Annotated in this window: 132 protein-coding genes and 1 pseudogene (1 of these 133 running past the window's edge); 104 read left to right on the plus strand and 29 right to left on the minus strand. The window is 39.6% G+C overall.

Annotated elements, in window-relative coordinates:
* The 3 genes from FZC88_RS04500 to FZC88_RS04510 form a co-directional block, all read left to right on the plus strand.
* A protein-coding gene (locus tag FZC88_RS04500) for a diacylglycerol/lipid kinase family protein (RefSeq protein WP_148993801.1) crosses the window boundary here: on the plus strand, positions 1-837 show its 3' portion. It extends 51 nt beyond the left edge of the window; 837 of the gene's 888 nt are visible here — the last part of the coding sequence; its start codon lies off the left edge, out of view; it ends in the stop codon at positions 835-837.
* A 12-nt stretch (positions 838-849) separates the two neighbouring features.
* Positions 850-1161: an iron-sulfur cluster biosynthesis family protein gene (locus FZC88_RS04505; protein ID WP_148993802.1), complete on the plus strand. Its 312-nt coding sequence runs from the start codon at positions 850-852 to the stop codon at positions 1159-1161.
* A 108-nt stretch (positions 1162-1269) separates the two neighbouring features.
* Positions 1270-1644 carry a nucleotide excision repair endonuclease gene (locus FZC88_RS04510; protein ID WP_148993803.1) on the plus strand — a complete coding sequence of 125 codons (375 nt, stop codon included), beginning with the start codon at positions 1270-1272 and terminating at the stop codon, positions 1642-1644.
* Positions 1645-1736: 92 nt separating this feature from the next.
* Here FZC88_RS04510 and FZC88_RS04515 read toward each other — a convergent pair whose 3' ends face one another.
* Both FZC88_RS04515 and FZC88_RS04520 read right to left on the minus strand, forming a co-directional pair.
* On the minus strand, positions 1737-2174 hold the full coding sequence (locus FZC88_RS04515; protein WP_148969100.1) for a hypothetical protein: 438 nt from the start codon (positions 2172-2174) through the stop codon (positions 1737-1739).
* Between the two features lie 228 nt (positions 2175-2402).
* Positions 2403-2960 carry an MEDS domain-containing protein gene (locus FZC88_RS04520; RefSeq protein WP_148993804.1) on the minus strand — a complete coding sequence of 186 codons (558 nt, stop codon included), beginning with the start codon at positions 2958-2960 and terminating at the stop codon, positions 2403-2405.
* A 282-nt stretch (positions 2961-3242) separates the two neighbouring features.
* Between FZC88_RS04520 and FZC88_RS04525 the strand changes: the two genes are divergently transcribed.
* Positions 3243-3770, plus strand: a complete 528-nt coding sequence (locus tag FZC88_RS04525) for a GNAT family N-acetyltransferase (protein ID WP_148993805.1) — start codon at positions 3243-3245, stop codon at positions 3768-3770.
* Positions 3771-4139: 369 nt separating this feature from the next.
* Positions 4140-4844, plus strand: coding sequence for a class I SAM-dependent methyltransferase (locus FZC88_RS04530; protein WP_148993806.1), 705 nt, complete (start codon positions 4140-4142; stop codon positions 4842-4844).
* A gap of 76 nt (positions 4845-4920) precedes the next feature.
* On the opposite strand, the gene FZC88_RS04535 is transcribed toward FZC88_RS04530, so the two are convergent.
* On the minus strand, positions 4921-5799 hold the full coding sequence (locus FZC88_RS04535; RefSeq protein WP_148994286.1) for a LysR family transcriptional regulator: 879 nt from the start codon (positions 5797-5799) through the stop codon (positions 4921-4923).
* 681 nt (positions 5800-6480) lie between these two features.
* Between FZC88_RS04535 and FZC88_RS04540 the strand changes: the two genes are divergently transcribed.
* The 5 genes from FZC88_RS04540 (at position 6481) to FZC88_RS04560 (ending at position 9753) form a co-directional block, all read left to right on the plus strand.
* Positions 6481-7566 carry a citrate synthase/methylcitrate synthase gene (locus FZC88_RS04540; RefSeq protein WP_148993807.1) on the plus strand — a complete coding sequence of 362 codons (1086 nt, stop codon included), beginning with the start codon at positions 6481-6483 and terminating at the stop codon, positions 7564-7566.
* Positions 7567-7668: 102 nt separating this feature from the next.
* On the plus strand, positions 7669-8052 hold the full coding sequence (locus tag FZC88_RS04545) for a VOC family protein (RefSeq protein WP_148993808.1): 384 nt from the start codon (positions 7669-7671) through the stop codon (positions 8050-8052).
* A gap of 349 nt (positions 8053-8401) precedes the next feature.
* Positions 8402-8758, plus strand: coding sequence for a VOC family protein (locus tag FZC88_RS04550; protein ID WP_262371682.1), 357 nt, complete (start codon positions 8402-8404; stop codon positions 8756-8758).
* 61 nt (positions 8759-8819) lie between these two features.
* Positions 8820-9224, plus strand: coding sequence for a hypothetical protein (locus tag FZC88_RS04555; RefSeq protein WP_148993810.1), 405 nt, complete (start codon positions 8820-8822; stop codon positions 9222-9224).
* 19 nt (positions 9225-9243) lie between these two features.
* Complete coding sequence (locus tag FZC88_RS04560; protein WP_262371685.1) at positions 9244-9753, plus strand: NUDIX hydrolase; 510 nt, start codon at positions 9244-9246, stop codon at positions 9751-9753.
* A 143-nt stretch (positions 9754-9896) separates the two neighbouring features.
* On the opposite strand, the gene FZC88_RS04565 is transcribed toward FZC88_RS04560, so the two are convergent.
* Positions 9897-10403: a GNAT family N-acetyltransferase gene (locus tag FZC88_RS04565; protein WP_148993811.1), complete on the minus strand. Its 507-nt coding sequence runs from the start codon at positions 10401-10403 to the stop codon at positions 9897-9899.
* An 855-nt stretch (positions 10404-11258) separates the two neighbouring features.
* On the opposite strand from FZC88_RS04565, the gene FZC88_RS04570 reads away from it, so the two are divergent.
* From FZC88_RS04570 to FZC88_RS04590, 5 genes are all read left to right on the plus strand, one after another.
* Complete coding sequence (locus tag FZC88_RS04570) at positions 11259-11906, plus strand: pentapeptide repeat-containing protein (RefSeq protein ID WP_148969091.1); 648 nt, start codon at positions 11259-11261, stop codon at positions 11904-11906.
* Positions 11907-12060: 154 nt separating this feature from the next.
* A complete protein-coding gene (locus FZC88_RS04575) occupies positions 12061-12405 on the plus strand; it encodes a DoxX family protein (protein ID WP_148993812.1) in 345 nt (114 codons plus the stop codon).
* 168 nt (positions 12406-12573) lie between these two features.
* Positions 12574-13485 carry an ABC transporter ATP-binding protein gene (locus tag FZC88_RS04580; RefSeq protein WP_148993813.1) on the plus strand — a complete coding sequence of 304 codons (912 nt, stop codon included), beginning with the start codon at positions 12574-12576 and terminating at the stop codon, positions 13483-13485.
* 15 nt (positions 13486-13500) lie between these two features.
* Entirely contained in the window at positions 13501-14244 is a 744-nt protein-coding gene (locus FZC88_RS04585; RefSeq protein WP_148993814.1) for an ABC transporter permease, read from the plus strand.
* A 248-nt stretch (positions 14245-14492) separates the two neighbouring features.
* A complete protein-coding gene (locus tag FZC88_RS04590; protein ID WP_148993815.1) occupies positions 14493-14945 on the plus strand; it encodes a GNAT family N-acetyltransferase in 453 nt (150 codons plus the stop codon).
* A gap of 75 nt (positions 14946-15020) precedes the next feature.
* On the opposite strand, the gene FZC88_RS04595 is transcribed toward FZC88_RS04590, so the two are convergent.
* On the minus strand, positions 15021-15506 hold the full coding sequence (locus FZC88_RS04595) for a sigma-70 family RNA polymerase sigma factor (RefSeq protein WP_148993816.1): 486 nt from the start codon (positions 15504-15506) through the stop codon (positions 15021-15023).
* Positions 15507-15825: 319 nt separating this feature from the next.
* Between FZC88_RS04595 and FZC88_RS04600 the strand changes: the two genes are divergently transcribed.
* The 3 genes from FZC88_RS04600 (at position 15826) to FZC88_RS23835 (ending at position 16957) form a co-directional block, all read left to right on the plus strand.
* Positions 15826-16125: a hypothetical protein gene (locus FZC88_RS04600; RefSeq protein ID WP_148993817.1), complete on the plus strand. Its 300-nt coding sequence runs from the start codon at positions 15826-15828 to the stop codon at positions 16123-16125.
* 327 nt (positions 16126-16452) lie between these two features.
* Positions 16453-16776 carry a DUF4181 domain-containing protein gene (locus tag FZC88_RS04605; RefSeq protein ID WP_187443497.1) on the plus strand — a complete coding sequence of 108 codons (324 nt, stop codon included), beginning with the start codon at positions 16453-16455 and terminating at the stop codon, positions 16774-16776.
* 13 nt (positions 16777-16789) lie between these two features.
* Complete coding sequence (locus FZC88_RS23835) at positions 16790-16957, plus strand: hypothetical protein (protein WP_187443498.1); 168 nt, start codon at positions 16790-16792, stop codon at positions 16955-16957.
* 81 nt (positions 16958-17038) lie between these two features.
* Here FZC88_RS23835 and FZC88_RS04610 read toward each other — a convergent pair whose 3' ends face one another.
* Positions 17039-18091 carry a serine hydrolase domain-containing protein gene (locus FZC88_RS04610; protein ID WP_187443499.1) on the minus strand — a complete coding sequence of 351 codons (1053 nt, stop codon included), beginning with the start codon at positions 18089-18091 and terminating at the stop codon, positions 17039-17041.
* A 177-nt stretch (positions 18092-18268) separates the two neighbouring features.
* Here FZC88_RS04610 and FZC88_RS04615 point away from each other — a divergent pair, with 177 nt between their 5' ends.
* Positions 18269-18634 (plus strand): VOC family protein, encoded by a 366-nt coding sequence (locus tag FZC88_RS04615; protein WP_148969082.1) that lies wholly within the window; start codon positions 18269-18271, stop codon positions 18632-18634.
* Between the two features lie 89 nt (positions 18635-18723).
* Positions 18724-19179: an NUDIX domain-containing protein gene (locus FZC88_RS04620; RefSeq protein ID WP_148993820.1), complete on the plus strand. Its 456-nt coding sequence runs from the start codon at positions 18724-18726 to the stop codon at positions 19177-19179.
* 141 nt (positions 19180-19320) lie between these two features.
* On the opposite strand, the gene FZC88_RS04625 is transcribed toward FZC88_RS04620, so the two are convergent.
* Entirely contained in the window at positions 19321-19503 is a 183-nt protein-coding gene (locus FZC88_RS04625; protein ID WP_148969080.1) for a DUF1272 domain-containing protein, read from the minus strand.
* Positions 19504-20028: 525 nt separating this feature from the next.
* On the opposite strand from FZC88_RS04625, the gene FZC88_RS04630 reads away from it, so the two are divergent.
* Positions 20029-20706, plus strand: coding sequence for an HAD family hydrolase (locus FZC88_RS04630; protein ID WP_148993821.1), 678 nt, complete (start codon positions 20029-20031; stop codon positions 20704-20706).
* 210 nt (positions 20707-20916) lie between these two features.
* Here the strand turns inward: FZC88_RS04630 and FZC88_RS04635 are convergent, their stop codons facing one another.
* Complete coding sequence (locus FZC88_RS04635) at positions 20917-21426, minus strand: class I SAM-dependent methyltransferase (RefSeq protein WP_148993822.1); 510 nt, start codon at positions 21424-21426, stop codon at positions 20917-20919.
* Between the two features lie 112 nt (positions 21427-21538).
* Between FZC88_RS04635 and FZC88_RS04640 the strand changes: the two genes are divergently transcribed.
* The 5 genes from FZC88_RS04640 to FZC88_RS04660 all read left to right on the plus strand — a co-directional run bounded on the left by FZC88_RS04640 (position 21539) and on the right by FZC88_RS04660 (position 26130).
* A complete protein-coding gene (locus FZC88_RS04640; protein ID WP_148993823.1) occupies positions 21539-22408 on the plus strand; it encodes a LysR family transcriptional regulator in 870 nt (289 codons plus the stop codon).
* A 263-nt stretch (positions 22409-22671) separates the two neighbouring features.
* Positions 22672-22947, plus strand: coding sequence for a helix-turn-helix transcriptional regulator (locus FZC88_RS04645; protein ID WP_148993824.1), 276 nt, complete (start codon positions 22672-22674; stop codon positions 22945-22947).
* 276 nt (positions 22948-23223) lie between these two features.
* Positions 23224-23904 carry a serine/threonine protein kinase gene (locus tag FZC88_RS04650; RefSeq protein WP_148993825.1) on the plus strand — a complete coding sequence of 227 codons (681 nt, stop codon included), beginning with the start codon at positions 23224-23226 and terminating at the stop codon, positions 23902-23904.
* Between the two features lie 282 nt (positions 23905-24186).
* Entirely contained in the window at positions 24187-25260 is a 1074-nt protein-coding gene (locus tag FZC88_RS04655; RefSeq protein ID WP_148993826.1) for an NAD(P)H-dependent flavin oxidoreductase, read from the plus strand.
* Positions 25261-25440: 180 nt separating this feature from the next.
* Positions 25441-26130, plus strand: coding sequence for a hypothetical protein (locus FZC88_RS04660; protein ID WP_148969073.1), 690 nt, complete (start codon positions 25441-25443; stop codon positions 26128-26130).
* Between the two features lie 36 nt (positions 26131-26166).
* Here FZC88_RS04660 and FZC88_RS04665 read toward each other — a convergent pair whose 3' ends face one another.
* Positions 26167-26646: a hypothetical protein gene (locus FZC88_RS04665; protein WP_148993827.1), complete on the minus strand. Its 480-nt coding sequence runs from the start codon at positions 26644-26646 to the stop codon at positions 26167-26169.
* A 95-nt stretch (positions 26647-26741) separates the two neighbouring features.
* Here FZC88_RS04665 and FZC88_RS04670 point away from each other — a divergent pair, with 95 nt between their 5' ends.
* From FZC88_RS04670 to FZC88_RS04745, 16 genes are all read left to right on the plus strand, one after another.
* Positions 26742-27323: a vWA domain-containing protein gene (locus tag FZC88_RS04670; RefSeq protein WP_148993828.1), complete on the plus strand. Its 582-nt coding sequence runs from the start codon at positions 26742-26744 to the stop codon at positions 27321-27323.
* A gap of 322 nt (positions 27324-27645) precedes the next feature.
* Positions 27646-28824 (plus strand): TraB/GumN family protein, encoded by a 1179-nt coding sequence (locus FZC88_RS04675; RefSeq protein WP_148993829.1) that lies wholly within the window; start codon positions 27646-27648, stop codon positions 28822-28824.
* 106 nt (positions 28825-28930) lie between these two features.
* Entirely contained in the window at positions 28931-29125 is a 195-nt protein-coding gene (locus tag FZC88_RS04680) for a hypothetical protein (RefSeq protein ID WP_148993830.1), read from the plus strand.
* A gap of 40 nt (positions 29126-29165) precedes the next feature.
* The gene (locus FZC88_RS04685) at positions 29166-29474 is read left to right on the plus strand and encodes a hypothetical protein (protein ID WP_187443500.1); all 309 of its coding nucleotides are present in this window, start codon (positions 29166-29168) and stop codon (positions 29472-29474) included.
* Between the two features lie 48 nt (positions 29475-29522).
* The gene (locus FZC88_RS04690; protein ID WP_148993832.1) at positions 29523-30047 is read left to right on the plus strand and encodes a histidine phosphatase family protein; all 525 of its coding nucleotides are present in this window, start codon (positions 29523-29525) and stop codon (positions 30045-30047) included.
* A gap of 555 nt (positions 30048-30602) precedes the next feature.
* Positions 30603-30782, plus strand: a complete 180-nt coding sequence (locus FZC88_RS04695) for a hypothetical protein (protein ID WP_044337098.1) — start codon at positions 30603-30605, stop codon at positions 30780-30782.
* A gap of 430 nt (positions 30783-31212) precedes the next feature.
* A complete protein-coding gene (locus tag FZC88_RS04700) occupies positions 31213-32037 on the plus strand; it encodes a M55 family metallopeptidase (protein ID WP_148993833.1) in 825 nt (274 codons plus the stop codon).
* A gap of 14 nt (positions 32038-32051) precedes the next feature.
* Positions 32052-32984 carry an ABC transporter permease gene (locus FZC88_RS04705; protein WP_148969066.1) on the plus strand — a complete coding sequence of 311 codons (933 nt, stop codon included), beginning with the start codon at positions 32052-32054 and terminating at the stop codon, positions 32982-32984.
* The gene (locus FZC88_RS04710; RefSeq protein ID WP_148993834.1) at positions 32984-33937 is read left to right on the plus strand and encodes an ABC transporter permease; all 954 of its coding nucleotides are present in this window, start codon (positions 32984-32986) and stop codon (positions 33935-33937) included. The genes FZC88_RS04705 and FZC88_RS04710 overlap by 1 nt, the downstream gene beginning before the upstream one ends.
* Before the next feature lie 5 nt (positions 33938-33942).
* On the plus strand, positions 33943-34956 hold the full coding sequence (locus FZC88_RS04715; protein WP_148993835.1) for an ABC transporter ATP-binding protein: 1014 nt from the start codon (positions 33943-33945) through the stop codon (positions 34954-34956).
* Between the two features lie 42 nt (positions 34957-34998).
* Entirely contained in the window at positions 34999-36624 is a 1626-nt protein-coding gene (locus tag FZC88_RS04720; protein ID WP_148993836.1) for a peptide ABC transporter substrate-binding protein, read from the plus strand.
* 87 nt (positions 36625-36711) lie between these two features.
* Positions 36712-37650 (plus strand): S66 peptidase family protein, encoded by a 939-nt coding sequence (locus FZC88_RS04725; protein WP_148993837.1) that lies wholly within the window; start codon positions 36712-36714, stop codon positions 37648-37650.
* The gene (locus FZC88_RS04730; protein ID WP_148993838.1) at positions 37647-38726 is read left to right on the plus strand and encodes a dipeptide epimerase; all 1080 of its coding nucleotides are present in this window, start codon (positions 37647-37649) and stop codon (positions 38724-38726) included. The genes FZC88_RS04725 and FZC88_RS04730 overlap by 4 nt, the downstream gene beginning before the upstream one ends.
* 22 nt (positions 38727-38748) lie before the next feature.
* A complete protein-coding gene (locus FZC88_RS04735) occupies positions 38749-39672 on the plus strand; it encodes a C40 family peptidase (RefSeq protein ID WP_187443501.1) in 924 nt (307 codons plus the stop codon).
* Positions 39669-40673, plus strand: a complete 1005-nt coding sequence (locus FZC88_RS04740; RefSeq protein WP_148993840.1) for an ABC transporter ATP-binding protein — start codon at positions 39669-39671, stop codon at positions 40671-40673. The genes FZC88_RS04735 and FZC88_RS04740 overlap by 4 nt, the downstream gene beginning before the upstream one ends.
* A gap of 14 nt (positions 40674-40687) precedes the next feature.
* Positions 40688-41479, plus strand: a complete 792-nt coding sequence (locus FZC88_RS04745) for a serine hydrolase (RefSeq protein ID WP_148993841.1) — start codon at positions 40688-40690, stop codon at positions 41477-41479.
* 106 nt (positions 41480-41585) lie between these two features.
* Here the strand turns inward: FZC88_RS04745 and FZC88_RS04750 are convergent, their stop codons facing one another.
* Positions 41586-42407, minus strand: coding sequence for an STAS domain-containing protein (locus FZC88_RS04750; RefSeq protein ID WP_148993842.1), 822 nt, complete (start codon positions 42405-42407; stop codon positions 41586-41588).
* A 340-nt stretch (positions 42408-42747) separates the two neighbouring features.
* Here FZC88_RS04750 and FZC88_RS04755 point away from each other — a divergent pair, with 340 nt between their 5' ends.
* The 4 genes from FZC88_RS04755 (at position 42748) to FZC88_RS04770 (ending at position 46690) form a co-directional block, all read left to right on the plus strand.
* Positions 42748-43305 (plus strand): helix-turn-helix domain-containing protein, encoded by a 558-nt coding sequence (locus FZC88_RS04755; protein WP_148993843.1) that lies wholly within the window; start codon positions 42748-42750, stop codon positions 43303-43305.
* Positions 43306-43666: 361 nt separating this feature from the next.
* On the plus strand, positions 43667-43978 hold the full coding sequence (locus FZC88_RS04760; RefSeq protein WP_148994288.1) for a metal-sensitive transcriptional regulator: 312 nt from the start codon (positions 43667-43669) through the stop codon (positions 43976-43978).
* A gap of 14 nt (positions 43979-43992) precedes the next feature.
* Positions 43993-44199 (plus strand): copper chaperone CopZ, encoded by a 207-nt coding sequence (copZ, locus tag FZC88_RS04765; RefSeq protein ID WP_148993844.1) that lies wholly within the window; start codon positions 43993-43995, stop codon positions 44197-44199.
* 73 nt (positions 44200-44272) lie between these two features.
* On the plus strand, positions 44273-46690 hold the full coding sequence (locus tag FZC88_RS04770) for a heavy metal translocating P-type ATPase (RefSeq protein ID WP_148993845.1): 2418 nt from the start codon (positions 44273-44275) through the stop codon (positions 46688-46690).
* A gap of 110 nt (positions 46691-46800) precedes the next feature.
* Here the strand turns inward: FZC88_RS04770 and FZC88_RS04775 are convergent, their stop codons facing one another.
* Together FZC88_RS04775 and FZC88_RS04780 are read right to left on the minus strand one after the other, a co-directional pair.
* Positions 46801-47448 (minus strand): cupin domain-containing protein, encoded by a 648-nt coding sequence (locus FZC88_RS04775; RefSeq protein ID WP_148993846.1) that lies wholly within the window; start codon positions 47446-47448, stop codon positions 46801-46803.
* Between the two features lie 151 nt (positions 47449-47599).
* Positions 47600-47938 carry a DUF3889 domain-containing protein gene (locus FZC88_RS04780; protein WP_148969053.1) on the minus strand — a complete coding sequence of 113 codons (339 nt, stop codon included), beginning with the start codon at positions 47936-47938 and terminating at the stop codon, positions 47600-47602.
* Between the two features lie 277 nt (positions 47939-48215).
* Between FZC88_RS04780 and FZC88_RS04785 the strand changes: the two genes are divergently transcribed.
* Complete coding sequence (locus FZC88_RS04785) at positions 48216-51293, plus strand: GNAT family N-acetyltransferase (RefSeq protein WP_148993847.1); 3078 nt, start codon at positions 48216-48218, stop codon at positions 51291-51293.
* Between the two features lie 132 nt (positions 51294-51425).
* On the opposite strand, the gene FZC88_RS04790 is transcribed toward FZC88_RS04785, so the two are convergent.
* The 4 genes from FZC88_RS04790 to guaC all read right to left on the minus strand — a co-directional run bounded on the left by FZC88_RS04790 (position 51426) and on the right by guaC (position 53546).
* Positions 51426-51617 (minus strand): twin-arginine translocase TatA/TatE family subunit, encoded by a 192-nt coding sequence (locus tag FZC88_RS04790; protein ID WP_148969051.1) that lies wholly within the window; start codon positions 51615-51617, stop codon positions 51426-51428.
* Positions 51618-51672: 55 nt separating this feature from the next.
* Complete coding sequence (locus FZC88_RS04795) at positions 51673-51867, minus strand: hypothetical protein (RefSeq protein WP_148969050.1); 195 nt, start codon at positions 51865-51867, stop codon at positions 51673-51675.
* A gap of 131 nt (positions 51868-51998) precedes the next feature.
* Entirely contained in the window at positions 51999-52331 is a 333-nt protein-coding gene (locus FZC88_RS04800; protein WP_148969049.1) for a hypothetical protein, read from the minus strand.
* Between the two features lie 231 nt (positions 52332-52562).
* Positions 52563-53546, minus strand: coding sequence for a GMP reductase (gene guaC, locus FZC88_RS04805; RefSeq protein ID WP_148993848.1), 984 nt, complete (start codon positions 53544-53546; stop codon positions 52563-52565).
* Positions 53547-53811: 265 nt separating this feature from the next.
* Between guaC and FZC88_RS04810 the strand changes: the two genes are divergently transcribed.
* Together FZC88_RS04810 and FZC88_RS23840 are read left to right on the plus strand one after the other, a co-directional pair.
* Positions 53812-54363 (plus strand): 2'-5' RNA ligase family protein, encoded by a 552-nt coding sequence (locus FZC88_RS04810; RefSeq protein ID WP_148993849.1) that lies wholly within the window; start codon positions 53812-53814, stop codon positions 54361-54363.
* 79 nt (positions 54364-54442) lie between these two features.
* On the plus strand, positions 54443-54592 hold the full coding sequence (locus FZC88_RS23840; protein WP_187443502.1) for a hypothetical protein: 150 nt from the start codon (positions 54443-54445) through the stop codon (positions 54590-54592).
* A gap of 88 nt (positions 54593-54680) precedes the next feature.
* On the opposite strand, the gene FZC88_RS04815 is transcribed toward FZC88_RS23840, so the two are convergent.
* Positions 54681-55925, minus strand: a complete 1245-nt coding sequence (locus FZC88_RS04815) for a helix-turn-helix domain-containing protein (protein ID WP_187443503.1) — start codon at positions 55923-55925, stop codon at positions 54681-54683.
* Between the two features lie 250 nt (positions 55926-56175).
* Here FZC88_RS04815 and FZC88_RS24640 point away from each other — a divergent pair, with 250 nt between their 5' ends.
* Positions 56176-60243 (plus strand): S8 family serine peptidase, encoded by a 4068-nt coding sequence (locus FZC88_RS24640; protein ID WP_148993851.1) that lies wholly within the window; start codon positions 56176-56178, stop codon positions 60241-60243.
* 117 nt (positions 60244-60360) lie between these two features.
* Here FZC88_RS24640 and FZC88_RS04825 read toward each other — a convergent pair whose 3' ends face one another.
* Complete coding sequence (locus FZC88_RS04825; protein WP_148993852.1) at positions 60361-61320, minus strand: nucleoside hydrolase; 960 nt, start codon at positions 61318-61320, stop codon at positions 60361-60363.
* Between the two features lie 173 nt (positions 61321-61493).
* Here FZC88_RS04825 and FZC88_RS04830 point away from each other — a divergent pair, with 173 nt between their 5' ends.
* From FZC88_RS04830 to FZC88_RS24340, 12 genes are all read left to right on the plus strand, one after another.
* On the plus strand, positions 61494-61880 hold the full coding sequence (locus FZC88_RS04830) for a MerR family transcriptional regulator (RefSeq protein ID WP_148993853.1): 387 nt from the start codon (positions 61494-61496) through the stop codon (positions 61878-61880).
* Between the two features lie 70 nt (positions 61881-61950).
* A complete protein-coding gene (locus tag FZC88_RS04835; protein ID WP_148993854.1) occupies positions 61951-63633 on the plus strand; it encodes an acyl-CoA dehydrogenase family protein in 1683 nt (560 codons plus the stop codon).
* 511 nt (positions 63634-64144) lie between these two features.
* Positions 64145-64663, plus strand: a complete 519-nt coding sequence (locus FZC88_RS04840; RefSeq protein WP_148993855.1) for a hypothetical protein — start codon at positions 64145-64147, stop codon at positions 64661-64663.
* Between the two features lie 206 nt (positions 64664-64869).
* Positions 64870-65739, plus strand: a complete 870-nt coding sequence (locus FZC88_RS04845; RefSeq protein WP_148969040.1) for a cation diffusion facilitator family transporter — start codon at positions 64870-64872, stop codon at positions 65737-65739.
* A gap of 315 nt (positions 65740-66054) precedes the next feature.
* Positions 66055-66678 (plus strand): winged helix-turn-helix domain-containing protein, encoded by a 624-nt coding sequence (locus tag FZC88_RS04850; RefSeq protein ID WP_148993856.1) that lies wholly within the window; start codon positions 66055-66057, stop codon positions 66676-66678.
* Positions 66679-66778: 100 nt separating this feature from the next.
* The gene (locus tag FZC88_RS04855) at positions 66779-68047 is read left to right on the plus strand and encodes an MFS transporter (protein ID WP_148993857.1); all 1269 of its coding nucleotides are present in this window, start codon (positions 66779-66781) and stop codon (positions 68045-68047) included.
* A 379-nt stretch (positions 68048-68426) separates the two neighbouring features.
* Positions 68427-68774: a PH domain-containing protein gene (locus tag FZC88_RS24710; RefSeq protein WP_397541173.1), complete on the plus strand. Its 348-nt coding sequence runs from the start codon at positions 68427-68429 to the stop codon at positions 68772-68774.
* A 52-nt stretch (positions 68775-68826) separates the two neighbouring features.
* Positions 68827-69027 (plus strand): hypothetical protein, encoded by a 201-nt coding sequence (locus FZC88_RS04865; protein WP_148993859.1) that lies wholly within the window; start codon positions 68827-68829, stop codon positions 69025-69027.
* Positions 69028-69088: 61 nt separating this feature from the next.
* On the plus strand, positions 69089-69919 hold the full coding sequence (locus FZC88_RS04870; protein ID WP_148993860.1) for an alpha/beta fold hydrolase: 831 nt from the start codon (positions 69089-69091) through the stop codon (positions 69917-69919).
* Between the two features lie 25 nt (positions 69920-69944).
* Positions 69945-70409, plus strand: coding sequence for a GNAT family N-acetyltransferase (locus FZC88_RS04875; RefSeq protein ID WP_148993861.1), 465 nt, complete (start codon positions 69945-69947; stop codon positions 70407-70409).
* A gap of 199 nt (positions 70410-70608) precedes the next feature.
* Positions 70609-71031 carry a GNAT family N-acetyltransferase gene (locus FZC88_RS04880; protein WP_148969033.1) on the plus strand — a complete coding sequence of 141 codons (423 nt, stop codon included), beginning with the start codon at positions 70609-70611 and terminating at the stop codon, positions 71029-71031.
* 17 nt (positions 71032-71048) lie between these two features.
* Positions 71049-71180 (plus strand): hypothetical protein, encoded by a 132-nt coding sequence (locus tag FZC88_RS24340; protein WP_262371695.1) that lies wholly within the window; start codon positions 71049-71051, stop codon positions 71178-71180.
* 39 nt (positions 71181-71219) lie between these two features.
* On the opposite strand, the gene FZC88_RS04885 is transcribed toward FZC88_RS24340, so the two are convergent.
* The 3 genes from FZC88_RS04885 to FZC88_RS04895 form a co-directional block, all read right to left on the minus strand.
* A complete protein-coding gene (locus FZC88_RS04885; protein WP_148969032.1) occupies positions 71220-71609 on the minus strand; it encodes a sporulation protein in 390 nt (129 codons plus the stop codon).
* The gene (locus FZC88_RS04890) at positions 71609-71746 is read right to left on the minus strand and encodes an FbpB family small basic protein (protein WP_148969031.1); all 138 of its coding nucleotides are present in this window, start codon (positions 71744-71746) and stop codon (positions 71609-71611) included. Before FZC88_RS04890 ends, FZC88_RS04885 begins: the two co-directional genes overlap by 1 nt.
* A 236-nt stretch (positions 71747-71982) precedes the next feature.
* Positions 71983-72753, minus strand: a complete 771-nt coding sequence (locus FZC88_RS04895; protein ID WP_148993862.1) for a DUF3784 domain-containing protein — start codon at positions 72751-72753, stop codon at positions 71983-71985.
* Between the two features lie 234 nt (positions 72754-72987).
* Here FZC88_RS04895 and FZC88_RS04900 point away from each other — a divergent pair, with 234 nt between their 5' ends.
* The 3 genes from FZC88_RS04900 to FZC88_RS04910 all read left to right on the plus strand — a co-directional run bounded on the left by FZC88_RS04900 (position 72988) and on the right by FZC88_RS04910 (position 74538).
* Entirely contained in the window at positions 72988-73410 is a 423-nt protein-coding gene (locus FZC88_RS04900) for a DUF1801 domain-containing protein (RefSeq protein WP_148993863.1), read from the plus strand.
* A 196-nt stretch (positions 73411-73606) separates the two neighbouring features.
* Positions 73607-74242 (plus strand): FMN-dependent NADH-azoreductase, encoded by a 636-nt coding sequence (locus tag FZC88_RS04905; RefSeq protein ID WP_148993864.1) that lies wholly within the window; start codon positions 73607-73609, stop codon positions 74240-74242.
* Positions 74243-74358: 116 nt separating this feature from the next.
* On the plus strand, positions 74359-74538 hold the full coding sequence (locus FZC88_RS04910) for a hypothetical protein (protein ID WP_148993865.1): 180 nt from the start codon (positions 74359-74361) through the stop codon (positions 74536-74538).
* Between the two features lie 88 nt (positions 74539-74626).
* Here the strand turns inward: FZC88_RS04910 and safA are convergent, their stop codons facing one another.
* Positions 74627-75256, minus strand: a complete 630-nt coding sequence (safA, locus tag FZC88_RS04915) for a SafA/ExsA family spore coat assembly protein (RefSeq protein WP_148993866.1) — start codon at positions 75254-75256, stop codon at positions 74627-74629.
* 362 nt (positions 75257-75618) lie between these two features.
* Here safA and FZC88_RS04920 point away from each other — a divergent pair, with 362 nt between their 5' ends.
* The 4 genes from FZC88_RS04920 to FZC88_RS04935 all read left to right on the plus strand — a co-directional run bounded on the left by FZC88_RS04920 (position 75619) and on the right by FZC88_RS04935 (position 77690).
* Positions 75619-76257, plus strand: a complete 639-nt coding sequence (locus FZC88_RS04920) for a hypothetical protein (RefSeq protein WP_148993867.1) — start codon at positions 75619-75621, stop codon at positions 76255-76257.
* Between the two features lie 200 nt (positions 76258-76457).
* Entirely contained in the window at positions 76458-76661 is a 204-nt protein-coding gene (locus tag FZC88_RS04925) for a hypothetical protein (RefSeq protein WP_148969024.1), read from the plus strand.
* A gap of 15 nt (positions 76662-76676) precedes the next feature.
* Positions 76677-76847 carry a tRNA U-34 5-methylaminomethyl-2-thiouridine biosynthesis protein gene (locus FZC88_RS04930; protein WP_148993868.1) on the plus strand — a complete coding sequence of 57 codons (171 nt, stop codon included), beginning with the start codon at positions 76677-76679 and terminating at the stop codon, positions 76845-76847.
* A 141-nt stretch (positions 76848-76988) separates the two neighbouring features.
* The gene (locus FZC88_RS04935) at positions 76989-77690 is read left to right on the plus strand and encodes a nucleotidyltransferase domain-containing protein (protein ID WP_148994289.1); all 702 of its coding nucleotides are present in this window, start codon (positions 76989-76991) and stop codon (positions 77688-77690) included.
* 45 nt (positions 77691-77735) lie between these two features.
* On the opposite strand, the gene FZC88_RS04940 is transcribed toward FZC88_RS04935, so the two are convergent.
* On the minus strand, positions 77736-78122 hold the full coding sequence (locus FZC88_RS04940) for a sporulation protein (RefSeq protein ID WP_222928930.1): 387 nt from the start codon (positions 78120-78122) through the stop codon (positions 77736-77738).
* A gap of 391 nt (positions 78123-78513) precedes the next feature.
* Between FZC88_RS04940 and FZC88_RS04945 the strand changes: the two genes are divergently transcribed.
* The 8 genes from FZC88_RS04945 (at position 78514) to FZC88_RS04975 (ending at position 86145) form a co-directional block, all read left to right on the plus strand.
* Positions 78514-80637 (plus strand): penicillin-binding transpeptidase domain-containing protein, encoded by a 2124-nt coding sequence (locus tag FZC88_RS04945; protein WP_148994290.1) that lies wholly within the window; start codon positions 78514-78516, stop codon positions 80635-80637.
* Positions 80638-80837: 200 nt separating this feature from the next.
* A complete protein-coding gene (locus tag FZC88_RS23845; protein ID WP_187443357.1) occupies positions 80838-81002 on the plus strand; it encodes a hypothetical protein in 165 nt (54 codons plus the stop codon).
* 165 nt (positions 81003-81167) lie between these two features.
* Complete coding sequence (locus FZC88_RS04950; protein ID WP_187443504.1) at positions 81168-81650, plus strand: YjdJ family protein; 483 nt, start codon at positions 81168-81170, stop codon at positions 81648-81650.
* A 105-nt stretch (positions 81651-81755) separates the two neighbouring features.
* A complete protein-coding gene (locus FZC88_RS04955) occupies positions 81756-82166 on the plus strand; it encodes a MerR family transcriptional regulator (protein ID WP_148969019.1) in 411 nt (136 codons plus the stop codon).
* Between the two features lie 42 nt (positions 82167-82208).
* A complete protein-coding gene (locus tag FZC88_RS04960; protein ID WP_148969018.1) occupies positions 82209-83480 on the plus strand; it encodes a hemolysin family protein in 1272 nt (423 codons plus the stop codon).
* Between the two features lie 72 nt (positions 83481-83552).
* Entirely contained in the window at positions 83553-84377 is an 825-nt protein-coding gene (locus tag FZC88_RS04965) for an EcsC family protein (RefSeq protein WP_148993870.1), read from the plus strand.
* A gap of 209 nt (positions 84378-84586) precedes the next feature.
* The gene (locus FZC88_RS04970; RefSeq protein WP_148993871.1) at positions 84587-85417 is read left to right on the plus strand and encodes a hypothetical protein; all 831 of its coding nucleotides are present in this window, start codon (positions 84587-84589) and stop codon (positions 85415-85417) included.
* 14 nt (positions 85418-85431) lie between these two features.
* Positions 85432-86145 (plus strand): hypothetical protein, encoded by a 714-nt coding sequence (locus FZC88_RS04975; RefSeq protein ID WP_148993872.1) that lies wholly within the window; start codon positions 85432-85434, stop codon positions 86143-86145.
* A gap of 34 nt (positions 86146-86179) precedes the next feature.
* On the opposite strand, the gene FZC88_RS04980 is transcribed toward FZC88_RS04975, so the two are convergent.
* Positions 86180-86572, minus strand: coding sequence for an SET domain-containing protein (locus FZC88_RS04980; protein ID WP_148969016.1), 393 nt, complete (start codon positions 86570-86572; stop codon positions 86180-86182).
* A 92-nt stretch (positions 86573-86664) separates the two neighbouring features.
* Positions 86665-87978, minus strand: a complete 1314-nt coding sequence (locus tag FZC88_RS04985; protein ID WP_148993873.1) for a D-alanyl-D-alanine carboxypeptidase family protein — start codon at positions 87976-87978, stop codon at positions 86665-86667.
* 244 nt (positions 87979-88222) lie between these two features.
* Here FZC88_RS04985 and FZC88_RS04990 point away from each other — a divergent pair, with 244 nt between their 5' ends.
* From FZC88_RS04990 to FZC88_RS05000, 3 genes are all read left to right on the plus strand, one after another.
* Positions 88223-89092, plus strand: a complete 870-nt coding sequence (locus FZC88_RS04990; protein ID WP_148993874.1) for an ABC transporter permease subunit — start codon at positions 88223-88225, stop codon at positions 89090-89092.
* On the plus strand, positions 89089-90102 hold the full coding sequence (locus FZC88_RS04995; RefSeq protein ID WP_148993875.1) for an ABC transporter permease subunit: 1014 nt from the start codon (positions 89089-89091) through the stop codon (positions 90100-90102). Before FZC88_RS04990 ends, FZC88_RS04995 begins: the two co-directional genes overlap by 4 nt.
* An 81-nt stretch (positions 90103-90183) precedes the next feature.
* Complete coding sequence (locus tag FZC88_RS05000; protein WP_148993876.1) at positions 90184-91197, plus strand: S66 family peptidase; 1014 nt, start codon at positions 90184-90186, stop codon at positions 91195-91197.
* A 38-nt stretch (positions 91198-91235) separates the two neighbouring features.
* Here FZC88_RS05000 and FZC88_RS05005 read toward each other — a convergent pair whose 3' ends face one another.
* Positions 91236-91628, minus strand: coding sequence for a hypothetical protein (locus FZC88_RS05005; protein WP_148969008.1), 393 nt, complete (start codon positions 91626-91628; stop codon positions 91236-91238).
* Between the two features lie 191 nt (positions 91629-91819).
* Here FZC88_RS05005 and FZC88_RS05010 point away from each other — a divergent pair, with 191 nt between their 5' ends.
* The 4 genes and pseudogenes from FZC88_RS05010 to FZC88_RS05025 all read left to right on the plus strand — a co-directional run bounded on the left by FZC88_RS05010 (position 91820) and on the right by FZC88_RS05025 (position 94463).
* On the plus strand, positions 91820-92302 hold the full coding sequence (locus FZC88_RS05010; RefSeq protein WP_148993877.1) for a P-loop NTPase family protein: 483 nt from the start codon (positions 91820-91822) through the stop codon (positions 92300-92302).
* Positions 92303-92315: 13 nt separating this feature from the next.
* Positions 92316-92861, plus strand: a complete 546-nt coding sequence (locus FZC88_RS05015) for a GNAT family N-acetyltransferase (protein WP_148993878.1) — start codon at positions 92316-92318, stop codon at positions 92859-92861.
* Positions 92858-93872: pseudogene (locus FZC88_RS05020) on the plus strand (serine hydrolase domain-containing protein). The gene FZC88_RS05015 and the pseudogene FZC88_RS05020 overlap by 4 nt, the downstream one beginning before the upstream one ends.
* 90 nt (positions 93873-93962) lie before the next feature.
* Positions 93963-94463, plus strand: a complete 501-nt coding sequence (locus FZC88_RS05025) for a CBO0543 family protein (protein ID WP_148993879.1) — start codon at positions 93963-93965, stop codon at positions 94461-94463.
* Positions 94464-94515: 52 nt separating this feature from the next.
* On the opposite strand, the gene FZC88_RS05030 is transcribed toward FZC88_RS05025, so the two are convergent.
* Positions 94516-95019 (minus strand): GNAT family N-acetyltransferase, encoded by a 504-nt coding sequence (locus FZC88_RS05030; RefSeq protein ID WP_148993880.1) that lies wholly within the window; start codon positions 95017-95019, stop codon positions 94516-94518.
* Between the two features lie 112 nt (positions 95020-95131).
* Between FZC88_RS05030 and FZC88_RS05035 the strand changes: the two genes are divergently transcribed.
* The 12 genes from FZC88_RS05035 to FZC88_RS05090 all read left to right on the plus strand — a co-directional run bounded on the left by FZC88_RS05035 (position 95132) and on the right by FZC88_RS05090 (position 105850).
* Positions 95132-95563, plus strand: coding sequence for an HIT family protein (locus FZC88_RS05035; RefSeq protein ID WP_148993881.1), 432 nt, complete (start codon positions 95132-95134; stop codon positions 95561-95563).
* A gap of 20 nt (positions 95564-95583) precedes the next feature.
* A complete protein-coding gene (locus FZC88_RS05040; protein ID WP_148994291.1) occupies positions 95584-96816 on the plus strand; it encodes an aminopeptidase in 1233 nt (410 codons plus the stop codon).
* Positions 96817-96917: 101 nt separating this feature from the next.
* The gene (locus FZC88_RS05045; RefSeq protein WP_148993882.1) at positions 96918-97310 is read left to right on the plus strand and encodes a VOC family protein; all 393 of its coding nucleotides are present in this window, start codon (positions 96918-96920) and stop codon (positions 97308-97310) included.
* Between the two features lie 43 nt (positions 97311-97353).
* Complete coding sequence (locus tag FZC88_RS05050) at positions 97354-97896, plus strand: GNAT family N-acetyltransferase (RefSeq protein ID WP_148968999.1); 543 nt, start codon at positions 97354-97356, stop codon at positions 97894-97896.
* Between the two features lie 137 nt (positions 97897-98033).
* Positions 98034-98594: a glycerol-3-phosphate responsive antiterminator gene (locus FZC88_RS05055; RefSeq protein WP_148993883.1), complete on the plus strand. Its 561-nt coding sequence runs from the start codon at positions 98034-98036 to the stop codon at positions 98592-98594.
* A gap of 161 nt (positions 98595-98755) precedes the next feature.
* Positions 98756-99586, plus strand: a complete 831-nt coding sequence (locus tag FZC88_RS05060; protein ID WP_148993884.1) for an MIP/aquaporin family protein — start codon at positions 98756-98758, stop codon at positions 99584-99586.
* A 20-nt stretch (positions 99587-99606) separates the two neighbouring features.
* Positions 99607-101097 (plus strand): glycerol kinase GlpK, encoded by a 1491-nt coding sequence (glpK, locus tag FZC88_RS05065; protein ID WP_148993885.1) that lies wholly within the window; start codon positions 99607-99609, stop codon positions 101095-101097.
* Between the two features lie 174 nt (positions 101098-101271).
* Entirely contained in the window at positions 101272-102936 is a 1665-nt protein-coding gene (locus FZC88_RS05070; RefSeq protein WP_148993886.1) for a glycerol-3-phosphate dehydrogenase/oxidase, read from the plus strand.
* A 109-nt stretch (positions 102937-103045) separates the two neighbouring features.
* The gene (locus FZC88_RS05075) at positions 103046-103603 is read left to right on the plus strand and encodes a hypothetical protein (protein WP_148993887.1); all 558 of its coding nucleotides are present in this window, start codon (positions 103046-103048) and stop codon (positions 103601-103603) included.
* Positions 103604-103901: 298 nt separating this feature from the next.
* The gene (locus tag FZC88_RS05080; RefSeq protein ID WP_148993888.1) at positions 103902-104771 is read left to right on the plus strand and encodes an SDR family oxidoreductase; all 870 of its coding nucleotides are present in this window, start codon (positions 103902-103904) and stop codon (positions 104769-104771) included.
* Between the two features lie 153 nt (positions 104772-104924).
* Positions 104925-105344: an NUDIX domain-containing protein gene (locus FZC88_RS05085; protein WP_148993889.1), complete on the plus strand. Its 420-nt coding sequence runs from the start codon at positions 104925-104927 to the stop codon at positions 105342-105344.
* A 62-nt stretch (positions 105345-105406) separates the two neighbouring features.
* The gene (locus FZC88_RS05090; RefSeq protein WP_148968992.1) at positions 105407-105850 is read left to right on the plus strand and encodes a DUF4064 domain-containing protein; all 444 of its coding nucleotides are present in this window, start codon (positions 105407-105409) and stop codon (positions 105848-105850) included.
* A 239-nt stretch (positions 105851-106089) separates the two neighbouring features.
* Here the strand turns inward: FZC88_RS05090 and FZC88_RS24345 are convergent, their stop codons facing one another.
* Complete coding sequence (locus FZC88_RS24345; RefSeq protein WP_253275457.1) at positions 106090-106185, minus strand: putative holin-like toxin; 96 nt, start codon at positions 106183-106185, stop codon at positions 106090-106092.
* Between the two features lie 268 nt (positions 106186-106453).
* On the opposite strand from FZC88_RS24345, the gene FZC88_RS05095 reads away from it, so the two are divergent.
* From FZC88_RS05095 to FZC88_RS05130, 8 genes are all read left to right on the plus strand, one after another.
* Positions 106454-107551 (plus strand): M24 family metallopeptidase, encoded by a 1098-nt coding sequence (locus tag FZC88_RS05095; protein WP_148993890.1) that lies wholly within the window; start codon positions 106454-106456, stop codon positions 107549-107551.
* 113 nt (positions 107552-107664) lie between these two features.
* Entirely contained in the window at positions 107665-108102 is a 438-nt protein-coding gene (locus FZC88_RS05100; RefSeq protein ID WP_148993891.1) for a DUF6376 family protein, read from the plus strand.
* A 259-nt stretch (positions 108103-108361) separates the two neighbouring features.
* Complete coding sequence (locus tag FZC88_RS05105) at positions 108362-110524, plus strand: DNA topoisomerase III (RefSeq protein WP_148993892.1); 2163 nt, start codon at positions 108362-108364, stop codon at positions 110522-110524.
* Between the two features lie 148 nt (positions 110525-110672).
* A complete protein-coding gene (locus FZC88_RS05110) occupies positions 110673-111326 on the plus strand; it encodes a type 1 glutamine amidotransferase domain-containing protein (protein WP_315633562.1) in 654 nt (217 codons plus the stop codon).
* Between the two features lie 128 nt (positions 111327-111454).
* Positions 111455-111835, plus strand: coding sequence for a CidA/LrgA family protein (locus FZC88_RS05115; protein ID WP_148993893.1), 381 nt, complete (start codon positions 111455-111457; stop codon positions 111833-111835).
* Positions 111819-112517: an LrgB family protein gene (locus FZC88_RS05120; protein ID WP_148993894.1), complete on the plus strand. Its 699-nt coding sequence runs from the start codon at positions 111819-111821 to the stop codon at positions 112515-112517. The genes FZC88_RS05115 and FZC88_RS05120 overlap by 17 nt, the downstream gene beginning before the upstream one ends.
* A 117-nt stretch (positions 112518-112634) precedes the next feature.
* Positions 112635-113378 carry a type I methionyl aminopeptidase gene (gene map, locus FZC88_RS05125; protein ID WP_148993895.1) on the plus strand — a complete coding sequence of 248 codons (744 nt, stop codon included), beginning with the start codon at positions 112635-112637 and terminating at the stop codon, positions 113376-113378.
* 314 nt (positions 113379-113692) lie between these two features.
* A complete protein-coding gene (locus tag FZC88_RS05130; RefSeq protein ID WP_148993896.1) occupies positions 113693-114979 on the plus strand; it encodes a globin-coupled sensor protein in 1287 nt (428 codons plus the stop codon).
* Between the two features lie 44 nt (positions 114980-115023).
* On the opposite strand, the gene FZC88_RS24790 is transcribed toward FZC88_RS05130, so the two are convergent.
* Positions 115024-115200 (minus strand): DUF8096 family protein, encoded by a 177-nt coding sequence (locus tag FZC88_RS24790; protein WP_472690532.1) that lies wholly within the window; start codon positions 115198-115200, stop codon positions 115024-115026.
* Positions 115201-115343: the final 143 nt, after the last annotated feature.

The raw sequence follows: 115343 nt of genomic DNA on the forward strand, positions 1-115343 counted from the left end.
CAGGATTATAGTGAACATGCTCTTGAGACCATGACAACGATGGGGTATAAAACGGAATTGCGCATTACAGAAGGGGAAGGAGATGCCATGGATTTCGCCAGGGAAGCATGTGAGCGAAAATTTGATTTCGTCGCAGTGATGGGAGGGGACGGAACAATCAATGAAGCGATTAACGGAATAGCTGAGCAGTATCACCGTCCTCAAGTTGGTCTGATCCCACTCGGAACTGTAAATGATTTCGCACGAGCTTTAAATATTCCTTTGAAACCTGAAGAGGCCATTGACATATTCAGGCATAAACATGTGCAGAGGACAGATGTAGGAAAAATCAATGACCGATACTTCATCAATATCGTCGCAGTAGGCGCGTTGGCAGAAGCATCGTTCTCAACCCCCGTCGAACAGAAGTCTAGGCTTGGTCCACTTGCATATATAATCGAGGGAATGAAGAAAATGAAAGAGAAGCAGCCGTTTGAGCTTAAGGTCCATTCCGCTCATGACTGGGAAGGGGACGCGCTTCTTATGCTTGTTGCCCTGACAAACTCTGTCGGAGGTATGGAAACCATTGCACCCGAGGCCAAAGTAAATGACGGTAAGCTCCATGTCTTTATCATCAAAGACGTAGCCCTTCCTCATTTTTTATTGCTCCTTCCAAAAATCCTTTCAGGAGAACTGGCAGAAAGTGAACATGTCCATTATATGAAAGTCACAAACCTGGAAGCGTCATCGTCATATAAGATGATTGCCAATGTTGATGGGGACGAGGGGGACAAGCTGCCAATTACAATAGAAAACCTCAAGCAGCATCTGGACATACTTGTACCACCTACAGAATAGGAGGAACGAACAATGAAATTAGAAATTACCGAGTCTGCAAAAGAAAAACTATACGAAATCCCTGATGGCAAAATCATTCAGCTATCACTTGACCGCGGAAGCTGCGATATAGTGAACAATCTCTATGAAATAAAGCTAGTAGAAAATAGAGAACCTGATTCAACAGAGAAAATTATCCAATCCGATGATTTGTACTTCATTGTTGACGGCGACTTCGAAGATACCTATGGACACGAACTCACGATTGACTATAAAAATAATTTCTTTGTGTTTAAAAATAAAAATCAGACGTTTAATAATCGAATTGGACTCAGGTACGTGTAAGAAGGAGACGGGACTTTCTTTTTTTAATGGTAAGTGCTGCGTTGTATAGTAATTATATACTTTATGTGTTAACATTACTTCTTACAGCAAACAAAGGACGTGACATTCATGATAAAAATTGAAATCCCACAAGCGGATATTTCCATAACGGAACGCAGACAACCTAGAGACTCAGAAGAACCGAAGATCAAAAGTATCCAAGGGTTCATCGATCTTCACGAAATCCCAAGAGACAAGGGTGGCATCATCTTATTTTACAACATCAACGACGAACTTCTCTTCGTTGGGAAAGCACGTAAACTAAGACAAAGAGTCAAGAAACATCTTGAAGATGCCGTATCACCACTACGTAACCACAGAGGCGAAATCTATCGAATCGATGTTGCCATTGTTGAAGATGCGATGGATCGTGAAATTTACGAAACGTATATCATCAACAAATCCCAATCGAAATATAACGTAGACAAAGTTTTCTATAAATAATATAAAAAGGAACCAGTGTCACAAAAAATAGACGCTGGTTCCTTTTGGGTTAAAAATGGATTTCATCATGTAGTATACGTCTTTCATGTTTTTCACCTAATCACAAACTCTGGATTCCATCTTACCAACAACTCTTCTCGAACTCCATAATATGTCGTATTAGTCCGATCCGTCACTCCATAAGACACTACACATCCATCATCCGACCAAGCGATGTTGATTGTTACTATGACTGAAGGTCTTTTCACTCCGGCAATCTCAATATCCACTGACTGATTTAAATCAAAAATCGTCCGAAAACTAATCTCTTCCCGATGGATCGAAGGAGGGGAAGGAGCATCTTCTATATTCACAAACTTCTTATCTCGATCATGGATGTCATACGTAATAAATGACTTCCCGGGCTTTATCCAGTACATTATTAATTCCACACGTCCTGCTTTTAATGGTGTCCCCTTAAAAGCTTCGTGAAATAGATCTTCATACGTAATGACTTCGTTCAGCTTAATGGGATTGATGGTTCCGTTCACAGAAGTACCCCCTTGGTATATGCCTATATATGGTCATAGTTATACATATTGGAGGTTGGGCTTCAATAGAACAGGTAGTTAACCGCAGAGAATTAACCTTTCAAAGGAAGAAGGTCAGGAAAAGGAGTAGTTGAGACGAATATGTGCCCAAGTGGGTTTATACTCGTTTTTTCTTTCTAAATAAATAAGAAGACTCGTAAAAAACGAATCTTCTCAAATAGGATATTTTCATTTCCCGTACATCATTGATAAACAAAGCTCTTCATCTGTCATCACATAGTTATGAACTTTCTCAAGTGTTTCTTTCAAAACAGGAGATAAACTGTTTTTAGAATATGCACAGACAGATAGCAAGCCTTCCTGTATAACGTAATCATCTGAAGTTGATTCAAATTCGTTGAGAATGGTTGCATCTGGTTCACTGGATGTCCACTCGACATGGGCCCAGGTTCTGATGGAAGGATTCTGCTTCTTTATGATGGAAATGTCTTTCTGGAAATGCTTAAGTATATTTTCAGTATTAAAGTCACCATTAAAAAAATAGTAATCAAAGTTATCAACTAAATAAATGGAAGATTGTTGCTCCTCATTCAATATCCTTTTCATTCTATTTCTGACCTTGGAGATATTTCTCATGCTTTCTATAACCAGGATATGCTGGTTATTCTCCAATCCAGAGCGAATAAATAGCATAAGGTTGCTAAGATAGGTTTCTTCTGACTGAAATTGATAAAAGACATGGCCTTTGTGTAACGTTACTAATTTCACTTCATTTAACGCTTCCATTACCTCACCTCACATCCATTAGGAACCAGAACTTCTATGGCTGAGATGCATGAGCCTTCAGAAGTTGGATTATATAAATCATAACACAATTATTTGTCATTCCATACACATTTTGTTACTTGATTGTATAGAAGTTTGAAATTTCTGAAAATAATTAATTGATTAATTATAATTTCAAGAGATACAGTTGATCGATAGAAAAAAGTTATTGGAATGAATTGTTTTATAAATGATACTATTAATTCAAGTGGTTAAAATAATTGAGAATAGAAAGGGAAAATAATGACTTTTCATTTTACCAAGGTAATCGAACCAACTCCTGTCATTGTAGATGCCATGAATCGCTGGGAAAACAATCCAGACTTAGTTCCATTAATTCGCCCCAATAAAAACAAGGAGGAACTGGAACAACAGTGGCAAATAACTTTAGAAGAGTTCAAAAACCGTTTAGACACCCATCATTTTTATCTTATTTATATAGATGACAAGCTTGTGGGAGAAATGAATTACATGGTCGACCCAAGCCATCTTCACAAAAGAGCACCCGGAACTGCTTGGATAGGAATTACAATAGGTGAAGAGGGTGGACGTGGAAAGGGGATAGGTTTCAAGGCTATCCAATATTTGGAAGAAGAGATAAAAAAGCAAGGTCTAACAAGAATTGAATTGGGTGTATTTGAGTTTAATACCCGGGCATATAAGCTTTATCAACAGTTGGGATATCAAGAAATCGCTAGAATTGCTGACTTTACTTATTGGAAAAATTGTATGTGGTCTGATATCAGGATGGAGAAGTATTTAGGAGAATGAACTTGAAAAAATAGATGAACTTAAATTACAAGATTTGAAAAGAGAAGAAGTCAAAATAACTTCCTTAACCTTCCATTTTCTGATACATTTCTGTAATAAATGTAATGTTCAATCTTTATCATCTATTGGCACCACCCACGCTAATGGGTTTGTATTAAGGCAAGATTGGGTCTGAATAATTTTGTATAACCTCCCTATTAAAAGCGGCTTTGAGGATATTCTAAACCAACACGATTATTTCTGGGAGCATAATAAGCATCGCTTTAACCATCCAGCTTCATACAAAAATACACATTTGTAAAATCGTGGTAACCTTTCTTTTTTTGTAATCAAGTAAAATAAAATTAGCTTAAAAAAGGGGGGAACCACATGCAAGAAAACATTCATAATTATGAAGATTTACTGGAGATGCTGGATTCATTTTTAAGGGAACCTACTCACTTTTGGGATGAATTTTTTTCTGATCGTGACAAATCAGTACCAATATTTGTGAATGCACCTGACGAAAATTTAGTATCATATGTGGAAACGGGAAGGATTCCGGCTGGAAAAGTACTGGAACTCGGTTGTGGGCCAGGCAGAAACTCGATTTATTTAGCGGAACAGGGCTTTGAGGTAGATGCAGTTGATTTATCAAAAACGTCCCTCGATTGGGCAAAGGAACGTGCAGATGAAAGGAATCTTACCATCAACTTTTTACACCAAAATATTTTCGACTTCACTAGTGAACAGGTGCAATATGATTTCATTTACGATTCAGGTTGTTTTCATCATATTGCACCTCATCGAAGAATGAGTTACATAGATATTATAGCCAATTCATTAAAGGATGAGGGATATTTCGGTATCACTTGTTTTCTTCAGGGCGGAAGGTTAGGAGGTTCTGATATATCCGATTGGGAAGTATATAGAACAGGCTCACTTATGGGTGGACTAGGTTATACAAAGGAAAGATTAAAGAATGTATTCCGTTCATTAGAAGCTATAGAAATTAGAAAGATGATCGATAAAGTTGATTCTGATAACCTATTTGGCGCATCAGACTTATTGACTGGTCTTTTCCAAAAGAGGTAATCAAAAGAATGGAGCTGCTAAAATTAACTAAAAAAGGGATGACATGATCACTAATTAGTGATTTGTCATCCCTTTTTCACACCCTGAATCGAGACAAGAAACGCAAAAATTCATTTTGTACTTTATGTTGATACTTTGTAATGGCAAAGGTTTTTGCTTCCGGCATGGGAAAAGCTTTTGTTTCAACCTCTAAGAGTCTTCCTTCCAGCAGCTCTCTCCTGACTGTAGTCGAGGGAAGATAGGAAACGCCAAGGCCTTCTGAGATGAATCGTTTCGTAATATGTGTTTGTGAAACCCTCATCATCCTGGTTTTTGGATAGAATTGCTTTATTGTATAACAAAGATCATCCCAATAGGCAGGGTGATTATGGGTCAATAAGTAATTCGATGCTAATAACTCCTCTTCTTCCAATGGTGGGGCTGATTCGAAATCCCGTCCATCATGAGGAGCCACCAAAATGACTTTATCGGAAAACAATAGAGTCAGTTCAAGTTCAGGACTAAAGCAAGGAAGGCAGGAAAGTCCAATATCGACTCTTTCCTCTAAAACAGCCTTCTCTATTTCAGCAGATTCAATAATTTCAACCGAAATCTCGACCTTGGGATGAGATTCTAAATATTGTTTTAAAACAAAAGGTAATATATTATCAGCAATCAAGGGAGATATTGCCATTTTTAGTGTTGTCGTGTATCCCTGACTAAAGGATTGAAGCTCATAGATTCCTTCCTCATAGATCTCGATCAATCTCTTAGCATGTTGTAAATAGGACCTTCCCGCTTCTGTCAGCTTGAGTTTCTTTCCTTCTCTCTCAAATAGGATAACTCCCAGTTCTTTTTCAAGTTGTTTAATGTGTACCGTAACGGTCGGCTGTGATATATATAATCGCTCCGCCGCTTTCCTGAAATGATTGAATTCAGCTGCCGTAATAAACGTTTTCACCACATTCAAATCCACTTTTTTCACCCTATCTTTATTAATGGCTCTTTTCGCAATGATTGTTGTTTTCAAGAATAGAAGCTGCCAGTGCTCTGTCAACCGGTTTATGCTGGATGGTGAGGGGATCTGCTCTGCTTGCAGCTAGCGTTCGGCCGAGCCTCCTCAGCTTAGCTGAACGGGTTTTCGGCTCGCCCAAAATCCGCCGGAATCTGCGCAGTTCCCTTCACCATCTATAACAGAATTTTCTTGACAGAGCTTCAAGGTGTGCAATAAAACTATGTAACTAGAAAGAAATAATTCTTCTATAAAAGGAAATTCAATCTCTACTTACCTTTAAGAATTCATGCTCAAAAAGTTGATTCTCACTGCAGGATGCTCGACTCCTGCGGGAATAGCTGGACAGTACGAAAAGCGGAGGGGCTTTGCCTAGGGGCGACAAGCATAAGTCGAGTCTGCCGGAAAGGCGCTCTTTGCCTTTTTGATAGACTTGGCTTATGACCTCGAGCCCCTAAGCCCCGCGGAAAGCGAGCATCCTGGAGCGGAAATCAACTATTACTTTCTCCTCTACAATATCAAAAAACTATATGAAAAGAGCCTTATTAATTAATAAATGTAATCAATTTAATTAAATATATTTAATTTTCTTAATTATAAATCCATTATACAATAATTGTAATGAAGGAAAAGGGGATGAAACGAATGTTTAGTGAAGGATTAAAAGGAATTATAGCTGCACAAACAACGATCAGTCATATCGATGGTAAGGAGGGCGTCCTCATCTATAGGGGATATGAAATCGGGGAACTCAAGGACCTGTCATTTGAAGAAGCAGCTTTCTTATTATGGTATGGGTATCTTCCAACGATGGAGGATGCAGTGGACATAAAAAACAAATTGAGCACGTTCCGATTCATAACGCCTGCAATGAAGGAGATCCTTCATTCTTTGCCAGTTGAAATGGACATGATGAGTGTATTAAGAACCGTCATCTCCTCTCTAGGAGGACCAGAATACACTTGGAAGCCAACTATTGAACAGGCAATGAGATTGACGGCCGTTATTCCTACCATCATTTCCTACCGTTTTAATATGAATTTGGAAAAACCTTTCATTGATCCGGATCCCCAGCTGAACCATGTGGAAAATTATCTCTATATGCTATCCGGAAACAACCCGTCCAAGGCTGTTGCTGATGCATTGGAAACGTATATGGTCCTGACCCTTGAGCATGGAATGAATGCTTCTGCTTTTTCTGCAAGAGTCACAGCCTCAACGGAATCCGATCTGGTTTCAGCCATCACTTCAGCCATCGGAACAATGAAAGGACCGCTTCACGGAGGAGCACCATCCGGGGTCATTGATTTACTGAACGAAATAGGAACTCTTGAAAAAGCGGAAAATGTCATAAGAAGAAAGTTGCTGAAAGGAGAGAAGCTGATGGGGTTTGGCCATCGGGTGTATAAAACTCATGACCCAAGAGCCATCGCTTTAAGAAATACCCTGTTAGAAAATAAGGGGGATGATCACTCTCTGGATCTAGCACTTTATGTGGAGAAGAAAGCGATTGAACTTTTAGCTGAAATTAAGCCGGGGAGATCCCTATACACAAATGTAGAGTTTTACGCAGCTGCCATCATGAAATCGATTAATCTGCCATCAGATCTCTTCACACCGACTTTTACGGCCAGTCGCATCGTTGGATGGACTGCACATGTATTGGAGCAGGCAGAAAAGAATACGATATACCGGCCGCAATCCGAATATATAGGAAAACGAAACAGTTAGTGGAAACAACCTGCTTGTTTACACAACGCAGGTTTTATTTATTGTAAGCGATTCAATGTAAGCGTGATATAATTAATGTATACTATAATAGGAGTGATATAGATGATCAGTAAAGTCGGTCAAATCATGTTATATGTCCATAACCAGGATGAGTCGGTACATTTCTGGACTGAAAAAGTCGGGTTTACAGTTCTATCCGAAGAAGATAACGGGCAGGGGATGCGATGGATTGAAATCGCCCCGACGAAAGATGCAGAGACAAGCATTGTGCTTCACAACAAGGAATTGATTGCTAAAATGCAGCCCGAACTTAATCTCGGAACTCCATCTTTAATGCTATTCACAGACAATCTGGATGAATTACATAAAAACCTATCTGATAAGAATATAACGGTGGGACAAATTGTTGAAATGCCTTCTGGCAGAGTCTTCAACTTTGCGGATTATGAAGATAACTACTTTGCTGTCATGGAGAAAAATAAATAAAATGAATACTAGAAAGCCCGAGATCTTAATATGATCTCGGGCTTTCTATATTCTTTACTCATTTACGTCTCGTGAAGACTAATCTAACAATTAGGTTTCTTATCCAATACACCAAGGTGTGATCCAATCAATAAAAACTGAAAAATCAACAAGTACAATAGTCAAAACTGACCCCAAGACGCTTAGAGTTTCTAGGCATACGTTTTTCTTTTGATTGAAACAAAACTTGGCATTTTTTTGGGAATGTTCGTTCTAATGGAGGATATTGGGAGATTTTGTCGAATAGAAATAATACTCGTTGGTATAAGGTTAAATTTTTCATGATTTAAAGGATATGGAGGTAACGAACGTGAAAAATTTAGATGGGAAAGTTGTTGGCTTTGAATTAAGCAGTCAGGAGCCAGAAAAAGCGGCAGCATTTTACTCAAACGTATTCGGATGGGAAGTGGCTGAACCTCAATGGGACTACTGGGCAGTCTCAACCGGGCAAGGTAATGAAATGAATGGGGGTATAGGCAAAGGGCCTCATGATTATCCACACGGTACACGTATGCAAATTGAAGTACAATCCATTGACATATCCATTTCTGCAGCAAAAGAAAACGGGGCGATGGTTGTCAGGGATAAGATGGAATTTGGTGATTTCTTCCTTGCATATTTGGTGGATCCTACCGGAGTGGGAATTGGGTTGATTGAAAAGAAATAATTGAGGAAAGAAAATCTCATATGGCAAGGATAATGAATCTACTATTAAAAGGAGAATAGTCATGCAAAAGTTAGAAAACATTAATAAAGCGATGGATTACAAGAAAGCGATTATCACTCACCTGGCTGATCAAAAACAACAGTTTGAAGAAGGGTTGATTCCAGAAGAAGTGATTTCAAACAAACAAGGCAGGATTCAAATCCTTACTCAAACTGCCATGATTGAGGGGGAAGTGAATTTTTTTGATGGTGATGAAGAGATGAAGACATTCTTTGAATATGGGCTCGATCGGTTTGGGGAAGAACTCCAGGAACTTTCACCTGATATGATGGCAACAAATGCAACAGGCCCGATACATATTAAAAACGCTCGATTCAAATCAATTTCAGCCCCCGATTCTATTATCGAGATGGATGAAATGATTGTCTTCTCGGATCAAGTTGTTGGAATGGCTATTGTTAAATAAAAGGAAAGGAGCGTCACTTTTGTTTGAAACCGTATTAGGAAAACCGAAAAGCGAGATAACTGAATACAAAATGAAATATAGAACCGCCGTAAAAGCTGTCATCATTCAAGATCATAAGATTCTTCTCATGCATTCAAACAGGGGAGATTATAAATTTCCTGGTGGCGGGGTTGAAGAAGGTGAAACCTTGCCTCGTGCCCTGATAAGAGAGGTGGCTGAAGAAAGTGGCTTTATAAACTGTGTTGTTAATGAGCCCCTTGGAGTCGTGATCAAAAGGCATGTGGATGTGTTTGAAGATGATGCCTTATTCGAAATGACTTCCCATTATTTCAAATGTGAATTAACCGACAGAGAAAGAATACCACAACAATTAGAAGGATATGAATCGGAACTGGATATGAAACCAAAGTGGGTTACACTGGATGAATCGATTGAGGAGAATGAAAAACTGATGGACCAGTTTGATAACACCCGCTGGATTAAACGGGAGAACTATGTATTGAGAGAGTTGAAGAAGTTATATAATTAAGAACCAGCTGAGCACTTATCTGATATTGGATAGGTGTTTTTTCGTTCCTTTTTATCATTTTTTCAGTACACGCTTTTCAATATGAGAAAAAGAGCTGCGAATTCTAGACATCAGCTCTTTTCAATATTAATATAGTTCAATACCTAAAAATTCAGGCTGTATTTTTTCAGTTCTTCTGTATCATTTGGCAATGTTACATAACCTTCTAATTTCATATCCAATTTTTCAAGCAGTTTGGAGGAAGATTCATTATCTTTGGTGGTTATCGCTACCAGGCGCTTTATCCCCATGTCTTTTGCAAAATCAACTGTAGCGCTTGCCGCTTCAAATGCATACCCTTGAAATTGATAGTCAGAGAGAAAGGCAAATCCTATATCCACGTCTTCGAGGCCGTCACGCTTAATCAATCCACATAAGCCGATTGGTACGCGATCATCCTTACGTTCTGCCAAAAACAATCCAAACCCTTCCCGTTCATACATTGTTTGGGGACCACACACGATATAATCCTTTGCATCATCCATAGTGCGAATTCCTTTGTCTCCAATGTATTGCAGCCATCCAGGTTCATTTAGTAATTTCATAATAAATTCTGCGTCAGTTTCCTCAACCCATCTCAAGGCGAGTCGTGATGTTTCTGTTACCTTCATATGGAACACCTCACTTTATTCATTCCATCCTATTTTAACTCGAAACATAAAATTGGTGTAATGATTATTTGTAATGAGCAGGGAAAAATAAATCGAATAAGGGAAACGATTGTAAGCTATCTACTATTCTTTCTGCTAAAAGGTTGCTGCAGTGTTCCACCCCTCTCATCATTGCGAGACACACACCTAAAAAAAATCCAAGACTACTATTCAATTTTCTTCATGTTATAGTTTTCTTTATATAAAAGGCTCTCTTCGCAAAAATTGATGTTTTCTAACATAGAATCTGCCAGGGCTCTGTCAACCAGTTTATGCTGGATGGTGAGGGGGAAATGCTTCGCTTGCAGCTAGCGTTCGGCCAAGCCTCCTCAGCTTAGCCGAACGGGGTCTCGGCACGCCCAAAATCCGCCGGAGTCTGCGCAGTTCACCTCACCATCTTTAATGGAATTTTCATGACAGAGCTTCAAGGTGTGCAACAAATCAATGTAACTAGAAAATAAATTTAAATTCTTCTTTCTTAAAAGGAAAATCAATATCTACTTATCTTAAATAAGATTGTTTGCTAAAATTCTTGTTTTAATTGTTTTCTATTAAGGATACATGCTCAGAAAGTTGATTCTCGCTGCAGGATGATCGACTCCTGCGGGAATAGCTGGACAGTACGAAAAGCGGAGGGGCTTATGACCTCGAGCCCCTAAGCCCCGTAGCTGGACAACTGAGACCCCGGAGGCTCACCGCCAGCCCCGCGGAAAGCGAGCATCCTGGAGCGGAAATCAACTATTACTTTCTCCTCTACAATAGCAACAAACTTTACGAAAAGAGCCATATAAATTGAACATAATTGAGGTGTAAAACATGGGGAATAAGTTTAAAATAGAAGACCCAAAGATCCCTGCTCGTTTAGAGTCTGCTAATTTTCAAGATGTCTATTATGAAGAAGATCCATTTCTATCGAATTGTATGATAGAAAATGCGAGACTTGATCAGGAAGAGATCAATCAGCTCGTGTTATCAAAAGTGTTGTTTAAAAATGTCTCGTTCGTTGGTGCATCCTTCCCACGGACGGATATGACAGATGTCGTCTTTGAAAACTGCGACCTGTCGAATGTAAACTTTAGCGAGGGAATCATACATCGGGTGACCTTCAAGGAATGCAAATTATTAGGTGCGAATTTTTCGGGTGGTAATTTAGGCAATGTCCGTTTTGAAGAGTGCTTGGCAAACATGAGTGACTTTGTTGAAGCACGATTAAAGCAGGTGATATTTAACCAGACCTTTTTACAAAATGCCAACTACTCTGACTGTAAACTCCTGAAAGTAAACTTTGATCGATGCGACCTTAATGAGATTGACTTCACCCAGACTGACCTCAAAGGAATTGATATTAGTACCTGCAGGTTTACACGTATAAATGTAGCTCTTGAATATCTTTCTGGTTGCGAAGTTTCGCCTGAACAAGCGATTGGATTTGCCAGCTTATTGGGATTGAAAGTGAAGGAGTAGGCGTAAAGGAGAGTAGAGGTTGTTCTCTCTGTCCACTTTTTTAAGTAGCATTCGTGAAATAATCCACTGAATCTTATAAAATGCATGAATTCATTAAAGCTGGCATATTCATATATCAGGGCCCATTGCTTTCAATTCGAAGGGGGAAAACAACATGACCATCTTCATCTGGGTTTTACAAGGGATATTGGCAGCGATGTTTTTTATGGCGGCAGTCGGAAAATTGACTGGATCGAGCATGCATCGTGGTGTATTTGATCATTTGCGTTTACCTCAATGGTTTCGGGTCGTCACTGGATTGGTGGAATTAACCGGTGCCGTACTATTGGTACTTGGTTATTGGTATGAAACGTACATTGGTCCCGGCTCTCTCATTCTTGGCGTCACAGCTATCGGTGGAATGCTTGCCCATATTCGTGTGAAAGATGGATTCAAAGATGCTTTTATGATTGTCCTTCTAGGAATTCTTTCATTTATATTACTTTATTTGGTTAGGTAGCGTTGATTGGCGAAATAATAAAATGATTTCAATCGAGGATATTGATAATACGAAAGGAGTGGAGTACAAACCCACTCCTTTTCCTTTCGTTTCTTTACAGTAAGTGAAACTTTTACAATTTCGTTTCGTACATCTTAATATGCATTTGAGTTGGAGGAGGGTTTATTAATGATCAAAGTTGAGAACATAAGCAAGCGATATGATTCGATTCAAGCACTTGACGATATTCATTTAATTATTCCAGAAGGCTCTTGTTTTGGTCTGGTAGGACCCAATGGTGCAGGGAAATCGACACTTATGAAGATCTTATCCGGAGTTTTACAAAGTTTTAATGGGGAAATCTTCGTCAACGGGCATTCTGTCATGAATGAAAGATTAAAGGTGAAAAAGTTCATTGGATACATACCTCAAGATATCTGTCTGGAAGAAACCCTTACTGCCAAGGATAATTTAATGTATTTCGGGAGCCTTTATGGACTGAAAGGAAAAGACCTTCAAGATCGTTCCGAAAAAGTGCTACAACAAACCGGTTTAAAAGAACGCGGGAAAGACAAAGTCATCACCTTTTCAGGAGGTATGAAGCGTCGATTGAATATTGGCTGTGCTTTACTGCATAATCCCTCCATTGTGATCATGGATGAACCTACCGTAGGAATCGATCCACAATCAAGAAACTCGATTTTCTCTATCATCCACGAGTTAAAGGAGAAGGGAAGTACCATCATCTATTCGAGTCACTACATGGAGGAAGTAGAGCAGCTATGTGACAGCATCGGACTAATCGACAAGGGGACATTAGTCGAATGCGGAACAATGGAAGAACTACAGCAAAAATATAATAAACCCTCATTGTTTATTTCCGGAGAAGGTTTAGATGAAGTCCGCTTATCCGTACATGGTCAGGTCAAAGCCAAAGGAAATGGATTTCTTTTGCAAAGTGAAGATCCTTTGATGACGCTAGAACAATTGATTGTCGAGTTCCGCAATCAAAACATTATGCCAAGAAGGCTTGAAATGTATCAGCCAAAACTGGAGGATATCTTTTTCGCTTTGACTGGAACACAACTGCGAGATTCATAGAAAGGGTGGATGAGCATGTGGGCTATTGTAAGGATGGAATTAAAGAAAAATATTCAGGATAAAGGGTTATGGTTTTGGACGTTTATTTTACCAATCGTGTTTATTATCGCTTTTGTCTCTATTTTTTCAGGGGATGAAAAAACAAGTTATAAGGAAGTTGTTACCCAGATCATTCCCGGCTACACGATTATGTTTGCCTTTTATATCATGATCTCCATGGTCATTGCATTTGTTAAGGACAGGGATAAAGGGATGGTGTCCCGTATCGCTAGTACCCCATTACCGATCAGAGACTATTTTATCGGAAAATGGATCCCATTTTTGGTGATTGTGCTGATCCAAGTGGCAGTATTATTTGGTTTCGGTGTGATTGTTTATGATCTCCCATTAGGAGATCCATTCGCATTGATCATGTTATCTTTGTCATTAGCATTTATTGTAACTGGTTGGGGTATGGCACTCGCCGTATTGGTGAAAACGGAAAACATGGGGATTGCGATGACTCAGATCATAGCCCTTGGTGGAGCTATGCTTGGGGGGTTATGGCTTCCGGTAGAACTCATGCCGGACTTCATGCAAAAAATCAGCAAGGCATTGCCTCAGTATTGGGCTATTGAAGGTTACAAAGAAGTGATCCTTGCAGATGGCACAATAAGGGACATTTTGTTTAATATAGGGATTTTGCTTATCGCTGGAATAGCGGGTGGTTTTATTGCGCTCGCAGCTTATCCACGATTCCTTCGTTTATCAAAGAATTGAAGTGTACTAAAGGCTTCCGATTGTGGGAGCTTTTTTAATTTTACAAATGACATTAGTTTAAATGGTAAATATGAGGTTCTAATAGAAAATAGTGGTATAATTCAATAGTCTGAAAATTGCATTCTATATTTATCTGGTTTCTTGGCATCGTTCAATGGGGTTAATAAAGAATGAATAATTTCAAGTAACGACAAGGTATTGAGGACAATTAACAGGCTGGGTTCTTTAATAACGAAGGGGGAAAATAAATGAATTCAAACAGTGTGAAAATAGTAGAAGTAAATAAAGATAATTGGTACGATTGCTGTCAGCTGGAAATTTCCGATGATCAAAAGGCATTCATCGAGTCAAATGCAATATCGATAGCTCAATCAAAATTTGAACCGTCACTAAAGCCCTTTGCCATCTATTATGAGGACAAAGTGGTCGGCTTTTTAATGTACAATACTGTTCCAGAAGAACTCGATGCTTTCTGGGTATACCGAATCATGGTGGATAAAAGCTATCAGGGTAAGGGTATTGGAAAAACTGCAACTGCCTTGATGATAGAAGGGATGATTGAAACCCTTGATGTCGAAAGGATTGTAGTAGGGTATCATCCTGAAAATAAAGGGGCACACCATTTATATTCCAGTCTGGGATTTGTTGACCAGGGGGATAGATTCGGCAGGGAAATGGCTGTTGTGAAAAATTTGAAGTGATAAGAAATAATACAGGAAAGGCCAAGTTTAGATAATTGGCCTTTGAGTATCCTGGTCTTGAAAACTAATCAACTATCATTTTATGTCCAACATTCCCCGAATCCTTTCTTTCGCTCCTTTACGCCACTTCTTCACTGCGGAAATCGAAACATTCTCTACCTCTGCAATCTCACTTACCGTCAGCATGTGGATACATGTATAAAGCACCCATTTTCTCTGATTTTCAGTTAAGCCCTCACAGTAACTGTACAGTAATTCTTGTGCCAACCCATCATTCACTTTTTCATCCTCCACGATTTCAAAAAATTCCGCTTCTTTGAAAATACTTTTCTCTTCATTCCTGTTTTCACTTGTTAATTGAGATAGTATTCTGCCACGTACAAATGAATAAGCATATGCAGGGAAAGCACCTTTTTCTGGATTGAAATTTTCATGTGCTTCCCAGAGTGCAATGAGACCAGTCTGATAATATTCATGCTTATTTTTGTATATGTGCAAAGAATGAATCACTTTATGAATCATTAAATCATATTGCTTATAAAGCTCTTCAAATTTCTCCAACTCAGATTCCTTCTGATTGGCGCGCCTCTCTTTGTATTCCCGGGTAGCTTAACCATACAAAGAAAAAGGGAGGGGAACAAAATGAGAAAGCGTATGTAAACCTGAAGTAAACACAGAGTAATTAATGGAGGTGTATCCCACTTTTACTCTTTAAAAACACATTGTTTACCTGAATTATCATCGTTAAATACGGAAATACGAATCAACATTGTCTCATTATTCAAGATTTATTCCTTGAAGGACATATAAGGTATTCGTTTACCAAATTAGATCTTAAGGCAATACTAGGAGTACGAAGTGATGCAAAGGAGGGACTAACATGCCAAGGAAAGATGAATCCTCAACTGAACAAAAAGGTGAACTGGTACAGGAAAGAGAAAAAAACGAGATGCTCGAACGAATGTTAGCGGCTGTTCTGAACTATTTATCCGATGATGAAATAGAAGAGATTGACCTTGAATATCTCCTGACAAATACAAAAGATCTTAGACAATGGTGGGATCAGTACAGGGAGAAAAACAAAAAGCAGGTTGAGGAAGAAATCAAAAAGTCTTTGAGCAAGTTGACTCTTGAAGAACTAGAAAGTATCAGGGAACAAATAAAGGAAAAAAATGGCTAAGTCATTAATGACTTAGCCATTTTATATAGAATTTTTTAATTTATCACAATTCTATATTACATTAGATTGAAGAAGTCCGAAGTTAGCTTTCCATATTCTAATGTATACATAATATTATTATGTATACTATAAAAATATATAATAAGGAATTGATCATATAGAAGGTGAATGGATAATGGAATGTTTTTGAGGGGTGCAAGCATTGGAAAAACTAGCTTATAAGGTAATTTATGTTAAACTAGAAAGAGATTTATAGGGGGGGGAATAATCATTGTTCATTGGTATCTTACCTCAGCATTTGCATTAATCTTAATGGTCTTCAACGCTATGATTGAAAAAAAATTAAGGAAATCATTTCATATTACCAAAGAGGAAAGGAATGAATTAAGACACCCGGTACATAAATGGGGGGAGAGAATGCTATTAGTGCTCATGGTATCCGGAGTTATCATAATTCTTTTCAAATATGAAAATATCATTAGCCCCGAATTGTATTTTCTGTCCTTCTTCATTGGTCATCAGGTATTTAGAGCGCTCATGGAATGGTTGTTATACCGCAAAACAAATGAATATGTATTAACGATTTCTACTATTGCATCTGCCATCGCCATGTTAATCTTCATGGCGATTCTTGAGCAGCTATCAATATAGCAGAGGAGAATTCATGACAAAAGCATACGTTCTGTTTATAGGGGGATTATTTATATTTATGCTGGGTGTTTTCTTATCCATTCAGTGGATTGTTGTTGGAACCTTGTTTAGTATCGCTGGTGGTTTATTTATGGGGAGCAGCTCATACTTTTTGGGCAAGAAAGCTGTGAAAAGACGATGACACTGGTTAGTCATTTGATTGAGTTAGAAAAAACGCTCCGATTGAGCGTTTTTTCTTCATTATAATAGGCAAACCTTTCATTCAAATCCCCTTAGTAATTTTTCGAAACAATTGATTTGCAATCGCCACCACCCCGACTGGCATTTGATTCACGATAACGGTCAAAGACATTTCACAGTCAGGATAATAAAGTGTCACTGATTCGTAACCATGTATCCCGCCCTGATGACCAATGGCTTGTCTTCCATCATCAAAGGTATATTGATGGAGTCCCAAACCATAGGACTGCTTCGGGTCATCAGCTTCGAAGAAACACATCATTTCAGTCAAAGATTTCTTAGATAGGAGATGACCGTTAAAAAGAGACTTCATAAACGTTTGAATATCTATAGGATTGGAAATGAGAGCACCTGCAGCCCATACAATCGATACATTAAGATGCGTAATTTCTGATATTTCATCTGAAAGGTCTGTCAGGTCAGGGGTAGCTTTAGAATAACCTGCCCCAAAGGGTTTTCTCAGATCATTCGTACTGGGAAAGTATGTCCTTTCCAATTGAAGCGGTTGGATGATCCATTTATCTAATAGCTTTTCTATTGATTCTCCGGTGAGTTTTTCTGCTATCATTCCAAGCAGGATATAACCTGTATTCGAGTAGTTAAATTCAGTACCCGATTCAAATTGGAGGACATGGCTGGAAGCTAGTCTGATAAGGCTCTGTGGAGGGAATTCATCATGAAGGCTGGATACTGCGTGCTGGATACAATTTGTTCCTGCAACATCCATCCATATATAGTCCTTCAAACCACTTCTATGTTGTAGCAAATGACGGACGGTTATATGAGTCCCGTCTTTCAAGATGCCGGGTAAGATGGAATCCACAGTTTGTTCAAGTGACACAATGCCTTCATCCTTCATTTTTAAAATAAGTGTGCTGATGAAGATCTTCGTAATGCTCCCGACCCGTAGATGATCATACGGGTCCAACTTTACATCTGATGCGATATGACGAACCCCTGCTGCCATTGGATAGTCCTCCCCAGTAGAATCTGTAAAACACATTGAGATGCCAGGAAGCTGATATCTCTCATGAAATGAACGGACTGTATTCTCAACCAATTTTCGTTCTATCAAAATAATCATCCTTTCGAGTTGTAATTAAACTAAGTGTATCAATGGTTCATCTTAAAGTACTCAGTCTGGAAACCGAAATCTCTTACTCCTAAGGGGGAAATCAAAGAGTCAGGCAGGATATGTGATGCCTTATATGGAATGGTATTCTAGTACTCTACAAGAAATGGAGGAAGCTATATGCTCAAGAGTCCGATCAAAAACAAAGTGAACCTGGTTTTTATTCCTGTAAGTGACATTGAAAAGTCTAAAGAATGGTATTCAAAAATGCTCGGAATCGAAAAAGGAGAAGACCATTTCGATCATCTATTCGTTGCCGACATGGATGGTGCTGGTATGATTCTTGACACAATGCCCATGTGGAAAGACGAAAATGGAAAAGGACCAAGACTGAATTTCCCTGCCATTCAATTTGCCACTGATGATATCCATGATTCCTATCAATTTATGAAAGACAATGGTGTCGAATTAGTAACGGATATCCAAAATGATCAATACTTTGTTTTTAAAGATCCTGATGGGAATGTGTTGATGGTTTGTCAATAGTCAACGTTTAATAGTTGGGAGACTTTCTTTTAGAGTCTCCCGTTAGTATACATATGAGAAATGAAAGCAATTAGAAGGAGAGATTATCCATGCCCATCCGAAATTCAGCTAAAGCCATCATTATAAAAGATGATAAAATCCTGCTCACTAAGAATAAAGACGGGAATGGATTCTTTTATCTATTTCCAGGTGGGGGCCAGGAACAAGGGGAGACACTTCATGAAGCTTTAAAAAGAGAATGTATCGAGGAAACCGGAAGGGAAGTGGAAGTAGGGGAACTCATACATATACGCGAGTACATCGGGCAGAACCATGAACATGCTTCCTTTGATCATGACGTACATCAGATGGAGTTTTATTTTAAATGTTCAGTTTTCAATGATATGGACAAAGATCTTGTCCCTACCAATCCAGATAGTCATCAGGTAGGGGTCGAATGGATGGATTTGACTGAGTTAACGAAGTGTAGATTATATCCTAAGAAAATCATTCCGTATCTAAATAAAGAAATAGCTCAGGAAGTATATCTTGGAGACATCAACTAATGTAACAAGCTCAGGGTTCATACTCTGAGCTTGTTACCATCTAAAGATACAGAGTGTCTCCCCGATGAATCGGTGGTTCAATCGAGAACCTTCCAATTTGCACATCAATGATCACCAATGCTTTCTTCAAGCGATCCTTCCTTAATGCTCCATTCCCATAGGTGGTTTCGGTCTCCTGACTAACTCTCCACTACAGTTCGGGCAGATAGAGTCATTTTTAGCTGTACAATCCTCACAAAATGTACATTCATGCACACAGATATACGCGTCATCCGTCAAAATCTTCCGGCAGGCCTGACAATCCGTCTTCATTTCCAATCCCATATGTATCTCCCTTTCTATTCATCTCTTTCCATTATATTCTAAAATGCGTTAATATAGTGAATATATGGAAAAGTATTTTATGATAGAAGCGGAGATTATCTGGTCTCCTATATACGAAAACAAATTAACATTGGAACCGAATCCAATCCATGTCGGGCTCATCATGTATATTAAAAAGGGGGAGTTCGCTGATATGGAGGATTAGTGAAATGTTTAGTTTGCATAGGATTCTGGAATAGTATGATTTCGCTGATATATTTGAAATTCCGCTGATAAAATCGGTATTTCGCTGATATATCGAAAATATCGCTGATAAAAATCGTTTTTCGCTGATAAATAAACACGTAAGTCTAAATTTTATAAGATAGGGCAGGGAACATCCTCACAAAACCACTATTAATTACAAGAAACAGCTTGGATGACGACGCAAATTCCCTTATTCGGGCGAAATCTGCCACTACTTGACTATTTTTCAATATGCAATATGAACCTTCGACTAAAAACAGAAATGGAGGACACCCCATCATGATCAAAGCTGCCATATTCGACCTGGACGGAACCCTACTGAACAGAGATGCCTCTGTAGTTGAATTCATCACTAGCCAATATGAAAGACTGGATAAATGGCTAAGACATATCCCAAAAGAATCGTACATAACCAGATTCATTGAATTAGACCAGCGCGGCTACGTATGGAAAGATGAGGTGTACAAGCAGCTTATAGATGAATTCACTATTCACGAATTAACCTGGGAAGAGCTGCTTGAGGATTACATCAGTGAATTCAAGCACAGCTGTGTACCTTTTCCACATTTACATAGAATGTTGGATGAATTAAGAGAAAAAAATATCAAACTGGGAATGATCACAAATGGCTATGGCCAGTTTCAAATGGACAACATCCTGGCTCTTGATATAAAAGCATACTTTGATGAAATTCTAGTTTCAGAGTGGGAAGGCTTGAAAAAGCCTGACCCTGAAATCTTCAAGAGAGCGTTAGTAAGGTTGAATTTAGAACCTCATGAATGCATCTTTATCGGGGATCACCCTGAGTATGATGTGTATGGTGCTCAAAAAGTCGGGATGAAGGGTATTTGGAAGAAAGACCATCACTTGAGTCATGCGGAACAAGCAGATTGGGTGATTGATGATTTGATGGAATTGCCGGAATTTATTGATCATCTGAATTACAATCGAGATTGATCAAACCCGATTTTCCTTTGATTCGTTATAAGATATAACTAGAAAAACATATTCAATAATTTCATTATGACGCCATTTCGGAAATTGGCGTCATAATGAAATCTGTTTATCCCCCACTATCGCAACGGAATTATAACCTCTGGAAGTAGGCCCTTCTAATAATTCAATATTCTTAAATCCCCTGATTTTCATATTTGGGATTAGGTCTTCTTACAACATTCTTCGAATATTCATCCAAGGTATGCCGTTTTTACCGTCACTTAATGTAATGATCAAGGAACCTCCTGGTTTCAACACTCGATATATTTCATTGATTGAATCATGTATCGATTCCCAAAAGTATACTGATTGAATGCTATAGACCTTGGAGTACATCCCATCTTGAAAAGGAAGACTATTAACATTCCCCAACACAAATTTTGCACGACTATTGTATATGTTAGCTCTATTTCGGAATCTTGCGGATGCAAGTGCAGTTTGGGATAAATCAAAACCGACTACTTTTTTAACGTTTGAATCCCTTAGTACCCTTTTCACGGCATATCCAGCACCACAGCCAAGTTCCAATACATAATCGTTATCCTGCAATTTAAGCAATTCCAACGTCCACAAAGTCTCAATTCTATGTTGACGAACCATTTTTTCACCGAAATAAACCCCTAGTAAACCCTTTGGTGCTTTGTATTGTTCATTAACCAAATCGATTATTCGTTTTTTCATCAAATGTGTTCCTCCTTGTATATGAGTAACTAATTATAATGTCCGAATCACTAATCAAACAATACAATATAAGTTATATTTAGTATTAGAAATACTTATATGAGGTGAAAAGATGGACCTTAATCAATTACAGGCATTCGATTTTGTGGTAAGGCTGGGGAGTATCAGTAAAGCTGCGCGATATCTAGATCTATCTCAACCGACTGTCACGTTAAGAATACAGGGGTTAGAGAAAAAAGTAGGAGGACCGCTTTTCACTCGGGTTGGAAGAACGGTTGAATTAAGTGAATTAGGAAAAGGATTTTTGCCTTATGCTAGACAAGCGATAGACTTTCTGCAAAAAGGGGTTGAAAGAGTACAGTCTATTCGAGATGGAAAGATTGGGCACGTCACGATCGGGACTCTCCCAACCTTCACGACAGGTATTTTTTCTTCACTTATACAGAAATCACATGAACAATATCCAGATATTGCACTTGAAATCCACACTGGACATAACCAACAAATCATTGAAATGCTTTATGACGGATCGGTTATGTTGGGATTTATAACACATCCCTACTTTAATACAGACTTGAATAAGTATTGGATATTCCGAGAACCTCTAAAACTTGCAGCTCATTATGCACATCCACTGGTTAAGATGATGAAGAATAAAACTCTCTCAATTATAGATGTGCTCCCGGGTAGTAAGCCTTTTATTCTGGTTGATTGGAATCACGAAAGCCTTCAATGGCAAAAAGCACAGTTGCAATCTGGGACAGATTATATAGAACTGCCACCTTTAACCGCATTGGATTTTTTGGAAAATGGAAAAGGAGTTGCATTATTAACTGGAGACTTAATCGCAAAATCCGATACTATCGTTGAAATGGAAATAGTAGATTCCCCTCAAATAAACCGGGAAATAGCAGTCGTTGGTTTGGTTTCTGCAGATTCATTACCAACTTCATATAATACTTTCTTAAACCTTATAAAATAATAAATTATCCGTTTCTTGAAAACAGAATTAGAATATCTGTCATTAAATTCATTAAGAATGAAAATGTTTAGAGTCAATCCTCTTCTTTGTATATCATTCATCCCGTTCAAAAGTCGCACCTAGCTTTCACCAATCAAACCATAAAGTACTTCCGATATAACCGTATATTGTAAATAAGAAATTATACGGTTTCCCTTGAAAATGTGTAGAAATTTCTTTATATTTAGTAAATAAAATTTACCAATTGTTGGAGGAGTCTACCTATGAAGGACATGAAAAAATTATGCAACTCCATAAATAATTGTTTTGTAAAAGATGACTCGAATACTGAAAAACTACATATGGGCGAAATCGTTCACATTTTGCGTGTGAAGTCTCAATTAACACAAGAGGAATTAGCTCATAAAGCAAACGTGAGTGCTCAAACGATTAAGAGGCTTGAAGGAGGAAAGGGCAAAGTAAGTGACATCACCTGCCGATCAATATTTGAAGCACTTGGAGTAAATATTTCTTTATTAACGGAGCTTTTAGAGAAATGACTTAACTTGATGTATAAATGATAGAGAGAAGGAAGTGTAAAAGTAGATGAACTTATTGGGGGCGTGATTTTTCCCTTCTTTTCTTAAAAGTTTTTAAGAAAGATATGTTCATCATGATTAAGAATATATGCTATTACATACAACTGTCTAAAATTTCTAGCAAATTACAAAGGTGCAAGATTGATATCAGGGTTTGGTAGGTGCTATATTATTCTGAATAAGGTATGAATTCCAATCATACCTTTTATAAAGTTCAATCCAAAGAAGGGAGAACTTATGGATAATAAATGGGAAGCAGCACTACCATCTCTTTCTCAGGTTACCGTGTTTTCCAATCTCAATAATGAACCTGTCAGGATCCATGGAGGGGATGATAGTCTAAGATGCATCGGTGTCGGGACGGATGCAGCGGTATTTCAATCCATTTATGCTCCAGAGTATGCGTTCAAATTGTACGCGGAGGATAAGGGATCGAAAATTAATATAGAAGAAAAAGTGTACAATACCATTGGGAATTCACCCTTTTTCTCAACCTGCTATGCCGCTTACGATAAATTTCTCGTTTTAAGTTATGAAGATGGACCAACACTATTCGATTGTCTGCTCCAAGGAATTCACATTCCAAAACAAGTAATTCAAGATGTTGAGGATGCCAGACAGTATGTTCGTGATCAGGGATTGAATCCCCGTGATATTCATTTAAAGAATATATTGCTTCAAAATGGAAGAGCCAAAATCATTGATGTATCTGAATACGTCCTTCCAGGAAATGACTTTAGATGGGAGCATTTAAAGAAAGCATACGAAGAGCATTACCACCTCATTGATGGAAGAGCCATTCCGTTTTGGTTACTTGAAACAATTCGAAAATGGTATAACTCATGGAATAAGCATTTCACTTCTTATGAAGAATTTATGAAAATTGTTTTAAAGTTTACTTCATTTAAAAGAGACTAAAAAAGCATTCAGAGCAATAAAAGCTCTGAATGCTTTTTTCTAGGTAAAGGTACTTCCAGGTGCCAATACCACCTTGCAAGTAAGTACTTCTCAATCCAGTAAATGAGGAATTCTTATATGAGTTTCTCATGCTAATACAATCAATCTCAATTGAAATCTTACATTTTCCCCCCTTCACTTTCTATAGAAGTAAGAGTGAAATCAATTGTAGATGAAAGATAAATTTGTCATAATCTATTTATACTTCAATTTTATGTAATTCAATAAAGAGGAGGGGAAACCATGTGGAATCAAAACAACGTTTCTAATTTACTCGGCACACCTTATCCCATCATCCAAGCAGGAATGGCTGGTGGAGTCACTACTGCAAATCTTGTATCAACGGTTTCAAACTCGGGAGGTTTGGGATCCCTGGGAGCAGGATATATGTCAGCTGATGATATGAAACGAGCAATCAAAGAAATAAGAAATCAAACGAATCAGCCTTTTGGGGTGAACCTCTTCATACCAGAAACTCCAATAGTAAAGGAAGAACAAATAACCAACACCCAAAGATTATTGGAGCCTTATAAAAAAGAATTACACCTAACGGACGACCGTCCGTTTTCAGAGCTGCAAACCGATTTTGAAAAGCAGCTAGAAATCATCTTCAATGAAAAGATACCAGTTTGCAGCTTTACGTTCGGCGCACCATCTAAAGAGCTTGTGAAAGAGTTAAAAAAGGAAGGAACTATCGTGATCGGCACTGCGACGACTGTTGAAGAGGCAGTTGTCAATGAAGAGCGCGGTGTAGACATCGTTGTCGCCCAAGGAAGTGAAGCCGGTGGGCATCGGGGCACGTTCCTAGGTTCATTTAAACACTCAATGATCGGAACCTTTTCTCTCGTTCCACAAGTGGTGGATGCCGCAAGCATACCTGTGATCGCTTCAGGAGGGATTATGGATGGAAGAGGGGTTATTGCAGCACTTGCATTAGGGGCAAAAGGGGTCCAAATGGGAACTGCTTTTCTTACATGTAATGAGAGTGGGGCTGGGACTTCCCATAAAAGGGCTGTTTTAGAATCAGCAGAAACTCATACGGTCATCACAGCTGCCTTTAGCGGGAAACCTGCTCGAGGGATTGTCAACAGATTTACCAGGGAAATGCAGGAATTCGAGAGACAATTACCTCCTTATCCCATACAAAATGCGCTAACGAAAAAACTGAGAAAAGAAGCGGGCATTCAGGGAAACCCAGAATTCATGTCCTTGTGGTCTGGACAAAGTCCAAGGCTCAGCAGGGACATATCTGCTAAAGATCTGCTCGAATCCATAGTAACTCAAGTGGAAGAAACGCTAGGGAGGTTGAATGAATAAATAAGTCACTCTATACATTTCATAGTCCCAATCTCACAAATCCTATTTTCCAAATATTAAACCTTGTAATCATTTCTAGCAAAGGTATAATTTTGATATAAGGAAAGCGTTTTTTTATTTATCGTTAATTTTCTAAATAGTTAAAATCCATTCGTTATGTTGCGTTTTTAGGAGGTACAAATGAGAGAAATATTACCTGGATCTGTACTGTCTCATATTCAGTATGGTTATCAAAAAGTTCCTAAGAAGGTCAAAAGTCAATGTCCAAGTTGTTCCAAGGCAAGTGAATTTGTTTTGAAGGCCAATTTTTATCAAGTGAACAAGACAGGACTGTTTGCAGAGGCAAATTGTTCAGAATGTAAGAAACCAGCCCTATTCGTTATTATGCTGAATGATGATTTGGTCAATCGTAGAGAGGAAGCTGGCCTTTATATTTATGATCCCCTGGCAACGAACGGACCGTTGGATCAGATTCAAGGAAATAAACGGATCCCTCAGGACCTCGTCCGATCATTTCGATCCGCTCTAAATGTCAGCCAGTCGAAGGATAACTCTGCCACAGCCGTAATGTCTAAGCGTGTCCTCGAAAGTGTTCTGAAGAATTTTAATGGGGACAAAGTAAACGGGCAATCCTTATCGGAACAATTCGATCAGTTACCCAAAAATGTCGACCTTACTAAGCCAATCCAGGCGCTGAGCCACCTTGTCCATCCAAACTCTCCCTTCTATGAAATGCTTGAATTGGAAAGGGAAATTGACGATGAAACAGCAGGCTTATTGATGGAATTATTAGAAGGCCTCATTGAATACTTATTCGTTCTTCCAGAAAAAATCGAAACGTTACAAGAAAAAATTGAAAAGAAATATTAGTAGAAGTAGAGTGCCGTTTCCAGCACTCTACTTTTTTTATAGTGGTTTTAACTTAAGTGAATACAGTGCCTGATTCACGTCATCGATGTCATAGATTTTCTTCTCAAAACAAAACTGAATCACGAGATCGAATCGGTCGTTTCCTGATAGGGAGAAACCGGCGGCACTCAACAAATCTTCGGTTTCTTGCTCCGACAGTTCAAGAGAAAGACATAGTGCTACTACTGTCCTTTTACTCGGCTTGTATTCAGGAATCGATCTGATTTTTGAAAAGTGCTTTCGGTCGATCCCCGCTTTTTTGTAAATGAAATCATCTGTCTGGCCCGTGGCATCGATATGCTGAAACAACCTCTCTGAAAAAGACGCTGATTGATGCTGTTCAATAAATTCTTCAAGCTCACTGGAGTAAATCTTTTCGTCTAAGAAGGGTTCTTCTTTATGTATATCATATATCCGTATTTCTCTATTTGTTTCCACGAAATCATGAAGTTCCTGCAAAATCTTATCATTAAGCATACGTTCACCTCCAAATTGTCGCTTACGAGGCGACCCATTTCTTTCTATTCGTGGTTATGATTATATCAGAAACCATGGAGAGAGGATGGAAAAAAATGAATAATGACTTAACCGAAATTATATTCCTGTTAGACAGAAGCGGATCAATGGGTGGACTTGAACATGAAACGATTGGAGGTTTTAATTCTTTTATTGAAAAGCAGAGTCAATTACCGGGTCAAACACTCGTTACTACCGTTCTTTTTGATGATAAGGTCGAGCAATTATGGAGTGGGATGGAGGCTGATAAAGTAAGGCTCACACAAGAGGAATATTATGTACGCGGTTGCACTGCTCTAATGGATGCTGTCGGAAAAACGATCCTCAAAGTTGGTCACAGCTTATCTGGTCTTGAGGAAGAGGAGCGACCAGGTAAAGTCATTTTCGTTATCACAACCGATGGTATGGAAAATGCCAGCGTTGAGTTTTCCGCAAGTAAGGTGAAGGACCTTATCAATCATCAAAAAGAGCGATACAATTGGGAGTTCGTTTTTCTAGGTGCGAATATCGATGCTGCTGAAGAAGCTCTGAATATCGGGATTGACATAGAGAGCTCCTATCAATTTGAAGCTTCTTCTAAAGGTGTTGAAAAGATGTATGATATAGTGAGTGAGATTGTATTTCAGAAGAGACGCTGATGTTAATATTGAGTATTGGATCTCATCTATCTATTAGATGGGATTTTTCATTATAGAAACGCTTAATGAATAATGAATTCGCCGTTATATTTAAAACTTCGCCGATAAAATTGAAATACGAGGTTCAATCGGACTAATAGCAATCAACACACCAAAATTCCAAAGTTAACCCAAACAAAACATATGAAAATAACCCCAACAATCAATATCTTTCTCGATTCTAAACAGAATTTATTTAAATTTTGCCAAAACTAGTTTATCATTATAAGGTAGATTCAATTTAATCCAATTGGAAGTCAACGGAGTTAAAGGAAGGTACACTATGTCGACAGAAAACGAAAAGAATATTACCAGAATACATATGGATGGGAAAGAATACATTCTCATCGGAACTGCTCACGTGTCGCGTCAGAGTGCGGAGCAGGTAAAAGAAGTGGTCGAAGCCGAACAGCCTGACACGGTTTGTGTCGAGCTGGATGAACCAAGGTATCAATCAATCGTCGAGGGTGATAAATGGAAAGATACCGACATCTTTCAAGTAATTAAAGACAAAAAAGCAACCTTACTTCTTATGAATCTTGCCATTGGATCATTCCAACGGCGTATGGCCAAGCAATTCGGTATCAAACCAGGGCAGGAAATGATACAAGGAATTGAATCGGCTAAAGAAATTGGTGCTGAACTCGTCTTGGCTGACCGGAATATCCAAATTACGTTTTCCCGTATTTGGAACAGTGTCGGATTCAGTGGCAAAGCGAAACTCATGACACAAATCATTTATAGCATTTTCAGTACCGATACGATTACAGAAGAAGAACTAGAGAAGATCAAATCTCAAGATATGCTGGATTCAATGCTAAATGAATTCACCCAAGTGTTTCCTAAATTGAAAACACCATTAATCGATGAACGGGATAAATACCTTGCCCAGAAAATCAAAGATGCCCCGGGAGAGAAAATTGTAGCAGTGTTAGGCGCTGCTCATGTACCCGGTATAACGAAAGAAATCTATAATGAACATAATCTGGACAAGCTGAACGAACGTCCTGCTAAATCAAAATGGCCAAAGATTATCGGCTGGGCCATTCCCGTCATGATTCTTGCCGTGATTGCCTATACCTTTATTTCCAATCCGGATGCAGGTATACAGCAAGGGATCAGTTGGATATTATGGAACGGAGGTTTCTCTGCACTTGGCGTAGCCATCGGGTTAGGTCATCCATTAGCGATATTGACAGCATTCATTGCAGCACCATTTACCTCGTTGAATCCACTACTGGCAGCAGGATGGTTTGCAGGATTCGTTCAGGCATATTTCCGCAGACCGAATGTCGGTGACTTTGATTCACTATCTGAAGACGTTCTGAGTGTAAAAGGATTCTGGCGAAACAAAGTAACGCGAATCCTCCTCATTGTCGTGCTTGCTAACTTAGGAAGTACACTTGGCACTGTAATTGGTGGGGCAGATGTAGTCCGGTTGTTTCTTGAAAATATAAAGTGAAGTGAAATAAGCTATCCTTTGCGGGTGGCTTATTTTTTTACAAAATTTTTTTGGGATATTATGTTAAAATGTATAGAATAATGATTTGTTTGGAGGGATCTTTACTATGAACCACTTTTTAAGCAGATATGCCCACTGGTTACTTCTCCTACTTGTTGGCTCTAGTTTTGTTATGGGATTTACACTCTTTACTCACTCTGTTCAGGGAGTTATCGCTGGTGTATTCGGGATTATGGGATTAAGTGGAGTGGCTTATCTTGTTTTTCATATTGAGAAACAGAGAAGGAGGGAGACTAAATAATACAAACAGTAAGGAATGATTGAGTTCAGGAGGCAATATGATGTATCCAGAATCACTAGTAAACTTGATATCTATTAACAACGATGTATTGTGGGGAGTCCTTTTAATAATGGGACATTTAGTCTCCACTACACTAGCATTAGCCATATTTTCATCAATTCTGCTTAAAAATAAGAAAAACGGATTATTATTCCTTATTCTCTTGATTGTCATGGGGGTGCTGACACTCTATAGAGTAATGAGTTATTCGATAGCATTAGGATTAATTATCGGTTTCATGTATATCATGTTATGTTTTGTTACCTTTATTTCTTTGAAAAAGAAAATGACTATGAAAAAACAATTGTGATTTGGTTATATACTTATATAAGATAGAGTGATAGAAAGGACTGTCTATATGATATGCGTCATCAGACACGGTCAAACAGACATGAACAAAGAGGGCAGATTACAAGGAAGAAACGGCCTTCCCTTAAATAAAGAAGGTTTCAGACAAGCTGAATACTTAAAGTACAAACTGTCACAGATTCCTTTTGATTATGTCTTTTCATCTCCACAAGAAAGGGCGATTCAGACGGCTGAAATTGCCGCTGGAAAGAAAGCCCTCATAGATCCAAGATTGGATGTTTATGATTTAGGTGAAGCGGATGGGCTAATGAAAAGCGAAGTGGAAATGGATGGGATTCTCCCTGATGCCAGAATTTATAAAGGACTTGAAGAAACAGCTTGTTTCATGGAGAGAATTTTTTCATTTATGACTGAATTAAAAAAAGAGTATGGAAATAATGAGAAGAACATCCTGATTTCAGGTCACCGTTGTACAACAGGGGCAATGGGCTCATATTTCACAGAAGGGGCAAGGGATGAAAATATCTTGAAGCACTCCTCTAATAATGGCGATTTCAGATTATTTTCCTTCTGAACGATAGACATACTGAAGGGGGATAAGATGATTGAAGAAAATTTGTTCCTGGTTGGGGGATTACTTTGTAGTGATCTGGAAAATTCACTAATTATTAATGATCACTATGTGTTTTCAAATAAGATCATTGGGTAAATAGTAAGTAGCCTTTTATCCGCAACCTTGTGAGGAGAGAATAATAGGAGCTGTGACAATCGTTGCTAAATATACATGACAAATATTCCATTGTTTTGTATCAAACACATATGGCAAAAAATCAAGCTTCTCGCAAATCTCAGAAAATTACGATCCAAATGCTCTCTCAGTATACAGGTTTCTCTGAGGAAATCATTCTCGAAGCACTTGAGTTTGGAAAATTAGCACCTGATTTATCTATTAGATAATCACCTACGTGTAAAGGTCTAAGAAAATTATTTTCTCCTCCAAGGTTGACCATTAGTAAACCTGTAATGTAGTTGATTCATTTTTGTTACATAATTAATTTTTTAAGAATATATTGAAAAAACAAGCCTATATTTATTATAATAACAGAAAGGATTTATAGAGGAGGATCTAATGGACACCCACAGGAGTAAAAGGATATCCAAGTTATACCGAAAGTTGATTACTTCTGATGCAACACAAGCTTTCCTTATTTATAAAGGCCTAGATGAGACAACGAAAGCAGAATTACTCGATTTAGTGGCAGAGATGGGCTCTCAGCACTCAGAGAAACTTTTGAACAAAATCAGCTAATATACATTAACCGAGTGTAAGACCTGGAGAGGAGATTTCTCCAGGTCTTTTCATATGAAAGGTTCATTATCATAAAGACGAATTGCTGTTGGAAATATATCATAAAAATGAAACTGGGTCATTTGTCCTTCATCAAACGCTCAAACCCAGGGAAATATCATCTATATAAACAAAAGAGTGCGGTGTGATTTCGATTATGAAATCCATCGCATTTTTAGATTTTATTAGATTTAATGATTCCAATTATCTAATTATTGACTAAAAAGAGGAAAAATTCTTTTTGGTGAAACGAAACATAGTTCTATTATCCTTATTTTATGAAAATAGGAATAAATTCCTTTTTATTCAAAAAATTGTTGTAATTAGGCGAATTAATATTTATAATATTAAGAAAATTTAATAAATATTTCCTAGGAAAGGGGGGCACTATATGAATGTATATATGTCGGTGGATATGGAGGGAATTACAGGCTTAGTTGATCATACACAGGTAGATTCGGGCAAGCATAATTATGAGCGTGGGAGAATCATCATGACGGAGGAAGCGAATACGGTAATATCTGCTGCCTTTGAGTCAGGTTGCGCCGAAGTACTGGTAAATGATAGTCATTCACAGATGAACAATTTATTAATTGAAAAGCTGCATCCAGAAACAAAGTTGATATCCGGTGGAGTGAAACCATATTCCATGATTCAAGGGCTGGATGAGAGGTTTGATGGGGCTTTTTTTGTGGGTTATCACGCAAGGGCATCGACGAAGGGTGTGATGTCCCATTCGATGATCTTCGGCGTTCGCAACATGTATATCAATGATGTTGCCTTGGGAGAGCTGGGCTTTAATGCGTATGTTGCAGGATTTTACGGGGTTCCAGTGTTGATGGTTGCCGGAGATGACCAGGCAGCACTTGAGGCAGAAGCATTGATACCCAATGTTACGACAGCCGTCGTGAAAGAAACGATTTCCCGTTCTGTGGCAAAAAGCCTGACACCTCAGAAATCAGCTCAATTATTAAAGGAGAAAACCGAAGAAGCGATACATAACAAAGAAAACGTAAAACCTCTCACTCCACCTGACCATCCGACATTGCGAATCGAATTTGCGAATTACGGACAAGCGGAGTGGGCAAGCCTCATGCCAGGGACAGTGCTAGAAGCAGGCACAACGACTGTACGATTTGAGGCGAAAGATATCCTGGAAGCCTATAGAGCCATGCTTGTAATGACTGAACTGGCGATGCGAACAACATTCTGTTAGGAAGTGTGAGATCAATGGGTACATATTTGTTGAAAAGACTTCTCGCCATGGTGATAACGTTATGGCTGATTGTGACATTAACATTTTTCTTAATGCATGCCATACCAGGGTCACCATTTAATGAAGAGCGTAATACAAGTGAGATCGTACAGCAAAATTTAGAAGCTCATTATCATTTGAATGAGCCGTTGATGATTCAATATTTTCTCTATTTAAAGTCACTTATTTCATTAGACTTTGGTCCATCAATTACACAACCATCACAAACCGTAAATGATTTATTAGGAAGGGGATTTCCAATCTCCTTTGAATTAGGAATGATTACTCTCGTAATTGCCGTATTGTCTGGCATAATTTTAGGTGTATTGGCTGCTCTCAGACATAATGGGATCATAGATTACATGGCAATGACCTTCGCCGTACTCGGGATTTCGATTCCAAACTTTGTGATGGCGACATTACTTATTCAGGAATTGGCTGTAAACAGGGGGATTTTCCCTGTAGCCACATGGACGAGCTGGCGTCACATGGTTCTTCCGACCTTGGCATTAGCAACAGGGCCAATGGCCATCATTGCCCGACTGACTCGTTCTAGTATGTTGGAAGTATTAACCCAGGATTATATTCGAACAGCCCGTGCCAAAGGATTGTCACCAATCAAGATTGTGTTTAAGCATGCCCTGCGAAATGCCTTACTTCCGGTTGTAACTGTACTGGGTACTCTAGCAGCAGGAATATTAACAGGTACATTCGTCATTGAACAAATCTTTGCGATTCCTGGAATGGGAAAGTATTTCGTGGAGAGCATCAATCAGCGTGATTATCCTGTCATTATGGGTACGACTGTATTTTACAGTGCATTTCTCATACTTATGCTGTTTTTAGTAGATTTAGCTTATGGTTACCTTGATCCCCGGATAAAGTTACATAAGAAGGAGGCGAAATAATGGGAGTTCCAAAACACCAAGAACCAAATGTGACTCCAGACGTACTGGATGAGTGGTTTACACCCAAGAAGAGGAATAAAGATGATGCTGAAGCGGTGGTCCGACCGAGTCTTTCCTATTGGCAGGATGCGTGGAAGCGTCTTGTGAAAAATAAGCTGGCAATGCTTGGCTTTGTTTTTTTAATCGGATTAATTGTGATGGCAGTCATTGGCCCCATTATTTCTCCCCATGACGTAACGAAGCAAACACTTTCGAACCAAAACCTGCCGCCTTCCGGTGATCACTGGTTTGGTACCGACGATATGGGTCGAGATGTATTTACCCGTACGTGGTATGGGGCACGGATATCGTTGTTTGTAGGTTTTATGGCCGCACTCATTGATTTTGTAATCGGGATAATATATGGAGGCATAGCAGGTTATAAGGGTGGCAAGACCGATAACGTTATGATGCGTATTGTTGAAATTCTATACGGCTTACCTTACCTACTAGTTGTGATTTTATTAATGGTCGTGATGGGGCCGGGCCTACTCACTATTATCGTTGCCTTAACCGTGACGGGCTGGATCGGGATGGCCCGAATTGTAAGGGGACAAGTGCTCCAAATTAAAAACTATGAGTTCATTCTTGCTTCTAAAACGTTTGGTACGAAAACAGCCCGTATCATACGGAAGAACCTCCTGCCTAATACGATGGGACCGATTATCGTTCAGATGACACTGACCGTACCAAGCGCTATTTTTGCAGAAGCATTCTTAAGCTTCCTTGGATTGGGAATTCAAGCTCCGTATGCTAGTTGGGGAGTCATGGCTAATGACGGCTTATCTACGATTCTATCAGGCTATTGGTGGCGATTATTCTTCCCGGCTTTATTTATTTCTCTTACAATGTTCTCATTCAACGTTTTAGGTGACGGATTACAAGATGCACTTGATCCGAAACTAAGGAGGTAATCATCATGAATCAAGTATTATCTGTCCAAGATTTACATGTACATTTCTCGACCTATGGGGGAGAAGTCAAAGCGGTTCGGGGAGTGAGCTTTGATTTACATAAAGGGGAAACGCTTGCCATTGTCGGAGAATCTGGATGCGGAAAGAGTGTAACATCTCAAAGCATTATGAGATTAATTCCGAGTCCTCCCGGGAAAGTGACGAACGGCAGGATACTATTTAAAGGAAAAGACCTTTTAGATGTAACCGAACCGCAAATGCGTAAGATTCGAGGGGCCGATATTTCGATGATTTTCCAGGATCCCATGACGGCTCTAAATCCTACCCTGACAATAGGGGAGCAAATCATAGAAGGAATTCTGCAGCATAACGACGTTTCCAAGAAACTGGCCAGACAAAAAGCGATTGAGATGCTGACACTTGTCAGTATTCCAAACCCTGAAGAACGATTAAAGCAATACCCCCACCAATTTAGCGGGGGAATGAGGCAGCGGATTGTTAGTGCCATGTCACTCGTTTGCGAACCAGACGTTATAATCGCCGATGAACCAACAACAGCTCTCGATGTAACCATTCAGGCGCAGATTTTGGAATTATTCAAAGAAATCCAGCAGAAAACTGGTGTCTCGATTATTTTGATTACCCATGATTTAGGAGTAGTAGCTCAAGTTGCTGATCGTATTGCTGTCATGTATGCCGGTAAAATTGTAGAGGAAGGAACCAGAAGAGAGATCTTCTATCATCCTCAACATCCGTATACACAAGGGTTACTAAAATCAGTACCTAGACTTGATCTTGATGGGGAAGATCTGATTCCAATACCCGGTTCACCGCCTGATTTATTTTCACCACCTGTTGGATGTCCTTTCGTTCCCAGGTGTGAAAAGGCGATGGAAGTGTGCGACCGTGTATATCCATCGAAAACACAGCTATCAGATGATCACCACGTTGACTGCTGGCTTCAGGATAAACGTGCCAAAAAAGCGATGCTTTCATCGATTAGCTTAACCATCCGTTAGGTTAATTGTTTGATAGATAAAAAGAATAAGAGGGGGAAGAACATGAAGAAGCTATTATCACTTTTTTTAGTAGGAATGCTCTTGTTTGTATTGGCAGCTTGTACAGCTACGAAGGATGCAGGCAGTGAGTCAAGCAGTGAAGACAGCAAGAAAGAAAATACTGGAAAGGTTCTTCACTTGAATAATGGTGCAGAACCGACGTCTTTTGATCCTCCCATTGGATTCGACTCCTATTCCTGGACAGCACTAAACAATTTAATGGAAGGGATGACTCGCTTAAACGCTAATCATGAACCCGAAGCGGCAATGGCAGAAAAATGGGACGTGTCTGAAGACGGAAAAGTATACACATTCCACATTCGTGACAATGCCAAATGGTCTAATGGAGATGATGTAACAGCTGGAGACTTCGTTTTTGCTTGGAAACGTCTGTTGAATCCGGAAACGGGATCACCGGCTGCCTTCTTAGGTTATTTCATTGAAGGTGGTGAAGCCTTCAATACAGGTACAGGGTCAGCAGATGAAGTGAAGGTAGCAGCGAAGGACGAGAAAACGTTTGAGGTCACTCTATCAAGTCCACAAGCGTATTTCTTAAGCGTCATTGCGAATCCAGCGTTCTTCCCGATCAATGAGAAGGTTGCTACCGAAAACCCTGAGTGGTTTGCAGAAGCTGATACATTCGTTGCAAATGGGCCTTTTAAATTAACTGAATGGGAGCATGACAGCCACTTTGTTATGGAGAAGAACAATCAGTATTGGGATAAAGATTCAGTGAAATTGGATAAAGTTCACTGGGCAATGGTGAACGATACAAACACGGATTATCAATTATTCAAAACGGGTGAGCTGGATACAGCAGACGTACCAGCAGATTTAAGTAAACAGTTATTCGAAGAAGGGAAAGTGAATGTAGAAGATCAAGCAGGAACCTACTTCTACCGTTTCAATTTAGAAAAAGAACCTTTCCAAAATCAAAACATACGTAAAGCATTTGCCATGGCGGTAGATCAACAGCAAATGGTCGACTTTGTAACAAAGAATAAGGAAAAAGCAGCTTACGGGTTCGTATCAAAAGGGTTCAAAGATCCTTCTGGAAAAGACTTCCGGGAAGCAAATGGAGATTTAGTGAAAACAGATATCGAAGAAGCGAAAGCCCTTCTGAAAAAAGGAATGGAAGAAGAAGGATACGATAAGCTTCCTGAAGTAACCTTAACGTACAGCACTAGTGATACACATCAGAAAATCGCTGAAGCCCTTCAACAAATGTTCAAGGAAAATTTGGAGGTTGACGTTAAATTAGCCAATATGGAATGGAACGTATTCCAGGATGAGCAAAAAGCATTGAAGTTCCAATTATCACGAAGCTCATTCCTGGCAGATTACGCAGACCCGATCAACTTCCTGGAGAACTTCCAAACTGGCCACTCTATGAACCGAACAGGTTGGAGTAATGAAAAGTTTGACAGCCTAATAAAAGAAGCCATGAATGAAGCAGATGAAGCGAAGCGCTTCGAATTAATGTATGAAGCAGAGAAAATCCTAATGGATGAAATGCCGATCATTCCAATCCACTTCTACAACCACGTGTATTTACAAAATGAAGATGTATCCGGTATCGTTCGTCATCCAGTTGGATACATGGAATTAAAATGGGCAGACAAGAAATAAGTGCTTGAACTAATAGTGAGTGGAGAAGACGCAAGGCTACTTGAAGCCTTGCGTTTGCTCCCTCTTTTTCTACGAAAGGGGTCATGTATGGTGATAAAAGCTTCAAAACTCAAAGTAGGAGATACAATAGGAGTCATTGCTCCTGCAAGCCCTCCGAAACCTGAACCATTAAAAAATGCCTTATCATTTCTTGAAGAATTAGGTTTGGACATAAAACTGGGTAAATCTGTCCATAAGAAATATGGGTACCTGGCAGGTTATGATCAAGAGCGGATAGAAGATATACATATGATGTTCAAAGACAGTGACATTAAAGCCATCATTTGTGCTTGCGGTGGTTTCGGCACAGGACGGATCGCATCCCGATTGGATTACAACTTGATAGGGAAAAACCCGAAGATCTTTTGGGGATATAGTGATATCACTTTTTTACATACAGCTATTCATCAACAAACTGGAATCGTGACATTTCATGGGCCCATGTTAAGTTCTGATATTGGTCTTTCGGGTGTACATAGCTTAACTAGGAAGTCTTTTGAACAGTTGTTTCATGCGAAAGACATCGAGTATACAAACAAGCTATCCCCGTTGGAAACAGTTGTAGAAGGTATAGCAAGCGGACCTGTAATAGGTGGAAATCTTACCTTATTGGTTAGCACATTAGGGACTCCTTTTGAATTGGATACAAAAGGTAAAATCCTATTTATCGAGGATATCGATGAAAAACCTTATAAAGTGGACCGAATGATGAATCAGCTGAAAATGGCGGGAAAATTCCATGACGCATCCGGCGTCATCATCGGGGATTTCAAAAACTGTGTGCCAGAAAAACACGAACAATCTCTGACTCTTGATGAGGTGCTCAAAGAACATATTTCAGATGCAGGTATACCTGTTTTAAAAGGCTTTCATATCGGTCACTCTTCCCCTAGTGTCGCCATACCATTAGGAAGCATGGGACGAATGAATACGTATAACCAAACATTTAGTGTAGAATCCGGCATAAGAGAGGATGAGAATAAGTGAATATCCATAAACTGGAAACATCCAGAACAGCTGTCCCCCTGCATACCCCTTTTAAAACTGCATTGCGCACCGTTGAAGTGGCAGAAGCCATCGTTGTGAAATTAACGTGTGATGACGGGACTGTTGGATGGGGAGAAGCACCGCCAACAGTTGTCATTACAGGGGACAGCTTATCCAGCATTGAATGGGCCATCCAACAAGTGATCAAGCCGGCCATTATAGGTAAGAGTCTCTTAAATTATGAGCAGCTTTTTCAACAATTACATTCATTACTTGTTCGTAATTCAAGCGCAAAGGCAGCTGTAGATATGGCCTTATATGATTGCCTTTCTCAGCACTGCAATCTTCCACTCTATCAATTTCTCGGCGGGTACCGTCATGGGCTGGAGACCGATTATACTGTGAGCGTTAATAGTCCAAAGGAAATGGGTGAAGATGCAGAAGCCTATGTGAAGCAAGGCTTTAACGTACTGAAGGTCAAAGTGGGAAAAGATGATATCGAGACGGATATAAAAAGAATTCATGAAATCCGCCAACGAATCGGGTTTGATATCAAAATTCGACTCGATGCCAATCAAGGCTGGGAATCGAAAGCGGCAATCAAAGCGATTCGTAAAATGGAAGACCTTGATCTTAACATTGAGTTAGTCGAACAGCCTGTACCTGCTCATGACATTGAAGGGCTTAAGAGAGTCACTGATGGAGTGGATACACTGATTATGGCAGATGAGAGTGTTTTTACACCATATCAAGCATTTGAAGTGTTAAAAACCCGCAGTGCAGACCTGATCAATATCAAACTCATGAAAGCCGGGGGCATTTATTACGCTCAGAAAATTAACGATCTTGCGGAGGTTTGTGGTGTCGAATGTATGGTAGGGAGCATGATTGAAACGCGCCTCGGGATTACGGCAGCCGCTCATTTTGCAGCAAGCAAGAAAAACGTGACACGATTTGATTTCGACGCGCCTCTTATGTTGGCAAAAGATATTGTAGTGGGAGGCATAGAATATAACGGTCGAATGATCACGCTGCCCACCCAATCTGGATTAGGGATAGAGAGAGTACTAGTTTAAATGAATACGAGGGGGAATTAATATGACGACAAAAGCGCTAATAGCAGTACCCGTATCAACTGTATGGACATCCAAGGATTCAGCCCGTGATTTGGATTCATCTGCCGTTTCCAATCCCGTGCAAATCAACGAATGGTTAGAATCCTTGACGCATGAATCCCGGTTGGCTCTTTGCGATGAAAACCGTATACAATCTCAAGCTTTATTCGGACAGGAAGTATTGGTGATGGAAGAGGAGGACGGTTGGTCTCATGTGATCATTCCAGACCAAGCCACATCCAAAGACAATCAAGGATACCCTGGTTGGGTCCCTAGCGTTCAACTTTCACACAGGGAGTTCCCTCAAACGGATACATATGCCATAATCACAAGCAAATTTGCGGATTTAATCAATGAGGATGATGAGGTGGAATTGGAACTCAGTTTCCAAACGACTTTACCCGTTGTGAAAGAGCACGATCATGTTATCGAAGTTATGACTCCGTTAGGTACACGCTTCTTAAAACAGAAAGATGTAATCATCTCAACCACGAAGGTTAACGACCAAAAGGGTAGCGGCCATGACATCGTCACATCAGGAGAAGCCTTTCTTGCTCTTCCTTATTTATGGGGAGGGATGACGAGCTATGGGTTTGATTGCTCAGGCTTCAGCTATACCATGTGCAAGGCAAATGGTTATCTGATTCCTCGTGATGCAAATGACCAGGCAAAAGCAGGAAAAGAAGTAGCACTGAATCAATTAGAGCCTGGTGATCTTTTATTTTTTGCTTATGAAGAAGGGAAGGGGAGCATTCATCACGTTGGAATCTATCATGGTGACGGACAAATGATCCACTCTCCCAATACTGGGAAAACCATTGAAATTCTCTCACTGAAAGGTACCTACTACGAGAAAGAGTTATGTATTGCAAGACGCTACTGGGAGGAAACGGAGGAATCATCATGACGAATCACAAACTACTCGAAGTAAAGGAATTGAAAAAATACTTTCAGCTTGAAAAAGGTAAAACCTTAAAGGCAGTGGATCGTATTTCATTTGATATTTATAAAGGTGAGACATTCGGATTAGTAGGGGAATCGGGTTGTGGGAAGTCGACTACAGGCCGTACCATTATCGGATTGTATGACAGGACAGAAGGGGAAGTCCTGTATGACGGGAAGAACGTTCATACACTCTCTGAAAAAGAAAAGCTATCCTTTTATCGAAACATGCAGATGATTTTCCAGGATCCGTACGCTTCTCTTAACCCACGTTCAACGGTACGTGAAATCATTGCAGAACCGATGGAGGCCCACAATTTATACCGGGATAAAAAGGAACAGATGGAACGTATTTATCAGTTGCTGGAAGATGTCGGACTGAATAGGGATCATGCTAATCGCTATCCTCATGAATTCAGTGGCGGACAGCGTCAGCGAATTGGCATAGCACGAGCTCTCGCCCTTAATCCAGATTTCATCATCGCAGATGAACCTATTTCTGCTCTTGATGTTTCCGTTCAAGCTCAAATCGTAAACCTATTGAAAAAGCTTCAAAAAGAAAAGGGGTTGACCTTTTTATTCATTGCTCATGATCTTTCCATGGTAAAGCATATCAGCAACCGAATCGGAGTGATGTATCTGGGACATATGGTTGAATTAACCGAAAGTAAGGAGCTTTACAAAAAGCCTCTTCACCCTTATACCCAAGCATTACTATCAGCTATTCCCATCCCTGATCCCGATGTAGAGGATGAGCGTGAACGAATGATCATTCAAGGGGAAATCCCCAGTCCAATCAATCCACCAAGTGGCTGTGTATTCAGAACACGTTGTCCTGTAGCCATGGAAGCGTGCGCCAGCCATAAACCAAAATGGAAGGAAGTAGAAGAAAAGCACTTTGTTGCTTGTCACTTGTACGACAATGAAATCACCAAGGATCATGACGAAGTAGCGGTCACAAAGTAAAGGATGAAAAATGGATGAATGAGAAATTATTAGAGGAAAAAATTTTGGACGCTATTGATAAATGTAAAGGCAGGATCAGTGTTGCCATTGACCTGCCTTCACACTCCATCCAAATCAATAGTGACACTCCTTATTCTGCTGCAAGTTTAATCAAGGTTCCGATCTTACTTGAAGGCTATCGGCAGTCAGAGCATGGGAAAATCGATTTAGATGAAACGGTAATGGTCCCTAATGAGTATAGAGTGGGAGGGGCAGGAGTGTTGTCAACACTATCCGAAAGAATTTCGTTGACGGTAGAAGACCTTCTCACACTCATGATCATTGTGTCGGATAACACCGCGACGAATCTCATTATCGACCGTTTAGGTACAGAAGCGATAAATAACCTTTGTAACTCTCTAGCATTAAAACACACTAAGCTTATTCGGAAAATGATGGATTTTCAAGCAATGAAACAAGGGTATGACAATTTCACCTCTGCTTCTGATATCATCACCTGTTTACGCAGTTTAGACCAAGGGACGCTATTTAATCAGCAAAGCCGGGATAAAATGCTATATATGTTGCATCAACAGCAATTTAATACTAAGCTTCCTGCAAGGATGGATAAAGAAAAAATCTATATAGCCAACAAAACAGGGGAGTTACCTGGGGTTGAACATGCTTGTGCAATTGTTCGATCTGAAGAAAAAACTGCCTACATAGTTGTATTAATCGACGAACTTGATGAAAACGAATCTGCGCGAGACACAATTGCCGAAATCGGAAAGCTTTTACATGATTATTTAACTAAGCCTAATCTGTAAAATAACAGAAGTGTCCCTATAGATTCTTTAGATATTTTTTGTTGTCTATTTATGTAAGTCATTTTCGTTCTTACTAGAAAAAATTTTTATACATAAGAAAAGCATCCTAATTCCTAAGGATGCTTTTTTGCTTTTGCAATTGTATAAGAGCGGTGTGAAGGCTGGCGAAAGTGGGAATATGTTTAATTACGATGCCGAGGTTGACCATTGTTTGAGCAATTTCAGGTCTAATCCCTGTTAAGACGACTTGAATTCCTGCTAATTTGAGTGCAGCTACCACCTTGAATAGTTGATCTGCAACCATCGTGTCAACAACCGTTACCCCTGATAGATCAATAATTAGATAACTCAGGCCCAATGCCGATCCTTGTGATAAAGACCTTTCCATTAAATCCTTTGCACGTGCTGAGTTGATATCCCCTATAAGCGGCAAAATGGCGATCGTATCAGTCACTTTCACAATAGGGATCGAAAGCTCGGAACTAATTGTTTCAGAGTGGGGGTGGGAGTGGGCCATCGTAAGGCGGTATATGGCTCGATCCACACCAGAATGAAAAAGAGAAAGAAGTTCATAAAATGTATCAATTGACAGCTCGATCTTGATGGAATCTGTTTTAATCATGTTACCAATCTCATCCCGAAAATAGCGAAGATCTTCTATCGCTACCTCGAGGGATAAATCTAACTGCCTAAAGAGAGTAACTGAAGAACATGCCCATCTCGAGATAGTATTGCTATTAGGAGTTCGCAGAGACTGGGCTAATAGCTCAATCATTTCCTCTCTCCATTTCCGCAGCGATACATTTACAATATTTGGGTAAGGAGCGTCTCCGTTTGTTCTTCCTTGAATCAATTTCGTCTTTGCATCCACTATGTTGTTAATGAATTCAAGATATTTGTTTTCATCATGAATGGCCTTCATGGACATTTGATAACCTCCTACTATGATCAAAACTTTGAGTTTCACGATTATGTAAATATATTTGGAAAAAGGATAGAGGAAACGCTGGGTATTATGTTATGCTTTTTTATAAGGAGTACATAAGCAATGATACTAAATGAGGACGTATAGATGTCTCATGAAGAGGTCACTTTACATAAAGAAGATTCACACCATGATGAAGATAAAAGCGTAGGATATATAATTACTTTCCTACCATTCTATTATATCGAAAATAACCATTTGGGAATGTTTCTGTTTAGCCACCCTCTAATAAAGTTTAACCATTGCTTTTCTGCCATTAAGGTTCAGAAAGGGGTATTGAGGATTGAATAAAAGAACTTGGCTTATTAAGTTAAGAAAAAGGAAGAAGATGACCCAACAGGAAGTGGCTTCCAAAGCTTTTATTGAAAGGTCCTACTATGCTCAAATCGAGAACGGGATCCGTAAACCGAGCAGTGAGGTCACCGTCAAGCTGGGAGAAGTGTTGGATTTTCACGCATCCAGCTTTAATCTTGAGGAAAATCCATTCTCGATTGCCTTAAAGAATGCACCAGTCGTGCTCGCTCATTGTGATACTCAATTACGCTATACATGGATCTTCAATACTCCTGATTTAATTCCAGATGATCATATAGGAAAAACAGACGTTGAGCTAAATGATAATGAAGGAAACCGGTCATTAATGAGGTTGAAACAGGAGGTTCTGGACAAGAAGTCTCCCTTCAGTAGAGTAATCTCGATTCCGTTAACTACAGGAACAGTATCCTATCAGGTGTATGCCCACCCCTTATTAAACGAAGAGGGCACCATTATTGGGGTCGCCACAGCTTCTACTGAAATAAATACTTACAACCCACAAGATGGGATTAACAAACATAAATAATGTAAAGATACTAAAGGCGTAGATTCCAGTGAGGAGACTCGCTTTTTTATTTGGTGAAGATTCTTGGCACTCTCTCTTCAGACTGGAATTCTCCAACTTTTTTCCGCATTCAACATCGTGAAATTATATATTTGTATGAGCATATATACGTCATGATGTAAAAGAATTGTCAGTGTTTTGAAGGATTCCAATTGGGTCTTGCACCTAGAATAAATCAATAATTAAGTATCAAATCAAATTCCTTTACATACCATATTGGGGTATAGTATATTTTGAGTATGGAGGTGGGAAGATGACCGCTGAAAAGAATGAAAAAGATCCTGAAATTAACCCATCCGTGATTCAAGAAGAAGAGCGTGTAATGGATCATTCTGCATGCTCAGACGAAGGAGTTCGGAAAAGCCATCACTCTGATAATGTTAAGAAAAACCTTGTGACGCGATTAAATCGTATTGAAGGTCAAATAAGAGGAATTAAAGGCTTGATTGAGCGCGATACGTATTGTGATGACGTTATTACGCAAATTTCCGCCACTCAATCTGCCCTTAACAGCGTAGCCAAAATTCTATTAGAAGGCCATATGAAAACATGTGTTCTCGATCGAATTCAAGAAGGTGACACAGAAGTATTAGATGAATTTATGGTTACAATCCAAAAACTTATGAAAAAATAAAGGAGAGGTTACAGATGCAAAAAGAATCGTTAACAGTGGAAGGTATGTCTTGCGGACATTGCGTTAAAGCAATTGAAGGAAGTGTTGCTAAATTAGACGGTGTGAAATCGGTGCAAGTAAGTTTGGAAGAAAAGAAAGTAGAGGTTGAATTCGATGATTCACAAGTAAAGCTTGATGACATTAAAGAAACAATCGATGATCAGGGATATGATGTAGTGTAAGAATACTGTGCTTTCTCAGCACGGTTTTCTTTTACAAAAAAGTATACCCCATATAGGTATGGAGGGTTGATAAATGGCTGAGCATAAAGAAACCAATTTAGATATAACAGGAATGACTTGCGCTGCTTGTGCGAATCGAATCGAAAAAGGTTTAAATAAAATGGAAGGTGTGGAAAACGCATCGGTCAACTTCGCGATGGAGAGAGCAGCGGTAAAATACAATCCAGAAGAAGTGGAACCAAGTGATCTTCAAAAAAGAATTCAAGATTTAGGTTATGACATACAACTTGCAAAAACCGAGTTTGATATTACCGGGATGACCTGCGCTGCTTGTTCTGCAAGAATCGAGAAAGTATTGAATAAGCAAGATGGTATACAACATGCAACGGTTAATTTGGCCTTGGAAAAAGCAACCATTGAGTATGCCCCTGGGACTATCACTACAGATCAAATCATAAAAAAGGTTGATTCAATCGGCTACGGTGCAACAATGAAAAATGATGAAAATCAAGAAGAACAAACCGATCATAAACATCAAGAGATTCAGAAGCAAAAACGTAAGTTCATATGGTCACTATTATTATCTCTGCCCCTATTATGGTCAATGGTCAGTCATTTTGAATTTACATCGTTCATTCCATTACCTGAAATCTTAATGAACCCTTGGGTGCAAATGGCATTAGCAACACCTGTACAGTTTATTATCGGGAAACAGTTTTACGTAGGTGCTTATAAAGCATTAATAAATAAGAGTGCCAATATGGATGTTTTAGTCGCACTTGGTACATCGGCTGCTTACTTTTACAGTGTGTTTCTTGCCTATCAGTCGATTGGATCGGGAATGCATATGGTTGAGCTATATTTTGAAACCAGTGCTATTTTAATCACACTCATTATTCTCGGAAAATTGTTTGAAGCCAAGGCAAAAGGTCGTTCTTCTGAAGCCATAAAGAAGCTTATGGGTCTTCAAGCTAAAACAGCAACGGTGGAAAGAGACGGGAATGAAGTGGAAATTCCTTTAGAAGACGTTGTCACAGGAGATATTGTCTACATCAAACCAGGTGAAAAAGTTCCTGTAGATGGAGAAGTCATCGAAGGTCGTTCAGCACTTGATGAATCGATGATTACAGGAGAAAGCGTTCCGGTGGATAAATCTATAGGTGATACATTAATCGGTGCCACAATGAATAAAAACGGATTCCTTAAAATGAAAGCTACAAAGGTAGGTAGGGATACAGCTCTGGCACAAATTATCAAAGTGGTGGAGGATGCTCAAGGTTCCAAGGCTCCTATTCAAAGGTTAGCGGATACAATATCGGGAATATTTGTCCCAATTGTTGTAGGAATTGCAGTCCTTACATTTCTTGTCTGGTACATTTGGGTTAAACCAGGTGATTTTGCCGAAGCACTCGAAAAACTGATTGCCGTACTTGTGATTGCCTGTCCATGTGCCCTTGGATTAGCGACTCCGACTTCGATAATGGCAGGATCCGGACGTGCAGCTGAATTCGGGATTCTCTTTAAAGGCGGAGAACATTTGGAATCGACCTATGGAATTACAACCGTTATACTCGACAAAACGGGTACTGTTACAAATGGTGAACCGGTATTAACAGATGTAAAAGTGGAAAGTGGTTTTGATGAAGAGGATTTTCTTGCTTTGGTTGGAGCGGTGGAACGGTCTTCTGAGCATCCACTTGCTGTTTCAATTGTTAAAGGGATTAAAGAAAAAGGAATTACTTTATTAGGCAGTGAAAATTTTGATGCTATACCAGGGTATGGTGTAAAAGCAAAGGTAGAAGGTACAGAGGTGGTCATCGGTACCACAAAATTGATGGAACAAGTAGGTGTTCACATCGATTACGTGTTAGAAACCAAACTAGCCCTTGAAACAGAAGGGAAGACGGTTATGCTTGTTGCTATTAATGGGAACTATGCCGGCCTTGTCGCTGTAGCGGACACTATAAAAGATACTTCGAAAGAAGCCATTCAACGGTTAAAGGATAAGGAGTTAGAAGTCATCATGATTACTGGTGACAATCAGCGAACCGCTGAAGCAATTGCGAAGGAAGCTGGCATTCAGCATGTAATTGCGGAAGTATTACCTGAAGGAAAAGCAAAGGAAGTTCAAAAACTGCAGGAGGAAGGAAAGAAAGTCGCGATGGTCGGGGATGGAATTAATGATGCTCCTGCACTTGCCATGGCGGATATCGGAATGGCGATCGGGACAGGTACAGACGTTGCCATGGAGGCTGCCGATATTACACTTATCCGTGATGACTTGAACAGTATCGCCGATGCTATCTTCATGAGTAAGAAAACCATTCGTAATATTAAACAAAACTTATTCTGGGCTCTAGCCTATAACTCACTAGGCATCCCCATTGCCGCAATGGGATTCTTAGCGCCATGGCTTGCCGGAGCTGCAATGGCATTTAGTTCTGTGTCCGTTGTGTTGAATGCCCTGCGTTTGCAGAGAGTGAAGCTTTAAAATTTAAAAAAGATCAAAGGTGACATGACCTTTGATCTTTTTTAAATTCTATAAACTTGTCTCTATTCAACAATTCAAACGGCATGGATTATCCACACCTATTGACGATTCTATAAATGAATGGATTTATTATTAATATTGATCAATATGTGTCCATCATTCCTAGACTCCTTCAGCATCTTTATGGGGGACCCAATCCTATTTCGATCTTTATTCGGGGGACCAATGACAACCGAACCCTTTATTGGTGACAAAGCCTCGGCGATAATTTCAGCGTTGATGCCATAGGATAGCTCGAATACCTCCGGTGGGGTTAAGCGCAACGTATCCGATCCCTCGGCCGTTTCAAATTGATCATTATTAAAAAATAGATGCAGGTGTGCGTTATCTGATACCGGCGTGATCCAGTGCCACCATGCCATAGGAATAAACACAACCTGCCCCGCTTTAGTACTGTACTTATGAAGCTTATTTGTATCGGGATCAATGATTGATATGACGGCTTCACCAGAAACGACAACATCCAATTCCCATGCATTCGGATGCCAGTGAGGTTCGCGTACATGACCCTTTGATAGGTACAGATCTACGAATGCACCTCCTACCATAGCCGGCAATTGAGTGGAAGTCACTTCATAGGCGATATTATCTGGGTTTCTCTCAAAGAATACATTCTTTTTCGAATCAAAGAAGAGGTTGGGTGTACCACTGGTCTTCTTAATATTAGTATTATCAGGTACATAACCTGATTTCCCCATTTCATTTCCCCCTTTTGGTAAATAACCAAATAATTCAACCTATAATGTTTATATGATTGATCGGGGGAATGGGTGAATGCATATATACGCAAAGGTACGTCTTAGATATGCTTTCTAAGAGATGTGGTCTTTGAAAAATAGAGAACCTCAATTATCGATCCGTTTCCGTGAATTTAATATCAATCATCTTTTCAGTATCCGTTTCAAACTGAATGTCCACAAATACACCAAATTCTTTCCCGCCGCGTTTTAACCATAGCTTAAATTTCTCAGTCGATACCTTCGATCCGTTTTCTTTACCGATATGGAGATAGTCAACGATCGCTGCATCAGGATATTTCTCTTGCGTCTTTTTCACAGCCAGACTTCCCCATTTAGCATAAGAAGGTATTTCTTGTTGAGCGAGCACCACCGGATTGAACTCAACGATGGTCGTATTGGCGAGAAAAAGCGTGAAGAGAATCATTGGAATAAGTCGTTTAATTTTCATTATCATAACCTCTTTTTATCTTGTAGGTTTGTCCAGTCCACCTGAAAATATTCTACATTTTCCATTTCTCTTACAATTACATAATTAAATGAAATCTTTTTTTCTTGTTAGAATATTCTTTACTTACTACTCATAAAATCTTAAACTGTGGGTGTGGGAAGAAAATATTACCAACAATATGAAAGGAGGCGATGACGATGATGACAATCGTCGATGCAATTCAAAAAATAAATGAGGATGAGGTTCTATATATTAAAACCTAGCGTAGGAGGACATTATGAAGACTACTTTGGAGCAAGTGAAAATCGTAGAATATCATGAAGGATTAGCAAAAGGAATAGCGAAAATGTGGAATGAAAGCCGGGAAAATTGGGGTGGAGATTCTGTTATTACAACAGAACAAGACGTAAAAGACAAGGAAGCTAACTCCACAAACCTCCATCTGTTTTTGGCAATGGTGGGAGATGAAGTGGCAGGCTACTGCGGGTTGTCTGAATATCGCGAGGACGAAGGTGCCTTATACATTCCTCTTTTGAACGTGCACCCCAAGTATCAGGGCTTAAAGCTCGGCAAACAGCTCGTACTGAAAGCACTAGAAAAGACTGTGGAATTAAAATGGCCGAGACTGGATTTATTTACCTGGGCGGGTAATACAAAAGCCGTCCCTCTATACAAGAAATGCGGATTTTTCTGGGAAGAGCGCGATGACACCGTTCACCTGATGAATTTTATTCCGATGGTACTCCAAATTGACTGTCTGAAGCCGTTTTTTGAGAAGCATGATTGGTATACAACGAGTCAGCGTTTAATTGAAATCAAACCCGATGGCCTGAAAGATCGTGATCATACTTATTATGAATACAAATGGGAAGCAGGAAATGAGTTCGTTCGAATTCAATTTGAACGGACGGGAAGAGGCATTCGCTTAATTGAAACGAAGGATTTTTTAGTGGAAATGAGGCTGCCTGACTTTAAGATACTCGAGAAAAAAGAACACAATGTGACTTATCATGTAGAAAATCGCAAAGAGAATCCGGTTGAAATCTCCCTAAGAGGAGTATCAACTTCTCTTGTAAAGCATGAATTCCATGAGACCGCATTAGTGGGTAAGAGCTGGATTGGAGAATCCACTGTCAGTGTCGCCATGCCATGTAGTCAGCCAAGTCCTTGGAAAAAGCACCCGACTGTCGGGGTGACAGTGGATGTGGATGGTCAATCAATCCCGTTAGCACTAGGGGTCTTCCCTAAACAAGCTGGGAATCTTCATTTAAGATCGGTAAAAAAGTATTGGAAATCCCAGGGTAAAGGAATGCTCTATCTTGATTTGGAAAGCCAATTAGAAGAAGAAACTACCTGGACGATTAAACTGCCTGTAAATAAGGTAGTAAAGTGGGAAACTTCAGAAGTGATGGTGAAAATCGAAGGGAAAAAGAGAGTTTCGATTCCACTTCCGATCCAGCTACTGAAAAATGGCTTTTTGTCAGTAGAGGTGAATGTTTCTGCTGAACGAATAAACGGGGAGGCGACTACTTTTTCCACTCGTCTTTCATTGGCTCTACCGGGTTTTGGGGCAAAATTTGGTGGCGAGACAGAAGAGAATTGGATCGGGTTTAACGGTCCGCATTACGTAGAGATTGAAAAACGAAACCATATCGTCAAAGTAGGCTCTTTGAATGCAACCCAAGATCCGATAACATTCTTCACACCAAAATTCGGAAAACCATATAGTGAAGAGTTTTCTAAGAAAGAAGCCTCTTTTGTAGAATTTATCGAGCTTCCTGAAGCTTTCGTGATGAAAACAACACTAAAGTCGGATGCATTTTCCTCCATGCTTCTGAACACCTATTTTAAAATTTACGGTGATGGATTAGTAGAAATCAAACATGAAGTAGTGAATGCCGGAGAAAAAGACAGGAAGCATCTTTCCCTAATTCAGCCCGTTTTTATAAACTTCGAAGGAATGGCTATCCCACAAAGGGATGGAGTCTTAATCGGGAATGAGTCCTTGGTTCCTTTTATGGAGTATATTAATGATAAAGAAATGGCTGAACGTTGGATTTTCACATGCTCTTCGATTGGAGATACTATCGGACTTGCATGGCCAGAAGAAGCTCTTGGAAGAAAAGATGATTGGCGAATGGCCCTTGAATATGAAATCGACCTGATACAATCCCAGGAAGAAAAGTGTTTAGGTCCCATCCAGGTCGGGATCAATACTTCCAACCACTGGTCTAAGTGGCGGGAGTTGGTGGTGGGTGATGAAAGGGAGTTGAAAGAGCTGCCCCTGTATGCTTTAGGTAAAACACATGGAGATATTGTTTCTTATGTTGGTAAAAGGGAAAATTATTCATTCCGATCCATGTTGACTCCCTACATTCATGGTAAATTAACCGTTAAATCAGATAATGAAACATTCACGAAAGAAGTGGATAAAGCTGAATCAGTCACCCATCTGAATCTTGAACTAGAGCATTCATCACCAGGCGTAAAATGGTTAGATGGGCAATTCGAATCCAAAAGTCACTTCGGAAAAGTAGAAGTAATCCAACTTGTTAAGGGGAAGAGGGAAGTAAGGGTTGAGAGGAACGAAGATGTTTGGTCTGTAGATAATGGCGTCATTTCATTTAAAGCATCATCTGCTTATTATCCTGGTATCTATTCCTTATCGATTGACGGTAAGGAATCGTTGGATCATCTATATCCAAACCCGGGTCCACGGGCGTGGTGGAATCCTTGGGGTGGAGGTATCAGATACTCTTTCCAATCCGTTAGTTCCTATTCAATGTTGAAAGAGAATACTGCAATCGGATCTGTAACAAAGTTGGATCAACAAGGCCATCAGTGGGCAGGAATTTGTTTAACGACAGAATTCAAGGAGCATGAAAAGATGAAGGGTATTGTTCTTCGTCAATATGCTTTAACACTTCCAGAAGTGCCGGTCCTGGCTGTATACGCAGAGATTCAGCAGGATTCAGGAAGAACGTATATGAAGGAGTTGCTGGATTTAGAGGCTTTCTTCATGACTGGAAAAACATTAACATCCAGTTTCGTTAAACTTCCGACACAAGGGATGGTTCATAAATACTATGCAGGCGTCGAGGAATTCGTATTGAGAGATACACCATTTATTACGGTTGGATCGGATGATCACCAAGAATCTGTGACATTTGTTCACCCAAGCACCAGAAAACGGTCAGAAGCATACTTAAATCAAGATGTTCTTCTAGTAGCATCAACAAACGAATGGTCTGCAGCAATGGGGGAAACCAACGTAATCGAACCAACTATCCTATTCTACGGTGAAACTCAATCTGCACAAGCAATCAAACCACTACAAAACATTCGATTCACCTAAAAACTCCACGAACCTACCCCTGCCGTAGGTTCGTGTTTTTAATTGGAGAGGGACGGACCTCCAAATGTTCCAAATTGCCAGATTATCAGATTTTCAGTTTGTTGGAGGTCCGTCCCTCACAGTTAAGCAGTACTATTGATTTTTATTTATATTCTTTTCACCATCATGGTCTGTATCCTCATCCTCCATCAATCCACTGACCGCCTGTTTAAATTCTCTTAAAGAAACACCGGCAGCTTTTCCGAGCTCTGGAAGTTTGCTTGGTCCAAAGAATAGTAATGCTACGAACAAGATAATCGCTATTTCACCGAAACCCAGATTCATTTTTATTTCCTCGCTTTATTAATAAAGTAGTTTCAATACGAAACTTTGCTTTAACTTACTTTAAGTCGAATATCTCAACAATTTCTCTCCACTTAATCATCATATCCCATGAGAATCGAGGGACGGATGAGATGATGCTATTTCCACTCATTTCTCCAGATACCAGTATCGTTCCAACAAAGCTAAGTAGGAAAAGAGAACAGAAGACATAACAAGCAATAGATTCCTTACGATATTCATAATTTCTCATATGAATGCACCTCAGTTTAATTTAATTTTCAAGGACCAATGTTTAATTTAAATAGGCACTGCAAAAAAACTCTTAACTGCAAAGAGAAAAAAGGGGTTACGAGATCACATGTAATTTTAGAATGAAAGGAATCAGAGGTAATTTGAATGGGACATGACTACTTCAAGAAAGCCCAATGAGTCTGGAAAAATCTCAGTGCTAAATAGACATCCAGCTAAAGGGATTAATTTGAAGTGTAATGTTGGAAGAATGGATTTTTTATTAGAAGTCATACCATCTTGTTTCTGAACCAGTGAAGAGGCCACGTTGATAATCATATCTGCATCGGTTAAAAACACATGGTCAGAAATAGTATCCACATTATCAAAACTCAAGAATACCGGGCTTTGATTCTGTTGCTGACCTGGAACTGTCCCTAACACCATGCTCAATACCATCAATAACAACAATCTCATCACAGTCACTTCACCTCCCAAGATAATATTAAAACTAATTATAGCTTAATTTCCCCCGGTGTCTATAACAAGTTAAGAGGGACGGACCTTTAAACGAGGAGGAAGGGAGTAGGTGCTTGATAGTATACCTTTTTGAGGTCCGTCCCCTAAAAAGGTGTTTCTCATATTAATCCATAATGAAATGTTTATTTCAATCAAAAAAAGGTGAGCATCAATTGCCCACCTTTTCAACATTCACTATTAATATACTTTATCGCCATTAAAGATTGAATTCTTTACTATTACATAATCCACTGTTCGGATTGCTTCAAGCTTTGTTCCACCAGCATAAGAGATTGAAGATTGAAGGTCTTGTTCCATTTCGATCAACGTATGCTCCAGTGACCCTTTATGTTCAACAAACATCTTTTTACCTTCAACATTTTTCTTTTCACCTTTTTGGAACTCTGAAGCTGATCCAAAGTATTCTTTAAAGAGCTTGCCGTCTTTTTCGATTGTATCTCCCGGGGACTCTTCATGCCCAGCAAATAGGGAACCGATCATCACCATGGACGCACCGAAACGAATGGATTTTGCTATATCACCGTGGGTACGGATACCACCATCAGCGATGATTGGTTTTGTAGCGGCTTTTGCACACCAGCGTAGAGCAGCAAGTTGCCAGCCACCTGTTCCAAAACCGGTTTTGATTTTGGTAATACATACTTTTCCTGGTCCAATTCCCACTTTTGTAGCATCGGCACCGGCATGTTCCAATTCTCTTACAGCTTCTGGAGTACCAACGTTCCCTGCAATCACGAAGCTCTCAGGTACGTGTTTTTTAATATGTTGAATCATGCTGATTACCGCATTGGAATGACCATGGGCAATATCGATTGTTATAAATTCCGGCGTCAGCTTCTCTTCTGCTAACTGCTCTACAAATGCATACTCTTCATCCTTAACACCTACAGAAATAGAAGAAATCAAACTCCGGGACTTCATATCTTTAATAAAAGAAATTCGTTTTTCAGGCTCGAAGCGATGCATGATATAGAAATAATTATTTTCAGCTAAATATACAGCGATTTTTTCATCAATAATGGTCTGCATATTGGCAGGTACGACAGGTAACTTAAATGTATGTCCACCCAGGGTCACACTCGTATCACATTCAGAACGGCTGTTAACCACACATTTTGCAGGAATTAATTGAATATCTTCGTAATCAAATACATTTTCCATTATTACACCCCTAAACACGAATATTAAAGTTTATATATTTTATAAATGTTCGTCCATAAGGTAATTTACATCATTTTCTTATCAATGTCAAAGATTTTTATCATTTTAGGAGGAAAGGCTTTAAATTTTGGCACAAAGTCTTGATCCAACAAGTATTTAAGCGTTTGCAAATAAGTGTTTTTGAACCACTGAAAGAGAGACTATGTTACAGTATAAGGAAGAAGAGCTTAGAAACAATCCGTATGATAGGAAAGGTGGTTAAGCTATGTACTGGGTAATCGCTCTATTCGATGAAAAGACTGAAGAGTTGATACAAGATATATGGAAGGAACTTACCGTTAAAAATATTTCTTACTATGAGGAAGAAATCAATGATGCGCGTCCTCATATTACGATAGGAAGTTATGAAGAATTAGATAAGCAAAAATACATACAAGCATTAGAGGAGTATTATGAACATAAAAAACCGATCGATATCACTTTCAACACCGTAGGTTCATTTCTAAACTTTGGAACTCTATTTTTCTCCCCGACCATCACAAGAGAAATGCTAAACTTTCATTCGGATCATCATGATTTTTTTCACGAATTCAATGAATCAGCTAATCCACTCTATCTTCCTGACAAATGGATTCCACACTGCACTTTAGCCAATAAGCTTTCACCGGAAAAATTATCTCAGGGCTTTAAGCATTGTTTAGAAAGAGGAGACTTAATTGAAGCGAAGTTAACTGGTATTGCTTTAATTGAATTAGTCGATGATTCAAAGAATTGCATAGATGCTCCGATCGTTTATTCAAAATCATTATTGGAGTAAAATGCAACATCTCTGCAGTGACGATTCTTGGTTGATTATGGTATCCTAGCGAAGAACGACTCTTCAAGGGGGTATACCAATGATGGAACTAATCAATATTATTTTATTCCTTTTATTCATCGCATGTAGCATGGAGATTTTCGCAATGGGAAAACAGCAAAAACAAATGGATGCAACCATTCAGGAGCTGAGAGACGATATTAAGAAATTAGTGAATCACGACAGGTAGTAGAAAGTACAGATGCTTGCTTTAACTTCCTGATTCATATAACTCACAAAACGCAATGGAAATCGCTCCATTGCGTTTTGTGATGAGGTTATACAAATTGATTATTTTTCCGGAACTTCTCCATCAGACCTTTGGCATACACGTTCGCTTTCCCCACATCTCCTTTTTCCATATAATAATCAAACAGCAAAACGCCGTAATGCTCCATTGGGAGAACGTAGCCCATTTCCTGAAAATGAGGATAGGCTTTATCTTCCAAGTATTCAAAATACCCTTTTTTGTCTTCATTGACATTCAATTGGTGTAACGTAAAGAAGTGATAGAACGTTTTGTTATCAGTTTTTTTGGATAGAGTCAAGCCTTCTTCTATAATTTGAAGTAACTCATCTTTCGAGGTCCGTCCCTCTTTGGTAAGGGCATTTATGTATCCTTCAAGTGAACCGAGGTAGTTTGGGTCCTGGGGTTGACGGGTGTTGACGGACTTTTTGTAGAGTTCGCTTGCTGACTTGAATTCTCCACTTCTTAGTTGGTGATAGGCGTAGTTATGGTGAAGAAGTGCTCGTTGGTGCTCCAATTCGTAAGCTTCTGCCATGTCTATTAATCGTTGGTATTCTTTGCTTTCCACATTGGAATCATCGGACTGTTCAAGTTGGAGAAGCATCAGCATCTCTGACTCGATCATCCGGGAGAAACTGCGCATCTCTACAAAGAATTGCAAGGCTTTATTCGCATAAAAATAGGCTAATACATTTGAATGAATGGAATGGTAGGCAACAGCTAAATCATAAAAACATTCACGATTTGAATAGTCGTCCAGGCTAATCTTCTTAAGCACTGAAATGGCTTTGAAGTAATCGTGGTTTACCCTCATGTGATAAATTCCATTAATGTGCAGCAACATATTTTGCTCATATGGACTAAGTCCTGACCACATCTCCATTTCTTCAATAAGACGTTTCGCAAGTTGATTTTCCCCGGAAAATAAATGATATCGAGAAAGAATCAGAGTATACGTACGATAAAAATCCTGAATCTGCAATAAATGAAACCCTTCCAGTTTTTTCTTTATGGAATCTGCCTTGTTCTGCAGTTTCTTAATGATTGATTCATGCCATTCTTTAAGAAGGGAATCGATACTCTTATAATTCTCTATTTCCTTTTCCATATGAATTCCTAATCGTTCACTTAATAAGTGGATTGTTTCTTTTGAGACCTCAGTAAGTCCTCGTTCTATTTTACTAATATGGGTAGTTGAACAAATTCCTTCTCCCAAATCCTTTTGTTTAATCTCTTGTTGTTCTCGATAGAACTTGATAATTTTACCTTCCAGCATGATCTCATCCCCTTTGCAATCGTTCCAATTCATCCAATATTATCATAACCCCAATTAAAAATTGTCCATTTAGCAGTTTTTCTATTAATTACCGACAGAAAATAGGTCTTTGTCAATTGATAATGTGATTGTAACTAATCAAAAAGACCTAATCAAAACCCCGATAGCTACTGAACAGAAAGAATACTAGAATATAGTTGTACTACTATTAAGAATACTTGTTAATTAAGAAAAGAAAGAGGTAGGAATTATGAATCCACACTCAATCGCGAAACGATCGGCAGTGATCGCCATTTCCACGGGTTTACTGTTATCTCCGGTCAATACCTTGTCCACACCCACCGTTACGGCAACGGACCTGAAAGCAGAAGAAATATTAGCATCTTTAACAGAAGAGCAAAGACTTGCTTTGAAACAGTTGGAGTTAAACAAATTGAAAGGTCTTCAAGGCTTCAATGAAAGCGAATTGAATTCTGAAGAAGAAATCACAGTCATTGTTGAGTTTCACTCAAAACCATCTGATGTAGCCGTGTTAGAAGCTGCAGTAGAGGGGAAAGAGTTAAAGAAAGAAGAGGCTAAAGCGAAAGTTGACAACGAACACAAAGTCTTTAAACAAGATGTAGAAAAGCACCTATCAAATCTAAACAAAAAAGAAAAAAAAGCATTGCCAGAAATCACACAAACATATAAAACCGCCTATAATGGGGTGGCTATAAAGCTACCAGCCAATCAGGTAGAACAGCTCCTTCACTCAAAAGCAGTCAAAGCAGTGTACAAAAACCAAACATTTACGGTTGATCCCGTTAAAATGGCATTGCCGACAGATATAGATCGTAACATCACCACATCGGTAGAGAGCCTGCCTTATTTAAAAGTTGACGAATTACATAAAGAAGGGATAACAGGGGAAGGAATCAAAGTCGGTGTCCTGGATACGGGAGTGGATTATCATCATCCAGATTTAAAGGAAGCTTATAAAGGCGGTTATGACTTTGTTGACAATGACAATGACCCAATGGAAGCAACATATGAAGATTGGAAGGATTCCAGTCAGCCGGAATTAAGTCAAGTAGGCTCTACTTATTACACTTCACACGGTACACATGTATCAGGAACCATTGTCGGACAGAACAAGAACGATAGTGAAGTATCAGTTGAGGGAGTAGCCCCTGATGCTGATCTATATGCTTATCGCGTACTTGGTCCATACGGAAGTGGGTCCTCTGAAGGGGTCATAGCAGGGATTGAAAAATCTGTAGTAGATGAAATGGATGTTATCAATCTATCACTTGGCGCCAGTATTAACGATCCTTATTATCCAACAAGCACAGCGTTAAATTATGCTGTACTTAATGGGGTAACCGCTGTCGTATCAGCCGGAAATTCAGGATCTAATGATTTCACTCTTGGATCACCTGGTACAGCAGCACTGGCATTAACCGTTGGGGCAAGTGATGTACCGGTTTCACAAACCACTTTTACAGGAGAACTACCAGGTGGATGGTCCACGGAAGTCATCAGCATGGCAAGAGGATTTGCTCACCAATTTGCCAGCTTAGATGATAAGTCCCTTGAATTAGTGGATGTAGGCATGGGTAATATGAAAGACTATGAAAATATAGATGTCGAAGGAAAGATTGCTTTCGTACAACGTGGCGATTTTGCTTTAATTGACAAAGTTAGGTTTGCCAAAGAAAATGGGGCTGAAGCGGTCATCATGTACAACAATGTGGAAGGTCACGTTGGTTATAATCTAGGCGAATCTACTCACTTTATTCCTGCTTTCTCCATGACCAAGAAAGCCGGGGAAGAGTTGAAAGAAGCAATTGCGAATGGAGAAAACACTTTCACATTTAGCAACTTAGAAGAATCTTTCTCAGAAGGGGACAAGTTGGCAGATTTCAGCTCAAGAGGCCCAGTTAATAAAAACTATGATATGAAACCGGAAATCGTCGCACCAGGCGTAAGTGTTCTATCCACCTTCCCTTCCTATATGGTGAATCCAGAAAATCCGGAAGACTATAAATATGCTTATGCAAGATTGAATGGAACTTCAATGGCGTCTCCTTTTGCCGCTGGTGTGGCTGCGTTACTTCTGGGAGAGAATTCTGACCTTGAACCGTCAGATATCAAAACAATCCTTATGAATTCCGCTGATCCATTAAACGAAGATTACAGTGTATTTGAAGTCGGAGCAGGTAGAATCGATCCTTATCAAGCACTTCACAGTCAAACGAAGATACAAGTAAATGATGAAACATTGCTTCCTAACGGAGAAGACCTGATTACAATCAAGGAACAAACCGGGGGCTTAAGCTTTGATAATCAGATCGTATCAGAAGGTTCCCACATTCGGGTAAAAAAGACACTCGAATTTTCGAACGACAGTAGTAAGAAAAAAACATACAACATAGAGATTGTAGAAAATGTTCAAGAAGGAACCAATAGTCTGAAGGAAAACGGCGTACAGGTGAATATTGACAAATCAATTAAGGTCAATGCCGGGAAGTCAAAGAAATCAAATGTATTCCTAACAATGCCCAAGACAGCAAAAAAAGGCATTTATGAAGGATACTTAGTCATTTCCAACAGCAATGATTCTAGTGAAAGCTACCGGGTTCCTTTCAGCGTGAAGAAATCAGAGGAAGGATTCAACTCACTGGATTTACTTACACCAGCAATTACGCCTTCACATTATAATCATGCTTTTGATGGATTCAGAACGACGACGGCAATGGTGTTATTCAATTTAAGCTCGCCAGTAGACACGATGGATGTCATCCTGCAAGATGGTAAATCCGGAGAGGACCTGGGCTTAGTGGGAACACTTGATATGAACGGAGCAGAAGACAACCGTGATTATTTCTTACAAGCCTTTACCGGTGAATACTATAAGTTCACCGATAATAAAAAGGATCCCGTAGCATCTGAAACGAGTATTGCCCAACCAGGTCATTACAAACTGAAATTCGTCTCAACCTTACCAAGCGGAAAACAGAAAACCATTATGCATGATTTGTTCATTGATATTGAAGCTCCCGAAGTAAAAAGTTCACTCGACAGTGAATCTCCTTTCATTGAATACAAGCCTGGACAAAAGACAGTGCCATTCGAAATGGAAGTGACGGATTCAAACGTCGAAGCCATGCAAGAAGCAGGAGTGGACATTGACCAATCGTCCAACTTTGCGGTCTATACCTATGGATTCCCTTTACCAAACGGGCCTATCTATATGGACGAAAAGGGGAAATGGGTGGAAGAAGTAGAGATGAATGAATACTCAAAATCTCTTTCATTCAACCTTATTGGTTATGATAAAGCAGGAAACCAGGCGAAATGGAAGGAATACTTCTTCGTGAAAGAAGGGACTCCTGTTTCGTATACAAAACACGATGTAGAAACTGCAAGATCAGGAGATATCTTAAACGCTTCACTCGTATTGGATAATCTTGACGGAGTGAAAGAAGCAACCTGGTCGTTTGATAATCCAGGAATACAACATGTATACCTTGTTGAAGCTGCATTGACAAATGAAGTTAGTGATTATGCATCCATTGAAGTGGAAGGAAATCAAGTAAGAGTGAAATTCGACGAAAATAAAGCATTTGACCGAACAGAAGTAGTGGATGTAAAAGTAAGAGTACAAGACGAACTATTCTACCCGATTGGTTACATCAAACCTACAGCTATTATCATCAATGCAAACGATGAAGAGCAGATCTTGCTCAGTGCCGGAAATCGTTACAATCTAAAACCTACATTTAACCGCGTTCAAGGAAACTTGGCGCCAGAAGGGTATCTTGCTGAGGGTGGAGGTTTTACTGAATACAGAGATTGGGAGAAAGTAGGGGCTTCAATTAAGGTGACAAATCCTTCTGGGTATGATCTTGATGCTACCAACTTGCTTAATGGTACTTCTCGTTTTGAAATTGAGCCACTACCGTTAAGTAAAGATGACTATACATTTGAAGTAAGTGTTCCTGGACATTTTATGACAACACATGAAGAATCATTTGGCTTCGAATACAAAGGGACATTATACGGAGAATCAGAAACTACCCACATTAGCTTAGTAGGAGGAGACGTAAACCAGGACCATGTAATCGATATCCTAGATGCGATCGCAATCCAGGAGGCGTGGGGGACTGATAACCGTGCGGCTGATATCAATTTTGACACAGTCGTAAATGAAAAAGACTTGAGCTTTGTTGAGAAGAACTATTTGCAGCGAAACGAAGACGCAACGAATCCACCAGCACCTGCCGATTCCTGGGGTGGAAAGACGTTGGAATCCATAAAAAAAGAATTAGGACTTTAATCCATTTACCCTAGTGTAAGTTGGTAGGGGGTGTATGAAATGAAGAAGTTATCATATGCACTTCCTGAAGTAAACACCTGATAAAATCCTATAAGGAATGACCTCTTTCTGAAGAGATCATTCCTTATTTTTCTCAAATGATTCCCCTGTCATCACATTCATAAATCGCGCGAAAAACATCTCATACTCGAACGAAAAGGCAATCCGATGCTTTTTGGCTGTTTCTTCAAACTGAATATACGGTCTGATATCAGCAATGCTTTGTCCCCGGTGGATGCCAGTGCTGGAAGTCACTACATGAACGGGTAGGTTTCGAAACGTGAACATGTCATCATTGACTGCTGACATGAGGGTGATAGCATCATGTACCGGGCTTCCTTTAATCAATGGATTTCTCTTCTTATAAAAACCATAGTAATAGTCCAACAGAGGCTTAACAAGCTTCGATCGACCTTTATACTCGATGTAATCAACCATTTCAGGAGTTACAATCGCATGGTCAGTTACGTTTAAAGGGATGATGGTAAGATTATTCGCATATGTCAAAACAATCTTAACTGCAATCGGATCGGAATGAAAGTTTGCTTCAGATACCGCCGTTACATTGCCGGGTACCCAGAACGCTCCGCCCATAAGGTAGATCTTCTTTACTTTGTTCATAAGAGTCTGGTATAAGATGAACATATTCGCAAGGGATGTCAACCTTCCGACATTTACAATGATCAATTCATCTCCATATTTCTCTATCAATCTGATAATCTCAAAGAAATTTTCAATAATTCCTTCATAAAGACCAGGCTTAATTGGTCCAAGTCCATATTCTCCATGTATTTCAGGATAGAATTTAGGCTGTTCTGCAGTCATCGGAACCTCTGCTCCGCCAATAATCGGAATCTGATCGATAAGGTTCAACTGTTTCATAAGGTAGTGAACACTTGCCACAGCACGGGCTCTTGGGACATTTCCATAATCAGCAACAACCCCGACCAATTCAATCTCTTCACTCAGATAAGAATAGATCAAGGCAATGGTATCGTCGATTCCTATATCTGCAAATAACAATACCTTCTGCATGATTCATCCACCACCTCGGCAACATTTAATACTAGTATATGGAAAACAGTATTCAGATTATGTATTGGGGTACCCCTTCTAAAGAACCAAAAAATTTCACCATACAGGTTGAACTTTACGTTAACGTCAATGGTAAACTGGAAGTATCCAAATTTTCTAGCAAAGAGATGATCAGAATGACATATACGATAACTCAGCTGGCAAAAGAATTTAACGTAACGACACGCACGATAAGGTACTATGAGGAACTAAATTTGTTGCAACCGGTAAGGAGCGAGTCAGGAAGGAGGATCTATTCGAAAAGTGATATCACCAAATTGAAATTGATATTCAGGGGAAAACGATTCGGCTTCTCCTTGGATGAAATCAAAGAAATGATCCAATTATTTGATCAGGACAGAACCGGAAAGAAGCAATTAGAACGCACGATTGAATATGGAACCAAACGAATTGAGGAAGTCACAACATTTATTGAAGAGCTCGAAACAATGAGAACAGAAATGGAAGAACTAAGGGATGAGTTTACCAGAAAATTAAATGAGACAAGGGAGACATCAGATTGAATTTTTCAAGAAATGCGACGGGGAAGGTTATGAAACAAGCATTGCGTGTCGAAATACAGGAGGTAAAATCATGAAAAAAATTGAAAACTTCTATCGTGAAGATCCTCATTTCAAGGAACTCATGAAGCAATATCTGGACAAAGATTTTTTCGGCTGGGCAGACCAAGAGCTGGACGCATTCGGTGAGTTGTGTGCAGGGGAAATTGATGATCGAGCCGTACACACCGACCGTGAAGGTCAGCCAAGACTGATCAAATACAATCGATTGGGAGAAGAAATTTCTGAAATCTGGGTGAATGAAGGATATAAAAAAACGGTGAAACAAACCTATAACAAGGGAATAGTAGGTTATATCCATAAGGAGATTCCTGCACTCGGCCATAAAGGAAACTATGTATATTCCTATGCACAAGGCTATCTACTATCACAAACAGAGCCTGGTTTCTATTGTCCTGTCACCCTTTCCATGGCTACTGCCCTGCTTCTTGAAAAATACGCATCCGATCAGGTGAAAAAGAGATTCATGTCTCATGTCCTTTCAACAGGCGAAGTTGAATTATACGAGGGGGCTACATTCTTAACAGAACGTCAAGGTGGTTCCGATGTTGGTGCCAACGATACAAAAGCGGTGAGAAATGGTGATACTTATCAGCTTTTTGGTGAAAAGTATTTTGCATCCAACTCTGGGATGTGCGGCGTGACCATGGTGCTTGCCCGTATCGATGGTTCTGGCGATGGAACGAAAGGACTCAGTCTGTTTGCGGTTCCATGGAAGAACGATGATGGTTCACTGAATGGCATTCACATTAGAAGATTGAAAGATAAACTCGGTGTCCGTGCGGTCCCATCAGCAGAAGTGGAATTCGATGGAGCTGAAGCCTATCTTGTAGGAGAACCGAATCGCGGCATATATTATATGATGGAGGCATTGAATCTTTCCCGTGTCTGCAATGCCGTTGCCTCGATTGGAATCATGAGAAGAGCCTACATAGAAGCAAGAAATTATGCATTTTACCGTGAAGCATTCGGTCAGACATTGACCCAATATCCGATGATCAAAGAAACATTGTCTCATCTTGCAGCAAAGCATGAGGTAGAAACGAGTGCAGTATTTTATCTCGTTCATTTATTTGATCGCGTCGTATCAGATGATATCCCGACGACAGAAGAAGATTCAGCCCTAAACAGGTTACTAATTGCGATTTTGAAAAAGGAAACGGCTGAACAAGCGATTCATTTCTCCCACGAAGCCATTGAAATGCACGGAGGAAATGGCTACATCGAAGATTTTGTTTTGCCTCGCTTACTTAGGGATGCCCAAGTATTGACGGTGTGGGAAGGAACAGCCAATATTTTGGGACTTGAAGTATTAAGGTTAATGAATAAACATCGCGCTCATGAGTACTTTTTGGTGAAAATGAAAGAAGAGTTATCCAATTTGCCAGAAGAGCTTCTGTTGTTTAGCACCCCAGTTACAGATGGTATAGAAAAACTGGAACAATTATTGGAAAAAGTAGCAGTAGGGGACGTCGACACCCAAACATATCATTCAAAACGAATCGCTGAGTTAATGGCCAATATATTCGAAAGTGTCATCGCACTTAAGGATGCCCATACAATGGGCGGAGATAGGAAGCGGATGATTGCTGAAGTATTTATCGAGCATACATGGAAACAAACCGAATGGATTGATGAGGAAATGAAATCAGTACAATATTTCGATGAAATTGTTGGTGTAGCTGTAAGAGTGTAAAAAATAATTGGCCCCTAAGCTCGGCTGGAGTTTAGGGGCTTATATTATTTTTCGCAACAGCAAGGACAATCACATTCCTTTTTCGTCTTACACTTACAGCGTTCACATGAACACTCTTTTTTCACCAAGAAAAGCACCCCCAAATATGACTTTAGTTAATAATCATCGTAACCAAAACTTTAATTTTAATACATTCAGGTTGTGGTTAGAGGATGTTTTAATAAATTTTTTAGGAAAACAATAAAATCGCGGTTTCTTGTTAAATATGAGTATTTAAAATATATTGGTGATTTCTGATATGGATTGAATAACACGGAAAGGGTAAAATCGACCATATTGTTATGGTAACTAACCACTCCGACAGGAATTGAGTTATTTACAAATAATACAAAATAATATCCATTTGTTTACATGTATAATTCAATAAGGTAATATATGTAATTGCAGGAACTCATTAAAAGGGGAGGAAATGATGATGAAAAAATTATTGGTACCATTTATCTAGTTATCTATGAGTCTATTTATTGCTGCATGCAACAGTGAAGGCAGTACCGAAGAAAAAGACACTGAAAAGAACACTGAAGCAACAGAGGAAGAAGCAAAGTCAGATGAGATGGAAATGAAAAGCGCTCTATTAGACTATCAAATGGAGATAATAAACACGGTTAATGCGAATGATTCGGCTATCTATGCATTTGAAGCAGCTAAAGCAAAGGAAGAAGACCAACCATCTGATGAAGAAATCGCAAAACTGAAAACTGATGCAGAAGCTGCAGCAAAAACCGTGGCAGAAGATGTTCATGCTCTTGAGGTTCCTGCCGCACTTGATTCTAAAAAAGAGGAAATCCAAGGAGCGTTAGATGACCTTGCAAAATCGTACGAAACTCGAGCTGCCAAACTTTCAGATGAGGCGAACGCCGAATACACAGAATCAGATGAACAATTCGCAGCGTTTGAAGAAAAAATGGCCGCCGTTTATGAAGAAGCAGGCTTGACCAAACCTAGTTTTACAGCGGATATTGTAGATTAATAACGAAAGATTCATAGGCAGCAACAATTCCAAGATCAATAGGACAGCACTCGCTGTCCTATTTTTTATGCCTTCATAAAAGTTTACTCAACAAAACATTTTTAACCTCTTCATAATAAGATAGCTCAACTAAAGAAGGTTGCTATAGACCCACATGAATGCGGATTGATATGATAAACACAATTAAAGTGTGGAGGATTTAACCAGTGGATCAAGAAAAATATAAACAGTTAAAATTAGGTGAACGCGGAGCTATCATCAGTATCCTTGCATACATCGCATTATCAATAATAAAGTTTATCATTGGCAACACGGCCAATTCAGAAGCATTGCAGGCAGACGGCTTGAACAACGCAACAGACATTGTGGCTTCTGTTGCTGTACTTATTGGTCTGAAATATTCCAGAAAGCCTGCAGATCTGGATCATCCCTATGGTCATTGGAAAGCAGAAAGCGTTGCCTCTCTAATTGCCTCATTCATCATGATGATTGTAGGGCTTCAAGTACTATATAATGCCATACAGTCTGTATTTGACGGAAAAACCCAATCACCAGATCTTCTTTCAGCATGGACAGGGGTGGGTGCAGCTATAGTCATGTATCTGGTATATCGCTATAACAAAAGACTGGCTGAAAAAATAAACAGTCAATCCCTTATGGCGGCTGCCAAGGATAATCTTTCAGACGCATGGGTGAGTATAGGAACAGTAGTCGGAATTGTTGGAGCTCAATTCTATCTTCCTTGGTTAGACCCTCTGACGGCCGTTTTTGTAGGTCTCTTAATTTGTAAAACCGCATGGAATATTTTCCGGGAAGCTTCACACTATTTAACAGACGGATTTGATGAACAGTTGATTCAAACATATGAAGAAACCATTCAAACCATCCCTGGTGTAAAAGGGGTTAAGGATATACGTGGGAGAAACTATGGGAACAACACTGTCGTGGATGTAGTTATTTTAGTAAGGTCAACACTTGATATTAAACAGGCACATGATATTTCAAGCGTTGTAGAGAAAGAATTGATGAAGAAGCATGAGGTGTACGATGTGCATGTGCATGTGGAGCCGAATTAATATGTAGGAGGTTTCACATATACTTTATAATAGCTTGCAATTATGAACTGCTGAAGAAATTAGGAAGCATCAAAAAGGACCCATGCCGGGTCCTTTTTGATGGATGTCAATTCATATTAAATAAAAGCGTAGATTAGATTCAATCCGATGAATTCAGCCTATGACAAACATTCAGTGAAGTCTAATCAGATAAAATTCAATTAATTTGAAAATTAGGTAAAATACCTATTGCATAAAATAACCACGTGATGTTAAAATTCATTCACACGGTAAAAATAATTTTACCGTGTGAATCCAAATAACAGGTGATACAAAATGAAACCCATGTTCATCATTAAAGAATATGATCAACTCAAAGCACTCAGCGATCCGTTTCGAGTCAAACTTATGATTCGATTAGTTGAAAAACCCTATACCGGTCAACAGTTATCTGAAATATTCGATCTCTCAAGAGCTCGCATTCATTATCATTTAAAAGAATTAGAGAAACTCGGTTTGATCGAAATTGTTAAAACTGAAGAAAAGAATGGCATCGTCCAGAAATTTTATCAATCTGTTGCCAGCGGTTTTTATCCGGATTCAAGCATGCTTCCGCATAAAGAAGAAATTACCGAGACGAAGAGGCATATGATGTATGGAATGCTTGACAGGACAATGGCAAGAGTATTATCAGCACCACCAGAAGCCTTTGATCAAGCAGGTCCCGAAGATCCGACTGAATGGAATATTCTTGCTACTTCCTTAGAATTAAAAGTAACAGATAAACAATTTAAGTCGTTTATTGATAAATATTTCAAGCTAATAAAAGAATATCAAGACATAACAAAAGATAATAAATCGAATCCAGAAGCCAACTATTACTATCTTACATCTTATGGTTTCCAAGTTGATGAATCTGAGTATGAAAATAGAGTACTTAAAGAAGAAAAAGACCGTTAATGGTTTTTTTTAGACTGACTGTAAAATTAATTTTACTGATTAAGAATATTTTTTCGTCAAAACGGTTAATAAAATTTACAGTATGAAGGAGAGAGTTCGTATGAAAGAATTATTAATGAAAAACCGTAATTTTGCCTCATTATTCTTTGGGAGATTGGTGACGAATATGGGGGATAGTATCTATTATGTGGCTGCCATGTGGCTCGTTTATGAGCTGGGTGGAAGTGCCTTTTATACAGGGTTAGCCGGATTTCTTACCTTAATACCCGGAACATTACAGTTTTTAGTAGGTCCCCTTGTTGATAAATGGCAGATTCAGAAAATGCTGGTCAGAACCCAAATCATTCAAGCAATCCTGGTTATGTTAATTCCATTGGCACATTTTATGGGGTATTTAACAGTCTCGTTCATACTCATCATCATGCCGATCATTTCTGCTCTTAACCAATTCACCTACCCTGGGCAGGCAGCCATCCTTCCAAGAATCGTCAGAAAAGATCAACTTGTCAAAAGTAATTCACTATTCTCCTTTGCCTTTCAAGGGGTGGATCTTGCCTTCAATGCCCTTGCAGGAATCCTCATCACCTTAGTTGGCGCCATCACCCTCTATATGGTCGACGTTGTCACGTTTATTGCAGCAGCCATTTTGTTCAGTCTTCTCAAAATGGAATCCGAAAAGAAATCAATAGAAAAACAAACTGTAGGCGTAGCCTTAGCAGAATACAAGAAAGATCTAATTGAAGGTTTTACAATCGTATTCAAATCCCATCTGGCGAAATTTTTATTGGGATCAATCGTTGCAAACTTTGCCATCGGGTCCATCTATGCCATTTTGCCGGCATTTGCTGATGACAGAGGTGGCTCAGAATTATATGGTCTTTATTTGGCAGCCATTTCCGGAGGTGCATTGATCGGAGCCCTTGGTGCATCCTGGTTAGAGCGCTATCCGTTGGGTAAGCTTACGATTGTATTGTTCTTCTTGGGTGGAACTACTTGGATGATCTCAGGTTTTATTCCTATGAATAGCTTAAGCATTTTATTATTCGGCATGTCATGGATCCCGATCGGTGCCACCAATGTCATCATCGGTGCTGCTCTTCAATCAATCGTTCCACAGCATCTGCTCGGAAGAATTTTTTCTGTCACATCATCTCTAGGGGCAATGGCCATGCCGTTCGGATCCCTTATTGGCGGCTATCTTGCAGGTATATTCAGCAGTACGTCTGTATATATCGGGAGTGCTGGTGGAATCTTATTTATTTCCCTCGTGTGGATTTTAAACAAAACCTTACGTTCCCTTCCACACACCTCAAAGCTTAATCCAGAGGAAGTAGGCTTTGCAGATGAGAGCGTAACGGTTCCATCTTAATAAAAGCAACATCCCTTCTCAAAGAATTCCCATAAGGAAGGATGTTGCTTTATGATAAAACCCATTACTATGACGTGAAAGTAATGGATGATAATGGTAAACTAGAAGAATAGTACATTCAATATTAAATCCCATGGCATTTAGAATGTATTCTGGCATATTCGTATAATATTTGGGTTTCCTGGATGAACTTATTTGGACATTCCAAACTAGCAGGTCATCACGCTGAAAGTCAAATAACAGCAAATAAGGGGATGAACATTTAATGAAATTTCGTTCTAAAATTGATCGATTTTTTATTTCTGTGATTTTCATATCATTGCTTCTTATCACTATTGCATATTTAATTCCACTTATTTTTATAGGTCGCCCATCCATAATGGATATCATTATCGTTGTAAGCTTATATGCTTTTTCAGCAGGCTTCATTATATGGACAGGATTCTTTCAGCAATATGAGTTATGCGAAGATTACCTATATATTAAAGGAGGTCCGTTCAGGAGCCGAATTTTCTATGGTGATCTTACCAGAGTGAGAGCTACCCGGGATATTTCCTCTGGATACAGAATCCTATCTTCCAGGGATGCCCTTGAAATCTATTACCGAACCGGGTTTTGGGAGAGTGTTAAGATTTCACCTCGGGACAAGGAGCTTTTTCTATCTGAGCTGGATAAACGCTGTTCCCATTTGTACATTCAAAGTTCACCCCAAATCAATTCTAAATAATCTGAAACCTTGTTTGATTCATAACCGTATACTATATCAAGAGGTGATGAACATGACAGGAATATTATTCATTATACTAATCCCAATCGTCTTCACAATGATTGCTTTAAATCTTTCCCATTCATCAAAAAGAGTCGAAAGAAGTGGGGATGGGGGCTATTATGGTCCTTATGATGGTGGCCATGATTCAGCAAGCAGCTGTGACACCGGATTTGGCGGTGGGGATTGTGGAGGTGGTGGAGGAGGCGAATAACTTGCTTCCTTCTGTTTTTTTGCTCGTGACGACATATGTAATACATAGGAGATGAACACCGTTGAAGCGCTATTTTATTCAGCACCGAAATTTGGACATTCATATTACAGAATGGGGGGCCTCTTCAGATTCCGTAATATTTTGCCTGCATGGACTTGGTAGTACCAGTCTCAGTTTTATAGAAGTCGCTGAGGAATTAAAAGAGCATTACAGGATCATTTCAATTGATGCACCTGGCCATGGTAATACCCCTCCTTTTGAAAATGAAAAAGACTATGAGATGGATAAGATGGCTGATTGGATAAATGAAGTAACTGTTCTTCTTGAATTAGATTCTTTTTACTTCTTATCTCATTCATGGGGGAGTTTTGTCGCTCTTTACTACGCTGCAAAATACCCCAAAAGGGTACGCGATAGCATATTAATTGATGGAGGCTACCAGGGGAAACGTCATTCGAACCAAAGCTTAGAAGAGGAGGTTGATTTTTATAACAAAGACTTTGAACAGGTTTGGGAATCATGGGAAGACTTCCTGGCCCTCGTCAAAAGTGAAACATTAAACTGGAACCCCATAAAGATGGAAGCTGCGAAGGATCTTTGTCTCTATAAAGATAACCGATATTATTGGCATGCACGTGGTAGTACTGCCAGTCACATCATAAGGGCCATGCACAAGGATGAAGCAGAGGATATTTATCACAAGCTGGACTGTTCGATTCTATTATTAAAAGCAACCCTTCCCCATAGCATGGAGGAAAGCCGTAATAAGACTGCCGCTCTTTTCAAGGAACAAACCAGGGGGGAAGTAAAGTCGATTCCCGAAACCACTCATCTACTGCATTGGGACCGTCCTGAGATTGTAGTGAGGGAAATCAGGAACCGCTGGATATAGAAAAAAACGAGGAAGCACTCATTCTATGATTCTATTACAAGCAATGAAAGACCATGAATATACTCTTTGGATTCAAGAATCTATTAAAGAGTACGCAGAGGAAAAGACGAAAGCCGGTAACTTCCAAAAGGAAACTTCATTAGAGCAAGCCGAAAAAGAATTTAATCAATTACTGCCGGATGGACTGAAGTCAAAGGAGCATTATTTATTTACTTTAATTGATGGTGAAAACCAGGAAGAAGTAGGGACTTTATGGATTAATGTACAAGAGGACGGTAAAGAAGCATTCATTTATGATATTAAGATTCATGAAAGCAAAAGAGGGAGGGGGTATGGAAAAGAAGCCTTAAAGTCCTTGGACTCATATGCGAGGGAAAAAGAAATATCAAAAATATCGCTGCATGTTTTTGGTCATAACAAAGTGGCTCTTTCCTTGTACCAGAATACAGGGTTCGAAGTGACCAATGTCTTGATGTCAAAGACTCTTTAAGTTCGAACAAAGGACACCCCGGTGTCTTTTTCTATGATAAGGAGAAGATACAACTTGACTGCCTCAAGTGAAAAATACAGTTATAATGACAGTTATTTTTCAATAGGAAATACAGGAATACTAATTCTTGGAATGGTTGTACTAATCCTGATCATCGTATTCCATTCCATATTTTTTAAGAAAAGAAAGTAGGAGCCCTATGAGAATCGTAGGATATGCACAAATAGACGATTTGGAATCACTTATACAAATAGATTGTCAAGTGATTGGAAACGAAAGCAGGTATGAACAAATCCAGGAGGCAATAGTAGAAAAAAGGTGTTTAGTCGTTAGAGAAGGAGAAACTACTGCCGGGTTTCTTATATTTAACAACCACTTTTTCGGAAACACTTTCATCTCTCTCATCATTGTTTCACCAGAGGAAAGAAGGAAGGGCAATGCCTCTTTACTATTGAAACATGTTGAAGAAATTTCGCCGTCAAATAAAATATTCTCGTCCACTAATCGATCAAACGAGCTAATGCATAAAACTTTTCAAGGAAACGGCTATTCTGAAAGTGGAAAGATTGAAAACCTGGACCCGGGGGACCCGGAGATCGTTTACTATAAACAAAGAAGATAGGAAAGGGAGGTCATGGATTGGTTATCATTTTAGCCATTTTTCTATTAATCTTTTCATTTGATTTCACCAAATTCAGAAAGCAAAATCAAACCATGATTGAGCAAAATGAGAGAATTATCAAGCTTCTCGAAGAAATCAAGAATAAATAATTACATATGGAAGAAGGCTCCTTACTATGGAGCCTTGCTTCAATCGATTGTAATGTAATCCTCATCCAGGCTTTCTACTCCTTGATCGAACGTCAGCTTCGTTTTAAAGAGGTAGCGAACCCCGTTTTCTTCGGAGTATGGCAGAGATTTAGGAATCCGGTAGGTGAAGGATAATTTGTTTCGTTCTTCAGCCTTAATGCTATCAGATTTTAAAACGGTAGTTGAATCAATGATTTTTTCTTCCTTGCCATTATTATCAAGCATCACCAGGTCACATTCCACCCGCCTCAGCTTTTGTTCGATAATGCCTCCTTCTAAAAAGAAGTAACCTTGTAAAAGTTCTCCTTGCTTGAACGTATTTTTAGGTAAAACAAGATCAATCTTCGCAGAGCCTATACCAAAGAGAGACATATATTTACGTAAAATCATTAGCCATTCTCCTTTTTTGTTGAAGAATATTTATTATCTATTTTTTCTTCAATTTTGTTCATCTCATTTTTATCGTTTAATATTTCATTTTTGTTTTGTTCTATTAGTTGAGAGAGGTTCGTTTTTAATTTTTTCATTACCGATAACTTCCTTTCAAAATGAAGTGATATAGAAAAAGACCTTTACCGGAATCGGTAAAGGTCTTTTTAGACATATATAAACCTTCACCAACTGGTAAAGGTCTCGCTAACAACATGGTTGTCAATAAAGCCGAGAGTGATACACTCTGTAATGACGACTTTATTGTTACAGCTACTCCCCTTTAGGAGAATATTAAATTATGAGACTATCATAAACGATGGGGGGAGGGTTGTCAATGAATTTGGGTTTCGGGGTGAAGTGACGAGATTTTATGTCCTGTTACCTCGTCGATGTTTTTACTCAAATCGTCATACCACTTCTTGGTTTCTCCAGGGTTTTCACCATTCAAAAAGATGTGTTGATCATTCACCCTTATATAAATATAAGGAGCTTCCTTGTGTATAAACAACAAGCTTTTCCCATAACCTTTCACTTTGAATTGTCCTTTAGACATGGTGGAAAGACCGAATCCGTTGATTTTCCAGGTGACTTCTGGCATATCTTCCATTAACTCAACCGTTTCAATCTCCTCAAGCTGCCACACTTCTCCATACAAACCAGTGACCTCAAATTCCTCATCCTTAACGATCAAATCATATTTTTCATCCCCGAGATAAGTGAGGACACTCACAAATCCTAAAACAACCACAAACAAAGTAGAACTAATCCAGAAACTTCTCTTCCTTTTGCCTGAAACCTCAAATTTGGATAGATATACAAACCCCCCCATTAAAAAGACAAGCATATAACAAAATTGAACTTCTATTACAAATGGAAAAGAGGTGAAAGCAAGGGGAAGAAGGATAAGCATTCCGACCGCAGTATAAATCAATAAAGATCCGGTCTTTTTGGGGTAGCCATTTTTAATCAACTCTTCTTGTTCTGTCATACTCCGCGTCACAAAGCCCGAAATCAGCCAATAATTTTTTTGGGATCGGATCGCCCAACCTAATAATGAAAAAAGAATTATAACAATTAGTTGAATCCCAATCAGGATTCCCATGCACGTTCCTCCACTCAGTTTATGGATAGTATATTTACGATTTTATATTGATTTGGTTTCAATTATTTGGTGTTTTACGGGCGATAAATCATGTAATACCCAATAAACTCATTTTCGATTAGCCAATCCCGGGCATATTAATTTCTTAACTTAACGCTGAATACAGGAATCGAGCTGGAAAATAGAGAACTATGTGGGTAGAATAAAATGTGAGAACCAGAAAGGGGCAGTCGAATGTATGAATTGAAAACAAGACAAAATGACAGCAGTGTGATTGAATTTATCGAAGCAGTACAGAACGAAAAAAAACGCGAGGATGCATATAAATTGCTGGATCTTTTCACAGAGACGACGGGGTTTGAAGCCAAAATGTGGGGACCAAGCATTATTGGGTTCGGTTCTTATCATTACAAATATAAAACAGGGCACGAAGGGGATGCTCCGTTAGTCGGATTTTCACCGAGGAAAGCGAAAATAAGTCTATATTTCGCACCAGGGGATCCAGAGAGAGAAAAGGTATTGAAGGTATTCGGTAAGCACACAACAGGAAAAGCATGTGTGTACATTAACAAAGTAGCAGATGTCGACCAAGACGTTTTGAAACAATTGATAAATCAATCTGTGAGCTTTCTTCAAAAAACATACCCCAATCCTTAATTAGGATAATAAGGAGGAATTAGTCTAATTTCCATGACTAATTCCTTATTTTTTTTACGTTGAAGCTTTATATTTGATATTAAAGAAAATATCTTATAATATTAATCTCGAATTAAAACTATTTCATTTCGAGGTAATCAAGTTAGTTTCAATGAACTGGATGATGAAATTCACAATTAGAAAGGGACGATTCAACATGACAAAGGTTTTATACATTACAGCACATCCGCATGACGATACACACTCCTATAGCATGGCAGTAGGAAAAGCATTTATTGACACATATAAAGTGGCAAATCCAACTCACGAAGTTGTGAATGTAGACTTATACAAAGAAAACATTCCCCAAATTGACGCTGACGTATTCAGTGGCTGGGGAAAATTACAATCCGGGCAAGGATTTGAAGAGCTTTCACAAGAAGAACAAGCAAAAGTTGGCCGACTTGGTGAATTATCAGATCAATTTGTTCAAGCTGATAAATATATCTTTGTTACTCCATTCTGGAACTTCTCCTTCCCTCCAGTAATGAAGGCATATATTGATTCTGTATCCGTTGCAGGGAAGGCATTTAAATATACAGAACAGGGACCTGTTGGGCTTTTAACTGACAAAAAAGCTCTTCATATTCAAGCTCGCGGAGGTATTTACTCTGAAGGCCCGGCTGCAGCAATGGAAATGGGTCATCGCTATCTTGACGTCATGATGCAATTCTACGGAGTTCCTTCTTTCGAAGGCTTATTCGTAGAAGGTCATGCAGCTATGCCTGACAAAGCTGAAGAAATCAAAGCAAATGCGATTGCAAGAGCTAAGGATTCAGCACAAACTTTCTAATAGAAAGAAAGAGTCAACTTCGGTTGGCTCTTTTTTTATTTTCCGTAAAAATGAAACTATTTTCTCTATAAATTCGTATGAGAACATACAGAAGGAAGAATAGAGGAGGAAGAAGTATGAAAGAACAATTTTTTATCGATATTGAGGTTTCTGATTCATTATCAAAAACCTTACAACATCTTATTGATACAAAAAGAGCTGAAACGGGATCTCAAAATGTTTACATTCAAAATGTCATTCCATCAGGGGACAAACGTTTCACGGTTATTTTAGAAGTTCTTCAGGAAATCTATTAATCTTACCTGAGAGTACTACACGTAATACTCTGCACCAAAGGTGTAAAAAAAAGAGAGACCCTCCATAACTATCGAGGGTCTCCTTGCTTTATCTCTTTATAAACATTTGCGTCCAATAATGACCGTACGATCCACCCTTCACATAGCCTATTCCGATTTCTGTATATGTTGGGGATAGGATATTTTTTCTGTGTCCTTCGCTGTTCATCCATGCTTCAACTACTTCAGCAGGTGTCCTTTGCCCTGCGGCAATGTTTTCACCTGCTGCTTGATAGGAAATTCCGAAATCCTTCATCATTTGGAAAGGAGAGCCGTATGTTGGGGATGTGTGGCTGAAATAGTTCTTCGCAATCATGTCTTCCGACTTATAACGTGCCACACGTGATAATTCCCAATTTTCCTTCAGTGGAGGTAAACCAACTTTTGATCGTTCCTGGTTTACCAGCTTCACCACTTCGTATGTATAACTTTCAGCAGTCTGATTTGCTCCTGGTATGTTAAGGGTTTGTCCAGGATAAATCATATTCGGGTTGCTGACATTCGGGTTCGCCGATATCAACTCAGATACACCCACCTGATGCTTTACGGCAATCTTCCACATTGTGTCTCCATAACTCACAGTATACGTACCTGCTGCGGAAACATTAGAAGCTTGACCAAAACCAATGACAAAAGTGACAGACAACAATAAGATAGATAAAAGTTTTAAAGTTTTCATAGTTCTATTGAAATATAATTCTGTTAATTTTGAAACAGGTAGTTGTTACCACCATCCCGGTAATCCCATAAAATCAACATATAGTAAATATTACTAGGATATTTTCATTCTGTAAGATGGTGACTATATAATCAGAGTTAATTAAATTCCAAATCATGGTCGTTTTTGGGTATAATGGAAAATAGTAACTATTAGTGGTCTGATTAATAGATTCTTTGAAGCAATGTCTATTCCTAAAAGAGCGAACTCAAGATTATTGAAAAAATGAAACTATATTCTTTATATGATCGTAAAACAGGAAAGGAAGAAATTAAATTACGCATCCTTACTCTTCCAACTTTCATTTCAAAGGGGACTTCATTATGTGGATCAACTTATTCTTCATGATTATCTTCATCATCGGGATCGTATATCTCATACGGTTTCGATTAAACCTTAAATATTCCGCTGAAAAAGCAGTCAATGCCCTGTATCCAACCAATGAAGAAGATATGTATAGCATTTTGATTCCAAATGAATTCAAGGTGATGCAGCCTTTAACAAAGGAAACAAAATCTTATCAGTGGGTGAAATGGGGGACGGTAGGCGTCATTAGCCTGTTAACTGCATTATTAGCGGTTGTATACTTCACCGATATGCTTCATCAATCTATTTTTAGCGTTGTCTATCTCTTTTTCATTCTGATCAGTTCCATTAAACACCGTGGAAATTTTTATTTGTTAACTGAAGGCCTAATACTGAATGGCTATTATGTTCCATGGAGCAGGGTTAAAGGATATGAAGTAGAAAAGATTATTAAGTGGCACGAGCTGTATGGCCTGGATGACAAAATCAATCAAGCCTACAAATTAGAGGTGAAGGTGAAAAACAAATGGATTCACCCACAGTTTGTAGTGGTCAGAAATCAGAAACATTTGGAAAGAATCCTATCACTTTTAGAAAAGCAAGGAGTGCAGAACATAAAAGAAAGATCCCACAACCCAGTTTCTAAAAATGTATAACAGTACACATAAACGGAAATGACACACCGCCTGTTTCTGTTTCACCTTATAATGCACGAACAATCGGATCTCTATGAACTTCCATGATAAAAAGGAGCCACAAAAATCATGGGAGTTATTCGCCGGAATTTAGCTATTTGCTCTAATCGAAGACAGCTGGTAGTGAAGGTTATGAAATTAGTATTTAAGGAGATGACAAAATGAGCTGGTTAAATTGGAATGACTTATTAGCACCTTCCAACCCATACGCTGCAGTGTTCTTTGGAATAATCCTCACCCTCATTGTTGCATGTAGTATCTGGTATGAAACCAAACAAAAACGAATATTGTTCATTGCAATCGTAACAGGTGGTTTGACAACCGTAATTGGAGTGGGGCTCCTCACAATGATTGGATTCTATTAGAAAGGAAGGCGCATAATGAAATCGCTTTTTTTCGTTATTGTAGGTGCACTTTTAGGATGGGGGATCACCGGCTTTTTCACCAATGGATTTGAAACGGATTATTTATTCATTCTTATTATCGGTATTGTTATTGGGTACAACATCGGGAGAAGTAAGGAAAAAGAAGACTTTACAGAATCCCTTTAAGAGAAGTGAATATTTCTTCAGGGGATGGAACGGAATTGATTATTTATGGATATGAGTATCCTCCAGAACGGCCGGATAAATATTAAGGTGTCTCTTAGTTTTGAAAGATTTAATAATGAAAGGGGGATAAAAATGAATAGACTGCCTGCAATTGAAGCAGCCAAGAAATTTGTATTAGAGACCTTTCCAACATGTCAGGCAGCACTTCTCGGTGGCAGTGTGGTCAGGGGAGAAGAAACAAGTACATCCGATTTAGATATTGTCATCATTGACGGAACCCTCCGTTCAGAATACCGGGAATCTTTCAACTTACATGGATGGCCGATTGAAGCCTTCGTCCACACGAGTGAAACGATTCGGGACTATTTCCAAAAAGACTGTCATAGAGCCCGACCTTCATTGCCAAGGATGGTATCAGAAGGAATCCCCATCATCGATCATCCCTTCATTTCACGCCTCAAAGAAGAAGCAAATATTCTTTTGAGGGACGGACCTCCAAAATGGAACACTCAAACGATTGATATGAAGAGATATTTCCTTACTGATGCTTTGGATGATTTTATTGGATCAGAGGAGAGAGGAGAAAGCATCTTTATCGCGGGCTCCATTGGGGAATCCCTTCATGAGTTTGTACTCAGAACCCAAGGTCATTGGATTGGTGCCTCGAAATGGATTATACGGGCATTGAAAGAATATGATGAAAGCTTTGCAGAGGAATATGTAGAAGCTTTCGACCACTTTTATCAAAATGGGAACAAACAACTCATTGTAAGGTTGGTGGACTCTGTATTGGAACCACACGGAGGACGTTTGTTCGAAGGATTTTCTTTAGGAAAGAAGTAAACTATAAAAGCCCTTCAAGAAGAAGGGCTCATTTCAATTCTGTCATTATACTACTATCTGAAACTCATCATGATCGACACTGTTTACACCATCGTCGAAGACCAGTCGGGTGACAAACTTATAAGAAACATTGTCACTACTCGGTGGAAATGAATCTGAAAGTCTGCACGAAAAGTGAATGGTGCGTTGTTCGTTTGCTTTCATCGTTGATGAGCTTAATATAGTATTGTGATGAAGAACAGATGAGCGGTCACTATTCTGATCGTACTGTAAAAGGTCGGTCTCGATCCTTTTTAATTTCTGCTCCACTCGTCCTCCTGTAAGTTCATATTCCCCTTTAATGACGTCTCCCGGGCAGAACTCTTTTTTGTTCAATACCAAATCAATCTTTGTTGCACCAATACCGAACCTGCACATCAGTTTACTAAACATAACAGCCATTCAACCTCTCATTCATCTAGTTACCAATTCTACGCAATAAGGAGAGCTTTGGTTTCACTTTTCTACACCTTTTCTACGACTATATTCTAAAAGAAAAGAAGCCCTCCTGTCTATAATCCTTCTTCGACATATTTCGCGTTATTCATAAGCGTTATGGGTTTTTTCCAACGTTCAACCTCCAAACACTTTTCCCCAGATAATGAATCATACCCCGGATGAGTATACTAATTGGAATTTATACCATAAAGAGGTAGAAATATAGTCTGAATTTCTATAAAATAGGACTAGAACATTATCATATTTTGGTAAAATACTAGCTTGTGAAGGGGTCATTCAATTGAAGGAAAAGAAGAAAAAGAAAAAAACCCATGTGCCTTTGAGAATGAATTTACTGTTTATTACGGTCTTTTTTCTCTTTTCACTTCTGATTCTTCGTCTTGGGATTGTACAAATCGTGCAGGGAAACCATTATGAAGCGGAAGTTGCAAGAACCGAAAATGTGAAATCACATAATGGAACACCACCAAGAGGAAAAGTCTATGATCGTTATCGAAATGTAATCGTGGACAACGTACCTTTAAATGCAATCACTTACACCAGAACACAAACGACAAAGCCAGAGGATATGTTGAAAGTAGCAAGACAATTGGCTGAGTTAATCGAGATGGAACCAGACAAAATTACAGATCGAGATCGAAAAGATTTCTGGTTATTGAGTCATCTAGAAAAAGCAGAGAATCTGGTGTCAGAAGATGAATTGAAGAAACTTGAAGATGATGAAGATCTTACAAAAGATGATGTGAACAAAAAGGTTTATGAAATGCAGCTCCAGAGGATAACCGAAGAGAACATCAAATCTTTTAATAAAAAAGAAGAGGAAGTTCTGGCGATTTTCCGCGAATTTAATACTGGTTATGCCCTTACTCCTCAAATCATCAAAAACAAAGATGTTTCCATGGAAGAAATGGCAAGAGTCAGTGAACGTCTTTCAGAGTTGCCAGGTGTTAACGTTACCACGGACTGGGAAAGAAAATATGTGAATGATAGTACGTTGAGAACGATTCTCGGAAGAGTCTCGACCGCACAACAGGGGCTCCCAAGTGAACTTGTCAATGAATTCAAAGCTCAAGGATATGCACTTAACGACCGTGTTGGAACCAGTTATTTCGAATCACAGTATGAAAACGTTCTAAAAGGTCAGAAGGAAGAAATCGAATACATCACGAAAAATGGAAGCGTCCTTGATACACAGCTCGTCAGCGAAGGTCACAGTGGGAAGGATGTCGTATTGACCATCGATCTCCAGCTTCAAAAAGAAATCGAAAAGATTGTGGAAGAAGAGCTGAGCAAACAGGCATCCCAATATTGGGAATCTCCATTCCTGGATCGGGCATTTGTTGTCATGATGGATCCACACACAGGTGAAATCCTTTCCATGGTCGGAAAGAAATATGGAAAGAATGCAGATGGAAAGACGGAGATGCAGGATTATGCTTTAGGTACATTCACTTCTGAGTATGGAGTGGGATCTGCGGTTAAGGGAGCTACTGTATTGACGGGGTATATGACTGGGGCGTTGAATGTAGGGGATGTGCTTTATGATGAACCGATTAAGATAAAGGATACGCCAGTAAAAAAATCTTGGTTTAATGGATCGAGATATCTTAGCGATATACAAGCTCTTGAAATTTCGTCTAACGTCTATATGTTTAAAACAGCAATAAAAATTGCAGATGGAACTTATCGTCCTAATCAACCTTTGGACATTAACACTGATGCCTTTGATACTATGAGAAATTACTATAGTCAGTTTGGCTTAGGAGTAAAAACAGGAATAGATCTACCAGGAGAAGTAGAAGGGCTTAAAGGGAACGAACGGAAACCAGGTATGTTAATGGATTTTGCCATTGGGCAATATGATTTATACACACCGATGCAACTTGTCCAGTATGCTTCCACCATTGCTAATGGAGGCTATCGCATGAAGCCACATATCATGAAAGAAATTCGTGAACCCAGCCAAGAGAGAGATAAAGTTGGACCTCTCCTATATGAAAACGAATCCCAAGTTTTAAATCGTATTGATGCAACAGAAAGAGAAATACAGCAGGTACAGAGAGGATTTTATCAAGTCGCTCATGGAAGTAATGGTACTGCCAATAACTTTAGAAGTGCACCTTATGATGCTGCAGCAAAATCAGGAACGGCAGAAGCTTTCTATTATAGCCCTGAAGAAAAAAGACAATATGAAACATTCAACACCACTCTAATCGGCTACGCGCCTTACAACAACCCTGAAGTAGCCTTTTCAGTTGTGTTACCATATTCACACCAGAACAAAGATCCTTACGTAAACAAAACCATCGCCAAACGTGCAATGGACAAATACTTCGAGTTGAAGAAGCAATACGAAAAAGACGGATACTTTGACTCATCCACAGAAGAAGAGGTCCGTAATGCCGATCAACTTGAAGAGACAGAAGAACAAGGAACTGAAGAGGAATAAACAAAAACGCAATCCTATATATTGAAGGATTGCGTTTTTGTTTTGGGTCTTCTTGTACTTACTTTTAATTTTTTGCTAAGTGGGTTGAAGTTAACTACCAAGACATTTACTGGAATTCTGAATTTCAAGTAAACGTGAAACTTATCCATTTATAAAACGTACATATATATAGATATCTTCAGTTGATGGGGGTGAATCATATGTTATGGTGGATCATCGGTATTGCCGTCGGATTCGGATTACTAAGTGGGCTTCTAAGAAGAACGTTTTCAAAGAACTCCTTTGAAGCAGGAAATCAAAACCAGAGACAGATCCAGGAAGAAGAACGAGTGAAAGCCGGCAGCTGGTTTACTGGCGGACAGTAAGCAAATGTGTCAGGGGGAGCCTCCTGGCGTTTTTTAATGACTATAAACCCTCAGCAAAGAGAGGGAATAAGACATTTATTTGCTTTCCACTATGGTAAAATTAGTAAGATGCATATCAACGTTCATAAGAGAGGTCCGTCCCTCTATAAAGAAAGGAGAAATTTCATGTCCATTAAGTATTGGTCTCAGGTGGGTGTTGGTTTTTTGGTCTTTGGATTTACGGCATTGTTTTCCTGGTATGAGGGGAGTGCGCTGTTGGATGACCCTTGGGAATGGAAGTATTCAACTCCGTTCAGTGAGATGATTTACGGTAGCATTTCAACGAAGGAGCAGATAGTGGATCTCGATTTCTTTGTGTACGCTGCGAAGTTTTCACCACTGTTTCCAAGCATGATGATGATGAGCGCCAGTTACCTTTTAGTTCTACTTGGATACAGATTTCTTAAACATCGTGGCTTTCCATTATTTCTAATTCTGTTTGGAGTGATGTATCTTTTGATGAGCGCATTTATCGTGTCCTCCCCTACAACAGGCGGGAACATTCTTTTTTGGTTATTTGTCTCAATGGGACTTTTCCTGATCATTCTCGCCACTCTTTTTCACTTCTCGTCATCTCTAGGTATGAAGAAGCAAGCCAAACAAGCATGATAAGGGGTAGGTTCTCTAAATTCTTTTTACATAAAACCATAACGTTTAACTGTACGGTTTACCTTAAATAAAGTATACTACTCTAGAGGTGATGTCCTTGGGAAGTTGTATCGAATAGGAGAACTATCAAAACACAGTCAAGTGTCCAAAAGGACGATTGATTATTATACAAAAATGGGTTTATTGGAATGCGATCGATCACGTAATAATTATCGGTACTATCACGAAGATGCGTTAGCTGACTTAAAGATGATTGAACAATGTCAGCAGATGAAAATGACATTACATGAAATCAAAGATCGAATAACGGTAATGAAATCTGAGGATGTAGATCCCTCTATTTTAGAAAAACAAGTTGACCATATTCGAAATGAAATGGATCATTTGCATAACGAGTTACATGAGGTCCTACAGGCTATGGAAGCCCTGGGTGATGATGAACGTAAACGCATGTTAAAACAAGTATCCCCACAGGCTTTGGCCTTATTCCAAACATTAATGGTTTTTTCTGGTTAATCCAGCATAATAGATAAACAACTACAGGAGAGTGACTTTTTTTTGGACGATATACCACTGAATTCATTAGTATTATTAGGAGCATTAATACTTTTATCTGCCTTTTTTTCATCGGCGGAAACGGCTTACTCAAGCGTGAATAAGATTAGACTTAAGAACTTTGTAAGTGAGGGAAGAAGAGGGAGCATTAAAGCTCATTATATTGCTGAAAACTTTGATAAAGCCCTGTCTACGATATTAGTTGGAAACAACATCGTGAACATTGCCGCAGCCAGTATTTCAGCAAAGCTTGCGACAGATATTTTTGGAGGAAACACGGGTCTTGTCATCAGTACTTTTGTCATGACTTTATTAATTCTGATTTTTGGTGAAATCCTGCCTAAATCATTGGCAAAAGAAAATGCTGAAACCTATTCTTTGACCATATCAGGCGTGCTCTTTTTCTTAATTAAAGTTCTTACACCGATTAACTTCTTTTTTATCAAACTAAAAGAGTTGGTATCGAAGTTCTTCTCGAAAAATCACGAGATGCCGTCTGTCACAGAGGAAGAATTAAAAGTGATGCTTGATATTAGTGAAGAAGAAGGAGTCATCGATAAAGAAGAAAGAGAATTGATTCACCGCTCGATGGACTTTGATGATATCCTTGCAACCGAGGTTTTGACACCCCGGATCGATGTCAAGGCTGTTGAAGTGAATCAACCGATTGAAGAAATTAAGGAAATGTTCTTTGAAGAGCGATTTTCTCGAATTCCGGTTTACGAGGATCATATTGATAATGTGATCGGAATTCTTTCAGAGAAAGAGTTCTTTACTCATTTGATCAAATTCGGTGAAGTAAACATCCGGGAATTGATTCGGGAACCAATGTTTATATTTGAATCTGTTAAAATCTCGACTCTTCTTACTAAGCTTCAAAAGAACAATGTGCATATGGCCATTGTAGTGGATGAATTTGGTGGAACAACCGGAATCATCACTCTTGAAGATATCCTGGAAGAGATTGTAGGGGAAATCTGGGATGAGCAAGATGAGAAAACTCATTCTATGAGGAAAATCAGTGAAAAAGAATATCAATTCGATTCCCAATATCAATTGGATGAATTTACAGAGTTACTCGATGTGCCAGAGCCTGAAAGTTCTTACCATACACTTGGTGGATGGGTCGTTGAAAGCTTTGAAGACCTTCCATCAGAAGGTGACAGCTTCGACTATGAAAACTTGAAAGTGAGCGTAGAAGAGGTGGATAATCGCCGGGTACGTACGATTAAAGTTGAAATACTAGAAGAAAACACCGAAGATATTGTTCAATAAGCAGGAAATAACAGGCTCTTCATTGCCTGTTATTTTTTTGGTTCATTATTGATAACAGGAGGATGCTGTTATATGCATGAGACAGAAACAAGAGAAGCTCTTTTACGGGAACTGGAAGTCGTAAATAAATGGGCGGATGATCAAAAAGGATTATGGTTTTGGGAGAAGCTCGGGCGCATTCCCTTTATGATCCTGGACCGGATCACTCCTCAAATGGTGCATAACAAGATTGGACAAGCACTGGATGAATTAGGAAGCTTCATACAAAAGGGCGGAAGTTACCTTACAAGCGAGAAAGAAGTCATTAAGCGATTTACTAAGAAAACAGCCAATCCTCATTTAACAGTAGAAGAGATCGCAAAGCTGCCCATTTATGATATGGATGAAGTAAGCGAAGGGATAGTGGGTATGAGAAAGAAGGTTGCGATGACCCAGGGGGCCACTACCGGAATCGGTGGCTTCCTGACTCTAAGTATTGATATACCTTTCATCCTCGGCATATCACTTAAGACTCTTCAGGAAATCGCTATAAGTTACGGGTACGACCCGAATGATCAACAGGAGCGTATTTTCATTATTAAATGCTTACAATTCGTTTCCTCTGATATTGTCGGGAAGCAAGCGATCCTTCAGGAACTATCGGACTTCAACAAAAAGGATAGGGAGAAGAGAGAACAGACCCTTTCCCAGCTGCAAGGCTGGAGGGAAGTAATGACCAGCTTCCGTGACAACTTCGGCTGGAAAAAACTATTCCAAATGATTCCCATAGCAGGAATCCTGTTCGGCTCCTTCATCAACAAATCCATGATCTCAGACATTGGCGAAACCGGTCGTATGCTCTACCGAAAAAGACGGATCTTGGAGAAGCTGGAAGAGGGACGGACCTCTGAAATTTAACTATTCTGGAGAAAAGGTTATATATCAATCTTTTTTAATGGTGAATGCAGATCAGAGGTCCGTCCCTCTGATCTTTTTTATGTTGATGAATTGGAAATTCATGCTAAGATTGAAGAAAACTTGGGGATGTTACTATGGTGATGAATATAAATGGTTATACGATAGATATAGATACTTTGAGGAATTGGGGGAGGAGGCTCATTCCTGAGGTGGAGTGGTTTTATTTTGCTGATGATTATGATTCGCTTCCTATGGAGTCCATGGATTCACTTGATTATTCCCAGGTACCTATAGACCTCCGAACCTCTTATGCTACTTGGGGAATTAGGAAAAATGCTCGATTCTATTCTAAAGTGGCTCCAGAATTATTTGTATCATTGGAAAAAGAAACACAAGATGACATTGTGAGACAGCAATGGGAACTTGGAAGAGGACTCCTTTTCACCTTAGAAGATCTATGTGAATTACTTCAAGTCCCTACACTGGACATACCTGCTACCACACTTGATACAGGCGAAGAGATCATCCTATTACATCGGGTCCTCTGGTATTCTCTTTCAGAAAAAACACAATTTACGTTTCTATTAAACTACGGAGCCTTGTGGATAGATGAACAATCCATCTGGAAAGGGTTGTCTGCAGAAAGGAAACAAGCCATATCCAATCAGGCTCCCCATCTTCAACGATTGATCGATACCTTTTCATTCAAGAATGGCCCCAACTGTTTCGCTGCAGTCGCTACGGCTGTGACAAAGAACCAAGCTTATAAAGACCAATGGATGCAGGGGGAAGATTTGCTATTGATCCTTGAACGGGCCGAGTATTCTCCAGTTGATACAACTGAATATAAGCAAGGTGATGTATTCGTTTGGTTCAATCAACACAAACAACCCATTCATGCGGCCTATGTACTGACAGGGAACTATGTCTTTAATAAGCACGGACAAACGATGTTTAATCCGTGGCAAATTTTAAAGATAGAAGATGTATTAGCATCATGGGGGCAAACTGACACGTCCGTCATAATCTTTAGACGGTAATAAAGGAGGTTCCTATGAAAAATAAAAAGTGGTTATTTTCGCTTATCGTACTTTTCTTTATGATCCTTAGTGGGTATTTCTATCAAAAGGTGACTGACCGGACGTATGAGGGAATGACGGTCATTCCTGAAGAACATGATGACATCCCTTTATATGATGGTTTGGAACCGACAATGATTGATTATAAAATGAAAGGCAATCACTGGGTGCATATATATGATTTTTATCTTGATGAACTTCCAAAATTGGGGTGGGAGATAAGCGAATCAGGATCAGCACTTGATGATCCTGAAGCTGAAAATGATTGGAGCGGCTTTTATTCTATCTGGAGAAAAGTAGGCTTTGATGGGGAGTTATCAATCTCATCCCATTTTAATCAAGGGGAAGACCATACAGAAGTCACGTTTGACACCCATCCAATTTATCATTCATCTGTTTGGATAGAGGGGATCCCCAAAAGCGCATGCGTATATGTGGATTCTGGTAATGGACCTTGCCAAAAGATGATTGATAAAGAAATCATTCAGTCCTTGGTTGATTTTATTAATGATGGCATTGAATGGGATGACCAATCAATCGAACCGCGTTCGCAAATAAAAACCTATAAGTTTGATCATGTAACAGTTGAAGTCCTTTACGAAGGAGACAAGGAAATTTATATAAAATCGGATAAAGGGACAAAGGTAATGAAACCAGAACCTGAATTCCTGAAACTCATTAGTCAGTAAAGTAAAAGGGACCTCCAATGGAAGTCCCTTTCATTTATTCATCTTCGTTCTTATCTTTATTAAACCAAAGTGGTTCATCATTATCCACTTCGCCATTATAGTTAATGAGCAATTCTTCGCCAGCTTGAATGTCTTTATAGGCAAAAAAGTCGAAGGTATGGTTATCAAAATTTATCTCATAAGTTGTATTAGGTGTATAAGAATGATTAAACAACATTCCATAACCTAATAGAAGTGCTGTATGATTGATTCCGTATTCAAATACATAATCCGCCAGGAACGTTTTCTCAATATGTTCATGTTCCTCATTGGGATAGGGGATGACTGGTGCTTCATGAACCAGCTCTCCTTTGGCTATATCTCTTTTTGCAAAAACGCCGCGATTAAGATCACCGTCACTAAGGGACGATATTTTCACTTCGATCATTATGCCACCTTCTTTCTAAATCCTTTAACTTAGTAAGCTTGACACGAACTGGATAGAAATGCAACATCCAATCTTTATTGTGGCCTGCCTACTTAAAACAAATTCCCAAAAAATGCTTGAATGCTTCGTGCACTTCGTACTAGCCAGCTAGCCTTTTCTACTGATTCAGCGGCATAAATATCAACTTTATAGGAAGGCTGTTTTTCATCAAAGATATACTCATTCTTTTCCGGGGTTTCAATTATCATTTCTCCGATCTTTTCTCCTTTTTCAATTGGAGCTTGAAGGGTACCATCATCATTAAGCTTTTCTTCATCTAATTTGACTGAAGTTTTCACTTTATCTTTCTCATCTTTTGTTACTCGAATGGAGAGAGGCTTGTCTATCTTGATGGTTACCGATTGTTCTTTACCGTCAGGAACCTCTAACGTTGGTTCCTTATTCTTATCAATATCACTCAAACTATATTTAACCGTCTCAAACTCATCAAATCCATAATCAAGAAGTTCTGTTGTTTGAATAAATCGCTCGGCACTGCTGGGCTGACCATATTCATCTTTGGCATCTAAGATGACTGAAATATATCGTACCCCATCCCGCTCTGCAGTTCCGGTAAAAGTAGAACCTGCAAAGGGTGTCGTACCTGTCTTTAATCCATCTGCACCTTTATAAAAATAAGATTTATCTTTCAATAGGCCGTTTGTATTCTTCATAACGAGTTCTTCATCTGTACCCGGTCTGAAGATTTTGGAAGAGAGACCCGATGTTTCTAATACTTCCGGAAAATCATGAATGAGGTAATACGCCAAAGTGGCCATATCTTCAGCCGATACCATGTTTTCATCATTCACATCGGTTCCTTTTGGAAACATGCCGAGCATATCATAGTTACTTAAACCGGAAGAATTAACAAATTGATAATTTTCAAAGCCGAGTTCCTTCGCCTTTGCATTCATCCGCTTTACAAATTCACCCTCGGAACCTGCTACAACTTCGGAAAGTGCAATTGCTGCACCATTTCCTGATTTGATCACCATGGCATCATACAGTTCTCTTACTGTATACTCTCCGTCCGCTCTTAAGGGGACATTGCTCAAGCCGGGTGCATTCGCCAATTGATAGACTTTGTCGCTTACTTTATACTTTTGATCCCATTTAATCTTTCCTTCTTCAATGGCTTCTAACACAAGGTATTCTGTCATCATTTTCGTCATGCTGGCAATTCCGAGGAGCTGATCTTCATGTTCCTTATACACAATCTTACCGGTATCTGCTTCCACTAAAATCGCAGCATCTGCATTAATATCTAATTTTGTCTTCCCATGCGCCGTTTGCTGAAAAGGCGTCATGGCCATAAGGGATATCATCAAAACCGACAGGCTATGCTTCACCATATTCTTTTTCAAATCAGTACCTCCAAAAAACAATTTTACGCAACCAAATTATTTTACCATACAAGCCTCACAAACACCCCAATTCACCACAACCTTTTCAAATCGTTCATATTATTGTAAATAATTGTTTCACGCAAAAAAGTAAAATGTTACCATAATAAGAGGGACGGACCTCCATTGAACCCTGGAAATAAGAGTGTCCCATTCTTTGGATAAATGGAGGTCCGTCCCTAAACTGACAAAGGGATGGAACTGTATGGTGAGAAGAGTGTGGCAGGTATGTTTTGAGTTGGGGTTGATTTTGTTTGGGATTATATTGGTAAGTGCAACGTCTGCACTGTTTGAGGGTCAGACGTTTTCATTACATCGTTTTTTCGTTGTGTTGATGGATGTCGGGGAAGAGCTTCTGACACCGCAAGCGATCATTTACGAGAACCCGAGTTCCGGGGAGGAAAGAAGTTTGTTTCCCATTATATTTTTAGCCTATTGGAGCAGTATCAGGATCTTTTTTCTGGCTCTGGTTATTTCCATATTGCTTTCTACGATATTATTAATCGGTTATTATTCTTTGGGGGAATATTTCAGAAAAGGTATTCAGACAGTTGGTTTTTTAATAGGGGGTCTACCCGATCTTTTCGTGATTGCTCTTTTTCAATTGGGGATCGTCTGGTATTTTAAACAAACCGGAATCTTGATCTTAGACGTGGCATCAGTAGGTGAAAACCAGGTGATACTGCTACCGGCTATCACTCTATGTATACTTCCTACATTTTTCTTTTTCACCAACATGATTGTCTTCTTAAAGGATGAGGAGGGGAAGCCTTATATAGAATTGGCGAAAAGCAAAGGACTTGGGAGGTTTACTATACTTTTTAGCCATACGATTCGAAATGTGTTGATCAGTTTAACCTATCACGGCAAACAAATCGTTTGGATGATGCTTTCGAATCTACTTGTTTTGGAATATCTGTTTAATGTATTTGGTGTCACTTCATTCTTATTTTCCTACAATCAGCCTTCCATATTTGCGATAACTTCCATTCTCCTGTTCATTCCGCTCTATCTTGTGCTAAAAAGCCTTCAGGCACTCATTGGGAAGAAAATCGGGAAGGAGATGAGCCTATGAAATCGAATCGTTATGATTGGATGAGCTTCATTGGTTTCTCAAGTATACTCATTGTTCTTCTATCTTGGAGTATGGCGTACAATCTCTCAAATGAGGAAATTTCACAGACTCTCATCCTGTTCAATGATGAAGGAAAAGTCCTTGGAGATTCACCTTTCCCGCCATCCATTCAGTTTCCTTTTGGAACAGATCGAGATGGCTATCATATGACCGATAAAATCATTCAAGGAGCACAATATACGTTAGGTGCAGCCATCACTATATCATTTCTTAGTTTTCTTCTGGCTTTCCTGTTTGGAATTGCAGGAGGATTCACGAAAAGCAGGCTCAGAATCGTCACTCAGAAGGTTTTTACATCACTTTATTTCATCCCACAATCGATTATAGCTTATAACATTCTTCACCCTTTACTGTGGGAGCCTATGGAAGGGTTTCAGACTTCGCTAGTAGAAAGGATGGTCGTTGAAATCGTCGTTCTGGCCATCATCGTCACTCCTACGACCGCCATCTTGATCGCAAGCGAAGCTGAACAGATTCTTCAAGAGGAATTCATCATTTCCTCAAGGGTCCTTGGTGCACGTTCTTTCTACATATTTTATAAGCATCTTATGCCTCATCTTAAGAACCGGCTATTTGTCATTTATCCCAAAATTGTGATACAAGTCCTTCTGATCATTGCTCACTTGGGGTTTTTCACTTTGTTTTTCGGAGGAACAGATATCTGCTATCAACCATTTTGCCATCCACCGAAGCCATTCGTCCAGGAATGGTCAGGATTGATGGGAACAAATTATTCAGAATTGTACAATGCGTGGTGGATATTTCTCATGCCCATGATCTGTTTCGCCCTCACCATTCTCTTGCTGAATGGAATCGCTCATTCATTAGAGAGAATCTTGGAGAGAAATGTTTCAAGGAGTAATCCAACAGTAACTCTAAGGGACAATGAGACTTATAAACCAGTGGAATTGAATGAAGAAAGTTTTACATTAAGGGGACTGCGTAAATGATGTTTAACCATTCACATCCCCATCTCTTGTAGCAAGTCTACCAATCTGGTAAAATTATCTAAAAAAGTTTGGAGAGAGATTATGATTACATACCCAATACTAAAAAAACACGCAACCCTAGGTGTGACCGCCCCTTCATCGGGAGTACCCTCGGAACTACATGACATTCTCAAGCAGTCGATCGAAAAAATGGAAAGCAAAGGTTACACTGTTCAGTGCGGAGAGACTGTGTGGACGCAGAGTAAAGCTAAATCTTCCTCTGCTCAAAAAAGAGCGGCAGAATTGAACCAAATGTTGCAGGCCGAAGAAATCTCCCTTGTCATCCCACCATGGGGAGGTCAACTTCTCATAGAAATCCTGGACCTCATTGATTATGAAAAAATCAAATCGAAATGGCTGCTGGGTTATTCCGACACGTGTGTGCTCTTACTGGCACTAACATTAAAAACCGGAATCGCCACTGCACATGGAACCAATCTTGTTGATTTAAGAGGGGAGTACTCCGATCCAACGACGGCACAATGGGAATCCGTTCTCTCTACGAAAGAAGGGTCTTCTGTTATTCAGTATTCATCCCAACACTATCAAAAAGAATGGAATCACGACCAGCCTTCTCCAACAGTTTTTCACTTAACAGAGCCAACTGTTTGGAAAACCGCAGGGAAACAAGATGTACAGGTCAATGGACGTCTACTCGGAGGCTGCATAGATGTCATCAGGCATTTGATCGGAACGCCTTACGGAAATATAGCAGACTTTAGAGAGAAGCATATAAAGAATGAATCCATCCTGTGGTACTTTGAAAACTGTGAATTAACGACAGCTGATCTTCGCCGTTCACTACTACAGATGAAATTAGCCGGCTGGTTTGAACAATCTTCCGGAATTCTCTTTGGAAGAAGTGCTAGCAACACGCCTGTTGGTGATTATATGATTGAAGATGTCTACCAAGAGCTATCAGACGAGCTACAGATTCCAATCGTGTATGATATTGACTGTGGGCATCAGCCTCCTCAAATTACATTTATCAATGGAGCATATGGAGAGGTAGAAGTTTCAGGTGGAAAAGGAAAAGTCATACAATCATTCAAATAACCAATAAAAAACGTCCTGCTCCAGGACGTTTTTTCTGCTTACTTCTTCAAAAAATTATATCGTTTTTCATTCAACATCCACATGATGTATCCCCATACCCATCCGCCTGCTACACAGCATACGATTAAAAGGGGAAGGTAGTCTCTGACCACTACATACAGAATCACTGAAAATACCAATCCAGTAAACAACGACCCATATACAACTGAAAAGAACCATTTCCCTTTATTTCGAATGGTTTCCCATCGTCTCCAGTAGTCGCCATCCTGTTCCCTGCTGTTGATAAAGAAAACACAGGCATTCATAAAAAAGATAAGGCTGATGACCAGATACATGTAGGATTTTGGGTCTAACCAAAACACTAGAAAATTAATCACAGATGTGAAGGAGAACATGATATATATTAGTTTATTTTGTTTTATTTTTTCCATTTCAGCGCCCCCGATTCTTATGTATTATATCAAACAGCTTTCAATAACGACCAACAAATTCCAAGATATTAAAGGAAATTGCCTGCAGCTTCTAGAAGACTAATGAGGACCAGAATGAAGATGAGGGAGTTTTTTGTAATGATCGCAAATGACTTTAACACTCAAGATAAGGATATTATGGGATTGGGTTTATGGTAACGCCTAAAAGAATTCACATCATAGGCTCCGTCGGAAGCGGAAAATCCACACTCGCTCGCAAGCTTTCAAGCGAAAAAGGGATTCCCTATTATGAACTTGATGATGTGATGTGGAGAAGACACCCCGATGGTGATAGTAGAAATACGGAAGCCCATCGAAGTGACATACTTACCTCAATACTAAATCGGGAATCATGGATCATCGAAGGCGTACATTACCAAGAATGGATGTACAAATGTCTTGAAGAGGCAGAGCTTATCATCTTTCTTGATACACCTAAATGGAAGCGGAACTACAGGATACTCAAACGCTACGTCGAAGAGAAATATGGATTCAAAAAAGGGAACTACAAGCAAACCTTAACGATGCTTAGAAAAATGCATGGATGGAATCGCCACTACGAAGAGCAAGAAAAGCCCATCGTCATGCGAATTCTCGAACCCTATCAATATAAAGTTAACATCCAAAAAGGATAAAGGAGCAATCAGCATGTTTACATATAAACTAAACGACGAATTAGAATTAAGGCTTCTCGATATACAGGATGCTGAACGAATCCATGAACTGACTGATCAGTCAAGATCCTATCTGCGTGAGTGGCTCCCATGGGTGGATTACTCAAAAACGGTTGAGGATTCAACGGAATTTATTAAAGCTACACGTTTAGGCTTCGCGAATAATAAGAGCTTAACTACTGGCATCATTTATCAAAATGAAATAGTTGGAGTAGCGGGATTCAACGTACTTGATTGGGCGAACAAAGTGGCATACATCGGCTATTGGCTAGGTGAAGGCTACCAAGGAAAAGGAATTATGACGACAGTTGCAAAGGGACTCACGACTTACGCATTTGACTACTATAAAATGAACAAAGTCGAGATAACCGCTGCAGAATTCAACCATCGCAGTCGGGCAATACCCGAGCGTCTTGGTTTCAAGGAAGAAGGGAAGTTGAGGCAAAGAGAATGGATTTACGATCATTTCGTGGATCATATTGTATATGGGATGCTCGCAGACGAGTGGAAGATGTCTTGAAAAAGACCGTACAAGAACCACTAAAGGAATTGATCTCCTGGGTTGAAGACATTAAACATAAAAACGGGAGTTCTGCTGCATCCCTTTATATAATAAAAGATGACCAAGTTGTTTTGGAGCATTATAGCGGAAGGCACTCCCATGAAAAAAATTCTTCTCATATCACAGAAAAGGCTCAATATAATGTAGCTTCTGCCCGAAAGCTATTTAGGCCTTACGATTGCCTACGCTTTACATGATAAATATATCTCTGGCCTAGATGATCCAATCACTCAGTATTTTCCTGAGTTTGATAAAGATCTGTATAAAGACACAACGATCCGTCATCTTGTAACCCATTCCCACGGACTCGATTCCGATGAATATGGATACATATTTCGGGAACTCAAGCCTGGTAGCAGCTGGGCATACCGTAACGTGGGTGTGGATATAATGACAAAATTAATTCACCGACTTTATGGGAAAGGGTTCCCGCAACTTTTAAACGAGAGGGTTTTTACTCCTTTGGGGTTTAGTGAAACGGGATGGAGAACGGAACCAGATGAAAATCTTGTACCTATCATCGACCGCATTGATAAACCTGCACTCCCTGAACTCGGGACAGTCTCAGATGGCACGGAGAAGAATTTATTTGTATCTCCCAGGGAATTTGCTCTCTGGGGGCAGCTGCATGTTCAGAAAGGCATGATGAATGGAAGACAAATCGTCCCCTCTAAAGTGATTGAGACTGCCACCACCATTCAGAATGTTTCGTATTCTGATTCCACTATTCCTGGGAACGGTCTGTTTTGGTACGTTCAAGATATTCCACGAAATAAAAGTGAACTGGGGGGGAGGGTACCTTCAGGTGCTTATCAAATAGTAGGTGTCACCGGTCCGACGATTCTTGTTATTCCTGCTTATAATGTGGTGGTGGCAAAGATGTATAACAAGCGATACAACTACGGAGGGGACCAATACCTTTATTATTTACGGGAGTTCAGTAATAAAGTGGCAGACCTATTTTCCTGAAGAATGATTAAACAATAGGTCAGGGAATGGATTACCAAATATTCGGAAACACTAATGGCTATATTATGAGTCGGGTTATGGGGGGATCCCATGTTTCATATTGTAGTCATTGTAGTAATTATTCTCAGTTCCTTGAAGTGGGGATCCTGGAATAGATGGAGAGAATTTCTGCCCACCATCTATTACTTTAGTTTTTTCAATATGTTTTATCAGTATATCAGTTACACGATGAAGGCGGTTTGGGAATTAGATGGATTTTTCATCAATATGTTTGTGACGGATTCTCTTTATACGATGATCGCTTATCCTTGCCTTGTGGTTCTTTTTTTAAGTAATTACCCAGAAGAAATCAGATTGAAGATCCTCTATTATTTAAAATATATAGGTGTTGCTACATTAATTGAATGGGCAGCGGGAAAAATGGATTCCATTGAATATTTCGAAGGCTGGAACCTGTGGTGGACCATACTGTTTTATTTTATTATGTTTCCCATGCTGCGCCTTCACTACAGAAATCCTGTTAGGGCACTGATGCTATCAATATTCGTCATTGGTTTCTTACTTATTAGCTTTGATTATCATGTACTATGAAAAAACGGTGAATCCACATCTTGGGACTCACCGTTTTACAATGTAAAAAGAGTTATAAGAACAAAACCATCAATTCTTCATCGAAATATTCATCGTTATATTTCAATGCCCGCTTTTCTGTCCCGTAAGGCTTGAATCCACAAGAATGATAGAGCCCCTTCGCTGTCTCATTGGTTGTGACTACAGTAATCATGACTTGTTCAATGCCATCCTCGGCCTTAGCTTGTGTGATGGCAGCTTGAAGCAGCCCTCTTGCGAACCCTTTCCCTCGATGAGCAGGGGATACATACATGGCAAAAATCGAAGCTTTATGCTTCATTTTTAAAGCTCCTTCACGCACAAAAGTCACCGATCCGACTAACTTTCCGTCATCAAAGCAACCAAACGTGTAGCTGCCCTTTTGTACAAGCCTCTCTGCTGTCATTTGAATTGGATTTTTACGGGCAATCGCTTCTTCATAGCTGCTGCCGAAGCTCGAAGGACTCTGTTGCAGCATTTCCAAACGAAGCTGCCAATAAAATTCGGCGTGTTTTTCATCGAGTAATTGAATTTCCATTATTTTCTGACCTTCTTTCTGTTACATGATATGATGAGAGGAGCATTAATTTTAGCTATTCAAACAGAATTCGACATTAAAGATGGAAATCCTTTAAATTGGAGGTATATGAATGGAAGATTGTCTCGGATGCCGCCTTGCAACCGAAAAGGAGAAAGCATTTATTATATACGAAAATGAACACGTGTCCTGCTTTTTGGACCATGTTCCGTATCACCCAGGACATACACTAATTCTCCCCAAACGACACAAAGTGGAAGTAACGGAATTAAATGAAGAAGAAAGCCTCTCCGTAATGAAGGCTTCACAACTAGTAGAACAAGCCATTCAGGCTCTATATGAACCAAATGGCATTACCGTCTGCCAGAATGGAGGCATATACAACGAATTAAACCATTATCATATGCATGTTATCCCTCGTAATGAGGAAGCGGAAAGATTCGGAGACTTATTCTATGGTGAGGCCGACGTTGAAATATACAGTGAATCCCTGGAAGAAACCCAGAAGAAATTGAAAACCTACATAAGCAGATTACTGGAATAGGAGTAAATAATATGACGTTCATTAAAGATTTCGATGAAAAATTAAAACAATACGCTGAGCTCGCCATCAAAGTGGGAGTAAATGTTCAGCATGATCAGCCCCTATGGATTTCTGCTCCACTCGGAACTGAAAAATTCGTACGCATTGTTGTAAAAGAAGCATATCTTGCCGGAGCAAGAAACGTGCATGTTCAGTGGTATGACGAGGAAATCATGAGAACACATTATGAACTTGCCCCGGATGACACATTCTACGAGTTTCCAAGCTGGCTGGCTGCTGCGCATGAATGGGTTGTGGACCATAAAGGAGCCTTCCTTCAAATAGAAGCCAATGATCCGGACCTGTTGAAAGGAATAGATCCAGACCGTATCCTAAATTTTGAAAAAGCAAGTGGAGATGCTCTGGACCGATTCTATGAAGCGATTGAAAAGGACCAGATCAGCTGGTCCATCGTAGCCATCCCTTCTCAAAAATGGGCGGACAAAGTGTTTCCAGATTTACCAGAGAAAGAAAGAATCCCGTGCCTTTGGGACCGTATCTTCACATCCGTCCGTATCAATCAAGAAAATCCAGTCCTTGCTTGGCAAACACATATCGAAACCCTAACCAACAAAGCAAGCGAACTCAATCATTTAAAGCTCAAAAGCCTGCACTACCAATCGGAAGGGACGGACCTTACCATAGAACTACACGAAGACCACCTATGGCTCACAGGAGCAAGTAAAACACCAGAAGGAACACATTTCATTGCCAATATGCCAACAGAAGAGGTCTATACTGTCCCTGTAAAAACCGGAGTAAATGGAACGGTTTCAAGTACCAAGCCACTTGCTTACAATGGTAACGTGATTGACGATTTCACCCTTACTTTTGAAGATGGAGAAATTAAGAAAGTCACAGCAAGAGAAGGGGAGGAAATTCTGAAAAAATTGATTCTGACAGACGAAGGAGCAGCCTATCTTGGAGAGGTGGCACTTGTACCACATCAGTCACCAATCTCTGATTCTGGCGTTCTATTCTTTAACACCTTATTCGATGAAAATGCATCCAATCATTTAGCGATCGGTTCCTCTTACCCGACTTGTATAAAGGATGGAGACACCTTATCCGATGAAGAACGGGAGGAAAAAGGACTCAATGAAAGTGTGGTTCACGAAGATTTCATGATTGGTTCAGAACATATGAATATTGATGGAGTGTGCCGTGATGGAAGAAAGATCGCTATTTTCCGTAATGGGAACTGGGCTATCTGATGTTGTTTTGCAACATTTTCTAAATCATATCATCCTATAGCACCCTACCTTAAAATGAAATAGATGATTAAATAATTCCACTTAATAAAAGGAGAGGTTAGATGATTTATGAAATGACTGTACAAGTCCGCGTAAGTGATATGCAAAAAGGGCAATTATGGTATGAGACTTTATTAAATCGCACTCCTGATTTCATTCCTCACGAAGGATTTGCAGAATGGGAACTCATTCCCGGCTGTTGGCTCCAGGTAGCGGAAGGGACCCCAACGCTCAATTCCGGTCCCATCCGTTTGGGTGTTGAAGATATTAGCAGAGAACGGGAAAGACTGTCATCCCTTTTAGGTATAAAGCACTTTGACATCCATGAAAGAGAAGAAGTCCCAGTGAAGTGGGCAACCTTTCAGGATCCATGGGGGAATGGAATCGGTTTGTTCCAGTATCAAAGTAAAACAGAAATGCAAGAGCGTATCGGATTCATTTTAGGAAAGAAATAAGGTCTTCTCTGGCCAATATCCTGCTAACGAATGGAGAATAGCTATGAATGAACACTTAAGATTAGTTAAGCCAACCACTGATTTAGAAGAAGAGTATCTTGATTTTTATAATGAATGGAAATCAAATGGAGGAGACATGATCCCTTGGGTCATCAAAAAAGATCCCAATCCCTTTTCCAAAATGGTCGACTCCTTACTGCTTGCTGAAAAAGGAGAGAACCTGCCGAATGGATGGGTACCTGACTCGACTTATTGGCTCGTTTCAGAATCCGATCGAATACTAGGGGTCGTAAATATTCGCCATTCCTTAACGGAAAAACTTTCGCAAAATGGAGGACACATCGGTTATGGAATCAGACCTTCTGAAAGGAGAAAGGGCTTTGCCACTAAATTGCTGACTCTTTCCCTCCAAAAAGCACACTCGATTGGAATCGATCAAGTGTTGATTGTGTGTGATGCATGGAATAAACCTTCGGAGCGGACAATCTTAAGTGCTGACCCTGTAAGGGATGAAGATTTTATCGAAGAAGATGGTAATGTGATTTTTCGCTATTGGGTTGATACAAAAGGGCGAAATTGGGAATAGTGCTATTTTCCTTAATGAATTCTTTATCTAAACTAGCCCTTGTCTTAACTGCTCCCTAAAGAAAGATACAGTTATTTATGATATAATTTCCCCTTGTGAAAAAGACCATTAAAAATAGTAAGGGAGGGAAAAAGAAGGTGAGTTTTGAAGGTCAGAAGATATTACCTGCCATCCGGTCCATGAAGGATTTTGATAAAATGCTCGAAACCTCTTTCCAGTACGGTGTGTTCCTCGATCTCCATGTTGGAATGCTGAAGAGTGTATTCGATTTCGCACGAAAGGAAAACCGAAAAATGTTCCTGCATTTAGACTTAATCCACGGTCTATCCAGTGATGAGTACGCAACAGAATATATCTGTCAGGAAATAAAGCCTTATGGCATCATTTCTACTAAAGGAAATGTGATTAAAAAAGCAAGACAAAAAGGTATTTTTTCCACTCAAAGGATGTTTGTCATCGATTCAAGTGCTATGAATCGCAGCATTGAGCTTCTACATAAAACAGACCCTGACTTCATTGAAGTTCTTCCTGGAGTCATCCCTAAAATCATTACGGAAATAAGAGAAAAAACGGGGAAACCTATTTTTGCGGGAGGGCTAATTGATACCGTTGAAGAGGTGGAATCCGCTCTTGAGGCTGGTGCTACCGCCATCACTACGTCAGATCGTGTGCTATGGAAGCATTTTGACCAGAATTAAATTCTGAAAAATGTATTGACAACGTTTTCATAGTGGAGTAACATTATCCACAAGTTAATACGTTGTGAAAGAGATGAAGAGACTCACGTGAACTGCCTATTTCCAAGGGGCATTCCGTGAGTCTTTTTATTTTTAAAAAATTATGAAATGAGGGAAAAAGCATGACAGCATTTTTAGGAGAAGTAGTTGGTACAGCCTTACTCATCATTTTTGGTGCAGGGGTTTGTGCCAATGTAAATCTTAAGAAATCATTTGCTTATAACGCTGGTTGGATTGTCATCACATTTGGATGGGGTCTGGGTGTCGCCATGAGTGTATACGCCGTTGGACAATTTAGTGGGGCACATTTAAATCCTGCTGTTACACTTGGACTGGCTTTTAATGGAGATTTCCCATGGGGTGAGGTTCCTCAGTACATCTTAGCTCAAATGATCGGAGCGATGATTGGGGCAGCGATTACATTTCTACACTTTCTACCCCATTGGCATGCAACGAAAGATCCCGGTGTGAAATTGGGGGTATTTGCTACAGGACCTGCCATCCCACACTATTTTTCAAATTTATTAAGTGAAATCATTGGAACTTTTGTGTTAGTAGTAGGATTATTATCTATAGGCGCGAATACATTTACAGATGGGCTTAATCCATTTATCGTCGGTTTCTTGATCATTGCTATCGGAATTTCTCTCGGTGGTACCACAGGGTATGCCATCAATCCTGCCCGTGATTTAGGACCGCGCATCGCTCACTTCCTGCTGCCGATTCCCGGTAAAGGACCATCCAACTGGGGATATTCCTGGGTTCCTGTAGTCGGACCTGTTCTGGGAGGTTCATTTGGAGGCGTATTTTATAAAGCCATCTTCGTTGGACAAGTCACAACAAGCTTCTGGGTAGTCCTAGTTGTTACACTGGCAGTACTTGGACTTGCTTATGCCAGTGACAGAAAGATCAGCTTAGCTCAAAAAGTGCATCAGCTATCAATCGATAATTAATTTTTTGGAGGGATAACAAAATGGAGAAATACATTTTATCATTAGATCAGGGAACGACAAGTTCAAGAGCGATTCTATTCAATAAAAAAGGAGAAGTCGCCCATATTGCACAAAAAGAATTTACTCAGCATTTCCCAAATCCGGGTTGGGTTGAACATAGTGCGAATGAAATTTGGGGATCGATTTTAGCCGTAATTGCAAGCGCTTTATCTGAATCGAGTATTAAACCTGATCAGATTGAAGGGATTGGAATTACCAATCAACGTGAAACTACTGTGGTTTGGGATAAAGAAACCGGCGATCCGGTTTACAACGCCATCGTGTGGCAGTCACGTCAAACAGCGGGGATATGTGAAGAACTTAAATCACAAGGTCATAATGATACGTTTCGTGATAAAACCGGATTATTGATCGATGCTTACTTCTCTGGTACCAAGGTTAAATGGATTCTTGACAATGTAGAAGGTGCGAGAGAAAAAGCGGAGAAAGGAAAGCTCTTATTCGGGACGATCGACACATGGTTGATCTGGAAAATGTCTGGTGGAAAAGCCCACGTAACGGATTATTCCAATGCTTCCCGCACGCTTATGTATAATATTTACGACCTGAAATGGGATCAGGAGCTACTTGACATATTAGGCATTCCTGAGAGCATGCTTCCAGAGGTCCGTCCCTCATCCGAAATTTATGCCAAGACGGTACCTTACCATTTCTTCGGGAAGGAGATTCCGATTGCCGGTGCAGCAGGGGATCAGCAGGCGGCATTGTTTGGACAGGCTTGTTACGAAGAGGGTATGGCAAAGAATACGTATGGAACAGGATGCTTTATGCTGATGAATACAGGTGAGAAAGCCGTAAAGTCTAATAATGGTTTACTCACAACCTTGGCATGGGGAATTGATGGAAAAGTGGAGTACGCTTTAGAAGGCAGTATTTTCGTGGCTGGTTCTGCGATTCAGTGGCTTCGTGATGGACTTCGTATGCTTAAAGATGCCAAGGACAGCCAAGGGTATGCAGAAAAGGTTGACTCAACAGATGGCGTCTACGTTGTTCCTGCCTTTGTAGGATTAGGAACTCCTTATTGGGACAGTGATGTTCGGGGGGCCGTGTTCGGTTTAACAAGGGGAACATCTAAGGAGCATTTTGTAAGAGCCACCCTGGAATCCCTTGCTTATCAAACGAAAGATGTACTGACAGCGATGGAAGCCGACTCCGGAATCTCCCTTAAGAAACTGAGAGTCGATGGCGGTGCTGTTAAAAATGACTTTTTAATGCAATTCCAAAGTGATATCTTATCTGTTCCTGTTGAGCGACCAGTTGTAAATGAAACAACTGCTTTAGGTGCCGCTTATTTAGCTGGATTAGCCACAGGTTTCTGGGATAACCGGGATGAAATATCAAAGCAGTGGAATAAAGACAAGCAGTTTGAGCCGCAAATGCCTGTTGAAACCCAAGGAGAACTATATAACGGATGGAAAAAAGCTGTTAAAGCAGCTATGGCTTTTAAATAAAAGAAACGTATGATATACTGATTACAAGTTAATAAATTCGGTTAGAGACCACGAGAGACCAAACCTGCATTATGGAACCATTCACCATAATGTTAGTTTTGGTCTCTTTTTTTATGGTTAAACAATAAGAGTGAGAGTACAGATAATATATAGATACCTGAGGAGGATCCACTTATGACATTTTCAAGTACTGCAAGAAGAGAAGTGAAAGAAACATTAGAGTCAAACCACTTTGATATGATTGTGATCGGAGGGGGAATTACTGGCGCAGGAATCGCCCTCGATGCTTCGAAACGTGGAATGAAGGTGGCATTGGTCGAAATGCAGGATTTCGCAGCCGGGACTTCCAGTCGTTCGACAAAGCTCGTTCATGGCGGATTACGTTACTTAAAGCAATTCGAAGTGAAAATGGTCGCGGAAGTAGGAAAAGAGCGTGAAATCGTTTATGAGAATGGACCTCACGTAACGACTCCTGAATGGATGCTGCTCCCCCTGCATAAAGGTGGCACATTCGGTAAATTCAGCACATCGATTGGATTAAAGGTGTATGACTATCTTGCTGGAGTAAAGAGAAGTGAACGAAGATCCATGCTTTCAGTTTCAGAAACATTGAAGAAGGAACCTCTTGTGAAAAAAGATGGCCTTAAAGGCGGCGGGTACTACGTTGAATATAGGACTGATGATGCCCGTTTAACGATAGAAGTCATGAAAGAAGCAGTTGCACATGGTGCCACTGTCATAAACTATATGAAATCTCAACGATTCCTATATGATAATAAGAAAGTAGTCGGAATTGAAGCTGAGGACCTGGTGACTGGGGATACGATTGAAATCCGCGGTTCAAAATTTGTCAACGCTGCCGGCCCATGGGTCGATGATGTTCGAGGAAAAGATTATAGTACGAATAACAAACAGCTTCGCTTAACCAAGGGAGTTCATCTTGTCATTGATCAAAGCAAATTCCCGCTTCAACAAGCGGTTTATTTCGACACACCTGATGGGCGAATGGTATTCGCCATACCGAGGGATGGGAAGGCCTATGTAGGGACAACAGACACATTTTTTGATCAGGATAAAACTTCTCCCCATATGACTTCAGAGGACCGGGATTATATCTTGGATGCCATTCATTTTATGTTCCCCGATGTATCTGTAGGAAAAGAGGATGTAGAATCGAGCTGGGCAGGTGTTCGTCCATTAATTTTTGAAAAAGGGAAGGACCCTTCTGAAATTTCCCGTAAAGACGAAATTTGGGAAGCCGATAGCGGTCTCATCACGATCGCCGGCGGGAAGCTGACAGGTTACCGTAAAATGGGAGAAACCGTTGTGGACCTTGTATCGAAACGTTTACGTGAAGAGAACAAAAAGAAATTCCCAGCATCGTCCACGAAATATATGCCGATCTCTGGAGGTCATGTAGGCGGATCGAAAAACTTTCAAGCGTTTATTGATCAAAAAGCAGCTGAGGCCCTTCAATATGGACTAACAGATCAAGAGGGAAGGAAGCTTGCAGGAATGTACGGATCAAATGTGGATCAGTTATTTAAACTCGCTCATGCTTATAGTGGAGCAAGTGATGAAAGGTCCGTCCCTCCTTATTTATATGGGCAACTGATTTATGCGATCCAGGAGGAGATGGCAGCCACTCCGGTTGATTTCTTTATTAGAAGGACTGGTGCGTTATTCTTTGATCGTGAGTGGGTGGAGAAATGGAAGGAGCCTGTGATCGAGATTATGGCGAAGCTTCTGAACTGGAATGAAGAGAAGGAACAGCAATATAGAGTGGAATTGAATAATGAGCTTAAGAGTGCAGTAGTGCCAGTGGATTTGCAGTCGTAAGCAGGTAAAGGGCAGAATGAATATCTGTCCTTTTCTTTGTATACACTGGGAATTCCTGTAGGGCACATGGTAAAATTGGGATAAAGATGTCAACTTGGGGGGATGCTGGTTGGAAGAAAAAAAGAATACCAGGGGAAGGTTCCTCCTATCACTGTCAATGTCTTCAGTAATTGCCTTTGCAATCACTTTCTATTTCGAAAAAGGTGACTCTATTACAAGAAAGGGTGCATTCAGGCAGCACCTTGAACAGTTAGAATTCGAGGGCACTTACCATGATCTGAAAGTTGTATCAGAAAAAGAAGCCGGGGAGCAATACCTCCTTCTCTATACATATATGAATAAGGATGGAGAAAAGCAAATCGGCCTGGCCCTATATAGAAAAATGAATGTCCTTCCCCTTTATGAGCTATACCGGATTAATGATTCTCCACAATTATCTGTCGGAACGGAATTTCTCCCTTCTAATCAGTTTATCGTTTACGGTGACCGGGACGAAATTGAGGCTGATTACTTTACATTCCGGGAAAATGTCCAGTTCAATCGAATAGAGCTTGAAGAGAATGATTATTTCATTCACATAGAACCTTACGCGGGCATGCTCCATGTTCCTCAAGTGAACTTTTATTCTAGTGATGGAACAATAGTTGCTTCGACGCAGGCAAAATAATCATCCATAAATATGCTTACAATTATATAAATATATGAATAGTTGATGAAATTGACCGTATATGACTATTCATTTCCCGAGAGAACTGTTCATCCCTTCTTAGTGCTGTTGAATATCATATCGGGTTGCTGTAAATTAAGAATAGAAATTGACACGACTTCCTCGTCAAAAGGGTGGCTTCAATGGGATGAAGCCACCCTTTTTTTGCATTTTTTTAACAATAAACTCAGTGGATAAGAACCTGGAAAAGAACATTATTGCTATACTGATAGAAAGAAAAAATGGGGAGGAAGCTGGAATGAATCATAAAATAGCTGTGGTGACGGGGGCAAATAGCGGGTTTGGTTTTCTCTCAACCCTGGGGCTGGCACAACTTGGATATAAAGTAATCGCCTCCATGAGAGATCCTCAAAAAGGAAGTGCATTGCTTCAACGTGCTGAGGAACTAAAGGTGGGGCATTTGGTTGAGATTCATCCATTGGATGTAACGTCTGAAGCATCCATCAAGGAATTCTCTACCTCTCTTAATGATTTGGGCAGTGTGCACATTCTCCTGAATAATGCAGGGTTTGCCGGTGCAGGATTTGCAGAAGAAGTTACAATCGATGAGTTCCGTGAACAATTCGAAACGAATGTTTTTGGAGTCATGAGAATGACTCAAATTGTTCTCCCTTATATGAGAAATCAAGGAGAAGGGAAAATCATCAATATGAGCAGCATTAGCGGCAGATTCGGCTTTCCTGGACTCAGTCCTTATGTTTCATCCAAACACGCATTAGAGGGATACTCCGAAAGTCTGAGATTGGAGCTTAAGCCCTTCGGCATATCCGTGCACCTGATCGAACCCGGTTCTTATCAAACGAATATCTGGACATCAGGAAAGAAAGTCACTCCACTCTCGATGCAGAAAAACTCTCCTTACTTTCGCTACATGGAGGCAATCAACACGGAAATTCAATCAGGTGAAGATACACTTGGGGATCCAAGGGAGGTTGCCTCGATCGTATGTGAAATAGCACAAAACAAGAAAAAAACTTTTAGAATTCCCATAGGCAAAGGAGTGCGATTAACCCTATTACTCAAAACCATCCTGCCATGGAGCACTATGGAAAACATCATATTAAAGAAACTCAGAATGAAAAAGACCAAAGAGGGACGGTCCTTATAGTAAGCACGGATAATGTCTGAATATAAAGAATTTTATTATATGGAAGGAGAATTTTGTCAAAAGAGAGAATATGCTAAAGGAGACATTTCCTTAAATTCATTTATTAAATAATTGTATGAGTTTAAATGCTTCCACACGAAATGAGGTGATTGATTGAATGAATGGAAGGGTGCATCTGCTCTTTGCATGCATGAAAGTCGTTTATTGATGGTATTACAAGGGAAAGAAGAAGAAAAGAAACGTTGGTCGGTCCCTTCAGGGGGGATGGAATCAAGTGAATCCCTTCAGGAATGCTGTAAACGTGAAGTTTGGGAAGAAACAGGCTATGATGTTGAAGTAGGAAAACATTTGTATACTAAGTGGGGGAATGAAGGAAGTATTTCTATAAGAATTCATTACTATGAAGTCATGCTCCTTGGAGGAGAGGCAACCATACAGGACCCTGATCAATTAATACATAAAATAAAATGGATTTCACTTCAAGAGTTAAAGAACCTGCCCCTGGGATTTCCAGAAGATCACTCCATTCTGGAAGCCTACATGAGCAAGAAGCTAAACACACTATCCATTTAGGGGAATAGTATCGATTTAGCACAATATATTATAAAGTATTTATCTATAAAGGAGAGAGTAGAATGGTAAAGCGAACAGGAGAAGTAGTAATGGGAGTAATCGGAATTATCTTATCCGCATTATTTTCCATAATCGGAATCGTACTTAATATGGGAATGAGTAATCCTGAGGTCATGTCCCAACTCGAAGAAGGTATGGAGAGTGATCCAAATATACAAAATGCGGAGATGAATGCAGGAGATATAAGCTCCATTATCAACGCTGCTGAATCAACTGGATCTTACCTTGTTATATTAGGAATCATTGCGTCCATCCTGGGGATTATTGCTGTACTGACCATTGTAAAAAATAAAAAACCGGTATTATCCGGAATCATGTTTATCATTGCTGCCCTTGTCATCGGAATTGGCACGATAGGATTTGGTTTCGTACCTGGCCTCCTGTTCCTGATCGCAGGAATCATGGCACTTGTTCGAAAACCTAAGAAAACAGATCCTGTGTATTAATAATGCTTTAAGAGAATTTTTTCTCCAAGCTACATCTTTCCGTGAAGTTTTGCTCGTACTCATCTTGCTTTCAGACTCGATTTATACTATCTTAAAAGTAGAGCATAATGATAAAACAAGAGACACTGGCGGCAACCAATGTCTCTTGCTACACAGCAAACTGCAAGGAAAGCAGTGGCCCAATAGAGAAAGGAACATAACTCTACCCTTCAAAGTTTAGGCGCTTCATGAGGGTGGGGTTATTTCTTTTTGTCATTTGAAATAACTACGGCAATGATGGAGACAATTAAAGAGCCAAAGGTAATCATTAGCGTTAACGCCTCATACGTTGTCACTATAAGCACCACCTCCTTCTATAAGGAAGTGGCCACTCCCACCCTACATTCACTGTGTGCTTCAAATTATATCACAAACAACCCCTGTACATTATAGGCAAGAGGTAGGAAAAGCTTACCCCTATCAAAAAAACATACAACCCCTTCATGAACCAATGAACCATCAGATACGATGCGATTATTTCAAACTTTCTTCAAAATGTGTTAGCATAGATATGCTCATATTAGTCGATTACATAACATCACGAAATTCGAGGAGGAACACACGATGAAACAACGTATAGAAATGCTGAAAAATTGGTTAAAAGAAGAAAAGATCGATGCAGCATTTATCAATTCAACTGAAAACGTATTCTACTTAACAAAATTCCACACAGATCCACATGAGCGATTAATGGGACTGTTTGTATTTCCTGATGCCGAACCCTTTGTGGTCGTACCTGGAATGGAAGCACGTCAAGTGAAGGATGCCGGCTGGAGTAACGAAGTGATCGGCTACTCTGATCATGAAAACCCATGGGAATTCATTCAACAAGCCATTCAAAGACGAGGAATCGATGGCAGCAAGGTGGCTTTCGAAAATGAAGTCGTAACGTATGGCCGCAGTCAGGCGTTTATAAACATTTTCAACTCACCGACTATAGTGAATGTTGAAGACAAATTAAATGAGATGCGTGTAGTGAAAGATGAGGGTGAAATCGCCATCATGCGTCGAGCAGCAGAAATGGCAGACTTCGGGGTTGAAGTAGGTGTAAGTGCACTTCAAGAAGGCATTACGGAAATGGAAGTTCTTGCGAAGATCGAGTATGAATTAAAGAAAAAAGGGATTCGTGAAATGTCTTTCTCTACGATGGTGCTCTTTGGTGAAAAAGCTGGAGATCCACACGGAAACCCAGGAGACCGGAAGCTGAAGGCAGGAGATTTTGTCTTGTTTGATCTAGGTGTAGTCCTTGAAGGATATACTTCTGACATCACCCGCACATTCGCTTATAAATCCGTTTCAGACAAGCAAAAAGAAATCTATACTACCGTTTTAAAAGCAGAACTGGCTTCACTGGAAGCAAGTAAGCCCGGAACCCGTATTGGTGATCTGGATCAAATCGCACGGGATATCATTACAGAAGCAGGGTATGGAGACTATTTCCCACACAGGATTGGTCACGGCCTTGGGATCAACGTACATGAATTCCCATCAATGAGCCATTTAAATAATGGGATATTAAAAGAAGGAATGACCTACACCATTGAACCTGGAATTTACGTACCGGAAATTGGCGGTGTAAGAATTGAAGATGATGTGCTGATAACAAAGGATGGTTACGAAACCTTGACTAAATTCCCTAAAGAACTGCAAATTATTAAATAAGACATAGAGGAGGCTAACGGCGTGTTAGCCTCCTTTTCATGAAAAAGAAATGAAACCATTGCGAAGGTCATTCGTATATACTAGAAGAGAAAGCTAGGGAAGGATGAAATTCAGTGAAAAAATTTATCATATTAATAAGCTTTTTCATGCTGGCAGGCTGTGGAATCCTCGAAGAAGCAAACAACAGTTTGACCTATGTTGAGGAAATGACCGATTATCTCAATGAAGCAGAGCAATTTGCCAACGATTTTCCTGGATTAGTGGAAAATGCTGCGGCAGACCCATCCACCGTACCGGCTCTTGAAACAAGATTAAAAGACATGAAAACAGAAATACAAGAAATCAATGATCTGACTCCGCCTCAGCTTGCAGAAAACATCCACAAAAAAGTGGAAGGATATAATGAGCAAGCGCTGGAAGGAATTGATCGAGCCTTAGTAGAAATTGATAAGGGAGAAGTCCATATTTCTGAGTTACAAAACCTTGAGATCGTAAACACTTTTAATCAGTTACAAGAAATTAAAGGCAATCTGGAAAATTTAGGACAATAAGCTGATGGTGTTACGGATAATACTTTTTATCCGTAACGCCATCATACTGTAATATAACATTACCCCATTTCCACTCTAGCTACAGTCACATCGCCCCCTTTAACCCCACAAAAAATCAACCCTATTTTATCAAGTAGATTTGTATTAAACTAGTTTCAAATATGACCGAAAAAAACAAATATGATTTCTTACGTATAGAACAAGAGTTCTTAAAAACATGCTATAATAATGGAATCATAGAGATGGACAGGAGATTGTTATGAAAGTTGTTATTGCCGAAAAACCCGATCAAGGAGCCACCCTCGCTAAACCATTCTCTCATCGAAAACGCCAAGGATATATTGAAATACAATCTAATGATGTGTTCCCTAAAGGAGCTTATATCACATGGGCTGTAGGTCACCTCTTTCAGCTTCAAGCCCCGGAAAAATATGAAAGCAGATGGAAAAAATGGACGTTAGAAGACCTCCCCATCATTCCTCAACGATTTCAATATGAGCTTCAACGGGCAAAAGCGAAACAATTCGCAGTCATTAAAGAACTTCTAAAAAAAAGTGAAGTCACAGAAATCATCCATGCAGGGGATGCCGGGCGTGAAGGTGAGTTGATCATCCGGAATATTATTTCAATGGCCCGCGTGCAGAAGCCCATGAAAAGATTATGGATATCATCCCTGACAGAGAAAGCCATCATTCAAGGGTTCACCAGTTTGAGAGAAGAAACGGAAATGCGGAGCCTCTATTATGAAGCCTATTCCCGTGCTTGTGCGGACTGGCTTGTGGGAATGAATGCATCGAGAGCTTATAGCATTCTGCTAAAGCAGCAAGGTATGTCGGATGTTTTCTCTGCAGGAAGGGTTCAAACGCCGACTCTTGCTTTGATTGTAAAAAGAGACGAAGAAATAGAGCAATTCAAAAGCGAACCCTTCTGGGAAGTGAAAGCTGTCTTTCAAATGGGAGACCACACGTACGAAGGGGTATGGCAAAAGGATGGAGAATCCCGAATTCAAACAAAGGAACTGGCAGAGAAAATTGCTTCGTTCTGCCAAGGGAAGCCTGCAAGCGTACTGGAGATGAAAACAGAAAGAAAAGAATTTGCTCCTCCATTGCTTTTCAATCTATCAGCTCTTCAAGCAACGATGAACAAAATATATAAATTTTCACCCAAAAAAACACTGGATGTCCTACAAAAACTTTATCAAAAGGGCATTGTATCTTACCCAAGGTCAGATTCACAATATGTAACGAAAGGGGAAGCTGAAACCTTTCCGGAAATATTGTCTAAGCTTCAGGAATACAGCCCTTACAATAGCTGGATCCCCACTCCTAATGATAGCCTGCTGAATAACAAGCGTTTTGTAAATGAAGCAAAGGTTTCAGATCACTACGCGATTATTCCAACTGAACAAGTAACGGACCCTCAATCGTTATCAGGGGACGAAAGGAAAATATATGATGTTGTGGTTAAACGCTTTATCGCTGCACATCACGACAAAGCTGTGATCCATTACACTACCATCACTACCGTCGTGGACGAACGGGCTGAATTCATTTCTAAAGGGAAGCAAATTCTTCAAGAAGGATGGAGACAGGTTCTGATGCAGAATGAAAAGGATGACGAACCGCTCCTGCCACCTGTTAAGGAAAGCGACAAGGGCAAAGTCAAAAGTGTCCATACGAAGGAAGGAAAAACCCAGCCACCAAAGCGCTACACAGAGGGTCAACTGATTACATTAATGAAAACAGCAGGGAAATACATGGATAATGATGAGCTCGAGAAAGTGTTAAAGAAAACAGAAGGTCTGGGTACCGAGGCAACACGCGCTGGAATCATAACCATGCTTAAAGATCGGAACTACATTGATATCCAAAAGAATATTGTCTATCCTACTGATAAAGCAAAGGTTTTGATTCGTGCAATTGGTGAAAATGTGTTGGCATCAGCTGAGATGACAGCAAAATGGGAGCAACGACTACAGGAAATAGGAAAAGGGCAAGCTTCTGCACCCGAGTTTATGGAGCAAGTGAAGAAATTAAGTGACAAACTTGTTCAAAACGCTCTTCAAGAGGCAAATAGATGGAATTTCGAAGACCTTGATACTGCTTCCATCCAGCGATCCAAAGGGAGTAAAGGAAAAAGGACAACGAAAACCAGCGTCGGCACCTGCTTAAAATGTGGCGGGAAAGTGGTTGACAAAGGAAAGTTCTACGGCTGCTCCAATTATCAAAAAACAAAATGCAGCTTCACCATTTCTAAGACCATTCTCTCGAAGCGTATAACACAAGGAATCGTAAAAAAAGTGCTTACGGATGGAAAATCCGAGCGTATAGACGGTTTCAAAAAAGGAGAGAAGGAGTTTTCAGCATACCTTAGTTGGGATCCTGTTGAAAAGAAAATTCAATTCGTATTTGATATACATTAACTCATCTAAACGACTCTCATAAAGGGAGTCGTTTTTTCTGCTTAAAACCTTTCAAAAGAAAATAATTGGACTACAGAAGTTTAATTTCATGAGAAGAGGATAAAACAAAAGGGTAGGAAAACAGCTATATAAAAATGGAGGGTACACATTGAAAAAGATATTAATGGTCTTAACGAATGAAAGCAAAATTGATGATGAACACGAAACAGGTCTTTGGTTATCTGAGTTCGCTGAACCATATGAAGAATTTAAGAATCAGGGATTTGATGTAGATGTGGCTAGCTTAAAGGGAGGCCGTATTCCTTTAGATCCTAATAGCCTTGATGATGAACAGGTGGAAAAGTGGAAGGGTGTCACCAAAGAATTGGATCAAACAATGGTCCTTTCGCAATTGAACGTTAACGAATATTCAGGGATATTCTTACCGGGCGGACATGGAACAATGTTTGATCTCCCTGATAGTCAGGTACTTCAGCAAGCACTGGCTCACTTTGCTGAAAACAACAAAGCCATTGGATCTGTATGCCACGGTCCTGCTGGATTCGTTGGAACGAAACTCTCAAATGGAAAATGGCTGGTTGAAGGAAAAAGCATGACAGGGTTCACCAACGAAGAAGAACAGCAAACGGGCCTTGATTCATTAATGCCTTTCTTATTAGAAACAAAATTAAGAGAGCAAGGAGCTCAATTTGAAAAATCTGAAGCATGGAGTGAGCATGTCATCACCGACGGGAAATTCGTGACCGGGCAGAATCCACAATCCAGTCAGTCAACTGCAGAAGCGTTCGCTAAAGTGCTTTAAAACGGATGTTCTTTCTAAAGAGCATGAGGTTATGAAACCTCATGCTCTTTTTTCTGTTATTCACTACTCTCTAATGACCTGCCAATTGTGATAAAATCGTGAGAAGACTATATAGCGAGGAGAAAATTATGCAGGTTGTTCGAACCATCATTCAAGTTACCATTCTATGCTTATTTTATGAATTGGGAAAGTGGTGTACTGACTTCTTTCATTTACCCATTCCCGGAAGCGTTATCGGGATGCTTTTTTTGTTTCTACTTTTATTAACGGGGGTAGTGAAAGAAAGATTATTAATGGACGGTACAGGATTCTTTCTAAGACATTTTTCCTTCTTTTTTCTTCCCTTGTCAGTTAGCGCAATGGTTCTGGGGCCATATTTTATTGATTTCGGATGGAAGCTCATTGTCATTCTGGTTATTAGCGGGATAACAGGATTTGTAGCAACCGCCTTATCAGCAGAGAGATTAATAAGAGGGAAGGAGAAGCGAAGCCATGATACATCTCATTAGTTCACTTCTGGCAATTGGCATTACAATATTGTATTTTATTTTTGGGGTAAAGATTCACCGAATTTGGCCAATCCCCATAACGATTCCTATTTTTATTAGTACCCTTGCTGTTATTGTCACATTACTGATTATCGATATTCCATATAATCAGTATGCAGACTTTGCATCTTACATAACCTATTTACTTGGACCAGCTACCGTTTCCCTTGCATATCCCCTTTATCAGCATCGAAAGTTATTAGTGCAGCATGTACAGCCGATCCTTTTCGGTATCCTTTTCGGAAGTGGTATGTCTATGGTTATTTCTTATTTATTCAGTATGTGGTTGGGGATCCCATCTGAATGGAACCGCTCCTTGCTTATTAAAACCATTACAACCCCAGTAGCTGTTGATATAGGGAAAGTAATTGATGCGAATATAGAAGTCATTCCGACGGTCGTCATTGTGACAGGGATGTTCGGTGCCATGGTCATCCCTACTATTTTAAAGTGGCTGCAAGTAAAACACCCCATAGCAAAAGGACTGCCATTCGGTGTGATATCCCATGGAGTTGGGACGGCACAGGCTATTAAAGAAGGGGACAGGGAAGGCGCAGTAAGTGGTGCGGCTATGGCATTAACCGCCACGATCATGTCCTTCGTCATCCCCCTCCTATTTCTATTTGTTGGATCTAGTAATTGAATGGAGCGAATCCCATTATAATTAACCACCCTAGTAAACAAAAGCTTTCCCTTTAAAAACAGATTGTGATTCGGTATAGTAAGGGAAGGTGAAATTTCAAAAGAGAAGGAAGATAATATGATTGTCAAAACTGATGAAGATTTAAAAGCGTTAAAAGAGATAGGAAGTATCGTGGCTAAGATCCGTGATGAATTACGCTCTCATACTAAGCCTGGCATAACGACAAAAAAGCTTGACGATATGGCCGGGAAAATGTTCGAAGATAACGGAGCCATTTCTGGCCCTAAAGGGGAATATGACTTTCCCGGTTTCACATGTATTAGTGTAAATGAAGAAGTGGCTCATGGAATTCCCGGTGAACGAGTAATCAATGAGGGGGACCTTGTCAATATTGACGTATCCGGTTCTAAAAATGGTTATTATGCTGATACAGGAATCTCATTTGTTGTTGGGGAGGGAGACCCAACACTTACAGATTTATGCGAAGCGGCATTAAAATCATTCCAAGCGGGACTCCAGAAAGCAAGAGCTGGATCAAAACAAAACGGTATCGGAAAAGCGGTTAATAATGAAGCGCGAAAAAATGGTTATACGGTGATCATGAACTTAACCGGCCACGGTGTAGGAAAGTCTCTTCATGAGAAACCTGATCACATCTTAAATTATTTCGATCCTTGGGATAATGCACTGTTAAAAGAAGGAATGGTCATTGCATTTGAACCCTTCATCTCAACCAAGGCACAAAACGTAATCGAAAAAGGTGACGGCTGGACCTACATCACACCCGACAACAGCTTCGTTGCCCAAATCGAACACACCATCATCATAACCAAAGACGAACCCATCATTTTAACACAATAAAGCAGTGAGGGACGGACCTTGATTCCTAGGAGTAACTCCTAGGATCAAAGGTCCGTCCCTCTTTTTGTATAAGTTTTGTACAACTATGATTGATTTAGATACATATGAGGGAATTGGATGGCCTGAATAATTGAATCTGAATTTCGGGGCATGGTTCTCTTAGACATCCAATAAAACATGCTTTAATGAGTTATTAAAAATTTACAAACAAAATGATTGTCATAGGAAAAAAGTTGGGGTAAAGTAGATATATTGAAGTTATACAAAAATTATACAAATAACACAAAAAATAACATTAATTACCGGAGGGCCCCATGGCTGTTTTATTTTCAAGAAAACCCAAGACTGAATCTGTAATCGTCCCTACATCCAACGTCATTGTCCTGCAAGACAAAAAACTGAATGAAAGATTGCACTATATGCAATTCCAGGAACACCATTTAAATGAACTAAAAGAAGTTCTCCCTGTCTATGAGCAGTTATCCGATTCCTTACTTGATACGGTATTGGATCATCTCTACAAACACCCAAGTTTAGTAGAGATTGCTGTTAATCATTCCAGCCGAGAGCGATTAAAGAACGTTTTCCATGATTACTTTCGTTCTCTATTCTCTGGTGAATTAGATGAAGAATATTTCTCAATGAGGGAGAGGATGGGGAAGACCCATAACAGGAATGGAGTTACAATTGATTGGTTTATATCCACCTACACAACCATTCAGCATTTATTGATTCCTAAGATTGTAGAACTTTATCAAAACGACCCATCTAAACTCGCTTCCGTACTGGTCGCAATAGATCATGGTATCCATTTGGACGCAAGTATTGTATCTGAATACTATATACAAAGCAGAATGGATGAGCTCGAGAAACTTCATCAGGAAAACCAGGACCTACAAGTAGAAATGTTCAGCATGAATACAGAACTCGGCTCTTCATTAAGCCAAACAGAAAAAAGTCTAAATGAGACCGCTACGAAGGCGGAACGTATTCGTGCAGAATCTGAAAACACAGAAAAGAGCAGCAAAAATCTTCTTCAGCTTTCCAAAATGAACAAAGATCAAACAGATAATATGATCGAAAACTTTGGCATCATTACTGAGCAAATCAAAACCCTTTTAAACGAGATTCAAGGGGTGAAAACAATTGCGGAACAGATTACGCCGCTTTCAAATTCCATTCAGCAAATAGCTGAGCAGACAAATCTGCTTGCACTAAATGCCTCTATCGAAGCAGCACGAGCCGGTAATGAGGGCAGGGGGTTTGCAGTCGTTGCTTCTGAAGTGCGAAAGCTTGCCGAAGACTCAAAGGAGCTGAGCCACTCCATTCATCAGCTCGTAAATGAAAGCAACAAGCAAATCGGAGTTGTCTCAGACCGGGTTCGAAATATGACCGACTTAACGGAGAACTCCCGTAATGAGATAGGGAATGTACAAAATGGCATAATGACCGTTCAAATGGAAATGGAAAACTATATGGGTATGTTCAAACGAAATCAATCTGAATTAAATCACATTGTTGAAGCCATCAGACAAATCAATCATACAACAGATGAATTGGTTCAGTTTGCTTCTACAATCATTCAGAAAATGAATAAATAGAAAAAAGGGAAACTGATTTCTAATACCGGTTTCCCTTTTTTCTATTAAACGATTTTCGTTTTACCACACTCTTGACACTTTCGATAAAACTTCCCATCTAATACACGAGATTTGAAAATATTGTTCCCACATTCGCAGCGACCACTGTGTTCGTCGGGATCATCTTTATAAAGTACGATATTTTCATCCTGATTTTCCAACCTTGTCAGCCTCCAGTTCAACCGATACTTCTTATAGTATAGTCGGAATCATCTTGCTTGTTAAGGTTAAACTTCCTCCTTTTCAAGACTATATCTTCTTCAATTAAATATTATTTAGAGCATTTACGAATTATTCACCTACCAAAAAACAAATAGCTTTCTAA

This window comes from Rossellomorea aquimaris (assembly GCF_008180865.1).
In the GTDB taxonomy this organism is placed as follows: domain Bacteria; phylum Bacillota; class Bacilli; order Bacillales; family Bacillaceae_B; genus Rossellomorea; species Rossellomorea yichunensis.

Coding starts and splice junctions, on each gene's coding strand:
- FZC88_RS04505 (WP_148993802.1), top strand. CDS start 850: ATGAAATTAGAAATTACCGAGTCTGCAAAAGAAAAACTATACGAAATC.
- FZC88_RS04510 (WP_148993803.1), top strand. CDS start 1,270: ATGATAAAAATTGAAATCCCACAAGCGGATATTTCCATAACGGAACGC.
- FZC88_RS04520 (WP_148993804.1), bottom strand. CDS start 2,960: ATGGAAGCGTTAAATGAAGTGAAATTAGTAACGTTACACAAAGGCCAT.
- FZC88_RS04525 (WP_148993805.1), top strand. CDS start 3,243: ATGACTTTTCATTTTACCAAGGTAATCGAACCAACTCCTGTCATTGTA.
- FZC88_RS04530 (WP_148993806.1), top strand. CDS start 4,140: ATGCAAGAAAACATTCATAATTATGAAGATTTACTGGAGATGCTGGAT.
- FZC88_RS04540 (WP_148993807.1), top strand. CDS start 6,481: ATGTTTAGTGAAGGATTAAAAGGAATTATAGCTGCACAAACAACGATC.
- FZC88_RS04545 (WP_148993808.1), top strand. CDS start 7,669: ATGATCAGTAAAGTCGGTCAAATCATGTTATATGTCCATAACCAGGAT.
- FZC88_RS04555 (WP_148993810.1), top strand. CDS start 8,820: ATGCAAAAGTTAGAAAACATTAATAAAGCGATGGATTACAAGAAAGCG.
- FZC88_RS04565 (WP_148993811.1), bottom strand. CDS start 10,403: ATGAAGGTAACAGAAACATCACGACTCGCCTTGAGATGGGTTGAGGAA.
- FZC88_RS04570 (WP_148969091.1), top strand. CDS start 11,259: ATGGGGAATAAGTTTAAAATAGAAGACCCAAAGATCCCTGCTCGTTTA.
- FZC88_RS04575 (WP_148993812.1), top strand. CDS start 12,061: ATGACCATCTTCATCTGGGTTTTACAAGGGATATTGGCAGCGATGTTT.
- FZC88_RS04580 (WP_148993813.1), top strand. CDS start 12,574: ATGATCAAAGTTGAGAACATAAGCAAGCGATATGATTCGATTCAAGCA.
- FZC88_RS04585 (WP_148993814.1), top strand. CDS start 13,501: ATGTGGGCTATTGTAAGGATGGAATTAAAGAAAAATATTCAGGATAAA.
- FZC88_RS04590 (WP_148993815.1), top strand. CDS start 14,493: ATGAATTCAAACAGTGTGAAAATAGTAGAAGTAAATAAAGATAATTGG.
- FZC88_RS04600 (WP_148993817.1), top strand. CDS start 15,826: ATGCCAAGGAAAGATGAATCCTCAACTGAACAAAAAGGTGAACTGGTA.
- FZC88_RS04605 (WP_187443497.1), top strand. CDS start 16,453: ATGATTGAAAAAAAATTAAGGAAATCATTTCATATTACCAAAGAGGAA.
- FZC88_RS23835 (WP_187443498.1), top strand. CDS start 16,790: ATGACAAAAGCATACGTTCTGTTTATAGGGGGATTATTTATATTTATG.
- FZC88_RS04615 (WP_148969082.1), top strand. CDS start 18,269: ATGCTCAAGAGTCCGATCAAAAACAAAGTGAACCTGGTTTTTATTCCT.
- FZC88_RS04620 (WP_148993820.1), top strand. CDS start 18,724: ATGCCCATCCGAAATTCAGCTAAAGCCATCATTATAAAAGATGATAAA.
- FZC88_RS04625 (WP_148969080.1), bottom strand. CDS start 19,503: ATGGGATTGGAAATGAAGACGGATTGTCAGGCCTGCCGGAAGATTTTG.
- FZC88_RS04630 (WP_148993821.1), top strand. CDS start 20,029: ATGATCAAAGCTGCCATATTCGACCTGGACGGAACCCTACTGAACAGA.
- FZC88_RS04635 (WP_148993822.1), bottom strand. CDS start 21,426: ATGAAAAAACGAATAATCGATTTGGTTAATGAACAATACAAAGCACCA.
- FZC88_RS04640 (WP_148993823.1), top strand. CDS start 21,539: ATGGACCTTAATCAATTACAGGCATTCGATTTTGTGGTAAGGCTGGGG.
- FZC88_RS04645 (WP_148993824.1), top strand. CDS start 22,672: ATGAAGGACATGAAAAAATTATGCAACTCCATAAATAATTGTTTTGTA.
- FZC88_RS04650 (WP_148993825.1), top strand. CDS start 23,224: ATGGATAATAAATGGGAAGCAGCACTACCATCTCTTTCTCAGGTTACC.
- FZC88_RS04655 (WP_148993826.1), top strand. CDS start 24,187: ATGTGGAATCAAAACAACGTTTCTAATTTACTCGGCACACCTTATCCC.
- FZC88_RS04660 (WP_148969073.1), top strand. CDS start 25,441: ATGAGAGAAATATTACCTGGATCTGTACTGTCTCATATTCAGTATGGT.
- FZC88_RS04665 (WP_148993827.1), bottom strand. CDS start 26,646: ATGCTTAATGATAAGATTTTGCAGGAACTTCATGATTTCGTGGAAACA.
- FZC88_RS04670 (WP_148993828.1), top strand. CDS start 26,742: ATGAATAATGACTTAACCGAAATTATATTCCTGTTAGACAGAAGCGGA.
- FZC88_RS04675 (WP_148993829.1), top strand. CDS start 27,646: ATGTCGACAGAAAACGAAAAGAATATTACCAGAATACATATGGATGGG.
- FZC88_RS04680 (WP_148993830.1), top strand. CDS start 28,931: ATGAACCACTTTTTAAGCAGATATGCCCACTGGTTACTTCTCCTACTT.
- FZC88_RS04685 (WP_187443500.1), top strand. CDS start 29,166: ATGTATCCAGAATCACTAGTAAACTTGATATCTATTAACAACGATGTA.
- FZC88_RS04690 (WP_148993832.1), top strand. CDS start 29,523: ATGATATGCGTCATCAGACACGGTCAAACAGACATGAACAAAGAGGGC.
- FZC88_RS04695 (WP_044337098.1), top strand. CDS start 30,603: ATGGACACCCACAGGAGTAAAAGGATATCCAAGTTATACCGAAAGTTG.
- FZC88_RS04700 (WP_148993833.1), top strand. CDS start 31,213: ATGAATGTATATATGTCGGTGGATATGGAGGGAATTACAGGCTTAGTT.
- FZC88_RS04705 (WP_148969066.1), top strand. CDS start 32,052: ATGGGTACATATTTGTTGAAAAGACTTCTCGCCATGGTGATAACGTTA.
- FZC88_RS04710 (WP_148993834.1), top strand. CDS start 32,984: ATGGGAGTTCCAAAACACCAAGAACCAAATGTGACTCCAGACGTACTG.
- FZC88_RS04715 (WP_148993835.1), top strand. CDS start 33,943: ATGAATCAAGTATTATCTGTCCAAGATTTACATGTACATTTCTCGACC.
- FZC88_RS04720 (WP_148993836.1), top strand. CDS start 34,999: ATGAAGAAGCTATTATCACTTTTTTTAGTAGGAATGCTCTTGTTTGTA.
- FZC88_RS04725 (WP_148993837.1), top strand. CDS start 36,712: ATGGTGATAAAAGCTTCAAAACTCAAAGTAGGAGATACAATAGGAGTC.
- FZC88_RS04735 (WP_187443501.1), top strand. CDS start 38,749: ATGACGACAAAAGCGCTAATAGCAGTACCCGTATCAACTGTATGGACA.
- FZC88_RS04740 (WP_148993840.1), top strand. CDS start 39,669: ATGACGAATCACAAACTACTCGAAGTAAAGGAATTGAAAAAATACTTT.
- FZC88_RS04745 (WP_148993841.1), top strand. CDS start 40,688: ATGAATGAGAAATTATTAGAGGAAAAAATTTTGGACGCTATTGATAAA.
- FZC88_RS04750 (WP_148993842.1), bottom strand. CDS start 42,407: ATGTCCATGAAGGCCATTCATGATGAAAACAAATATCTTGAATTCATT.
- FZC88_RS04760 (WP_148994288.1), top strand. CDS start 43,667: ATGGATCATTCTGCATGCTCAGACGAAGGAGTTCGGAAAAGCCATCAC.
- copZ (WP_148993844.1), top strand. CDS start 43,993: ATGCAAAAAGAATCGTTAACAGTGGAAGGTATGTCTTGCGGACATTGC.
- FZC88_RS04770 (WP_148993845.1), top strand. CDS start 44,273: ATGGCTGAGCATAAAGAAACCAATTTAGATATAACAGGAATGACTTGC.
- FZC88_RS04775 (WP_148993846.1), bottom strand. CDS start 47,448: ATGGGGAAATCAGGTTATGTACCTGATAATACTAATATTAAGAAGACC.
- FZC88_RS04780 (WP_148969053.1), bottom strand. CDS start 47,938: ATGAAAATTAAACGACTTATTCCAATGATTCTCTTCACGCTTTTTCTC.
- FZC88_RS04785 (WP_148993847.1), top strand. CDS start 48,216: ATGAAGACTACTTTGGAGCAAGTGAAAATCGTAGAATATCATGAAGGA.
- FZC88_RS04790 (WP_148969051.1), bottom strand. CDS start 51,617: ATGAATCTGGGTTTCGGTGAAATAGCGATTATCTTGTTCGTAGCATTA.
- FZC88_RS04795 (WP_148969050.1), bottom strand. CDS start 51,867: ATGAGAAATTATGAATATCGTAAGGAATCTATTGCTTGTTATGTCTTC.
- guaC (WP_148993848.1), bottom strand. CDS start 53,546: ATGGAAAATGTATTTGATTACGAAGATATTCAATTAATTCCTGCAAAA.
- FZC88_RS04810 (WP_148993849.1), top strand. CDS start 53,812: ATGTACTGGGTAATCGCTCTATTCGATGAAAAGACTGAAGAGTTGATA.
- FZC88_RS23840 (WP_187443502.1), top strand. CDS start 54,443: ATGATGGAACTAATCAATATTATTTTATTCCTTTTATTCATCGCATGT.
- FZC88_RS04815 (WP_187443503.1), bottom strand. CDS start 55,925: ATGCTGGAAGGTAAAATTATCAAGTTCTATCGAGAACAACAAGAGATT.
- FZC88_RS24640 (WP_148993851.1), top strand. CDS start 56,176: ATGAATCCACACTCAATCGCGAAACGATCGGCAGTGATCGCCATTTCC.
- FZC88_RS04830 (WP_148993853.1), top strand. CDS start 61,494: ATGACATATACGATAACTCAGCTGGCAAAAGAATTTAACGTAACGACA.
- FZC88_RS04835 (WP_148993854.1), top strand. CDS start 61,951: ATGAAAAAAATTGAAAACTTCTATCGTGAAGATCCTCATTTCAAGGAA.
- FZC88_RS04840 (WP_148993855.1), top strand. CDS start 64,145: ATGAGTCTATTTATTGCTGCATGCAACAGTGAAGGCAGTACCGAAGAA.
- FZC88_RS04850 (WP_148993856.1), top strand. CDS start 66,055: ATGAAACCCATGTTCATCATTAAAGAATATGATCAACTCAAAGCACTC.
- FZC88_RS04855 (WP_148993857.1), top strand. CDS start 66,779: ATGAAAGAATTATTAATGAAAAACCGTAATTTTGCCTCATTATTCTTT.
- FZC88_RS24710 (WP_397541173.1), top strand. CDS start 68,427: ATGGATATCATTATCGTTGTAAGCTTATATGCTTTTTCAGCAGGCTTC.
- FZC88_RS04865 (WP_148993859.1), top strand. CDS start 68,827: ATGACAGGAATATTATTCATTATACTAATCCCAATCGTCTTCACAATG.
- FZC88_RS04875 (WP_148993861.1), top strand. CDS start 69,945: ATGATTCTATTACAAGCAATGAAAGACCATGAATATACTCTTTGGATT.
- FZC88_RS04880 (WP_148969033.1), top strand. CDS start 70,609: ATGAGAATCGTAGGATATGCACAAATAGACGATTTGGAATCACTTATA.
- FZC88_RS04885 (WP_148969032.1), bottom strand. CDS start 71,609: ATGATTTTACGTAAATATATGTCTCTCTTTGGTATAGGCTCTGCGAAG.
- FZC88_RS04890 (WP_148969031.1), bottom strand. CDS start 71,746: ATGAAAAAATTAAAAACGAACCTCTCTCAACTAATAGAACAAAACAAA.
- FZC88_RS04895 (WP_148993862.1), bottom strand. CDS start 72,753: ATGGGAATCCTGATTGGGATTCAACTAATTGTTATAATTCTTTTTTCA.
- FZC88_RS04900 (WP_148993863.1), top strand. CDS start 72,988: ATGTATGAATTGAAAACAAGACAAAATGACAGCAGTGTGATTGAATTT.
- FZC88_RS04905 (WP_148993864.1), top strand. CDS start 73,607: ATGACAAAGGTTTTATACATTACAGCACATCCGCATGACGATACACAC.
- FZC88_RS04910 (WP_148993865.1), top strand. CDS start 74,359: ATGAAAGAACAATTTTTTATCGATATTGAGGTTTCTGATTCATTATCA.
- safA (WP_148993866.1), bottom strand. CDS start 75,256: ATGAAAACTTTAAAACTTTTATCTATCTTATTGTTGTCTGTCACTTTT.
- FZC88_RS04920 (WP_148993867.1), top strand. CDS start 75,619: ATGTGGATCAACTTATTCTTCATGATTATCTTCATCATCGGGATCGTA.
- FZC88_RS04925 (WP_148969024.1), top strand. CDS start 76,458: ATGAGCTGGTTAAATTGGAATGACTTATTAGCACCTTCCAACCCATAC.
- FZC88_RS04930 (WP_148993868.1), top strand. CDS start 76,677: ATGAAATCGCTTTTTTTCGTTATTGTAGGTGCACTTTTAGGATGGGGG.
- FZC88_RS04940 (WP_222928930.1), bottom strand. CDS start 78,122: ATGTTTAGTAAACTGATGTGCAGGTTCGGTATTGGTGCAACAAAGATT.
- FZC88_RS04945 (WP_148994290.1), top strand. CDS start 78,514: ATGAATTTACTGTTTATTACGGTCTTTTTTCTCTTTTCACTTCTGATT.
- FZC88_RS23845 (WP_187443357.1), top strand. CDS start 80,838: ATGTTATGGTGGATCATCGGTATTGCCGTCGGATTCGGATTACTAAGT.
- FZC88_RS04950 (WP_187443504.1), top strand. CDS start 81,168: ATGTCCATTAAGTATTGGTCTCAGGTGGGTGTTGGTTTTTTGGTCTTT.
- FZC88_RS04965 (WP_148993870.1), top strand. CDS start 83,553: ATGCATGAGACAGAAACAAGAGAAGCTCTTTTACGGGAACTGGAAGTC.
- FZC88_RS04975 (WP_148993872.1), top strand. CDS start 85,432: ATGAAAAATAAAAAGTGGTTATTTTCGCTTATCGTACTTTTCTTTATG.
- FZC88_RS04980 (WP_148969016.1), bottom strand. CDS start 86,572: ATGATCGAAGTGAAAATATCGTCCCTTAGTGACGGTGATCTTAATCGC.
- FZC88_RS04990 (WP_148993874.1), top strand. CDS start 88,223: ATGGTGAGAAGAGTGTGGCAGGTATGTTTTGAGTTGGGGTTGATTTTG.
- FZC88_RS04995 (WP_148993875.1), top strand. CDS start 89,089: ATGAAATCGAATCGTTATGATTGGATGAGCTTCATTGGTTTCTCAAGT.
- FZC88_RS05000 (WP_148993876.1), top strand. CDS start 90,184: ATGATTACATACCCAATACTAAAAAAACACGCAACCCTAGGTGTGACC.
- FZC88_RS05005 (WP_148969008.1), bottom strand. CDS start 91,628: ATGGAAAAAATAAAACAAAATAAACTAATATATATCATGTTCTCCTTC.
- FZC88_RS05010 (WP_148993877.1), top strand. CDS start 91,820: ATGGTAACGCCTAAAAGAATTCACATCATAGGCTCCGTCGGAAGCGGA.
- FZC88_RS05015 (WP_148993878.1), top strand. CDS start 92,316: ATGTTTACATATAAACTAAACGACGAATTAGAATTAAGGCTTCTCGAT.
- FZC88_RS05025 (WP_148993879.1), top strand. CDS start 93,963: ATGTTTCATATTGTAGTCATTGTAGTAATTATTCTCAGTTCCTTGAAG.
- FZC88_RS05030 (WP_148993880.1), bottom strand. CDS start 95,019: ATGGAAATTCAATTACTCGATGAAAAACACGCCGAATTTTATTGGCAG.
- FZC88_RS05035 (WP_148993881.1), top strand. CDS start 95,132: ATGGAAGATTGTCTCGGATGCCGCCTTGCAACCGAAAAGGAGAAAGCA.
- FZC88_RS05045 (WP_148993882.1), top strand. CDS start 96,918: ATGATTTATGAAATGACTGTACAAGTCCGCGTAAGTGATATGCAAAAA.
- FZC88_RS05050 (WP_148968999.1), top strand. CDS start 97,354: ATGAATGAACACTTAAGATTAGTTAAGCCAACCACTGATTTAGAAGAA.
- FZC88_RS05060 (WP_148993884.1), top strand. CDS start 98,756: ATGACAGCATTTTTAGGAGAAGTAGTTGGTACAGCCTTACTCATCATT.
- glpK (WP_148993885.1), top strand. CDS start 99,607: ATGGAGAAATACATTTTATCATTAGATCAGGGAACGACAAGTTCAAGA.
- FZC88_RS05070 (WP_148993886.1), top strand. CDS start 101,272: ATGACATTTTCAAGTACTGCAAGAAGAGAAGTGAAAGAAACATTAGAG.
- FZC88_RS05080 (WP_148993888.1), top strand. CDS start 103,902: ATGAATCATAAAATAGCTGTGGTGACGGGGGCAAATAGCGGGTTTGGT.
- FZC88_RS05090 (WP_148968992.1), top strand. CDS start 105,407: ATGGTAAAGCGAACAGGAGAAGTAGTAATGGGAGTAATCGGAATTATC.
- FZC88_RS05095 (WP_148993890.1), top strand. CDS start 106,454: ATGAAACAACGTATAGAAATGCTGAAAAATTGGTTAAAAGAAGAAAAG.
- FZC88_RS05105 (WP_148993892.1), top strand. CDS start 108,362: ATGAAAGTTGTTATTGCCGAAAAACCCGATCAAGGAGCCACCCTCGCT.
- FZC88_RS05115 (WP_148993893.1), top strand. CDS start 111,455: ATGCAGGTTGTTCGAACCATCATTCAAGTTACCATTCTATGCTTATTT.
- FZC88_RS05120 (WP_148993894.1), top strand. CDS start 111,819: ATGATACATCTCATTAGTTCACTTCTGGCAATTGGCATTACAATATTG.
- map (WP_148993895.1), top strand. CDS start 112,635: ATGATTGTCAAAACTGATGAAGATTTAAAAGCGTTAAAAGAGATAGGA.
- FZC88_RS05130 (WP_148993896.1), top strand. CDS start 113,693: ATGGCTGTTTTATTTTCAAGAAAACCCAAGACTGAATCTGTAATCGTC.